Source organism: Mycoplasma anserisalpingitidis, from assembly GCF_007858495.1.
GTDB lineage: Bacteria > Bacillota_I > Bacilli_A > Mycoplasmatales > Metamycoplasmataceae > Mycoplasmopsis > Mycoplasmopsis anserisalpingitidis_A.
Genome location: NZ_CP041663.1, coordinates 57672 through 173014 on the forward strand (window position 1 = coordinate 57672; position 115343 = coordinate 173014).

General features: G+C 26.6%; 71 protein-coding genes and 2 tRNA genes (2 of these 73 cut by a window edge). 41 read left to right on the forward strand and 32 right to left on the reverse strand.

Annotated features, from left to right (window positions below; genetic code table 4):
* From FOY43_RS00290 to FOY43_RS00320, 7 genes are all read left to right on the forward strand, one after another.
* A protein-coding gene (locus FOY43_RS00290) for a hypothetical protein (RefSeq protein ID WP_146308469.1) crosses the window boundary here: on the forward strand, window positions 1–2258 show its 3' portion. It extends 661 nt beyond the left edge of the window; 2258 of the gene's 2919 nt are visible here — the last part of the coding sequence; its start codon lies off the left edge, out of view; its stop codon occupies window positions 2256–2258.
* 224 nt (window positions 2259–2482) lie between these two features.
* On the forward strand, window positions 2483–6766 hold the full coding sequence (locus tag FOY43_RS00295) for a hypothetical protein (protein WP_146308471.1): 4284 nt from the start codon (window positions 2483–2485) through the stop codon (window positions 6764–6766).
* Between the two features lie 101 nt (window positions 6767–6867).
* Window positions 6868–7548 (forward strand): 16S rRNA (uracil(1498)-N(3))-methyltransferase, encoded by a 681-nt coding sequence (locus tag FOY43_RS00300; protein ID WP_146308473.1) that lies wholly within the window; start codon window positions 6868–6870, stop codon window positions 7546–7548.
* Window positions 7541–7876, forward strand: coding sequence for a hypothetical protein (locus FOY43_RS00305; RefSeq protein WP_146308475.1), 336 nt, complete (start codon window positions 7541–7543; stop codon window positions 7874–7876). The genes FOY43_RS00300 and FOY43_RS00305 overlap by 8 nt, the downstream gene beginning before the upstream one ends.
* Before the next feature lie 9 nt (window positions 7877–7885).
* On the forward strand, window positions 7886–8512 hold the full coding sequence (gene upp / locus FOY43_RS00310; RefSeq protein WP_146308477.1) for a uracil phosphoribosyltransferase: 627 nt from the start codon (window positions 7886–7888) through the stop codon (window positions 8510–8512).
* Window positions 8512–9639: a bifunctional phosphopantothenoylcysteine decarboxylase/phosphopantothenate--cysteine ligase CoaBC gene (gene coaBC / locus FOY43_RS00315; RefSeq protein WP_146308479.1), complete on the forward strand. Its 1128-nt coding sequence runs from the start codon at window positions 8512–8514 to the stop codon at window positions 9637–9639. Before upp ends, coaBC begins: the two co-directional genes overlap by 1 nt.
* Entirely contained in the window at window positions 9627–10418 is a 792-nt protein-coding gene (locus FOY43_RS00320) for a type III pantothenate kinase (RefSeq protein ID WP_146308482.1), read from the forward strand. The genes coaBC and FOY43_RS00320 overlap by 13 nt, the downstream gene beginning before the upstream one ends.
* Before the next feature lie 25 nt (window positions 10419–10443).
* Here the strand turns inward: FOY43_RS00320 and rpsT are convergent, their stop codons facing one another.
* Entirely contained in the window at window positions 10444–10704 is a 261-nt protein-coding gene (rpsT, locus tag FOY43_RS00325) for a 30S ribosomal protein S20 (protein ID WP_146308483.1), read from the reverse strand.
* A 744-nt stretch (window positions 10705–11448) separates the two neighbouring features.
* On the opposite strand from rpsT, the gene FOY43_RS00330 reads away from it, so the two are divergent.
* The 14 genes from FOY43_RS00330 (at window position 11449) to pgmB (ending at window position 31058) form a co-directional block, all read left to right on the forward strand.
* The gene (locus tag FOY43_RS00330) at window positions 11449–12246 is read left to right on the forward strand and encodes a hypothetical protein (RefSeq protein ID WP_146308484.1); all 798 of its coding nucleotides are present in this window, start codon (window positions 11449–11451) and stop codon (window positions 12244–12246) included.
* A gap of 270 nt (window positions 12247–12516) precedes the next feature.
* On the forward strand, window positions 12517–12969 hold the full coding sequence (locus FOY43_RS00335; RefSeq protein ID WP_146308485.1) for a hypothetical protein: 453 nt from the start codon (window positions 12517–12519) through the stop codon (window positions 12967–12969).
* Between the two features lie 13 nt (window positions 12970–12982).
* Entirely contained in the window at window positions 12983–15418 is a 2436-nt protein-coding gene (locus FOY43_RS00340) for a hypothetical protein (protein ID WP_146308486.1), read from the forward strand.
* 14 nt (window positions 15419–15432) lie between these two features.
* On the forward strand, window positions 15433–15951 hold the full coding sequence (locus FOY43_RS00345; protein ID WP_146308487.1) for a hypothetical protein: 519 nt from the start codon (window positions 15433–15435) through the stop codon (window positions 15949–15951).
* 3 nt (window positions 15952–15954) lie between these two features.
* Window positions 15955–18936 carry an ABC transporter permease subunit gene (locus FOY43_RS00350; RefSeq protein ID WP_146308488.1) on the forward strand — a complete coding sequence of 994 codons (2982 nt, stop codon included), beginning with the start codon at window positions 15955–15957 and terminating at the stop codon, window positions 18934–18936.
* Entirely contained in the window at window positions 18936–19895 is a 960-nt protein-coding gene (locus FOY43_RS00355; protein ID WP_146308489.1) for a sugar ABC transporter permease, read from the forward strand. The genes FOY43_RS00350 and FOY43_RS00355 overlap by 1 nt, the downstream gene beginning before the upstream one ends.
* Window positions 19896–19898: 3 nt before the next feature.
* Window positions 19899–21095 carry an ABC transporter ATP-binding protein gene (locus FOY43_RS00360; RefSeq protein ID WP_146308490.1) on the forward strand — a complete coding sequence of 399 codons (1197 nt, stop codon included), beginning with the start codon at window positions 19899–19901 and terminating at the stop codon, window positions 21093–21095.
* Between the two features lies 1 nt (window position 21096).
* Window positions 21097–21696, forward strand: a complete 600-nt coding sequence (locus FOY43_RS00365; protein ID WP_146308491.1) for a hypothetical protein — start codon at window positions 21097–21099, stop codon at window positions 21694–21696.
* Window positions 21697–21789: 93 nt separating this feature from the next.
* A complete protein-coding gene (locus tag FOY43_RS00370; protein ID WP_146308493.1) occupies window positions 21790–23550 on the forward strand; it encodes an alpha-amylase family glycosyl hydrolase in 1761 nt (586 codons plus the stop codon).
* A gap of 27 nt (window positions 23551–23577) precedes the next feature.
* The gene (locus FOY43_RS00375) at window positions 23578–24243 is read left to right on the forward strand and encodes a winged helix-turn-helix domain-containing protein (RefSeq protein WP_146308495.1); all 666 of its coding nucleotides are present in this window, start codon (window positions 23578–23580) and stop codon (window positions 24241–24243) included.
* A gap of 125 nt (window positions 24244–24368) precedes the next feature.
* Window positions 24369–26381, forward strand: coding sequence for an alpha-amylase family glycosyl hydrolase (locus FOY43_RS00380; protein ID WP_236094570.1), 2013 nt, complete (start codon window positions 24369–24371; stop codon window positions 26379–26381).
* On the forward strand, window positions 26381–28018 hold the full coding sequence (locus FOY43_RS00385) for an alpha-amylase family glycosyl hydrolase (protein WP_146308497.1): 1638 nt from the start codon (window positions 26381–26383) through the stop codon (window positions 28016–28018). Before FOY43_RS00380 ends, FOY43_RS00385 begins: the two co-directional genes overlap by 1 nt.
* A gap of 3 nt (window positions 28019–28021) precedes the next feature.
* The gene (locus tag FOY43_RS00390; RefSeq protein WP_146308499.1) at window positions 28022–30397 is read left to right on the forward strand and encodes a glycosyl hydrolase family 65 protein; all 2376 of its coding nucleotides are present in this window, start codon (window positions 28022–28024) and stop codon (window positions 30395–30397) included.
* The gene (gene pgmB, locus FOY43_RS00395; RefSeq protein ID WP_162847746.1) at window positions 30390–31058 is read left to right on the forward strand and encodes a beta-phosphoglucomutase; all 669 of its coding nucleotides are present in this window, start codon (window positions 30390–30392) and stop codon (window positions 31056–31058) included. Before FOY43_RS00390 ends, pgmB begins: the two co-directional genes overlap by 8 nt.
* A 37-nt stretch (window positions 31059–31095) precedes the next feature.
* Here the strand turns inward: pgmB and FOY43_RS00400 are convergent, their stop codons facing one another.
* The 8 genes from FOY43_RS00400 to gmk all read right to left on the reverse strand — a co-directional run bounded on the left by FOY43_RS00400 (window position 31096) and on the right by gmk (window position 37174).
* Window positions 31096–31701 (reverse strand): DUF1349 domain-containing protein, encoded by a 606-nt coding sequence (locus FOY43_RS00400; protein ID WP_146308501.1) that lies wholly within the window; start codon window positions 31699–31701, stop codon window positions 31096–31098.
* Between the two features lie 86 nt (window positions 31702–31787).
* On the reverse strand, window positions 31788–33047 hold the full coding sequence (obgE, locus tag FOY43_RS00405; RefSeq protein WP_146308503.1) for a GTPase ObgE: 1260 nt from the start codon (window positions 33045–33047) through the stop codon (window positions 31788–31790).
* Window positions 33048–33144: 97 nt separating this feature from the next.
* Window positions 33145–33235 (reverse strand) — tRNA-Ser (locus FOY43_RS00410).
* A gap of 80 nt (window positions 33236–33315) precedes the next feature.
* A complete protein-coding gene (locus tag FOY43_RS00415) occupies window positions 33316–33984 on the reverse strand; it encodes a ribulose-phosphate 3-epimerase (RefSeq protein ID WP_146308505.1) in 669 nt (222 codons plus the stop codon).
* The gene (gene rsgA, locus FOY43_RS00420) at window positions 33977–34822 is read right to left on the reverse strand and encodes a ribosome small subunit-dependent GTPase A (protein ID WP_146308507.1); all 846 of its coding nucleotides are present in this window, start codon (window positions 34820–34822) and stop codon (window positions 33977–33979) included. Before rsgA ends, FOY43_RS00415 begins: the two co-directional genes overlap by 8 nt.
* Before the next feature lie 6 nt (window positions 34823–34828).
* Window positions 34829–35827, reverse strand: coding sequence for a serine/threonine-protein kinase (locus FOY43_RS00425; RefSeq protein WP_146308509.1), 999 nt, complete (start codon window positions 35825–35827; stop codon window positions 34829–34831).
* Window positions 35820–36575 carry a PP2C family protein-serine/threonine phosphatase gene (locus FOY43_RS00430; protein WP_146308511.1) on the reverse strand — a complete coding sequence of 252 codons (756 nt, stop codon included), beginning with the start codon at window positions 36573–36575 and terminating at the stop codon, window positions 35820–35822. Before FOY43_RS00430 ends, FOY43_RS00425 begins: the two co-directional genes overlap by 8 nt.
* A complete protein-coding gene (gmk, locus tag FOY43_RS00435; protein ID WP_146308513.1) occupies window positions 36563–37174 on the reverse strand; it encodes a guanylate kinase in 612 nt (203 codons plus the stop codon). The genes FOY43_RS00430 and gmk overlap by 13 nt, the downstream gene beginning before the upstream one ends.
* 356 nt (window positions 37175–37530) lie before the next feature.
* Between gmk and FOY43_RS00440 the strand changes: the two genes are divergently transcribed.
* Both FOY43_RS00440 and FOY43_RS00445 read left to right on the forward strand, forming a co-directional pair.
* Window positions 37531–38427, forward strand: coding sequence for a PTS glucose transporter subunit IIA (locus FOY43_RS00440; protein ID WP_146308515.1), 897 nt, complete (start codon window positions 37531–37533; stop codon window positions 38425–38427).
* Between the two features lie 37 nt (window positions 38428–38464).
* Window positions 38465–39061: an FMN-dependent NADH-azoreductase gene (locus FOY43_RS00445; protein ID WP_146308517.1), complete on the forward strand. Its 597-nt coding sequence runs from the start codon at window positions 38465–38467 to the stop codon at window positions 39059–39061.
* Between the two features lie 106 nt (window positions 39062–39167).
* On the opposite strand, the gene aspS is transcribed toward FOY43_RS00445, so the two are convergent.
* From aspS to FOY43_RS00460, 3 genes are all read right to left on the reverse strand, one after another.
* Complete coding sequence (gene aspS, locus FOY43_RS00450) at window positions 39168–40865, reverse strand: aspartate--tRNA ligase (protein ID WP_201273914.1); 1698 nt, start codon at window positions 40863–40865, stop codon at window positions 39168–39170.
* A 12-nt stretch (window positions 40866–40877) separates the two neighbouring features.
* Entirely contained in the window at window positions 40878–42158 is a 1281-nt protein-coding gene (gene hisS / locus FOY43_RS00455; protein ID WP_146308521.1) for a histidine--tRNA ligase, read from the reverse strand.
* Window positions 42159–42267: 109 nt separating this feature from the next.
* Window positions 42268–43653 carry a hypothetical protein gene (locus FOY43_RS00460; protein ID WP_146308523.1) on the reverse strand — a complete coding sequence of 462 codons (1386 nt, stop codon included), beginning with the start codon at window positions 43651–43653 and terminating at the stop codon, window positions 42268–42270.
* 160 nt (window positions 43654–43813) lie between these two features.
* Here FOY43_RS00460 and FOY43_RS00465 point away from each other — a divergent pair, with 160 nt between their 5' ends.
* On the forward strand, window positions 43814–46300 hold the full coding sequence (locus FOY43_RS00465) for a valine--tRNA ligase (protein WP_146308525.1): 2487 nt from the start codon (window positions 43814–43816) through the stop codon (window positions 46298–46300).
* Window positions 46288–47124, forward strand: a complete 837-nt coding sequence (locus tag FOY43_RS00470) for a bifunctional 5,10-methylenetetrahydrofolate dehydrogenase/5,10-methenyltetrahydrofolate cyclohydrolase (RefSeq protein ID WP_146308527.1) — start codon at window positions 46288–46290, stop codon at window positions 47122–47124. The genes FOY43_RS00465 and FOY43_RS00470 overlap by 13 nt, the downstream gene beginning before the upstream one ends.
* Window positions 47125–47200: 76 nt before the next feature.
* Here the strand turns inward: FOY43_RS00470 and FOY43_RS00475 are convergent, their stop codons facing one another.
* Genes FOY43_RS00475 through glpO form a run of 3 tightly spaced genes read right to left on the reverse strand, consistent with a single transcriptional unit; the run spans window position 47201 to window position 50683 of the window.
* Window positions 47201–47986 (reverse strand): MIP/aquaporin family protein, encoded by a 786-nt coding sequence (locus tag FOY43_RS00475; protein WP_146308529.1) that lies wholly within the window; start codon window positions 47984–47986, stop codon window positions 47201–47203.
* A gap of 3 nt (window positions 47987–47989) precedes the next feature.
* A complete protein-coding gene (glpK, locus tag FOY43_RS00480) occupies window positions 47990–49516 on the reverse strand; it encodes a glycerol kinase GlpK (protein ID WP_146308531.1) in 1527 nt (508 codons plus the stop codon).
* Window positions 49517–49537: 21 nt separating this feature from the next.
* On the reverse strand, window positions 49538–50683 hold the full coding sequence (gene glpO, locus FOY43_RS00485; protein WP_146308533.1) for a type 2 glycerol-3-phosphate oxidase: 1146 nt from the start codon (window positions 50681–50683) through the stop codon (window positions 49538–49540).
* A gap of 163 nt (window positions 50684–50846) precedes the next feature.
* Here glpO and FOY43_RS00490 point away from each other — a divergent pair, with 163 nt between their 5' ends.
* Complete coding sequence (locus FOY43_RS00490) at window positions 50847–52649, forward strand: DUF2130 domain-containing protein (RefSeq protein WP_146308535.1); 1803 nt, start codon at window positions 50847–50849, stop codon at window positions 52647–52649.
* A gap of 35 nt (window positions 52650–52684) precedes the next feature.
* On the opposite strand, the gene dhaM is transcribed toward FOY43_RS00490, so the two are convergent.
* From dhaM to FOY43_RS00510, 4 genes are all read right to left on the reverse strand, one after another.
* Entirely contained in the window at window positions 52685–53071 is a 387-nt protein-coding gene (gene dhaM / locus FOY43_RS00495) for a dihydroxyacetone kinase phosphoryl donor subunit DhaM (protein ID WP_146308537.1), read from the reverse strand.
* Complete coding sequence (gene dhaL, locus FOY43_RS00500) at window positions 53064–53675, reverse strand: dihydroxyacetone kinase subunit DhaL (protein WP_146308539.1); 612 nt, start codon at window positions 53673–53675, stop codon at window positions 53064–53066. The genes dhaM and dhaL overlap by 8 nt, the downstream gene beginning before the upstream one ends.
* 25 nt (window positions 53676–53700) lie before the next feature.
* On the reverse strand, window positions 53701–54681 hold the full coding sequence (dhaK, locus tag FOY43_RS00505; RefSeq protein WP_146308541.1) for a dihydroxyacetone kinase subunit DhaK: 981 nt from the start codon (window positions 54679–54681) through the stop codon (window positions 53701–53703).
* Between the two features lie 156 nt (window positions 54682–54837).
* Window positions 54838–56682 (reverse strand): alpha-amylase family glycosyl hydrolase, encoded by a 1845-nt coding sequence (locus FOY43_RS00510; RefSeq protein WP_146308544.1) that lies wholly within the window; start codon window positions 56680–56682, stop codon window positions 54838–54840.
* 181 nt (window positions 56683–56863) lie between these two features.
* Here FOY43_RS00510 and FOY43_RS00515 point away from each other — a divergent pair, with 181 nt between their 5' ends.
* Window positions 56864–58159: a glucose-6-phosphate isomerase gene (locus tag FOY43_RS00515; protein ID WP_162847747.1), complete on the forward strand. Its 1296-nt coding sequence runs from the start codon at window positions 56864–56866 to the stop codon at window positions 58157–58159.
* 126 nt (window positions 58160–58285) lie between these two features.
* On the opposite strand, the gene FOY43_RS00520 is transcribed toward FOY43_RS00515, so the two are convergent.
* From FOY43_RS00520 to FOY43_RS00540, 6 genes are all read right to left on the reverse strand, one after another.
* Window positions 58286–58912 carry a hypothetical protein gene (locus FOY43_RS00520; protein ID WP_146308548.1) on the reverse strand — a complete coding sequence of 209 codons (627 nt, stop codon included), beginning with the start codon at window positions 58910–58912 and terminating at the stop codon, window positions 58286–58288.
* 85 nt (window positions 58913–58997) lie between these two features.
* A complete protein-coding gene (locus tag FOY43_RS00525) occupies window positions 58998–59741 on the reverse strand; it encodes a phosphotransferase family protein (protein ID WP_146308550.1) in 744 nt (247 codons plus the stop codon).
* Window positions 59742–59804: 63 nt separating this feature from the next.
* Window positions 59805–62378 carry a protein translocase subunit SecDF gene (gene secDF, locus FOY43_RS00530; RefSeq protein WP_146308552.1) on the reverse strand — a complete coding sequence of 858 codons (2574 nt, stop codon included), beginning with the start codon at window positions 62376–62378 and terminating at the stop codon, window positions 59805–59807.
* A 40-nt stretch (window positions 62379–62418) separates the two neighbouring features.
* Window positions 62419–63921: an MAG3240 family lipoprotein gene (locus FOY43_RS00535; RefSeq protein WP_146308554.1), complete on the reverse strand. Its 1503-nt coding sequence runs from the start codon at window positions 63919–63921 to the stop codon at window positions 62419–62421.
* Between the two features lie 85 nt (window positions 63922–64006).
* A complete protein-coding gene (locus FOY43_RS03845) occupies window positions 64007–64150 on the reverse strand; it encodes a hypothetical protein (protein WP_162847748.1) in 144 nt (47 codons plus the stop codon).
* A gap of 54 nt (window positions 64151–64204) precedes the next feature.
* Complete coding sequence (locus tag FOY43_RS00540) at window positions 64205–64963, reverse strand: type II toxin-antitoxin system death-on-curing family toxin (RefSeq protein WP_146308556.1); 759 nt, start codon at window positions 64961–64963, stop codon at window positions 64205–64207.
* A 225-nt stretch (window positions 64964–65188) separates the two neighbouring features.
* Here FOY43_RS00540 and FOY43_RS00545 point away from each other — a divergent pair.
* Window positions 65189–65264 (forward strand) — tRNA-Lys (locus FOY43_RS00545).
* A gap of 383 nt (window positions 65265–65647) precedes the next feature.
* Here the strand turns inward: FOY43_RS00545 and fmt are convergent.
* The 7 genes from fmt to FOY43_RS00580 all read right to left on the reverse strand — a co-directional run bounded on the left by fmt (window position 65648) and on the right by FOY43_RS00580 (window position 75457).
* Window positions 65648–66496, reverse strand: coding sequence for a methionyl-tRNA formyltransferase (gene fmt, locus FOY43_RS00550; RefSeq protein WP_201273915.1), 849 nt, complete (start codon window positions 66494–66496; stop codon window positions 65648–65650).
* Entirely contained in the window at window positions 66489–67418 is a 930-nt protein-coding gene (locus FOY43_RS00555) for a hypothetical protein (RefSeq protein WP_146308558.1), read from the reverse strand. Before FOY43_RS00555 ends, fmt begins: the two co-directional genes overlap by 8 nt.
* Before the next feature lie 39 nt (window positions 67419–67457).
* Window positions 67458–68420, reverse strand: a complete 963-nt coding sequence (locus tag FOY43_RS00560; RefSeq protein WP_146308560.1) for a hypothetical protein — start codon at window positions 68418–68420, stop codon at window positions 67458–67460.
* A 32-nt stretch (window positions 68421–68452) separates the two neighbouring features.
* Window positions 68453–69025 (reverse strand): dephospho-CoA kinase, encoded by a 573-nt coding sequence (locus FOY43_RS00565; RefSeq protein ID WP_146308562.1) that lies wholly within the window; start codon window positions 69023–69025, stop codon window positions 68453–68455.
* A 2-nt stretch (window positions 69026–69027) separates the two neighbouring features.
* On the reverse strand, window positions 69028–69903 hold the full coding sequence (locus FOY43_RS00570; RefSeq protein ID WP_146308564.1) for a 5'-3' exonuclease: 876 nt from the start codon (window positions 69901–69903) through the stop codon (window positions 69028–69030).
* Complete coding sequence (gene dnaE, locus FOY43_RS00575) at window positions 69893–72865, reverse strand: DNA polymerase III subunit alpha (RefSeq protein ID WP_146308566.1); 2973 nt, start codon at window positions 72863–72865, stop codon at window positions 69893–69895. Before dnaE ends, FOY43_RS00570 begins: the two co-directional genes overlap by 11 nt.
* Before the next feature lie 108 nt (window positions 72866–72973).
* On the reverse strand, window positions 72974–75457 hold the full coding sequence (locus FOY43_RS00580) for an MAG1360 family OppF-related protein (RefSeq protein WP_146308568.1): 2484 nt from the start codon (window positions 75455–75457) through the stop codon (window positions 72974–72976).
* Window positions 75458–75717: 260 nt separating this feature from the next.
* Between FOY43_RS00580 and FOY43_RS00585 the strand changes: the two genes are divergently transcribed.
* From FOY43_RS00585 to FOY43_RS00645, 13 genes are all read left to right on the forward strand, one after another.
* Window positions 75718–76656: a Fic family protein gene (locus FOY43_RS00585; protein WP_146308570.1), complete on the forward strand. Its 939-nt coding sequence runs from the start codon at window positions 75718–75720 to the stop codon at window positions 76654–76656.
* A 237-nt stretch (window positions 76657–76893) separates the two neighbouring features.
* A complete protein-coding gene (locus FOY43_RS00590; RefSeq protein WP_146308572.1) occupies window positions 76894–77571 on the forward strand; it encodes a potassium channel family protein in 678 nt (225 codons plus the stop codon).
* A gap of 129 nt (window positions 77572–77700) precedes the next feature.
* The gene (locus FOY43_RS00595) at window positions 77701–78132 is read left to right on the forward strand and encodes a division/cell wall cluster transcriptional repressor MraZ (protein WP_146308574.1); all 432 of its coding nucleotides are present in this window, start codon (window positions 77701–77703) and stop codon (window positions 78130–78132) included.
* Window positions 78133–78134: 2 nt separating this feature from the next.
* Entirely contained in the window at window positions 78135–79040 is a 906-nt protein-coding gene (gene rsmH, locus FOY43_RS00600; protein WP_146308576.1) for a 16S rRNA (cytosine(1402)-N(4))-methyltransferase RsmH, read from the forward strand.
* 18 nt (window positions 79041–79058) lie between these two features.
* Window positions 79059–80231 carry an MAG3720 family protein gene (locus tag FOY43_RS00605; protein WP_146308578.1) on the forward strand — a complete coding sequence of 391 codons (1173 nt, stop codon included), beginning with the start codon at window positions 79059–79061 and terminating at the stop codon, window positions 80229–80231.
* A gap of 14 nt (window positions 80232–80245) precedes the next feature.
* A complete protein-coding gene (gene ftsZ / locus FOY43_RS00610; protein ID WP_146308580.1) occupies window positions 80246–81571 on the forward strand; it encodes a cell division protein FtsZ in 1326 nt (441 codons plus the stop codon).
* 245 nt (window positions 81572–81816) lie between these two features.
* A complete protein-coding gene (locus FOY43_RS00615; RefSeq protein ID WP_146308582.1) occupies window positions 81817–82911 on the forward strand; it encodes a zinc-binding dehydrogenase in 1095 nt (364 codons plus the stop codon).
* Between the two features lie 87 nt (window positions 82912–82998).
* Window positions 82999–83559, forward strand: coding sequence for an elongation factor P (gene efp, locus FOY43_RS00620; RefSeq protein WP_146308584.1), 561 nt, complete (start codon window positions 82999–83001; stop codon window positions 83557–83559).
* Between the two features lie 2 nt (window positions 83560–83561).
* The gene (locus FOY43_RS00625) at window positions 83562–83864 is read left to right on the forward strand and encodes an MMB_0454 family protein (RefSeq protein ID WP_146308586.1); all 303 of its coding nucleotides are present in this window, start codon (window positions 83562–83564) and stop codon (window positions 83862–83864) included.
* Between the two features lie 292 nt (window positions 83865–84156).
* A complete protein-coding gene (locus tag FOY43_RS00630) occupies window positions 84157–92535 on the forward strand; it encodes a hypothetical protein (RefSeq protein ID WP_146308588.1) in 8379 nt (2792 codons plus the stop codon).
* A gap of 12 nt (window positions 92536–92547) precedes the next feature.
* Window positions 92548–100839: a hypothetical protein gene (locus FOY43_RS00635; RefSeq protein ID WP_146308589.1), complete on the forward strand. Its 8292-nt coding sequence runs from the start codon at window positions 92548–92550 to the stop codon at window positions 100837–100839.
* A 351-nt stretch (window positions 100840–101190) separates the two neighbouring features.
* Window positions 101191–109731: a hypothetical protein gene (locus tag FOY43_RS00640; RefSeq protein ID WP_146308591.1), complete on the forward strand. Its 8541-nt coding sequence runs from the start codon at window positions 101191–101193 to the stop codon at window positions 109729–109731.
* Window positions 109731–115343: the 5' portion of a hypothetical protein gene (locus FOY43_RS00645; protein WP_146308593.1), read on the forward strand. The gene runs 2742 nt beyond the window's last position; the window shows 5613 of its 8355 coding nt (coding positions 1–5613); it begins with the start codon at window positions 109731–109733; its stop codon lies beyond the right edge, outside the window. The genes FOY43_RS00640 and FOY43_RS00645 overlap by 1 nt, the downstream gene beginning before the upstream one ends.

Genomic DNA, 115343 nt, shown 5'->3' on the forward strand with positions numbered 1-115343 from the left:
TAAAAACTATTTTAAAACCTTTAGAAGATTTCATAAATGAACTTTTAGGAAAAATTGAATCGTTAGATTCTCAGGAAATTGATAAAAATAATAATGAATTAGACAAATTATTGGAAAACACTTTAGAAAAAATTAGAGAATATAATGAAGAAAAGAATAAAGCTATTCAGAAATATTTAGAATTATTAGAACAAGCTAATGAATTAAAGGAGTTATTTGACAATAAAAATGCATCAGAATTTATAAATGAATTAAACAATTTTATGTCAAATATGCCTGATTCAGAAGAAATTAAAATTTTTTCAGTTTCTAAAATCGAAACAAAAAGTGAAGAACTTTCATCATTTTTAGAAGATATTTTAGCAAGATTTAATCAAGTTGTTTCAAAACAAGATGAACTTAAAAAATACTACGATTCAGTTATTGATAATGAATTAAACAAATACGACAATTATCCAACAATCAAAAATGATCTTGAAGAAAAACTTAATGGTGTCATTAAAGATTATGATAAAGTTTTTGATAATAATGAATTAGACTCTAAATTTAATGAGATTAACAACGCATTAAACAAAGCTGAGCAAGAAAAGAATAAACAAAATGAAAATACTAGTGATGAATCTGATGAAGTTGATTACAAAAAAATATTATTAGAAAAAATTAATCACGCAAAAGAGCATGAATTAAAGATGCTTGAAAAAACAAATGAGGAAGCTATTTATCGAATTTTAAAACCATTTGAAGAATATGTTAACGGTATCGAAATTCAAATTAATGATTTAAATGGTGAAGAATTAAAAAATAAAAATATAGAATTTGACTTAGCTTTAGAAAAAGTTCGCAACTATTTAGATGAATTTAGTAAATATAAGGAAAGAGTTGTTAAAGAATACATAGAAGCAGCGAATAATTTTAAGAAATTTGTTGAAGATTTTGAAAAAACAAAATACGAAAATATCAAAGCAGGATTACGTGAAGAAGCTTCTTATATTGTAGATGAAGAAACTGCTAAAACTATTTCAACATATTATTTAAATCTTATGATTAGTCAATTTACAAATTCAATAAATCATGCAAACGAACGAGTTAAAGAAATAGAAAATAAACAACTAGAGTTGAAAAATAAATATGATTCTGCTGTTATTGAAATAGCTAATTATGATAATTATCCAGAAATCAAAAGTGAGTTAGAGAGTGTACTAAATAGTGCGATTGATAACTATGAAGAAATAATTATAATTACTGAACTCAATGAAAGAATCAATAAAATCGAATCAGCATTAAATAAAGCTAAGAAAGATAAAGAAGCTGAAGATAAGAAGAAATATCGTGAGGAACAGATTAAAAAAATAAAAGATTTAGTAGAGCTTATAAAAGAACATATGACTCATCGCAATGAATACAACGATCCTAAATGAGAAGAATTATTTAGTGATCTTCAAATATATTTAGATGAGGTTGATGGAAAAGAAGAAACTTTCGATGATAATCAACTATACTACTATTATAATGATAAGGTTATTTTATATGTAAATGATTGTATTGAGGGAAGGGAAAGATATAAAACCGAATTAGAATCTGCCATAGAATGGAATTTGGGTAGATTAGAGTGATTTATTGAGATTTACGATAGATATAATAAATTTGAAGGCACAATAGAGTGAACTAATCTTGCTGCAAAATACAAAAATTATATTGATAGCAGTTTAACTCGTCAAGATCTTGAAAAATTACCTATAGCAAGGATTCAAGCAATTACTGATGAAATTGATTCTTTAAGAATTGAGTTATTGCGTCTTAGGGAAGAAATTAATAAATATCGTGAACAAGTAAAAATTGCAATGAAAACAGAAACTATCACTAATATTATTGTATTTGCCAATAATATTTATCGTGAAGTACAAAAAACCATCGACGATATAACGCAAGGTTGACAAAAAGAGATTGATACTAAAAAATTAGAAAAGATGAAGAGTGACTTAGATGCTGCATGACCTGGAATTTTAGAATCTGCAAAAAATGAGGTTATTAAAGAAGCGCAAGATAGCATAAACTCATGAAAAAATACTTTACCTAGTGATTGAAGTGATAGTAAATATGATCAAGTAAGAAATGAATTTGATGTCATTGTTAATGAATTACAATCATACATAGAAAGTGATAAACAATTTAACGAAATAGGTATTAAATCGATTGAATTAAATTCAATTTTCTCACAAAACATTTTACCTAAAATTCAAGAAATATCAGGACAATAAGGTTATTTAATCTAGTATAATTCACTAAAAATTACGATGTGGTGTTTAATTACGCCACATTTTTATTTGATTAAAAATAAAAATTTTCTACCTGCAGGAACACAATACAAATTGTATAAAAAGTGAAATTCTTTTCCATAAAAGTCCTTTTTGGGCGTTTTTTTTTTTTTTTTTTTGATAGTGAATATAATTCAAATATAGAAATTAAATTAAAAAGGGGGAAAATGAGTAAAAAACATAAAAAAATTCTTATTTCACTTATTGCATTAGGTGCTGTTAGTGTAACTGCTTTAGCTGGTTCGTTGGTAGCATGTACTGAATTAAATCGTAATAAAAATTTGGAATACAAAAACAAATTTTCTATTTTGTTAACTAAAATTAAAAGTGAGTTAAATTTCTTAGTTGAAAATCAAACTGAAGAAGTTATTAAATTTAGAGAATCTTTAAATGAAGTTGAAAAAAATTCAAACAAATCTACTAGTTTTAGAGATAAATATGATGAATTATTCAAGAAATATGAAAACTTTAGTTCAATTATTACAGAACAGGAAAAAAGAAAATTAATAAATTTAATAAATGAAACTAAGAAATTACTAGAAATTAATTTTGCCGATCAAAAGTATTTAAATATCACTTCTAATGTTTATAAAATATTAGAAAAAAATAGTGTTTCTTCTGAAGAAAAATTTATTTCATATGTTTCTTTAATTCAATTTCAAAATGAAATAAAGAATGCTATTGATAAAGCAAATAAAAATAAGGAAATTATCGATAGTGAAGAGCAAATTGAAAATGATAAAGTTGTTAAAGATCTCCAAGAACTACAAGATATTTTCCTAGATAAAGTATTAGAAATTAAAAATGAATATCTTAAAAATTACCCTAGTTTAAATGATCCTAGATTAAATTCAATATTAAGACCGCTAAATGACTTAGTAACTAATGTTTTAGTATTAGTTAGAGAAATGGATTCAAGCAAAATTGATGAAACTACAAAAATATTAAATGATTTAACAAAACGAACGGTGAATAATTTGAATAAATATAATGTCGAAAAAGAAAAGTCATTAAAAAATTACAGAGACAATCTTGCAATACTTAGTCATTTAAAAAATACTTTAATGCAAACTAATTCACATGATCTTTTAGATAAAGTTAATAATTATTTAGACACTATTCTTAATGATGAACAATTACAAGTTCTTTCAAAAGAGCAATTAGATAAAAAAGCTTATGAAATTTCAATAGTTGTTGAAAATGTTTTATTAAGTATAGATGAAGCAAAAATAAAACAAGAATTTCTTAAAAATCTTTATGACAACGCTTATGAAAACGAATTAGATAGATATAATGACTATTCTGAAATTAAAAATGTTTTGAAAAAATCATTAGACCAAAGTATAGAAAATTATATAAATGTTTTCGATGTTAATGAATTGGATAGAAGAATTAACCTAATCAATAAAGCGATTACCAAAGCTAAAAATGATTTAGAGTTAGTGGATAATAATACACTATATGAAGAAAAGTTAGAACAATTAAGATCATTAATTAAAACTATTAAAGAGAATCAATTGAATAATTTTGATTTAATACAAGAACTTGAAATTAAAAAGATATTAACTGAACTTAATGATCTCACTATAGAAGCTGAAAATAATATTTTGAGTTTTAACGATGATGAAATAAATAACAAATTAAAGCAATTGAATGAAATTTTAAATAAAACTAATACCACTCTTAAAAACTATATAAGTCAAAAAAGTATAGCATTTAAAAAACTTATAGAGGCTAAAGAAAGCGCAACAAAACTTTTGGATTCCCTTACTCACGCTGACTGAAATGAATTTAAATTAGACTTATCAAAAGTAGTTCAAGAAGCTAATAATTTGGATAAAAATACATCTACACTCAAAGAAATAAATGATTTAACCACTAAAATTAAAGATGCACAAGTTTTATTACAAAACACTAAAAACAACATTGACTTAAGACAACATGAATTAAAAGAATATTATGATAATCTTGTTAAAAATGAATTGCCAAAATATACTAACTATAAAGATATTTATGATGAATTATCTGCTTCATTAGATTCAGTTATTGAAAATTACAATGATATAATTAAACAAGAAACATTCAATAGCGCATATAATTCAATGGACAACGCTGTTGAAAAAGCAAGAAATGATTTGAATAAATCACTTAAAGATAAATTACTTGCAAGAATTAATGAAATTAGAGCTGAAGAAGCATTTTCTACTGATGAGTTATTTTCTAGTCAAAATGATGAATTAGAAAAAACATTAAGTAGTGCAATTGAAACAGATGACAAGGATTCGACTTGATTAGCAGATCAATTACAAAATTTAAATAATACTTACAGTAAATTAACAAATGAAGCTGATGCTATAGTTAAAAGTAAAATTGCTCAATTTGCTTCTACTCTTTCTAATCTAAGAGATGAAGAAAATCTTGAACCTGTATTAATTAGTTTAATTGATGTAAAATTGCAATCTTCTAATAGTGAAGGCAAAAATCTTGCGTTATTAGTTGAAGATTATAAGACTCTAAAAGATGCTAATAATAAAATTCCTTCAGTAGTTAATCTTTATAAAGAAATAAATAAAGCTAAAAATGAAGTTTCAAATGAACTTTCAAATAATACAGAATACAAAAATATTTTAGATAATTTTAATGATATTGTAAGTTCTCTACCACAATATATTGACTTTAATCAAGAACAAGAAGAATTTAATCAAAATATAACTCAAATACTTCAACAATTAAAGGAAGCAAAAGATAATGCATTAGTTGAAAAATATAGATTAGATATTACTAGCGAAGTAACATATTGAATGGATAACAATCGTTTAAATAATGATTTTAATTACATTAATTCAACTAATTTAGCAAATGAAATCAATATCTTACTAAATAATGCTTCTAATAATACTAATTATTCATTAGAGCAAATTAAAGAATCATTTAACTCTATGAATTCAAAAATTCTTGAAGGTTATAAAAATATATTAAATAAACTTGTAAATAATGTTGAATCACAAAACTATGATTACACTACACATGTCGATCTTAAAAAACTTCTTGATGAAGCAAAAATTTTATTTGAAAGTAATGACCCCCACACAATACAAACTAAATTTACTGAATTAAAAGATGAATTTGAAAGATTAAAATCTTCTGATGCTGCTAGACTTAGATCTTTAGAAAGACTTAAATCTAAAATTAAGGAAGCGAACACCTTCAATACAAATACAAAAGATAATGAAAGATTTGTAGAAATTAAAACTGAACTTAAAAATGCTATAGATGAAGCTAGCGAAGGAGATATTGAAATTTTATCTCAGGAAGAAATTAACCAACGTTTAACTGCATTATCTCAAGCTCTTGATACAGCAATCTTTGATAAAGTTATTGAAGAGCAAACTGCTGAAGCTAATAAACAAACTTATAAATCAATAATTAATCAAATAAGTAACGAAGAAACAAAAATAATGTATGAACCTCTTTATGCAAGTATTAAAACAACCATGCGTAATGATACTGATGCAATAAATACTGTGAATGAATCAAAACTTGATGATTTGCATTCAAATACAATAGCAAATTTAAACACTAAGTTAAATAAAATTTTAAGGGATGCTAAACAAGCCCAAGTAAACAAATATGGTGAAATTAAAATTGAATTAACAAACTTATCGAATAAGTTTGATGAAAAATATACTACATTTGCAGATTTAGTTAACGCTGATCAGTGATTTGCTAATAAAACTTATAGTGAAGATTTTAAAAATAAAGTAAGAACTTATACAGCAAAAATGAATGAAAAAGCAAATAAATACAAAGAATATTTAACTACTGAAAATCCTGATATTTTCACAATATATGGTTATTCTAGAAATTATGAATTCTTGCTTAAATTTATGGAATGATTTGAAAATGTTGCAGCAATAGAGACTCAAGATGGGTTTGTTGACGAAACTAAATATGCAATGTTAGATGATATGTTAAACACTCACTATAATGATTTTGCAACAAGTGGATTTAGAAATTTATTATTAGCTGGTTCTAAAACTTCACAAAACATTCGTGGTTGAGAAAACTTAAATTCTCGTGGTGCTGAGGGATATCAAAATTATATATACTTAAGATATGTTGGAAAAGAAGGAACTGATATGACTAAAAGAGATGGTTTCAATGAACAGTTATGAACTTCAAATGGTTTAATTCCTCTAATTTGAAACACTCAGCAATGAATGGATCGTTTATTTTCTCCTGAATTTGTGAATAATATATCAACCAATAAACCAGAATATAAAAATGAACTTTATAACTCTGTTTTTGCAGAATTTGCAAATGATGAAAATAAATTTGTAATGAAGCGTTGATATTCAACAAAATATTTAGTTAAATTATCTGATTTTATTGAAAATACTACTAGATATCCAGAAATTAAAGATAGTTTTTCTATTGAAACACTTATTTAACTTATATATTAAAAAACCAATCTAACTTAATATAAATGCAATAGTTGACATTAATTTGTCAACTTTTTTAATCTAGTTTAATATTAGTTTATAATTATTTCATGAATAGATTTTTTGCTATTAACAAACAGAATGATAAGTTGTATTTTGATGAAAAAACATTAAAACATTTTAAGGTTTTAAGGCTAGAAAACAAGGAAATTATCGGAGTTTATGAAGGTAAATTTTATTTAAGTGTTTTAAATAAAAATATTGCTGAAATAAAAGAAGAAATTAATGAAAATCATGAATTTAACTTTAAAGTAAAGTTGGGGGTTTCTCTCATAAAATTAGAACGTTTTGAATGGCTCATAGAAAAAGCTGTTGAACTTGGTGCAACTGAAATTATTCCTTTTATTTCCACTCATACTAATAGTGAAATAGCTAAGTTTAAATTCAATAAAAAGATTGATCGATTCAATGAAATAATGTTTAATGCTGCCCAGCAGTCATATAGAAACATAATCATTAAATTAAGTGAATTAAAGACTTTTGACGAAATTATAAACGAAGAGGCAGAAGTTAAATTTATTGCTCATGAAAAAGTTGATAATTCTTTTATTAAACAAAAAATAAATAAAGATGTTTTATTTTTGATTGGACCTGAAGGTGGTTTTAGTGATTTCGAAGTAGATAAAGCAATTGATAAAGGATTTCAATGCATTTCACTAGGAAAAAGAATTTTACGCGCTGAAACAGCAGCGATTTATTTGCTAAGTCAGATCGAGGTAAGTAATGAGTAAAAAGAATGAAAAAATGATAAGTTATTCTCAATTTAGAATCTTATTTATCTCAATTGTAGAAAAAGAATATAATAAAGTACAAAATAGAATGCAAAAAACAAATTTAAGAAAAGCAAAAAACAAAGAATATTTAAATAAACTCGAAAAATTAATAAATGAATTAAAAACAGGGAAAATAAAAGATCAAGATTTAGAAAAAAATAAAAGAGCATATGATAAGCTTAGAAATGATCATTATTTACACCTTTGAGTTTTTGGGATTTTATCAGTTGTAGTTTTATTAATTATTCTAACTACAGTTCTTAATCTTGTTTTTGTGTATAAATAAGGAGAAAATATGTTGAAAGTTTTAGAACACCCATTGATTAAAATTAAATTAACAAACATGAGAGATAAAAATGCAAATCATTCTCGTTTTAGAAGAAATTTAAATGAAATAGCAATGCTTATGGTTTATGAAATTTTAAGAGATTACAAGACCAAAACTAAAGTAATTACAACTCCGCTTGAAAAAGAATATAATGGATTTACTTATGATAAAGAAATTGTTATAGTACCTATTTTAAGAGCAGGATTAGGAATGGTCGAAGGTCTTCTTGAATTAGTTCCTGAAGCTAGAGTGGGACACATTGGTCTTTATAGAGATGAAAAAACTTTTCAGGCTAAAGAATATTACTACAAAATGCCTGAAGTGGCAAAGGATAGTCAAATTTTTGTTGTTGACCCTATGCTTGCAACAGGTGGTAGTGCTGCAGATTCAATTGAAAGACTTCAAAAAGATGGTTTTACAAATATTAAACTAGTTTGTTTAGTAGGGGTAAAAGAAGGTGTTGAACATATTGAGAAAAAATTTGGTAAAGACTTTATGATTTACTTAGCTTCACTTGATGAAAGATTAAATGATCATAAATATATTGAACCTGGTCTTGGTGATGCTGGTGATAGAATTTTTGGGAGCAAATAGTGAAAATTTTAATTCTGTCTAGTGCAAGCATTGCTCTAAAAAAGACAAATGAATTAATTAAAATCTTTAGTCAAAATGGTCACGAAGTTAAATATTGTTTAACTAATAATGCTCTAAAGATGAATTTAGTTGAACTAAATGAGAATTATGTTGATGATGATAATTACTCTGAATTAACTACCAAACACATTCAACTAGCAAAATGAGCTGATAAAATTATTGTTTATCCAGCTACTTTTAATACTATAAATAAATTAGCTAATGGAATAACAGATAATTTTGTAATGTCGATTTTATCACTGGGATTCTTTAATAAAACAATTATTTGTCCAGCAATGAATTTTAGAATGTTTGATAATGAAATATTACAATCAAATATTATTAGATTAAAAAAACTGGGTGTAACATTTGTTGGACCTGAATATGGTAAATTATATTGTGGTGATGAAGGTTACGGTAGAGTGGTTGAAGTGAAGGATTTATTTAATTTTGTTACTAAAAAACCAATTAAAAAATTATTAATTACTTTAGGTTATACTGAAGTTAAATTAGATGATGTAAGAACTGTTTCAGTACGTTCATCAGGAAAAATGGGTTTATCATTAATTAATGAATTAAAATATTTTTTTGATTTAACAGTAATAAATTCAAATTTACCTGAATTAAACAAATATATAAATAATGATATTAAAATTATCAATGTTTCTACTGTTGAACAGTATTTTAATGCAGTAAAAGAAAACATTGAATCTCAAGATATTTACTTATCGGTAGCTGCTGTGAGCGATTTAATTTTTGATAAGTTTGATGGAAAAATTAAAAAAGATACAACAATTAATTTTACTTATAAAATAGGAATTGATGTTCTTAAATGAGTTTCAGAAACTTATCCAGAAAAAATTAAAATTGGTTTTGCTCTTGAAAGTAGCAAGAACCTTGAAAATGGCCTAAAAAAATTAAGTGGTAAAAACCTTGATATGTTAATATTAAATTCTAAGGAAGCGTTAAATTCTTCTTTAACTTCAGGATTTATTTTAACTAAAAATAATAATATTGAATTTGATAATTTAACTAAAGAAGAATTATCATCAAAAATAGCAAGTGAAATAAAAATATGAAGCAAATAAAATATTTAGTTGTTGATATTGGAAATTCAAATTGTAAAATTAATGTAATTAACCAAGATTTTAAAATTTTGGATAACATTAAGATAGTTAAAATTAAAAAATACGATGTTAATTTAATAGTTGAAAACATCTCTAAATTAGTTATAAAACACAAAGTTTCTACTGGATTAATTGGTTCGGTGGTAATAAATTTAACTAAAAAAATAATTTCTCAAATCAAAAAAGAAAATTTAGGTATTAGCTTATTTGATATGGAAGAATTCCGTGAATGTATTAGTTATAAAATAGATAGCAACTTATTAAAACAAAAAGGAATTGATTTAATTGCTAATAGTGAATATTTAAGTCAAAAATTTAATGGTCAAGAAACTAAAGGTTTATTTTTATTTGGTACTGCAACAGTTTTTATTGCATTAAAAAATAACTCATATTATGAAGTGGCTATAACTTTAGGTCTAGCTAGAACAATTATCAATTTAATTAAAGATGCTTCTATATTAAATAAGAGATATTACAAACTAATTTCAAATATGAGTAATAAAGAAGTAATAGAATTTGCAAAAACAGTCATTCCAAATATTTACAGGGGATCAACAATCAGTTTAGAAGGTTTTATAACTGAATGCAAAAATATTTATTTAAATAATAAAAACACTTATTTTATAAGTGGTGGTGATGCTAATCTTATAAGCCAAAATTTTCACCAATTCATTGAGGAAGAAACTACTTCTAAAGGTTATTTATTGATGTACAAAAATTATAAAAAAAATACACACTAATCAATAGTGTGTTTTTGAATTCTGACTATTTGTTTTTGTTTACAAATTCATCAAGTCTTGATTGTTTTCTTGCACCTTTATTTGGGTGGAAAACACCTTTTTGAACTGCTTTAGCAATGATTGAGTGAGCATTTTGAACTAATTCTGTTGCTTTTTCATCTTTAGCAATAACTGCTTCACGAGCTGCACGGATAGCTTTTCTAACACGTGATTTCATAGCTGCATTTCTAGCTCTAGCTTTTTCAATCTTAGCAATGTTCTTAACTTTAGATTTAATATTTGCCATATTAGACCTCCCTTTTTCTTTTGAAAAATCTAAACAATTATATAACAAAATACAAGAAATGTATTTTTAAATGTTAAATACACTATAAAATTTTAAGAATTTTTAAAATGTTCAATTTGCAAAGCGAACTAATTAAATTAATTTTAAATAAACATAAAATAATCACTACTTTAACTAATTCATAGTACTTTTTATTATATGGTAAAAATTCCATATTAAAAAAATATTTATTTGATAAGAATATAATTTAAGTGTATGGATTATAAGAATGAAATTATAGGGAAAATTTTAACGGAAGAAGATGTTGTAATTCGAGGTTCTCTATCACTTTAGATTCAAAATATAATATCAAGAGAACCAAACGATATTGATATTTTGTTTTTAGATATTTATAAAAAAATCAATATTTATTAGAAAATAGATGAGCAGAATTGATGAAAATTTTAAATATTAAAATGTAACCATACAAAATACACCAATATTAAAAAACTTTTAATACATTGGTAATGTTAAGAAAAGATTAGACAAAATTTTATTGTTAAGGAGGACAAATTATGGTTTATAAAATAGATGATTATTGTTACTTTATATTAGATTTAGATTGGAGATATTATTAATGAAAATTACTTTAAAAGCAACACACATATTAGTAAGTATTGTTGAAACAATTATATTTTTAGTTTTTTACACTTTTACAACACTTTTTGGTAGTCAAGTTAGTTTTTACACATAATTCCATTATTATTGTCTTACCCATTAAATTTCTTGCTTTATATTCTATTCAAAAAGAAATTAACTCCTCATGAAATAATTAAAAATAACATTTTTGCATCTGTAGGTATATTAATAGTTTTTTATTTTTTCATATTTCCTCTACAAGTAAATGATACAGTTAGAATATTATCCATGCCTTCGGACGAAGAAAAACTTCTACACCTTTATAATCAATACTATGGAATATCACATGTAAGATTTATTTTTGTATTTGTATTTATGATTGGCATGATTTTTTCAAATTATTTACCCATCATAGTATTAGATAAAGATCAACTAAGTTTTAAAATTAAAATAGATAAAAGTACAGTAGGAAACATAATATTTTATATCTCTATCTTCATTTTAACTATATTAGCAAGTATCATAATCTCACTAACTGGCCAAAACTTTAGATTTAGATTTATTTCGATAGTAATTTTGACAATTATTTTTGTAGCCATTATTAATATTTATGAAACAATTAAATATTTTGTCAAAAAAAGAAATTATTCATTGTACGAGCAAATAACTCAAAAAACAATTAGTCAATATTTTATTTCTTTAGTTCTTGCTTGAATTTTAATGTTGACAATAACAATCAACTTTTCTGCAATAAATTATAGTAATTCTGAATATAATGAAATGTTTAACTTTTGAGTACACTATAGAGCGATTATATTTGGAGCTATAGGAATTGTTTATTTAGTGATATATAGTATAAAAATTACTTCTCATTTTGTAATAAATTCTTTCATCAAAACAAGAAATAAAAAACAAATAGCATAGAATAAAGTACTTAGAAATTAACTCCTAAGTTTTTAATTACTTTTATCCTGAATTAAAATTGAATCAAATATTTCAATTTCCATTATGGAAAATTTTCCATAGTATAAAATTATGCATTTTTCATATTTTTTATTAAATTTACTTTTATTACTATAAAATAGTATTAAAAGTACTTGACTAGTCAAGTTAATTATTCATAACATTAAACAAGAAATGTCGCTTTTAACCACAACTAATATTTATAAAAATTATAATTTTTAAGGACATAAAATGAAGAAGACAATAAAAAGAAATAAATTAACATTAAAAACTAAAATACGTTATTTGTTTTTAGGTAAAAGACCACTTGAAAGAAAGACATTACCTAAAATACAAGAATATTTATATTTGTGTTTCAATTCAATCTTTATTTTGTGTTTCATAATATATTTAGCAAGTATTCTAATTCAAAAGAAATTTGATTTCAGTGTTGAAAAAACTAATGAATTATTCAAAGAGATTCAGGAAAATGTAATACTTAGAGCATTAATTGCATTATTTGTTGCAATTTACTTAATAAATATCATAATATTATCTCATATTACTTATATATTGAGTAAAACTGAATTTAACAAGTGAATCGGCATTTTAGCGATAATTTTTGCTCTAAGTATAATTCTTTGCCCATTAGCAATTGTTTTTTCATACGTAGCTTACGAAAAAAATGAAATTAGTTTTGAATAGAAAAAGGAGAAAAATGAAATTTAATAAATTTTCCAAATTAATGATTAGTCTTAGTGGATTAACATCACTAACATCATTAGCAGCTCTATCAGCAGCTTGTTCAAAAGATGATAAAGGTACTAAACCGGTAAATGAGAATAAAGAAATTGTTATTGCAGTTGATGGTGTTCAAAAAGGAATGTATGACAATGTTATAGCTGAATTTAACAAAACAGAATATCATACAAAATATGGTTACAATATTAAAGTGCTTGAAAAAGATGTATGATCAGCACTTGATGCAAGTACTGTTGGTGCAACAGATACTAAAGCAGTTCCAGATTTATTCTACGGACCAAATGACAGAGTTACAACTTCAGTGCAAGATAATGTTGTAGTTGATTTAAATGAATTCTTAAAAACAACAAAATACAAAGATACAAATATTTGGAGAGTAATTCTTGGTGATCAAGCATCACAAAAATTAATTGACGAATTAGTTGAATTCGGTTCAGTTAATGGAATTAAAGGCGATAATATTACTTCTAAATTTGTTGCTTTAAGACACAACCAAGAAGGTATTGTTATGGCTTCTAACAAGTCAATGGATGAAGTTAGAAAACAATTAGCAAATCCAGATACAAACTCAATGGTTGAATTAGTTGAAGCTGGTGAGGCTTTCTTCAGAATTCAAGATTTATGATATGGTAATGGTGTTTTAGCTGGTGTATTTGACAAACTAAAATCTGATAATCCAGAAAATAAAAATTATGATAATTTAATGGCTAAAATTCTTTACTCTTTAGGAGCAAAAATTACTACTGGATTTAACGGAAGTGAATCTAATAAAATACCTCAAGAAATTAAAGATGCTTACAAAGAAGGTGCTTATACAGCAGCTAGATTAGTATATCCAATTTTTGATGCGGTATACAACAAAAATGATTCTGAATATGAACAAACAGTTTGAGCTAAAAAAGGTATTAACCGTGAAACACTTAAATCATTATTAAATGCAGACATGGGTCAAGTTCAAAATACTGTATGAAACTTACTAAAAGAAGGAAAAATCAGTTATGCACTTGTTGGAACATGAGATATTCAAAATACTCAAAAAACTGCAAATGCTAATACATTCTTTAACGCAATTAATGTAACTGATGATTACAAATATTTACAAGCACCAGGATCATGATCATACATGATTAACATAAGAAATAATGCTTATTCAGCGCTTCGTAGAGAAGCTATTGTTGAAATATTAAAATTAATTTACCAACCAAAAAGCTGATTAGAGTATTACAAACAAGATTCAAAAATTCCATTTATTGAATCACAAAAACAACAACTTGTAAAAGATGCTAATGATTTTAGTAACCCAGAATTTAATAGATTAATGAATTCTGTTAAAGAACATCTTGGATATGAATCATTAGAAGAGTTTTCAAAAGCATTTGAAAAATACAAAACAAAATACTCAATTAGTAAAGAAAAAACATTCCAATCTTCAATGTGACAAAAAGTTCCTACAACTGCTGATGCATCAGAGAAAATGCTTTTAGATAAATATGCTTCAGTTGAAGGTTTTGCTGAAAAAGTTAAAACTGTATTCACAGATAAATCTGAAACTGGTTCTGTATTAGGATTAAGAGATTTAATTAAAGACATTTTTGCAATTGAATTTGACGAAGAATCAAGTTCAGAAAACAAAAAATGACTTGAAAGTTGAAAATTATCACCTAGCGTATTTAAGTCAACACCAAGTGAAATTTTCGGTTCATTAGCTGACGGTGGTGGATACCATGTTAGAAAGATAGAAGCATTTATCTTAGGAGCTAATGGTGATAATGGTGGTGAAGTCGATGCTTTAATTCAAAAAATAAAAGATGCTATTAGCGAAAATAAATTAGAAAGTATTTATGCTGAAGCTATTGCTAACGCTAAGAAATTAGCAAGTTATTCTGCTAATAAAGCTTCTGATGAAGTTATTGAATTAAGAGTAAGACAAGCATTAAATAACTATGTTTACGATGCTAAAGTTCAATTAGTAACAGCTGAAATTGTTGAACAATCAAAAGTTAATAAAAAAGACGGTTCATTAAGTGATTGAACTCTTCAACAAACTGCTACAGTTTATGAAGAATTGAGTAAACTTGACAGTGTTGGAAAAATTATGGATGTTATTTCATCAGCAAAAACACTTCAAGATAATGGTTTAGGAATATTCACAACTCAAGTAAATCGTGTGGATAATGGTAACCCACAATTCGAAAAATTATGAGTTCTTTGAAACGATAGAACATTTGGTTCACAAAACTCATATCAAGCTATTTACGATGCTGATAAAGATAAAAATGTAACTGTAGATGAATTTAAGGAAGCTATTTACCAAAAATTAGGAAGCTTATTCATCGAAACTGCTAAAACTATTGAAAATTCTCAAGGTTCAACAGTTATTACATTTAGCTAATCATTAATTTAAATATGAATTTCTATAAAAAACTAAAAAGAAACATAACCAAACGAGAATTTTATCTTTATCTTAGTGGAATTGCATTTATTTGTTTTGTTTCTATATTTTGAATTACTTCATTCTTTGTCTTTCCAATTGAAAAACCACAGATCAATGATCCAAGTTTATCTAAAGAAGAAATTCAAAAACTAGCAGAACAATATTTAAATAATTTTGCTTTGTCCAAAATATTGTCATATATCGCTAACTCATTAATACTTATCTTTTTCCTAATTTATATTATTTTGCTAAGAGGTAAACTTAGTTGCGGTTATGGTTTCTATATAGCTTTTATAATAATATTTATTATATTAATAGGAATTCCATTTATACAATGAGAACAAATAACAACAAGCCAAAAATCCCTTGGCTTGTTGTTATCATTAGGCAATTTATTTGTCGCAATTTCACTAGCAGTTTATATGTTTATCTTATATAGAGATAGACGAATTCAAGAATTTGAATTTATAAGAAATAAAGGAAGGAGATAGTTTATGGATAATTTGAAGTTGTATAACTGATACGGTGAAGAGTTTGACTTAATTGTTCCAGAAATTGGAAGTAATTTAAAAGCATATAAACACAACACCAGAAACATTTATACAAGAACAGTTGACAAAATAAACTTAAGAAATAAAATCGAAAAAGATTTATTTCTTAGAGCTAGATACAAAATCAACAGCAATTTAAAAAGAGAATTATCAAGTCATAAAGTAGCCTTTAAAAATAAAACTAAAGTTATTCAAGATTCTACCAAAAGATTAAAACATGCTGAAAGTCTACAAAAATTAATAAATTTTGAAATTAATAAAATTCAAAAACAAAAGAAAGACTTACGTGTTTACGCAAAAGATTTCTTAAAATCACTAGAAAAAACAGCAGATGAAGTATCAAGAAAAAACGTTTTAATAAGTGAATTAATTAACAAAACAAATCTTGAAGAAGCTGAATTATTCAAAAAATATTGCATTTTTTCAGTTGCTTTAATTTATTTAAAACTAAGTGAAAAATTTAATCCAGGTGATCAAGTTGATATTAACTTAATAAATCAAACTAAGTTGCATGAATATGAAATTAAGTTATTAGATAGTTTAAAAGACAAAAACAAATTTTTCGCTAATTTATTTATTGAATTAGAAAAAACTAGACAAAATCTTCTACTCAAAAAACAAAATTTAAAAGAAGAATTAAATAATACTAAAAAGGTTGAAAAAGAGAAATTTTTAGTTGAAAGAAGTAATATAAAACTTCTTGCTAAAAAGAAAATAATCGAATTAGAATACGAATACAACCAAAAAATTGAACAACAAAAAGTTGAAGCTAAAAATATTAAGAAACAATCTTTACAAAAAATTAAAGAAAACAAAAATAAAATCTTAGAAATTGAAGCGAATAATAAAAACAAAATTAATAAATTAAAATCTACTACTAAACAAAAATTAAAATCAATTAAAAGAATTTATAAACAAAACTTAAAAATTGAGTTAAGTAAAATAGATGAAATAGTTAGAAAAGAATTTGATCTTTTTGTTGAAAAAACAAAAGAAAATGTTGTTTATGATGAAAAAAGTAAAAAATTCTTTAATAAATATTTCTTTACTTATGCAAACAAACTTAAAATCAAGAGCGAAGTTAAAAAGTTCATAAAATCTAATTATCTTTCTTCTTGTGCGGAAGTGCTTAAAAAGACTAGTTATGAGTCACAATTCAAAAAAGTTGAGGCTTCAGCACTTTATGAAAAAGTTATTGAAGATAAAAAAATTAGAGAAAAATTCATCATCGAACGAATTCAAGCTAAGTACTCAATGTTTCTTTTGAAAGAAAACAACCAACTTAGTAAAGAAAAAATCGAATTTAAAAACCTCAAAAAAGAACTTAAAAATAATTATAAAAACCAAATTAAAGACCTAAAAAATAGAAAAAGACATAAAGAAATCACTAAACAAGCATTTCAAAACAAAAAAATTGAATTTAAGATCGCTTATAAAGAAGCATATAGAGAAGCAATATTAAATTCTGAAGTATTTAAAAATAAAAATATTCTTAAAACACAAAGTTTTAGAAAATATGCTGAAAAGAAGATTAATAGAAAACTATATGATTCAAAAATAACTGAAGCACAAAAATCTATACCGCTTGAATGTATTAAAAATCTTAGATATTATTCACTAATTCTTGGATTAATTTTACCTGGTATACCTGAAATATTATTCTTTAAACAAAGACTTAAAGGAATCTTATTATTTATCGGTGCTATTATAGTTTGAACCTTAATAGTTCCATTCTCTCTTGGTGCATACTGAAGCAAGATGAATGGTATCCCTGGTCTATATGACTTAGGTAAAGGAATAATGGATGTTGATAAAGGAATTCTTCCTGATGCACGTTATTACCTTTTTGGAGCTGTTATTTCTATTTTAGCAATGATATTTGCAATTATTTACTTAGTGATTTGTTCAGTTTCGGCATTTAGAGTAGCGAAATCACTAGAACAAGGTTCTAGACCTTCTAACTGAACTCATACAAAACGTTGAATGAAAACGGGTGGATTCCCTTGAATGATTTCAATTGGTGGTTGAGTATTAATGATTTTTATTGTTGCTGCCCCAATTATCACAAGTGTTCTACTTTCATTCACTAACTATGGATATCAACACCAAGCTCCTACGCAAGCTGTTGATTGAGTAGGTCTAAAACAATGAGGACTTTGATGAGTTTTCAGAACAAATAATTTATTCTTATCATTAAGCAGAGTTATTAGTTGAACAATAATTTGAACAATTGCTTCAACTTTAATTCCTATAACTCTTGGAATTGTTATTGCTATTTTAGCTAATAACCCTAGAATTAAAGGAAGAAAAATTTTTAGAGTTATCTTTATTTTACCTTGAGCAATTCCAGCATTTATTACAATTATGTTCTTGAGAAACGCATTCCAAGGTGGTGAATATGGATATATGAATAGTGTATTAATGTGACTTGGAATCTTAAGTAAAAGTAAAAACTGATTATATGAAATTGACACAGCAAGAGCATTAGTTATTTTAGTACAAACATGAATTGGTTATGCTTGAATCTTCATGTTGGTAACCGGAAATCTTCAATCTATTCCTAGGGATATTTATGAAGCTGCTAGTGTTGATGGAGCAAAAGGAAAAGATGTGTTTCTTAAGATTACCTTACCTTCGCTTCTTCTTTCAATTGCTCCAATGTTAATTGGTCAATTCGTTGGTGCATTTAACAACTTTACAACAATCAGTTTATTCACTGGTGGTGGTCCAGATTACGCTAACCCAACTGCTTTTGGTGAAGCATCTACAGATATTATTATTTCATGAGTTTATAAATTAACTACTGGTGCAGTAAAAATTGAAGGTAACCAAGCCTTTGCTGCAGCATTAACTACTTTTGCCTCAATATTTAGTATCGCTATTGCTGCAAAAGGATTTATTAAATCAATGTCAAGGAGGGATTAATGTTACTCAAAAGAAAATCTTTTTACAATCAATTAGGTAAAGAAATTCAAAATAGAGTAAAACAAAAACGTTTAGAACCTAAGAGAATTTCATTAAACGATTCAGATCAAAAACCTCCTACACCAATTGAAATAGTTTGATTATTTATTAATTATGGAATTTTATTATTCTGATCATTAATAATTTTATTCCCGATTGTTTCGCTTATTATTTCAGCGTTTAACGTTGCCAATAGTCGTATTATTTCTGTATATCCATTTAAATTTGGATGAGATAACTTCGAGTACTTATTTTATAGTGAAAGAAGTTATTTCCTAACATGATACGGAAACACAATCTTTATTGCTGTTTTAACAATGATTATCTCAACAATCTTTGTTGCATTAAACGGTTATGCTTATTCAAGATTTAAATTTGCTGGTTCAAAACACTCATTAACAATCATTATGCTTCTTCAAATGATTCCGGCTACCAGTTCGCTTATTTGTTTATACATTTTAGTTGGACTCGGTGAAAGTATTGGTTTAAGCCCTAAAATTATGTTAGTCTTAATTTATAGTGGTGGGGCAATTGCATCAAATACTTTTATGTTAAAAAGCTATCTTGATACCCTTTCAACTGAGCTTGATGATTCAGGAAAAGTTGATGGTTGTTCAAACTGAGGACTATTCTTTAAAATTTTAGTACCTGTTATTAGACCTGCTCTAATTATGGTTGCGCTTTGATCATTCTTAACTCCATTTACTGATGTTATCTTACCTAAGTTTGTTTTAAGAACTCAAGCCGAAAAAACTTTAGCTGTTGGATTAGATACATTCATTAACACTGACAGTAAATATGTTAACGCTGGTGCTTATGGTGCTGGTTCATTACTAGCTTCACTTCCAGCATTCTGCTTATTTATGTACTTGCAAAAATACATAGTGGGTGGTTTAAGTGATGGAGCCGTGAAAGGATAATTTATGAAAAAAGAATTATTAGAAAATATTGATATAGAACAAGATTTTGATTTAGAAACAGTTGATTTAGATAAATTAATTAATGAAGTTGGGGAAGTTTCAAAAACTACTAATGGTGCTCACATTAAATTAGTAAATCTTTCTAAAAAGTATGAAGGAAATGAAAAATATACTTTAGAAAACATAAATCTTGAAATTAAACCAGGAACATTCTGTATTTTTCTAGGACCTTCAGGTTGTGGTAAAACTACTTTATTAAGAATGATTGCCGGACTTAACTCAATTACTAAAGGTGATTTACTTTTCAATGATAAACGTTACAATAACCTTTTACCTAATGAAAGAAACATAGCTATGGTTTTCCAATCATATGCTCTTTATCCACACATGAATGTTTACAATAATATCTCTTTTGGTCTTAAAATAGCTAAGGAACGTAAAGATATTATTGACCGTAGAGTTAAAGATGTTGCAAAAATCTTAAAAATTGATGACTATTTATATAGAAAACCTAGAGATCTTTCTGGAGGACAACGTCAAAGAGTTGCTATTGGTAGAGCTATTGCTAGAAAACCACTTGTTTTCTTAATGGATGAACCGCTTTCAAACCTTGACGCGAAACTTCGTGAAAACATGCGTCGTGAAATCGTTAATATTCATAGAATGCTTAACACTACAAGTATTTATGTTACACACGACCAATTAGAAGCTATGACCATGGGTGATCAAATTGTAGTATTTAATGATGGTAAAATCCAACAAAGCGGAACTGGTCGTGATTTATATTTTAGACCAGCTAATTTATTCGTTGCTACATTTATTGGTTCACCTACAATGAATATTATTGAAGGATTTTTTGAAGAAAATAAATTTATTTCTTTTGATAAACAAATTTCAATCGACATTGAAAATGCTCACAGAAAAAATATAACTAATTCACAAAAAATTTCTATTGGATACCGTTCTGAAGATATTAAACTTCATAAAAAATCTACTAAAAATACTATCAAAGGTAAAATTACTAACATTGAATTAATTGGTAAAGATCAATTGGTTGCAGTTAAACTCTCAGGTGATGTTGAAATTATCGCTAACTGTAGTAATGACATGGAATTTGAATTATTTAGTGAAATTTTCGTTGAATTTAATACTCAAAAAGCACATATTTTCAACTCAGAAACAACTTTAAGAATTAATTAATATGAAAAATTATTTTTCAAGAAAAATTACTGTGATTTTAGTTTCTATAATTTCGTTAGCTGTTGCAGTAATTTACATCAATTTATTCTTTAGACTTCACAATAGAATTGATTATGAATTCGATTGACTAAGAAAAAATCTTACTGAAGTAGAACCAGAAGAATTGTTAAAAAACATTGAGTATAATTCAACAACTTATCAACTTAGATATTTAACAACTATTTTTGGTTCAATTATTGTTTGCGCTTCTTTAATTATATTTACAATTAGTAACACCATTATTTATGGATTATTCAGTGATAAATTCAATGGAAGTAATTTATATAAATACATCTTGTATTTAATTACAATAATTTTAGTTGTTATGTTCATCTACTTGACTTTACAACCTCAAGAATTAGTTGTACAAGTTAAAAAAGAACTTGGCGGAACTGAATTCTGAGTTAATGTTTATAGTGATAAAATTCCATATTATGATGCATTTAGCGGATTTGCTTTAAGTTTTATTCTTTTAGTACTTACATTTATTTCAAAAAGTTCATTCGGATATCTTAAAAAAGACATAATTCTTGCTAAGAAATTCAAAGAAATTAATAATTAATACAATTGCTGGCAAATTTATTTGTCAGCTTTTATTTTCTTAACGTGTCAAGATTAAAAATAAAAGGATAAAAGTTATTGATAAAATTTAATCATGAAAAATTTATCAAAATATGCAGTCGAATTCTACGACAAAAAATTAAATGAAAATGCTAAAAATATAGCGAATTGAGATAATAAAAAATACGGATACAAAAAAACTTTAGACTATAGAAATTTATGGATTGATGCGCCTATGGCTCGTCCATTAAAAGAATTTAAACGTAGTGGAGTTATTTATCAAGTACTAATATACAATTTTGCTGATGGAAATAACGATGGTATTGGTGATTTAATAGGACTAAAAAACAAATTAGATTATTTTGTTAATCTCGGTGTAGATACTTTACTTCTTAGTCCGATTCACCCTGCAACTTCATATCACGGATATTCAGTCCTAAATTACTGCGATGTTGCTGAACAACTTGGAGGAATGAAAGCTTTTATTGAATTTTTAAGTTCAGCACATGATAGTGGAATTAAAGTTTATATTGATTTAGTATTTAATCACACTTCTTATGAACACCCATGATTCCAAGAGGCGTTATTTGACAATAAAAAATTTGAAGAATATTATGAATTTGATCGTGATCCAAGCGATAAAGATTTAAGAGTTGATTCTGAATCACACAGAAGAAGATACCCTAATTTAGATACTCCTCTTGGAGGAACAAACAAAAAATACATTGGTAGATTTTGAGCTGGGATGCCTGATCTAAATCTTGATAATCCTGATGTCATTGAACAGTTATGTGAAATTCAAAAATTTTGAACAAAAATTGGGGTTGATGGTTTTAGATATGATGCTTTTTCAGAATTTTTTAGTAGTGAATCTGAAACAAAAAACAATTTTAATGAAGCTAAAATTTTTAGAATGCTTAGAGAAGCTTCAAATTCTATAACTGAAAAATATAATATGAATGAAGTATTTATGATTGGTGAATGACTTGCTGATCATAGAAAAGCGATGGAATATTTAACTTACAAAAATAAAACTTCACTAAATACTATCTATGATGGTGGAGAACATTTTAAAGACCATGTTGATACAAGGGTAGATTACAAAAAACTTTTAGATATTTGTGAAATGTATCAAAAAACTTCTAAAGATAGTGTTTGAGTACCGTTTTTAGAAAACCACGACACCAATCGTTGATTAGATGTTTATCGTCGTGAAGTTTCAAAAATTTCTGCTGATTCAGAAGAGTATTTTACTAATTTAACTAGTGATGAAAAAGATGCTCAAAGAATAGCTCTTTTACAATTATTAATGTTACCGGCCAAACCAATTATTTATTATGCAGATGAATTATGTTATTACTCAACGAGAATATTTGATGATCCTGGATTAAGAGAACCACTAAATTGAATTAACGAAAATGAGAACTGTGCTATTGTTGAAAAGAAAATTGATGCAAGTCATGCTAATGTATTTTTAAATATTTCTTCTACAATAGGCAAAGTTGAAAATGTAATCAACGAAGAAGATTCAATTTATAAAATGATTTCATTAATGAATGAAATAAGACAAAATAACACTTATCTTAAAAAAACTGATCCTAATACAATTCATGATCCCTTTGATTTCGTTGATGCAGATGACTATAGTAGTGTTATTGTTAGAAGTGAGAATAAAAATAGTAATGAATTTTTACTTTTTGCATTTAACAATCACTTAAATACTAATAAAAGAATGGGTAAAATTTCAAGAAAATATCATTTTAAAACATTATACTCTTTCAAAGTAGAAGATCATTCTTGAGGTGTGAATTTACCTAAAAATAGTTGTGTATTATATAAACTAACAAGAAAATAAATAAAAATTTTGTAAAATATAATTAATATGAATAAACCTGTAAAGAAAACTCAACAAATAATAAATTACTTAATGGAATTAATTCAAAGTAAAAAAATTCCAACAAATAAAATTATGCCTTCTGAACATGCTTTAATGATGAGGTTTAATTGTTCTAGATCTGTTGTGGTTGCGGCCTATCAAAAATTAGAAGCATTAGGAGCAATTTACTCTATTAGTAAAAGAGGACATTTTGTAGCTGAAAACTTCCATAATTTGATTAAACCAGTTTCTTATTTAATTGGTTGTGACAAACAAACAGTCAAGTTAAGAACAAGAAATTTTGAATTACCAGAGTGAATAATAAATAATCAAATTATTTTTGTTAATGGTGTTGAAAAATTTCAAAAAGAATATTTTAAAAAAGGTGAACTAGTTGCTGAAGGAGAAATTTATATTTCTGGTAGATATGTCAATCCTGAAACCGAAATTCAAGAGAATAAGAGTTTGATCGACTACTTAAATAATTCAGATGGACTAACAAACATTGTCTATAGATTAAATTACGAAAAAGTTAACAAATTCAATCATGAATTTCTAGTTGTTGTTTCATTTTATGGTTATGATGAAGATAGCATTTCTATAGCTGGAAAATATTATATTAAACCAGAATATTTTACTTTTTATCACCAAGAATTTTCATTGAATCATTAGTTGCTATAAACTAATGATTTTTTTACAAAAATACTTATAAACTAGTAGGATCTACACAATTGACCACTCAAGAATTAAGCCTTATTTTAAGTTTAATAAATTAACTTTTATATAATTATTTGGCTATGAAAAATAATGAATTTTTAACTCAAAATTTAATTGATTTTGATAACTTAGATAAGACATATTTTTATGAAGGTGATGACTTAGGAGTACATTTTAAAGATAATAAATTTACTATTAAGTTATGACAACCATTTGCAAAGAATGTAAGAATTTATATTTATGAAAATTCAGAAGATAAAACTGAAATTGAAATCTTAAATATGAACAAAAATTCTAATGTTTGAGAAATAACATTAGACAAAAGTTATGAAAGAAAATATTACTTATATGAAGTTGAAAACGAAAATCAGACTAAATTAGCTACTGATCCATATTCTTTTTCACTTTCTGCAGTTAAATGAGACGGTGGAGAAGAATTAAAAGCTAAAAGTGCTATTGTAGATATTGAAAAAATTAAAAGTAATTCAGCAAGATGAAATAGCGGTTTATTACCAAGAGAGACAAATATTTATGAATTGCATATTCGTGATTATACTTCAAGTCTTGATCAAAATAAATTGAAGAGTCGTTTTGGTACTTTTAACGCAGCTAGAGAAGCAGGTATATTCGAATATCTAAATGAACTTGGGATTAATCATTTACAACTTTTACCAATTCATAGTTGCTATACTTTGGATGAAACAAATATCAAAAAGTTAAATAAAAATGATGGTCAAAAATGAAACACAAACTACAACTGAGGTTATGATCCGTTAAACTATTTCAGTATTAATGGTTCATATTCATCAAATCCTCATGATCCATATGCTAGACTTTATGAATTCAAAGATTTTGTAAATGATGCACATAAACATAATATCGGAATTATATTGGATGTAGTTTATAATCATTTATTTACAAATAATACATTAAATGATATTTTACCCGGGTACTATTTTAGAAATGAATCTAAGGTTAATCCAGTAAGTTATCCTCCACTTGCTTCACAAAGATTTATGGTTAGAAAATTAATTGTTGACTCTCTAAAATATTTTATGGAATATTTTGATGTTGATGGATATCGTTTTGACCTTTCTTCATTCATTGATAAAGAAACAACTGATATTATTTATCAAGAGTTAAGTAAAATAAAAGAAAATGTTGTTCTTCACGGAGAAGCTTGATCATTTACTGATTTAGCTTATGAGAAAAATTATGTTAAAGGTTTTTTAACTAATGATATTAATTTTGCTTACTTTAATGATACAACTAGAAATGCAATTAAAGGTTCAGATCACTCTAAAGATAAAGGTTTATTCGCAGATTTTACTAAAGGATATTTTCTTTCTTATGTCAATTCAGTCGTAGGTAACTTAATTGATTACAACTTTAAAAATTATCCTTACAGTCATAAAGCATATGACCTATTCTGTTCTAATGTAGATATGAATTTACAATACAATGCTTGTCATGATGGTTTTACACTTTGAGATAAATTAAATGTTTCAACAACTGAATTAAGCTTTTTAGAAAGAATTCAAAGATATAGACAAGCTTTAATTATGACTGCAACTACTCAAGGAAGAATTCTACACTTAGCAGGTACTGAATTGCTTCAATCTAAACCAGCTGATAGAAGTGGTATGGATTTTGAAAGAACTATTGAAAGTAATTATTATGACGAATTAAATGATGAACCTGAATCAAACAGATATCACCCTAATAGTTATAAAACAACAGATTTTGTTAATTCATTAAAATGAAATCATCTTAAGAATTACTATGTAAAAGAATATGTGTTTGATTTCTTTGCTAAATTAAATAAATTTAGAAACCAAAGTAAAATTTTCACTTTATCAACTGAAGAAGTTTACAAAAATGTTAAATTAAAAGTAGTCGATGAAAACGAAGGAATTTTAATTTATGAAATTAAGTATGATTCACAAGCTTACTTAATTGCTCACAATTTTTCAGAACAGGATTATATTTACGATATGAGTAATTATGATGTTGTTTTTGATAACAAAATCAAGTTTAAAGGTGATAAAAAACGTATAACACCTCACACCTCACTTATCTTAAAGGAGAAATAATGAAAACAATAAAATTAGAAGATAGAGTAATTTACCAAATTTTTCCTAGATCATTTTATGACTCAAACAATGACGGAGATGGAGATCTTAAAGGAATTACTGCTAAATTAGATTATATTAAAGAACTTGGATGTAATGCTATTTGACTTTGTCCTATTTATGATACAAACTTTGTTGACGCTGGATATGATGTTTTAGACTATAAAAATGTTTGAAGTAAATTTGGAACACTTGAAGACTTTAAAGAAATGACAACTAAAGCACGAGAAAAAGGTATTGATATTATTATGGATATTGTTTTAAATCACGTGTCAAATGAACATGACTGATTCAAAAAAGCTTGTGAATCAGTTGAAAACAAGGAACACAATTACTTTATTTGAAGAGAAAAATTAAGCACCGAAGAACAAAAAGCAATGAGTATTTTTGGTGGAAGTGCCTGAGAATTTGTTCCATCAGTTAATAAATATTACTTTCACTTATTCGCAAAAGAACAAGTGGACTTAAATTGAGCACACCCAGATACAATTAAAGCAATGAGCAGTGTTATCGACTTCTGATACAACTTAGGTGTTAGAGGATTCCGTTTTGATGCTATTAAACACATTGCAAAAACCTTCGATAACATAGATTCTAACCCAGCTTTTGCTTGATGTGAAGGTGCAGTAGAATATCTTAAAGAGTTTAATAAAGTTGCTCTTAGAGGTAAAGAAGATGCCTTTATTTTAGGTGAATCAAGCGGAATTAACGTTGAAGAAACAATTAAGTATGGTTCAGGAAAAGATAAAGTATCTGATAATTTCTACAATTTCTGTTGATGATGAATAGGTTGAGGTAGAACAGGAAGAAATGGTTACGATGCCAACTGAAATTACCGTAACTTTGCTAAACAATTTAAAGAATTTCAAGAAAATGACCAAATTAAACCTTGAATGATTACAAACTTTTTATCAAACCATGACACTTCAAGAAGTGTAAGTCGTTGAGGATCTGAAACATTCTTTAGAAAAGAATCTGCTAAAACTCATGCACTTTTATTAATGTCAGCTAAAGGAATTCCATGTATTTATTATGGTGAAGAAATAGGTTTACTAAATAATATTTTCTCTAAACGTGAAGAATTCATGGATTGTGATATCCACAACGGGTTCGCTGAATTAGTCGATCAAAAGAAAATATACAGTGAAAGTGAAATGTTAAAATGATGTAACATTAACTCTCGTGATAGTGGTCGTGCAATTATGCAATGAGATAATTCAATTAACTCTGGGTTCAATACTGGAGCAAAAACTTGAATCAAAAATTGTAATCGTGCACTAGAAATTAACGTTGAAAACGATAAAAAAGATCCTGAAAGTATCTTTAATTTCTACAAAACTTTAATTAACTTAAGAACCGAAAAATTCCACGATTTATTTATCAATGGAACTGCAAAAGTTAACTTACAGAAAGATGGTGCAATTGAAGTTATTCGTGAATTAAATGGTCAAACAATGTATTTTTACATTAATATGACTGCAAATGAGTTAAATTTTGAAAGAGTAAATGGTCAATTAATTTTATCTAGTTACTCTGACAATAAAAATTCTGAAAAATATTTAAGACCATATGAGTCAATCATGATTTTGAAAGGTTAAAAAATGAATTATTTAAAATACGATACAAAAAATAAAGTTATTTCTCAAGAAATTTTCAATCCAAATGTTACAGCTAAAACCGAAAGTATTTTTTCTTTAGGAAACGGATACTTAGGAATAAGAAGTGCGGATGAAGAAAAATCAGTGTTTAATAAAGAAGACTTTTTTGTAAATGGTATTTTTAATAAAGACAGTGAAGATGAAGTTAGCGAACTAGCTAATCTTGCTGATTTAATGACAAACACAATCTCCTTAAATGGAGTTGTTTTTCAAATTGAAAATAACGATATTTACAAAAAAACACTTGACATTAAAAAAGGAATTTTAACTAGAGAGATAATTGCTAAACGTAGCTATGGAACATTTAAACTTAACTTTGAACGTTTTGTTTCACAAAGTGACTTAAATGTTTATGGGCAAAAAATTACTATTGAAGTTTTAGAATTAAATAATAAAGAGAATGTAGATATACGTCTTTATCCTTCAATTGATGCTACTGTAACTAATAGTGGAACACAACATTTTAGTGAAGGTTCAAAATTAAGACCAACTCAAACTTCGCTTAGAATGCAACAAAAAACAACTTTTAGTAAACGTTTAGTTGTGCATAACTTAGTTACTAAATTCTTGATTAACGGAGAATTAATTCAAGGTGGTACTGATGATTATGTCATCGAAATTAAGCGTAGACTAATTAGATTTAATATCAAAGCAAACGTTAAAAATGGAGATAAATTAGAATTATTTAAATTAATGTCAGTTCACACTTCAATCGATGATGCTAATGAAATTTTAAGTGATGAAACAGTTGTTAAAAATGCTGATCTTAAACTAGAATTCTTACAACAAAGTGATTATGAAACACTTAAAAAAGAATCTATTGAAAAAATGAATGAAAAAGTTTGAAATCAATTTGATGTTGAAATTGTTGGTGATGAAAAATCTGAATATGAAAAATTAGCTTTAGACTTTGGTATTTTCCATTTAAACAGTTTTGTTCCAAAACATTCTACATTCTTAAATGTTGGAGCTAAAGGACTTTCTGGAGAAGGATATCAAGGCCACACTTACTGAGATACTGAATTTTTCATTAACCCTAATTATCTTTTTACTGAACCAAAAATTGTTCGTAATTTATTAACTTATAGATATAGAGGAATTGAATCAGCTCGTAGTAAAGCTAAAGAAGTTAAATTAAGAGAACAAGAAAGTAATTTAGAAGGGGCACAATATCCTTGAGAAATGGCATGACCAACTGACGGTGAAGTTTGTCCATATTGAGGTCAAGCTGATGTTGTTAGTGGAAAACAAGTTCCGATTGCTTCAAGAAGACAAGAGATTCACGTTTCAGCTGATGTAGCTTTTGCAATTCATCAATATTACAATATAACTCAAGATCAACAATTTATGGATACAATGGGTTATGAAATGATTATTGATACTGCAATTTTCTACTCAAATAGAGCTGAAAAACAAAATGATGGAACTTATTCAATCAATGATGTAATGGGACCAAATGAATATAAAGGTAATATCGATAATAACGCTTACATAAATCGACTTGCTAAATATAATATCGACTTAGCGCTTAATTATATTGAAAAATTAAGTAAAAGTAACCCTCAACTTCTTAAAGAAATCGAATCTAAAATTCCTTATGCAATTAATGTTGATAAATTAAAAGAAGTTTCACAAAAATTAAAACAACAAAATCCTAATAAAGATTTAATTATTGCTGAAAATGACCAATTTTTAGCTTTACCTAGAATTGATGTAACTCCTTTCCAACTTTTAGGAGATGCTGGTAAAAAATTATTTAGTACTAAAGAAGGACATAAGCGTCTTTGTTCTCAATTAGTAAAACAAGCTGATGTAGTTTTACTTACATACTTAATGCCTGAGTTGTACGATTATCAAACTAGAAAAGCAAATTTTGAATATTATGAACCAATCACAACACATGATTCTTCACTAAGTGCTGCAACTTATGCAATTGAAGCAATTAGATTAAGAAAAATGTCAAAAGCTTACCAATTATTTAGATATGCATTGGATATTGATATGGGACAAAATATGCACTCTTCTGATGCTGGTATTCATGCAGGTAGTTTAGCGGCTATTTGACAAATGATTGTTTTTGGTTATGGTGGTCTCTCATACTATGATGATAAAATTACTCTTGATCCAATTCTTCCAGAAAATTGAAGTAAATTAAGATATAAATTTAGTTATTTAAATACATTGATTGAAGTAAATGTTAATAAGGATCATTTTACTGTTAGAACCGTAAAACAAGGTCAAAGTGTTAAATTATGAGTTAGAAATTCATTGGTTGAATTAACAAATGATGAACTTAAATTTGAGGTTAGACATGCTTAAGGGTATCTTGTTTGATCTTGATGGTGTAATTACTGACACGGCAAAATTACATTACTTAGCTTGAAAGGAAATTGTTCAAGAATTGGGTATAAATTATACTGAAGAAGAAAATGAAGGTCTTAGAGGTTTACCAAGAAAAGACACTTTATTAGCAATCTTAAAATTAAAAAACGTACCAGTTCCTTCAGACGTTATTTTAGATGATTTGTGTACAAGAAAAAATGAATTATATAAATCATTTCTTTCGGAAAAATTGGAAAAAGATTCCATTTTACCAGGAATAAGTAAGTTAATTGATGATGCTAAAAAAGCAAATGTTAAACTTGCAATTGCTTCAAGTAGTTATAATGCTCCTGTTATACTTGAAAAATTAGGTATTTATGATAAATTTGATTTTATAGTTAATCCTGCTAACATAGAAAAAGGAAAACCTGCTCCTGATATTTTCTTAGCCGCTGCAAAAGGATTAAACTTAAATACTGATGAATGTATTGGTATTGAAGATTCTGTTGAAGGACTTAAATCAATTCATTCAGCTAAAATCTTTTCAGTAGCTATTACAAATAATTCAAAGGAAGACTTTAGTAAAGCGAATGTAAAATTGAGTTCCACTTCAGATTTAGATTTTAATGAATTAGAAAATGCATTTAAAAATAAATAAAAGCAAAACCTTAAAAAAGTTCTGCTTTTTATTTTGTCTATTTATCTGGTTGTTGCCCATCATGTGCTAATCATTTACACTCAGTAATTTCCATTTTTGTAAAAGTTGCTTTAAAACTTGAATCTTCTGGACTGCAGGCATAAATACCAAAATTTATTTTATCTGTAGCTTTATTAATGTGGCAGATTCTCATTTGTTTAAATTCTTTTCCATCAATTGAACATTCTATCTTAAAATCATCTTCTCTTCTGCTTAATCTGTATCACATACTTTTAATGTTTGCATCTATTTCTGTAGTTGATCAATCTGAATAACCGTTATTTGTTACAACAGCACCTAGGTGTTGAAATTTTTCATTTTCATATTCAATTGAAGCTTTTATTCAGTTTTCTGAATCTAAGTACATTATAATACCGCATTGATCAAAACGATGCTTTGAATCGAATTGAGTTTTGACTGTGAAAGAAAAGAATTTTTCACTTGTTGAAATTTGTAATAAGGGTGCATTATCATTTCTAAAATGATAATAAGTTCTTTGCCATAGATCAGTTTTAGGTTCTGATATAATTTCAATTTTTTCATCAGAAATATTAAAATAATTTGGTTTTCTTGTTCAATTTCACAAATCTTTATTTACTTTCATTATTCTCCAATTTGTATTCTTAATTAAATATTATTTGACATTTTAATTTTACCTTTTTGGCTATAAAATAGAATAAAAAAAGAAGATTACTCTTCTTCTCATTGGAATTGATATTCATAAATATTAACAGTATCACCAGGTTTAATATCTAATTTAATCAATGCTTCTCATACACCAATTTTTTTCAAAATATTATTAAATCTTAATAAATTATCATATGAATTTAATGGAATTTTATTATATAATTCCAAAACTTTTGGTCCATAAACTTCAAAGTGACCATAATAAGGAGAAATAACATTGTAAGGAGCTTCATAGTTAATTTCGATTTCTTGTGCTTCTTCTTCAATAGGTTTCATAGTTTCTTTTTGAATCATTTCTCATAATACTTTTTTAACTAAGTCCATATTTTCACGATTTATTGCTGAAATTTCAATTAGTGTAATATTAGGAAATTTCTTTTTGAATTTTTCAACATTTTCTCTAAAGTTTTCTAAATCAGACTTGTTAGCAATAATTAATTGAGGCTTTAATTCAAGTTTTAGATTACAGTCTAATAATTCCTTTTGTATTGTTAAGTAGTCATTAATAGGATCTTTATTTGGGTCACCAAAGTCTATGATATGTGCAATAACCCTACATCTTTCAATGTGTTTAAGAAAACGTGAACCAAGACCCTTACCTAAACTAGCACCCTTAATTAAACCTGGTAAATCAGCTACAGTAAAGCTATTTTCATAAAATTCAACCATTCCTAATTGTGGTACTAATGTAGTGAATTCATACTCAGCAACTTTAGCTTTTGCATTTGAAATAGCATTAAGGAACGTACTTTTACCTGCACTAGGTTTCCCTACAACACCAACATCAGAAAGAATTTTAAGAACTATTTTAGCTTCAAATTTTTCTCCTGGAAGTCCGTTTTCACAAATTCGAGGTGCGGTATTCTTAGAGGTTTTGAATTTAGTATTTCCTCTTCCGCCTTTTCCACCTTTGGCAACTAAATAAGGAGTATCAGGCAAAATAACATCAGCAACTAATTTATTGTTATTGTAAACTAATGTTCCAATTGGAACTCTTATATAAGTGTGTTTTGCATTTGCTCCATAAAGATTTTTTGGTCCGCCTTTAACGCCATCTTCAGCAATGATATGCTTATTTTTGTAGAAACTTAATAATGTATTTTTTCCTAAATCACCAACAAAATAGACATCACCACCATTTCCACCATCTCCACCGTCTGGACCACCTTTATCAACGTGAGCTTCTCTACGGAATGAAATAATTCCATCTCCACCTTTTCCTGCTTGTAGCATAACTTTAACTTCATCAACGAATTTTGCCATTTTTTCTCCTTTTAAAATAGTTATTAAATTATAAATTATTATATGGTTCTTTAATTCAATTATTTTGTTAATTTATACATTTTTTTAAATAAAAAAATGGCGGAACAGAGAGGATTTGAACCTCCGCGGGAGTTGCCTCCCCTACAGTCTTAGCAGGACCGCCTCTTCAGCCTCTTGAGTACTGTTCCAAGCAAAAGAATTATAACCTAAAAATATAAAATCACTAGCATTATTTTAAATTAATTGGTTGATTTATAAAACTTTTACCCTATTTTGAAAATCTTCTTCCCAAAATTGATTTAATTTGCTCTTTTGTTGGGTTTGCAACCAAAAATGTTCCAGCGACACAAGCATCTGCACCATATCTAAAACATTCTGGCCCAGTAATGTTGTTGATTCCACCATCTACTTGAATTAAAAAATCATAACCATTATCAATTCTTAATTTTTTAAGATATTGAATTTTTTCATAAGCACTATCGATGAATTTTTGTCCACCCTTACCTGGTTCAACTGACATTACTAAAACTAATGAAAGATATTTAGCAAATTTTTCGACTACTTCAATTTCTGTATTTGGTTTAATTGCTAAACCAATTTTACAATAATGATTATTTTTATTTTCCAATCAATCTAATAAAACTTCTTCATCAAGAGATTCGTAGTGAAAAGTAAATACATCAACATAGTCTTTTAGTTCTTCGATATAATCAGTTGGATTTTCGACCATCAAATGTACATCCTTAAAGTGTTCTTTGCTATTTTTTGAAATATTAATTATCTCTTTGGGTGTGATAGCATAATTTGGTACAAATTTACCATCCATTACATCATAATGAATTCAACTTACACCATTATCAATGAGTGTATTTGCCATATCAACTCTTTTATCTACATCAACATTTAATAAACTAGGGGTAACGAATTTTTTACTCATCTCATCTCTCCTTTTTTGTTTCTTTGCTTAATTTTAAGTAATTTTCATATCTTCATTTCGGTATTGAAATATCGATTTGCTTTTTGATCTCACAATCATTTACGTTTTCATTAATATGCAAGCAAGAACGGTATTTACAGTCAGGAAAATATTTTTTGAAGGTATCAAAACTTTGTGCCAGTTCAAGAGAGTTTATATCTAAATCTAATGAACTAAAACCTGGTGTATCGATTAATTCTCCATCATTAAATTCTATAATTTTGACTACTCTAGTAGTGTGCTTTCCACGTCCTAATGCTTTACTGATTTGCTGAGTTTGAAAATTATTGTTTGATAATCTATTAATAGTTGTGGTTTTTCCAACCCCAGTTTGACCTAAAAAAACATTTGTTTTGTTTTTAAAAATCTGTTTAATTTCACTTAAGTTTGAATCACTGTTATTGTTAATTAAATAAACTTCATACCCACACCTTTGATATTGTTCATATCAGTAAAAGTCATTTACTAAATCAGATTTAGTAAAGAAAAGTATCGGTTTAATTTCCTTAAATTCAATTATTGAAAGAAATTTGTCCATTAAAAATGAACTAAACTCAGGTTCTTTTAAACTCATAACAATAATGACTTGATCAACATTTGCAACTTTAGGACGAATAAAATTGTTTCTTCGTTCTAAAATATTCAAAATCATTTTGCTATCATGTTCAACATAATCACCGACTAATGGAACTAAATTATTGAATCTAAGTTTACCACTCCCAGGAATCAAAATAGTTGAATTATCACTGTTTTTTATTTCATAAATTCCTGAAACTATTGAATAAATTTTTCCCTTCATACTCTCCTAAATTAAAATTGAAATAGTTATTAAAATAATACTAATTAAAACTAAAACAGAAATTAAAATTACATTAAATCTCCAACTACTTGTGTAATCTGCGATAGTTTTTTTACTTTTTGCCGTTTTGGCTGATATTGGAGCTTCTAGTGAGCGAGAAGTTAGTAAGCAAGTGTCAATATCTTTTCTAAATTCTCACATTGATTCATAACGATTGTTTGGGTTTTTAGCAGTCGCCTTTAGAATAACATTTTCTAATGCTTGAGGCACTTCTCTAAAATCTTTTACTCTAGGAAATTCATTTTCTTTGTGCATTTGAATAGTTTGGATAGCATTTTTATTGCTGAAAGGATATTTTCCAGTTATCATTTCAAAAAGGAGCACACCTAGAGCATAAATATCAACTTGTTTAGTTATTTTAGTATTATCATCAATTAATTCTGGTGCAAGATAATATACTGAGCCAACAATACTGTGAGTTTTAGTTAAACGTTGATTATTATGTTCGCTTGACATAGAAATTCCCAAATCAATTATTTTAACGGTCAACTTATCCGAAATTAATATATTACTGCTTTTGATATCTCTATGAACTATACCATTTGAATGTAACTCTCCAATTCCGGCTGCAATCTGTTTTGCAAAACTAACTGCAAGACGAGAATTAAGAAATCCATTTTCTTCTATCATCGATCTTAAACTTTTACCATTTACATATTCCATTACAAAATATTGTTCTCTTTCATCGATATGATAATCAAAAAGTTTTGGAACGTTTGGAGAACTTATTTTTTGCAATAGTTCAATTTCACGCTTAAAACGAATATAGTTGTTATTGTTGTTGTCTTGAATACGGTATTTTAGTGCATAAAGTTCATCGGGTTTGTTCTTTTTGTTCACTAAAAAAACCGAACTCATTCCACCAGTTCCAATTAATTTTAAGATAGTATAAGTTTTGTAAACTTTTGACTCTCTGAATGGTAATTCAGCATAACTTTTAGACATAATCTTCCTCTTCAAAGTCTATAAGAGCTACACTTATATTATCATTGGAGTTTGCAATTTGTGCACTTGTAAGAATAGTTTCGATTCTATTTTTAAGTGATAAATCACAATTTCTGACGATAAGTTCAATCTCATCATTATTTAAAAAACTATGAACACCATCACTAGTAAGTAAAATACTTCTAGTTTTCATATAACTTTCAGTATTTAACTCAAAAACTTCAAGAGTAGTTTTTTTAGTTGGACCAAGTGCACTAGTTAAATATTTTGATTCTCTTTGAGAATTTGCAATTACTTTATCATAACCCTCTTGAATTAGTTGGTTGTAATAATTATGGTCAACTGTAATTTGAATCAAATCATTATTTTTATTAAGTATGTATGTTCGAGAGTCGCCTGAGTTAAAAATAATAATTTTCTTTTGTTTTTTAAGGATTAAAGCTGCAGTTAGAGTAGTCCCCATATCATGCATTTCTTCATTAATTGATTGTCTTTTCATATTGATCTTAACAATATCTATCAGATCATAAAATCATTTTTTATGATCGCCTAAGTTAGAATTAAAATTATCTAAAAACTCTTTAGCGATAACATTTACAGCAATTGAAGAAGCAAAAGAACCACCGAAGTGGCCACCCATTCCGTCGCATAAAAGAGCTAAAACCGTATTATCTTTTTCAATTATTTCAACTCTATCTTGATTTTCATCTCTAAAATCACCTTTAATAGATTTTACTAATCATTGCATTTAATGCCTAGCTCCTTATAAAGAATTTCCTTAATTTCATTAGCTGCACGTTCAGGAATATCGTTAATTATTTTATATTTAAAAACACTTGATTCGGCAATCTCTTCAGTTGCTTTGTGTAATCTAGCTTTCATTGTGTGATTGTCTTCAGAACCTCTTTTTAATATTCTGTTTCTTAGATCATCAATTGAAGGTGGAAGTAAAAATATTGTAATTAAGTTATATCTATCATCATCTTTTAATTTTTCAATAACTTGTTTAGCACCACGAGTTTCAATTTCTAACATCGGAGTCATACCACGATTAGAAATTCTTGTTAATTCACTGTACAAAGTACCATAATAGTTATCAAAGTGGTAAGAGAATTCAATAAACTCTCTACCTTTTATCATTTGTTGGAATAATGATTTATCATAAAAATAGTAATGAATTCCGTTAATTTCACCTTCACGAGGTTTTCTAGTTGTTGCAGAACAAGAGAGCGATAAGTGTAACTCATCGAATTCAAATAATAATCTTTCAACTGTTCCTTTACCAACTCCGCTTGGTCCTGAGAAGATAACTAATGGTGTTTTCTTTACAATACTATCTTTATCCATAATTAATTGTTATTATATAATTTTATTTATTTTTTAATAACAATATTTATTTTAAATTTTTAATATATTGATTAATCAGTGAATAAATTGTTTTGGAGTTGTTTTGTAATGATTTTTATAAATAAAATATTTGTAAAATTGATTAATGTTTAATATTGATTTTAATAAAAAATAAATTTACTTTATATTTTTTATTTGGTATTTTTGTATAAAAGTTTTACCTTAATCATTGTTTTTAATTACATTTATGGAAAAAAAACCATAACAAAATAGCAACAAAGATGTTAAAAAGATTTTAATAAATTTAATGTATTATAATTAACCAGTATTAATTTACTAATTAATAAGGAGTAATAATGAGTTTTTTAAATAAAATTAAATCAATGTTTGCTAAGAAGGATGAACAACCATCTGAAATTCCTTCACAATTTATTCAAGATTTAGTTGCAAATCTTGGTGGAATTAGTAACATTACTGGATTTAACAATGGAGCTACAAGCTTAAGATACGATGTTAAAGATAGTTCAAAAATTAATGTAGCAGAATTAGAAAAAATTGGAGCTGAAAAAGTTACAATTGTTGGACCTAGATATGTTGATGTTAAGTTAGGTGAAAGAGCTGATGAAGTTAACTTAGAAGTTCGTAAATTTATTACATACTTCAAAAAAATTGAGGCAAGTAATGTAAAGGTTCAAGAAGGTAACTTAGCACCTAAAGCAGTTCAAGAAGCAGCTAAAGAAGAAAAATGTCCAGATGGAACATGTCCTTCTAAAAAAGCTGAAGAAAATGTTGACAGTGTTGAAATTTTAGGTATTACTGATGCAAAAGTAGTTGGTCTTGAAACATTAAATGACGGTGTATTTAGTGAAAAAATGTTAGGTGACGGAATTGTGTTTGACATTTCTAAAAAAGAAACAGTTGACATTATTTCGCCAGTTGATGGTACATTAGAAGTGTGCTTCCCATCAAAACACGCTTATGGAATTGTATCACCTAATGGTTTAAGTCTTTTAATTCACATCGGTATTGACACAGTTAACTTAGGTGGAATCGGTTTTGAAACATTTGTAAGTCAAAATGATAAAATCCAAAAAGGTCAAAAATTAGCTACTGTTAATGTAAAGAGAATTTTACAAGATAATTTAAATCCAAATGTTATTTTGATAGCAACTAAAGAATCTAAATTCACAAACTTTACAGAAGTTAAAAAAGTTTCAAAAGCAAACGAAGTTGTTGCTGTTATTACAAAATAATAAGATCAAATTAATATAATTTTGAAAGTGAGGTAATATGAAGGTTTTAGTACTTAAAGGAAATCTAGTAGCGGATGCTAATTCATTTTCAAATAAAGTTGTTGACTATTTTGTTGACAAAGTAGAATCTAAATATCAAGATGCTGAAGTTGAAGTAATCAACTTAGCCAAAACTAAATTAGCTGATGTGTTCTTAACACAAAAATCATTTTCAACCTATTACACAGACGTTGAAAGTGCAAAGTGAATTTCAAAGATGAAAGAAGTTGATAAAGTTATTATTTCTGTTCCAATGATAAATTTTGGTCCATCAACAATTGTAAAAAACTTTATTGATGCTATTTCGGTTGCAGACCAAACATTTTCATATAAATATAGTAAAAAAGGTGATGCTATAGGTTTATTAACTAATATTGATGTGGCTATTATTGCAACTCAAGGAGCTCCTGAAGGTTGATATCCTTGAGGAAACCATTTAAGTTGACTAGAAGGAACATTCAAGTTCTTAGGTGCAAAAAAAGTTCAATCACTTTTGGTTGCTGGAACTAAAGTTAATTTAGCAAATTCATTAAATAATGGTGAATTAATCAGTGAATATGATAATAAAATTAATTCACTTGTTGAAAATTTATAATACTAAAATTACCTTGAATGGTAATTTTTTTATACAAATAAAGGAATATGCAACGAAACAAAAAAAGTTGACTTCTATTATATTGTCAACTTTTTTACACATTCGATTAATTTTCTTCATGAATGACTTTAATAAATAATTCTTGAAGTTGTTCTTCAGAAACTCCACTTGGAGCTTCAGTAAATACGTCTTGATTTTTTGCGTTTTTAGGGAATGCAATAACATCTCTTATTGTTTTATGGTTGGATAAAATCATTGTTAATCTGTCCATACCCAAACCAATTCCACAGTGTGGTGGAACTCCGTAATTAAACGCTTTAAGGAAGAAACCAAATTTTGATTCTTGTTCTTCCTTAGTCATACCAATAAGTTCAAACATTTTTTCTTGCATTTGTGGATCGCTAATTCTAGCAGAACCAGATCCTAATTCAAATCCGTTTAATACTAAGTCATAACTCTTGGCACGTAATTTTGAAAGTTCTAATGTATTAATTTCTTCTAGAGTATTATCAAATTGAGTGAATGGGTGGTGTGCTGCTTGTCAACGTTTAAATGTTTCATCGTATTCGAACATTGGTCAATCAACAATTCAGCTAAAGTTATATTCATCACGTGCATAATTAAACATGTTGTTTAATTCAACACGAACTGCACCAAGAGCTTTTGAAGCATTTTCAAATTCATCTGCAACAATGAAATATGAACCATCACCATGAATTTGGATAAGTTTATTAACTTCATCAGAAACTTTCTTTGCAAAGTTTGAATGTGATACAAGACCATTTTCAACTACAAAATAAAATAATATTTTTGCTTTATTTTTATTAGCAATCTCTTCAAGAGATTTGAAATCTTTTTTAGAAATTATCGATGGAACTTTAAGCATTCTCTTGCTTTTTGCGTCTTTAATTACATTAAAATCTGTATTATTGCAGAATGAATCAATATCGATAATTTTGTACTCATATCTTAAGTCAGGTTTATCTGTTCCATAATCTCTAATACAGTCATCAAATTTCAATCTTTGGAATGGAGTTTTAATTTCATGACCTATTTTCTTCATGAAATGTTTGAATAAACCTTCAACCATTTCTTGGAATTTTTCAACGGACATAAAACTTACTTCAATATCCAATTGAGTAAACTCTGGTTGTCTATCTTTTCTAGAGTCTTCGTCCCTAAAACATCTAGCGAATTGATAGTATCTTTCAAAACCAGCAACCATTAATAATTGTTTGAATAATTGTGGTGATTGTGGTAAGGCGAAGAATGTTCCTTTAGTTCTTGTTGGAACCAAAAAGTCTCTAGCGCCTTCTGGTGTAGCTTTAGCCAACATAGGGGTTTCTAATTCAGTAAAGTCATTTTCTTGCATATATTCTCTAATGTGATAGAAAATTTTATTTTTAAGTGCAAGAGTTTTTTGCATCACTGGTCTTCTTAAGTCTAAATATCTATATTTTAGTCTTAAATCTTCTTTAACTTCAATTTCATCCTTAATTGAAAAAGGTAATTCAGCAGCACTCGAAAGAATTGTGAAGTCTTCAACTACAACTTCAATATCACCAGTTTCCAAACTTGGGTTTTTATCTTTTCTTTCAACAACCAAACCTTGTACTTCTAAAACACTTTCTTTTGAGAAATTAATTGGTTTATTAAAAACCAATTGAGTAATTCCATATTTATCTCTTAAGTCAACAAAATTTAATTCACCAAATCTTCTTTTGTTAGCAACTCAACCGTAGAGAGTAACTTTTTGACCAACATTTTCTATTCTTAATTCATTGTTTTTAATTTCTTTTTTCATAATTATCCTTAGTTATTTTTTTAATAAGTTCATGATGTTTGTTAAAATTGAATCATTTTTTTCTAACTGATATGTTTCTTTAGTTTCTAAATTTTTTAGTAATATTTTGTTTTCCACTTTAATATCATCAAATAATAAAAATTTAGCATTATACTTTTGAGCATGGTTAAAAATTTTCTTAATCTTAATTTCATCAGGATTAAATTCAACACTAATATTGTTTTTTCTCAAATTATTAACTAATTCAAAAATAATGTTTTTATTTTCGATGTTATCTGTACTTGTTGTTGCAAAAACTTCAACTGAATCGACATTTTTTACTAATTTTTCATTTATTTCAGGGTGAATATCTTTAATCAAAGCCATCATACGATCAACGCCAAGACCAAATCCAATACTTGATAGATCAGGTCCGCCAAGTTCGTTAATTAGCTTTGAATATCTCCCACCGCCAAGAACAGTTAATTCATTTTCTTGAGTTTTAACAACAAATTCAAAAACTAATTCATCATAATAATCCAAACCTCTCACTAAATCAGTAGAAATAGTAAATTTAATATTTTGATTTTTAAGTTTATCACAAATTGCATCAAAGTAATCCCGTGAACCAGAACTTAAATAATCAATAATTTTTGGACAATTTTTCATAAACTCATGTTTTGAATCAATTTTATCATCAAGAATTCTTAAAACTTTACGTTCATTTAATCTTTCTCTACTTGTTTGAGTCAATTGCTCGTAATATGGAAGAAGGAAATCGTAAACGTCATTTTCGTACTTTTGTCTAGTTTCAAGATCACCGATTGAATTAATTTTCAGTTCAATTTCATTGTCGAAGTCAAAATATTTTCCAATGATTTCTTTTGCCATCAAAATTACTTCAACGTCATATAGTGGATTTTTATTAGATAAATATTCAATTCCCGCTTGTATAAATTGACGATAACGCCCTTTTTGAGGTTGTTCGTATCTGAACATCGGACCAAAATAAGCGAATTTATTTTGATCTACATATCATTTATTTTCAATTAAAGCACGAATAAATGGCGCAGTTCCTTCTGGTCTAAGACAAATTGAACGTTTACCCTTATCAAGAAAATCATACATTTCCTTACGAACCATATCGCTTGATTCATTTGAGCGTTTGAATAATTCAGTAGCCTCAAAAATAGGAGTATCAATCATTTTAAAATTATAAATTTTAATTAAATTATTAAAATTATTGTAAATATCATCTCTTAAAGCAACATCATATTTATCATAATCTTTCGTACCTTTAATTTTAAAAATCATATTGCTCCATTCATTATAAATATTACTTAAATTTTACATTATTTTTAAATAATATTATGTTTGTTAAAAAGGTATATAAAAAGGTTAATTTAAGAAAATTAACCATAAATTAGTAATTGAAAATTAATACTATAAAATTAAGATCATCTTGAGAAATTTGTATTAAATTTGAATTTAAAAGTTGTTGAAGAATTAAAGGATATTGAGCAAAAACATTTATTTGTCCTTCGGTTCTTTTTATAGTTATTTTGTTTGTAGTTGAATTTTCGTTTTTAACTTCTTCTAGGTTTGAAATCACTTGATTATTTAGGTTTGTTAGTAAAATTGGTCCATTATCAGTTGCCTTAATTCTAGTGATGCTTTTTAATTTTGGATTTCTTTTTAATACTTCATTTACAATATTTGCTATCGAAATTGTTAATTCTTCATCAATATCTTCATCTTGGTTCGAAATAAATCTATTATTATTTTTGAAATATTCAATACCAACGATTTCTTCCTTAGAATTTTTAATAAAAATTGAATTTTCATTTGATGAATCTAAATCATTTTCAATTAATTTTCAAGATTCAATAGTTGTCACAAATGCTGGATTAGCATCAAAAGGTATATTATGATTTAATTTTTGTGGTAAAACCAAACCATTTTTAATATTATTATTCTGAATTAATTCTGCATAACTCAATACTTTGAGAGTTGCTTGATAACTTAAAAGTGAATCGGATAAAGTTTCACTATTTTCACTATCTAAGTTTTCAATTGCTTTATTAATTAGAACTGAAATTTTATCTTGAGATTTAATTTGAAATAAATCATTTGCAAGTTGATATAAATCTGAGTTATTTGTTTTAACATATTCGATAACTGATTTTTGATTTTGTAGAGCGAGTTCAGTTGATTTGTAAAGTAAATCTTTTTGGTGTTTAAGACTATATTGTGATATTTTTTGTTTCATTGAATCATCAAATTCATTGTTTGAATCTGATACAGCTAAATTTACTTTTTGTAAAAGATCTGAAAGAGAAGCGTCATTAATCTCGTTTGATTTACTTTGGAATTCATCAAACTTTTCATCAGTATCTATTTTGATTACTTCTTCTATATCAGTTAATAAAGTATCAATACTATTAACCAATTCTTTCATAGTTTCAGTTTCTTTTGAAGAGATAGGTGTTATAACTTCTTTTAAATTATTAATTAATTGCTTAATCAAATCAAAAGTTTTCTTAATAAAATCAATGTAATTTTGTTGAAGTTTTTCTTTATTATTTTCTTGATAAGTATCAATTAATTTAAAATTAAAGTATTCTTTGTCTAAGTTAAGCAAAAATTGATTATCGAAATTAATTTTTACTTCATTTTGAGTATTATCATTTGGATTTTCTACTTTGATTTCTTCTTCATTTTTATTTGAACATGAAGCCGATAAAGCTAAAAAAGAAGAAGTAGATACTACAGAACCGATTAGCAATAATTTATTTTTTATTTTTTTCATAAAATACCTCTTTTTTTATTTTGATAAGTTAATTCTACCTAAAATATTAGAAAAATCACTATAAAACTTCCATAATTAGTGTATGGAACTGTAAATGTCATATTTGTGGTAAAATATAAATAAATATTTTAAATATATATTTTGTAAAAAAGAGGACATCGTGGAAAAAATTTATAATCATAAAGAAGTTGAAAAAAATATTGAAAAAAAATGACAAGAAAAAAGATTTTTCATGGATCATGATGAGAGAAAAAAACCTTTTTCAATTCTTTTACCACCACCAAACGTAACAGGTAAATTACACCTAGGTCACGCACTAGATTCATATATTCCTGACACAATTATTCGTTATAAAAAATTAAATAACTTTGATGTGTTTTGAATAGCTGGGATGGACCATGCAGGAATTGCTACACAAGCTAAAGTTGAACAAACTTTATATGAAACTAAAGGTTTAACCAGACATGATTTAGGAAGAGAAGACTTTCTTAAATTAGTTTGAGATTGAAAAGATGAATATGCAGCAACCTTTAGAAAGCAATGGTCATCATTAGGACTTGCTCTTGATTATTCTAATGAAAGATTTACTCTAGATGAAAGTGCTAATAATGCAGTTCTAAAAGTTTTTATTGAGTTATATAACAAAGGATTAATTTATAGAGATGTTAAGGCAATAAATTGAGATCCAGAACTTGAAACAGCTTTATCAAATATTGAAGTTGTTAATAAACCAACTGAGCAAAAAATGTACTATATTAAGTACTTTATTGAAAATTCAGAACAATTTTTAGAAGTTGCAACAGTTAGAACTGAAACTTTACTTTCAGACGTAGCTTTAGTTTACAATCCAGAAGACACTAGATATAAACATCTTCAAGGAAAATTTGCTATTCATCCAATTACAAAGAGAAGATTACCTATTATTGAAGATAGTTATGTTGATAAAGATTTTGGTTCAGGTGTTATGAAATTATCGGCACATGCTGAAATTGATATTGAAATTATTAAAAAACATAATTTAGAAATTCTTGAAACTATTGATAAAAAAGGTTATATCAATGCTCCGGGAAGTGAATTTGATAAATTAGAAAGATTTGCTGCTCGTGAAGCAATTGCAAAATATCTTGAAATAAATCATTATTTAACTAAAGTTGAAAATTCAATTTCTAATGTTGGTTATAGTGATAGAAGTAAGGCACCAGTTGAAATTCTTGTTATGCCTCAATGATTTGTTAAAATGGATAAATTCGCAAATGATATTTTAAATCATCTTAAAAGTGGAGAAAAAGTTGAATTTTTCCCTTCACGTTTTGAAAATACATTAAAACAATGAATGGAAAATGTTTATGATTGAACTATTTCTAGACAATTATGGTGAGGACACCAAATACCTTGTTGATATAAAGGAAATGAAATTAAAGTTCAAATTGAATGTCCGGGTGAAGGTTGAGTTCAAGACCCTGATGTACTTGATACATGATTCTCAAGCGGTTTAGCTCCATTTGCTTTCTTAGGTTGACCGAATAGTGATGAAAAATTAAAAAGATATTATCCTGGCGATGTATTAGTAACTGGTTATGATTTAATTTTCTTCTGAATTGCACGTATGTATCTTTTTGGTTTAGAATTCCAAAATGAAAAACCTTTCAAACATGTTTTACTTCATGGTCTTATCAGAGATGAACAAAATAGAAAAATGTCTAAATCATTGAATAATGGTATTGACCCAATGGATGTGGTTGATAAATACGGTTCTGATGCTTTAAGATGATTCTTAATTGCAAACACTACTCCAGGAATGGACATTAGATATTCTCCAGAAAAAATTCAAGTAGCTTGAGCAATGAATAATAAATTGTGGAATATTGCCAGATACATTTGTGAGATGGAAGATAATAATAATTCTGAATACACTGATGCAGATAAATGAATTACAAATAAAATTATTGCTTTACAAAACAATATTGACAAATTCATGGAAAAATATGAATTTACATTAATGTGTGCTGAAGTTAATAAATTTATATACAATGACTTTAGCTCATGATATATTGAATTAATTAAATCAAACGCTTCTAAAAAAGTATCTTTAGAAATTCTTAAAAATATTTTAATTATTCTTCACCCATTTATGCCTTTTATAACAGATAGATTATTTAGTGATATTTATAATGAAGAATTATTAGAAAATAGTTGACCTAAATTAGAAGAATTCAAAAATGTTGAATATATCGATACTTTGATTGAAATTATTTCAACAATTAGAAAATATCGTGAAGAAAATCAAATATCTAAGAAAGAAATTATTAATTATTTCTTTGATAATGAGTTAAATGACGTTGCAAAAGATACAATTAGAAAAATGGCTAGTGCTGAATTCAAACAAAATAATGATGCAATTTTTGCATTAAATTCTGGTAATTTATTTATTGAAATTGATGCTAATCAAAAAGAAATTAATAAACAAAGATTAATTGAAAAGATTGAAAAAGTTAAGTTTGAAATAAACAGAGCTTCAAACATGCTGAATAATAAAAACTTTACTGAAAAAGCTCCTATTGAAAAAGTTCAAGCAGAAAAAGATAAGCTTGAAAAATATCAAGAAGAACTAAAAATTTATGAGGAGGAACTTAGATGCAAATATTAAGTGGAGTCGAGTTAGCTAAAAGAGAGTTAGAAAAATTAAAAAATGAGATTGATTCAATGAATTTACCAAGAAAAATACGTCTTGGTATTGTTCAAGTTGGTGATAATCCTGCTTCAAATAAATATGTTCAAAATAAAATTAAAAAAGCTGAATATTTAGGTATTGAAGCTACTTTATACAAATATGATGAATCAATTAGTCAAGACAGACTGCTTAAAAAAATGGATTCAATTAATGACTATAGTGATGGAATAATTGTTCAATTACCATTACCTAAGCATATTCCAACTCAAGTTATAATGGATGCAATTCCATATGAAAAAGATATTGATGGCTTAAGTAATAGAAATGAATTTGCCTTGTACAACGGTTCGAGAACTAAAGACAAATTCTTTGTTCCAGCAACTGCTAGAGCTGTTCTTGAATTAATGGAACACTACAACATTGAAGTTGAAGATAAAAGAGTTGCTGTTATTGGTAGAAGTTATTTAGTTGGTAAACCTGTAGCTCACATTATTAAAAGAATGGGTGCTTCAGTTGCAACTTATGATGAACACACAGGTATTAAGGGTGTTGAAAATGCTGATATCGTAGTTGTTGCTGCTGGCGAAGCTAAATTAGTTAAGGCTGCTAACGTTAAAGATGGTGCTATAGTTATTGATGTTGGTACTAATTTAGATGATCATTTACCTGATGTTATTTCTGGTGATGTAGATTTTGAAAGTGTAAAAGATAAAGTTGCAGCAATTACTCCAGTTCCTGGTGGAGTTGGACCAATGACTGTTGTTTGCCTTCTTAAAAACTTAGTAGATTCTATTAAATAATTCTACGTTTAATGAATAAAAATAGTTGACATGAATTTGCCAACTATTTTTTATAATGAGTTATTAATTTATTGAATTATGCAGCAAGAACATTCATTGCTTTGAAAGCCATGAATACTAATGGAACTACAACTCCAGCTAATAAAGGTGCTAAACCTGGAACTAATAGACCATATTTTCAATCTGCACTAGGTGCATCTTTAACATCTTTGAACATTAATTTAACTGTTAAGAAGTATACTAATCTTGGAACTAAATCTCTAACTGGGTTAATTGCATAACCTGTAGCTGAACCAAGAGACATACCAATTCCTAAAATGATTCATGGAACTCCCATAGTTCCTAAAACTGTGAAATTAGGATTTAATGAACCAGCATGAATAATTCCGATAAGGATTGCTGTACCAAGGAATTCATACATCATATTTTGTGCAAATTTCCCTTGGTGTGAAGGACCTGTACATGATGAACCTTTTAACGCACTAAGTTCATTTTCTTTAATGTGATTTCAGTTAATAACATTAAGAATAACTTGTCCTACAAATGCTCCAACAATTTGACCTACAATGTAAAGAACGTGTGTACCAATAACTGTCCCTGTACTACTTGTAGTACCATCAGCAAATGTTTTGATTAAACTTCAAACAGTAACTGCTGGGTTTAAGTGCGCTACTGAACCAGTGATTGCTCCTGATGCAACAATACCACCAAATACGGCGATAGCTCATCCAAAAGTAATTAATACCCAATTTTGTGTTTTGTGTGCAAACATATTTTTGAAGTTTGCACTTGCACAAACACCATTACCTAGAATTATAAGAACCATTGTTCCTATAAATTCACTTAAAAAGGCTGTTCCCATTTATTATTTTACCTCGATTTCTTTTACTCAGTTAAATGTACGTTTAACTGCTTCATCTCACCCACGAATTAATGTTTCAACTTCTTTTGAAGATAATTGTGGTGTGAATTCTTTGTCAACCATTGTATTTTTTTCAATTTCATCAAGATTATCTCAATATTTTGTTGCCAATCCAGCAAGGAATGTTGCTCCTAAAGCTGTAGTCTCAACGTTTTTTGGACGAATAACTTTAACATTAGAAATTGATGATTGGAATTGCATTAAATAATTTGAATTTGATGCTCCTCCGTCAACTTTAAGAACTTCAATTTTCTTATCAACATCAGCAGCCATAGCTTTGATTAAATCGTTTGATTGATATGCAATTGATTCTAAAGTTGCTTTAACTATGTGTTCTTTCTTAGTGCCTCTTTCGATTCCGAAGATTGCTCCACGTGAGTATGAATCTCAATATGGTGCTCCCAAACCTGTGAATGATGGTACTAAATATACTTGGTGAGTATTATCTTTCTCAGCAAGTGAAGCATAGAAATCTGATTCTGCTGAGTTATAGATTAATTGTAATCCATCACGAATTCATTGAATAGCTGCACCAGCGATGAACACCGAACCTTCAAGTGCGTAAACAGGCTTTTCTTTACCAAGTTGTCATGCAACTGTTGTTAATAATTTGTTCTTTGAAAGAATAGGTTTATCACCGATATTCATCAAGGTGAAGCAACCTGTTCCATAAGTATTTTTAACCATACCAACTTTATTACATAATTGACCAAATAAAGCTGATTGTTGGTCTCCGGCTACCCCAGCAATTGGAACTTCACCAGTAGCTCTTAATGATCAGTGTTTTGGATTAATGATTCCATATACTTCACTTGAAGATTTAACTTCTGGAAGAATTGAACGTGGAATTTCAAATAATTCTAACAATTCATCATCTCAATCCATTGTGTTGATATTAAATAATAATGTTCTAGAGGCATTTGATACGTCAGTAGCATGAACATTTCCACCAGTTAATTTTCAAATTAATCAAGTATCAATTGTACCAGCAAGTAATGAACCACTTTCTAAAGCCTTTTGAGCTTCAGGAACATTTTTAAGAATTCATCTAATCTTAGTTCCACTGAAGTAAGGGTTAATGATTAATCCAGTCTTTTGACGAACCATTTCAATGTGTTCTGTTAAAGTGTCACAGTAATCACTTGTTCTTCTATCTTGTCAAACAATGGCATTGTATACTGGTAGACCTGTTTCTTTGTTTCATAAAACAACTGTTTCACGTTGATTTGTGATACCAACTGCTACAACGTCATTAGATTTAATATTTGCTTTATTTTTTGCTGATTGCATTGTTGAGAGTTGGGTGTTCCAAATTTCTAATGCATCATGTTCAACTCATCCACTTTTTGGATAATATTGTGTAAACTCATGTTGTGATGTAGATACAATATTTGCGTTGTGATCAAACACAATTGTACGACAAGATGTTGTACCTTCATCAAGAGTAATGATATATTTATCTTTATTCATATTTACCTTTACTACCTAATTTTAGAATACGTCGATTTCATAATCAGGTTTGAAATCTTCACGTTTTTCAAGTTTTAATTCAAGTAATTTAACAATTTCTTCAGCAATTGATGGGGCTGAACTAAGTGCAGGTGATTGCATACCAGCGGCTAAAACAAAATGTGGGTTGTTTTTTGATTTACGGATAACAAAGTCATTTGTTTCAACATCAATTGGACGTGAACCTGAAAGTGTCATTATTGTTCTATCTAATTTAAGTGAAGGAACAATTTTCTTTCCAATTTCTCCAATGTAATCGTATTTTTCTCTTGTTACAAGTCTTGTGTCTTCACGTGGTACACCTTCCTCAGCTGTAGGTCCAACTAAGTAGTGACCATCTAATGTTGGCGCAACAATAACACCTTTTCCATGAATTGTAGGTACTTTAAATAATACTGAACCAATTAGATTTTTGTCATAGTTATCTAAAATACGATATTCTCCACGACGTGTTGTTTGTTTGAAGTCATCGAAGTTGAATTTGTTTGCTAGAATGTCAGCATAGTGTCCAGCAGCATTAACAACTTTTTTCGCTACCACTTTATCAGTTCCATTAAGTGTTAATGTAAATTCATTATTTTCATATTTGATATCTGTAACCTCTGCACTTACTTTTAATTCTGTTCCATTTTGTTTTGATGCTCCTAAAAGTGCTTTAGTTGCTTCGACTGGGTGAATGGCAACTGACGAAGTACATAATAAAGCACCTAAAACATCTGGATTAACATTAGGTTCTTTTTTAAGGACTTCTTCTTTTGTAAGAACTTTTAAGTCTTTAGGATCAAGTTTGTTTACTAACCCACGATCATATAACATGTGAACATGTTTCATTTCTTCTTCATTGAATGCTAAGATTAATGAGTCGATTTTAACTCTAGGGAATTTTAAGTGTTTAAATCAATCTGTTTGTCACTTAATATTTCCTGATAAGTTTAATTTAGCTTCAATTTTGTGTGGTTCAGGATCAAAACCTCCGTGAATTAATCCTGAGTTACCTAATGAAGTTTCATCAGCAACTTTTGGATTTTTTTCAACAACTAGCACATCAAGTTTATATCTTGACAACTCGTAAGCGATAGATGCTCCGATGATACCAGCTCCTATAATAACTACATCATATTTTTTCATTTTTTAATCTCCTCGTATGTTTGATTACATTAATATTTTAATGAAATCATTTTCATTTTTTGCAAAAAAAGTAAAATTTCCACATTTGTGGAACGCTCTTTTAATTCTAAAAAAACTTTAAATACGCTATCATTTTAAATATAGGATTATAACAAGGAGAGAAATGCAACATATAAAAATAAATTGCCCAAAATGTAATACAACAATTGAATTAACAGAGAAAGTTGAGAATGAAATTTATAATTTTTTCTATGAGAATTCAAGTAAAAAAATAAAAGAAGAAATCAATGAAAGTTTAAAACTTAAATATGAAACAGAGTTACAAAGAGAAAAAAATAATGAATTTCAAAAATTTAGTGAGCAACTTAAAAAAGTTGAATCAGAAAAAAATGACTTATTGAATAAAATAAATGAACTAGAAATTAAAAATCAAGCCTCTGATGAAAGATATTCACTAATTTTAAAAAATAAAGAAAACCAACAAAAGAATGAATTGAATGAATTGACGAATAAATTAGAAAAAGAGAAAAATATAGAAGTTCAAAAAATTAGTGATCAATTGAAAGAACTTGAATCAGAAAAAAATAATTTATTAAACAAAATAAACGAATTAGAAATTAAAAATAACAGTATTGACGAGAAGTATTCATTAATTCTTAAAGATAAAGAAAATCAACAAAAATCCGAACACAAAGAAGCTCTTATTAAGTTAGAAAAAGAAAAAAATATTGAATTACAAAAAATTAATGAGCAAATCAGCAAAATTAAAATAGAAAAAAATGATTTGCTAAATAAAATTAATGAGTTGCAAAATAAAAACAGTAGTATGGATGAAAAATACTCATTAATTCTTAAAGAAAAAGAAAATGAATTCAAAATAAAATTAAATGACGAAATTAATCAAATTCAAAATGAAAATAAACATAAAATCGAATCATTAAACGAAGAAAAAAACAAATTAATTTTGTTAAATCATGATAATGAATTAAAAATTACAAATAAATTTAATGAAATGTTAAATGAAAATTTAAATAAAGAAAAAGAAAAATACGAAAAACTAATTAATGATAAAGATGCTGAAATAACTCAAATTAAAATGGTGAATACTAAATTAACTGAGGAAATTGCAAGAGTTAATGAAATTCAAAAAAATGAACTGAATACTTCAAAAGTTTACGGTATTTCAACCTATGGCGGTACCTTGGAAGAATATTGTAAAGATAAATACATGGAAGAATGTGATTTTGAAATTCAAAGGTACTCTACATTTGAAAAAGATACAAAGCTTGATGAAGAAAATGAAAAAGGTGATTTTATTTATCGTTTATTTTTGGATGAGGACAAAAAAATTGAAGTTACTTCGATTATGTTTGAGATGAAACGTATGATGAGTAATGAAAATAGAAAAAATACAAGTTTTTTAGAAAAGTTAGATAGAAATCGTAAAAGTAAAAAATGTAAATATGCTGTTTTAGTAACTACTTATGAGCCTGAAAATGAGATTTATAATAATGGTTTTAAGGATATGAGTGGACTTTATGAAAACATGTATGTAATTCGTCCAAAACAAATTGTTGAATTTATTAAATTTATTGTTAAATTCGAAAGAGATTATTACAAACTCAAATTAAAAGAAAAAGAAAATGATGATTATAACGTTTCACTTTTAGAATTAGAAAAAAATATTCATCAACGTGTTGAAAGTATCTTAACAACTTCTGGTAGATTGGATAGTAACTTAAATAAAATGGAAGATGAAATTGATTCAGCAATTAAAAAGCTTGAAGAAGTTAAAAAGGTATTTAATATATTCAAAAATAGATTTTATAGCGAACTTCCTAATAAATTGAATGACTTAGAGTTAAGTAAAATAGTAACTGCTAAAAGTTATCCATTATTGCATAAAAAACTTAAAGAAGAAAAAGCAAATGCTAAGAACATCGCTGAAATAATTGAAGAGGAATAAAAAATAAGTTGACAAATAAATGTCAACTTTTTCATTTATAATTTTGAAAAACTTTTGGTTAAAAGAGTTTCTTCTAGAAGTTGTTCAAGTGTGATGTTTTCATTATTTGTAGCTGTTGCAGCCATTAGTGACTCAACAAAAGGCGCGTCAACTAAAACAACTTTTTCATCACCTATCATTTCAACCGCCATTTGCGAACTCATAAGCGATGAACCGATTTCACAGAAAACCAAAACACCATCACCTTCGTTAACAGAATTAATAGATTCAATGACCTTTTGAACATCAGTTCCAAAACCATCACTATCAACCAAACCTGCTGCATTAACAATTTTGAATTCACTATTTTTCATAATTGAAGCAAGTTCAATTGCCGATTCAGCTAGTTTTTTACTGTGACTTACCACAACAAAATTAATCATTATAATTCTCCACTAAAGTTTCTAATATGTAATACATACTTTGTGAACCGGGATCAACTATTCCAACAGAACGTTCACCAAGATAACTTGCTCTTCCTTTGGTTGCTGGTTTATTCTTTATTGATTCTTTTGAATCATAAGCAACTTTTAATGCTTTTTCTAAGGCTGATTTACTATTTTCACCTTTTTGAAGTAATTCATCAAAAGTTTTAGCAAATGGTTCTAAAACATCTAACATTGTTTTTTCACCAACAGCAGCTTTACCACGCATTTTAATTCCTTCAGCAGCTGCTAAAAGCATTTTGTTTAATTCAGTTTCTTTTGCCATTCTCATGAATGCAGTAGCTAAAAGTGGTCCAGAACTTCCACCAACTTTACTCATCATTATCATTGAACATGAGTTCAGTAATTCAGTGGTAGTTTTATTAGAACTAGATTCTAAAATAGGTAATAATTCATGAAAACCACGTTTTAAGTTTGTTCCGTGATCACCATCTCCAATTTGTCTATCTAAATCTGTTAGTTCTTCTTCATGCATTTCAATTTTAGAAGCTATTTTTTTAAGAATATCAATTAATTCTTGAGTTGTAACAATTTTATTCATTAGTTTATCTTTCTACAATATTTAATTAAAATAAATTGTTTTTAATGTCGAAGTCTAAATATTTTTTTGTTTTTTCACTTAATTTAAGAACTGTGATTGAAAATCCAGGCATTTCAAGTGATGTCATGTAATTTCCAACAAGATTCTTGTGAATTTTAATCTTTTTACTTTCTAAGTATTTGTTTACATCATTATTAATTACATAAAGTTCCATAAGTGTTGTAGCACCAAGACCGTTTACTAAAACACAAATTTCATCATTTTCTTTTACTTTAGAGTGTTCTAATAGTTTATCTAACATATATTTAACATGTTCTTCAGAACTTTTAATTTTTTCTTTATGAGTACCAGGCTCTCCATGGATTCCTAGTCCCATTTCAATTTCATCTTCAGCAAGTTCAAATGATTTTTTACCAGAAGCAGGAACTGTACATCCACCTAAACTCATTCCTAGAGTAGCTGTATTGTCAACAACTTCTTGAGCAATTTGAGTTACATACTCTAAATCATGACCATCTTCTGCAGCTGAACCAGCAATTTTATGAACTAAAACTGTACCAGCAACACCTCTTTTTCCAACAGTATATAAACTGTTTTCAACAGCTATATCATCATTTACAATAACACTTTTAACGTTAATATTTCCCATTTGAGCAAAATCTGCAGCCATTTCAAAGTTCATAACGTCTCCGGTATAGTTTTTAACAACTAAAAGAACACCTTTTTCATTTCCAACTTCTTTAATAGCAGCTAAAACTTGATCTGGTGTAGGTGAAGTAAATACTTCTCCAGAAACAGCAGCATCAAGCATACCATATGTAACATATCCTGCGTGAGCTGGCTCATGTCCAGCACCACCTCCAGAAATTAATGTAACTTTATTAGCTTTATTTTTTCTAACAATAACATTATATCCTTCAAGTTTATAAATATTAGGGTTAGATTTAGCTAAACCTTCAAGCATTTCTGGAACAACATTTTCCACTTTATTTAATAATTTTTTCATAATCCCTCCGATATATAATTAATTATATAAGTTTATTACTCTTAAAATAACATTTCCATATTTTTCACACATCTACTTTATCACTAATATATCTGTTAATACCATTTTAATATGGTGAAAAAACTTAAAATGTACTTTTATTGACTAAAAAAGTAATTACTTTCTAACTAGTTTAAATACACCGAAGTTTACGCCAATATCTAATAATAACTGATTATTATTAATTGTAATATTACGTTTCATTTCTGGATGAATATCTTCAATGTTAAAATCTTGATTAATTTGAATTATAGGTTTGATTTTATTAAATACATTTTCAACTAAAACTAATAAATATTCATTATCAGATAGTTTTCTAACAGTGTAATATTCAGCAAAACTATTTGTTAAATCGTCGTTAATGTGACTTAAAACTTCGCTTGGATTTACTATATATTCAACATTTGTTTCACGTAGTTGAATAAATTCTTTTCTAAGTTTATTTATATCACTTGCAATACTGTAAATTGAGTTTTTATCTTTGATTATTTCTTCAGGCGAACTTAAGTTTTTTATTGAATGAGTGTAGATGTGTGAACTATTAATTCCTGAACGGCGTTCATAAAAATCAACTTGATATTTATCATTTTTTCAATTAAATGCCTCACGAACGTATTGATCACCACTACCTTTATGTCCATTCATCATTAATTCATCACCATGGTAAATTATTGGATTTCCACCTTTAGTTAGCATATTTAATAAGTTTACACTGTAGTAATTTTTTAAAATATCATTTACAAATCCATTTTCATCGATTTGTCTTCCTGAATAAAATTCACGGTTAATTTTTTGTATTCAACGTACCCGATCGTGATTGTCAATACTTGGAAGTCAAAGCGAATTATATGGTAAATATTCTTTGACTAACTTTTCAGTATTAGATGAGATAAAAGTTGAAGAATTTGAAGCATAATTAATCCCATCAAGTACACCATTAAGAGCTTTATTGTTTTGTTTATCCATGAAATACACTTTTGCATCAGCTGGATTTCCTCATCATTCACCAAACATAATTAACTCTTTATCACTTCTTTGTTCTGCTGTTTCAGAAATAACTGACTCAGAATTTTTTCTAAGTTGAGCAAAAATTGAAGCAATTTTACTTCCATCATCTCTACTTTCGTGTTGATTTTCAGAATTAAAGAAATGATAAAAAGCATCATATCTAAATCCATCGACACCTTTTTTAGCTCAGAATGATTGAATATTAATTAATTCTTGAATAACTTCAGGATTATCAAGATTTAAGTCAGGCATACCACCTCAAAATTCAGCAACATAATGTTTATTTGTAGGTTGAATGCTTTTATCAACATTAAAGAAGAGATTTCTTAAACTTGAATCATCAATTCCGTATTTTGTTTCACTTTGGTTTGATTTAGGTTCATAAAAGTTGTAGTATTTTTCATATTTAGGATCACCTTGAAGTGCTTTTTGGAATCAAGGATGTTCATAAGAAGTATGGTTAAATACAAGATCAATTATTACTCTAATTCCTTTTTCATGTGCTTTAATTAAAAAATTATCAAAAGCTTCCATACCTCCAAGTTCAGCTGCGACATCTGTATAATCAATAACATCATAACCATGATATGAACTAGCAGGATGAACAGGAGAGAGATATAAAGTATCAATTCCTAAATTAACAAAATAATCCAAATTTTCAGTTAGACCAATAAAATCACCAATACCATCATTATTTCCATCTGCAAAGGCATAAGTTATAAGTTGATAGAAAGTATTTGATGGTGTAACTTGTTTATTAAAAGGAGCAATAAATTTCACATTTTCTAATTCATCACTATAAGTTAAATTACTTAAATTTATTTTTTTATTAAAATTATCATCTCCCCAAAGTTTACTATTTTTACTTTCATTGCATGAGAGAGTTATTAAAGGTAAAGATAGACCTAAAGTCGAGATACCAATTAAAGATTTTTTAATTATTTTTTTATTCATATTTAAATTATATTAAGCTAACTCATAAATTTTAAATTTAAGTTAAAAAAATGACCATACAAGATGATTGTTAGAGTATAAAGAGTATAAAGAATAATTAAGGTATCTTTTACATATGATTATTTTATAAATAATGATTGCTTTTATTAAACTAGTATAATAAAAAAAGTGAAAGGAAATTATGAAATTTTTAAAATTAGATACTACATACTCAATGATTGAAAATTCAAAATTGAATTTATTACAAGAACGTGTTGATCAAATTCACAACAGCGTTCTTAAACGTGAAGTTGCTGAAAAAGATTGACTTGGTTGATATGATTTACCAGATAATTATGATAAAGAAGAAATGAAAGCTATGAAAAAACTTTCGTCAGAATGAAAAAAAGAAGGTGTTGAAGTAGTGGTTGTTGTGGGAATTGGGGGTTCATATTTAGGTGCAAAAACTGGATATGAATTTATCTTTGGTGAATATTCACAAAAAAGACCTGACATGGAATTAGTTTTTGCGGGTAATGATATTTCTTCTGAAGCGCTTGTTTCAAAATTAGCTTATGTTAAAAATAAAAAATTCGCTATTAACGTAATAAGTAAATCAGGAACTACTCTTGAACCATCTATAGCTTTTAGAGAATTTAGAATTTTACTTGAAGAAAAAGTTGGTAAAGATCAAGCTTCTAAATTTATTGCAGCTACAACTGATGCAAGAAAAGGTTTACTATTTGAATTAGCTACAAGAAAAAATTACACTAAATTTATTGTTCCTGATGATGTTGGTGGTCGTTTCTCAGTTATGACAGCAGTAGGTTTATTTCCATTCCTTTGTGCTGGAATTGACGCAGAAAGAGTGCTTGCAGGAGCTTCATTAACAAATAAAGAATTAAGTAGCTCAAAGATTTCTGAAAATGACGCATATAGATATGCTGTTACAAGATATTTATTAAATGTTGAAAAGAATTACCATGTTGAAATGATGGTTTCGTACGAACCTAAACTACAATACTTCAGTGAATGATGAAAACAATTATTTGCTGAAAGTGAAGGAAAAGATAGCAAAGGTCTTTGACCAGCAAGTGGAATTTTCTCAACAGATTTACACTCATTAGGTCAAATGATTCAAGAAGGTTCAAAAGTTTTATTTGAAACAGTGTTAACTCTTGAAAATCCTGTAAATAACATCACTTTTAAAAATGATGTTGAAGATATTGATCAATTAAACTATTTAAGTGGTAAAACTTTACATGAAGTAAATAATGTTGCATTTAAGGCTACTCAAAAAGCTCACTTTGAAGTTGGACAAGTTCCAAACTTACATATTCTTTTCAAAGACTTTAGTGAAGAAACTTTAGGTTCATTATTCATTTTCTTCGAAAGAGCTTTAACAATGTCAGCTTACTTACTTGGAGTAAATCCATTCAACCAACCTGGAGTTGAAGTTTACAAGAAAAATATGTTTTCAATGTTAGGAAAGAAATAATAATTTATATTAGAGTGCTTAGCACTCTTTTATTTTTGCTTGATTAAAAAACGACAAATTGTTAATTTTATATAACTAAAGTTTTATGGTAAAAAAAGCTGACATGAAGTCAACTTTCTCTAATTATTATTTAATTTTTATTTCTAGTGTTCATTCAGCGTTTTTATCAATGTCTAATGTTTCGCCAGTGACACCTTTAGTTTCATAAACTTTCATTGTAACTGTTGTTTTATCTTCTGAAAGTGTGTATTTTACACGCTTATCTGGTTGTCTGTAGTATCTGTTGTTTGAATCGGTTAGAGATTCTTGAGCAATAGGACCACTAAAGTATGAATCTTTAAGATTTTTCATATCTGAATAAATTTTCATTACTGTTTTTCTTAAATTAAAATCTGATTCAGATGTAATTACACTTTGATATGAAGTGAAACCTTCTGGTAAATTTTCTTTATTTTTGTATGAGTCAAAGTATAGTCTGTAGTTAGATGAATCACTTAAGAAAGCGATTAATGCACTTTTGTCTACGATTTCTAATTTATATTTAGTTTCTGAATTCAATGATTTAAAGTCTATAGTTGCTCCGTTTTCCAATTTTGTTAAATCTAGTTTTAAAACGGAAACAACTTCATTTTTACTTGTATCCTTACCTTGATCACCACTTTCTTTTTTACCACAAGAAGCAGAAAGAGCAACAAGAGGCATCATTGAAGTAAGGACCCCCCCAATTAATAGGTTTTTTAATTTAAATTTCATAATTCCTCCAATTAGTTATATTTAAATTGTATATTAATATTTGATTTTAATACTAATGAAATTTTTTTCCATAAAAAAAGACGCATTAGCGTCTAAAAGAGTTATTTTTCTTTTTTTCATCAAAAAGTTCAACCGTTTCTTTAAGTTTGATGAATAATTCACTATCATCAAATGCTTTAGGTATTTGAACATTGTTTCACAGAATTGTTAGATAATAAACTAATATTTTTTGTTGAATTAGATATTCTTCTCAGTAACTATCATAAGCTTCTAAAAAGATTTGTTCTTGTTCTTCATTAAGATATGAACCTGTTATAAAATAAGCGAGGTCAAAGTGTTTATCGCCCATAGTTGCATATTCTCAATCAATAAAATATACTTTATTGTCTTTGTCGACCAGAATGTTTTCATTGTACAAATCATTGTGTAATGGACGATTTGCAGCACTGTTTTTTAATATTTTTAAAATTCTTTTATAGTATGGATCCAATTCTTTAATAGAGTTATTTCTCTCTTTAAGAGTTTTAAGATATTCCTTAATTCTTTGAGAAATATTGTTCTTTGGAAAAATTAGTTCTGAATCATGCAGAGCCTTAAAATTATTAGCTATCTGAATTAATACTTCTTTGTTAAAAGTTAATCGATTTGTTTCAATTCATTGATATTTTAAGTATTTTTGATCATCAGAAATTAATTTAGGAACAAAATCAAATTTAGATAGTATTTTATAATCGATTTTATGATTAAAAGTGTTATATATTTTTTCTTGAATAAATTTATCACCATCTCTAAAAGATTTATTTGTGTGTCCGATTTTAATTTCAACCATATTCCTCCTTTTGGACTAATTATATATTTTTCAAAATAAAAAAACAAGCAAAAAGCTTGTAATTTAGTGCGTATAATCATTAACACCATTGAAGGTTTGTTCTTCAGGGTTGTTAATCGCTCAAAAGCGTCTATTAATTCTTCTTTGAATTCCTTTTTCTCTAATATTATTAAAAAAGTATAACAATCCAGGAAGAATAAATAAAATGATTGCATTGATTAAAATTATTGAAATCAAGAAAACTAATGGAATTCAATAACTTATTGTTCCCATAAAAGAAACAATAAACATTATTATGATTGCGATAAATTCAACAAAAATTAATTTAATATTTTGTTTCATAAATGCAACAACTGATTTATTGTACAACTCTCTTAAATCTTTTTGAGTTAATACTTTTTTATTTGTAAATAAGTGATTTCTTATTTCATTAGTGTTAATTAAATTGTTAAAAATTGTAATTAATGAAAGAATAAATATTGTCGAAAGTAATAATAACACTTGTGTGTTAATTTGAATATGTAAAAGATTTACTAAAGAAATTGTAAATAGAATAATCAAAGTTATCGAAATTAATAGTGATAGTAAGTTTGCCCAATTTGTTCTTACTAGCGTGTAGAAAATTATAAACACTAAAATAATTCCAAAACTGATAAATGTATCTCTAATAATATTTACATTAAAGGTGTTGTTTGTTGTGAAATAATCTAATTTCAGGATTCCAAAATTATTTTTTAATTCATTCGTTAAATTAGTAATATCAAATTGATTTTCAAAATTAATTTTAATTAAGTAGCTTAATGATTCTTTTTCACTCAACATAATTAGTGAATCTTGAACTTTTGGTAGTTCTGAGTTATTTAATATAAACTCATTTATTTTTTGTGCAGTTTCGTAACTGATGTAATTTTGAGTAACAACATTACTTTGAATGATTAATGTTGAACCTGAAATAAACTCACTTGTAGTATTAAATGCCAAGAAAAATTCATGTTTAATTAGCGAAACTGAAAGGATAACTATTACTGAAATTACTAAAATTATTGCAAAAATTACTGAAGAGATTTTAAAAGTTTTAACAAAGTCAAATCCAATAATTTTATCATTCATTAATTTAGCATTAGCTTTGGATAAATTAATTCCAAAATATTTTCGTTTATTATCGAAGAATCCAGTTGAAACCAATAAACTTGAAGTAATTCTGACAATTAGAATTGATGTAATAAGTCCAGCTACAATGGTAATGATTAATGGAATTGAAAATTCTCTAATATTTGAAGTTCCGAAGTAAAATAAAATAAATGAAACGATTAGTATAATTATATTTGAGTCAACACAATGTTGTAAAGTATCGCAATTCGCATTTCTAAAAGCTTTTTTAACACTGTCACCAGAATAAAGATTATTTTTTATTTTTTGGAATGTTTGAATGTGAATATTACTTACATAAATTATTCCCGTAATAATTGAAAGAGACAATAATGGGCTATAATCACCTCTAAGTAGGATGAACATCATTAAAACTAAAGTTGTGTATAATGCAATTGAAATGGTTGAAATGGCACCTAGAATTCCATAATTAACAATCATTAAAGCTGAAACTAAAGTGATTGTTAAAACTAATGATGTTACAAAACCAATAATTGCTAAATTTAAGTTATCATTATCAATGTAAGAACTTGAAACTAATTCAAGTTTGTAGTCTGATAAAGAGTAGTTAATGTCATCTTTAATTGACATTGCGTAATTGTAATCATTGTTTAATAACTTAAATTTAAATGAAGAATATTGTGAGAAGTAAGAAATTTGTTCAACACCAATTAAAAATTGTTCCGCATCAAAATCAGCAGATTTTAAAACACTTGGCTTTGTAACTTTTGAATTAGTTTCTGGATCGGTGATTTCTTGAGTAGTTTTATTTCCAACGTGGACAAAGTTGTATAAATTGTTTCCACTAGCTTCTCAATCTGCTGAATATCTTTTAGTTAATTCATATAACTTATCTAAATTTTTTCAAATTAAGATTTTTGGATCATTTTTACTTTGTATATATTGAAGTGCTTTATTAAATTCAAGTTGTGATTCTGAATTTTTATATTCAAGAGTAATGTAATTATCATCATTTGAAGTTAAATCAGCTTTAGCACTTTGACTTTCAAAAGGCGGAGTAAAACGATAAGGATCAATATTATCAAAATTTTCATTTATATTAAATAAACCATCTCTAAAAAGAATTTTTCCATCTATATCAGTAATAGTAATTAATGGTTTATCAATGATATTTTTTGAGTAAATTTCCTTAAGTGCATCTGTAAAAATACCTGATTGATTTATTGTAATTATTCCGTTTTCGTTTGGAATCACACTAATACCAGAAAATTGGTTTGAACTAATTCTATTATGAATTGAGTCAGCGATCTTGTTAGTTTCATCATTAATTGTTGCATTACCTTGTTTTTGTGCTTTAACAACAGTTTGAATTCCTGAACCATATTCAATAGAATTTTTCAAGCCTTTGGTAGATAAAAAAACACCACCAAAAACTATGCTCGCTAATGATGCGATAAATATTAAAATAGTTAATGTTATTCTTTTTCAATTATTTAATTTAAAGAATTCTTTTATTTTATTATTCATAATATAAATATTAACATATTAATTAATTTATGGTAGTGTTTTATATGTTTTTATATCCTTTGAAACCCGTGATTTCAAAAGTTATTTTTTTAGTTTCTTCATCAATTAAACTTTGTTTTTGATTGTTTAATAAATCAATATTAAAATAAATTTTTCCAGGAATACTTTTATCCAAAGTTAAGTTAGTTAATTTAATATCTGCAAGATAATTTTCTAATGTTGTAGCTGGAAAATATTGGATTATTTCTCTGTAGATTTCAAATTCAATAAATTTAATGCTTTCGGGCATATATTTTATGAATTCATAAGCTTCAATTTCACTCATCTTTTTGTTATTAAAAACTAAAAGATTATTTTCAAATTTATTAAATGTATCAATAATTATTTGATTTATTTTAGTTCGAACAAAAGCATTAATATCATTTTCAAAGCTAATTACAGTGGTAGAAGGAAAAGTATAACGTTTGTCATTCATATCTCTGTAACCGTTAAAAAGGTGGTAGTGATTTGTAAAATTAATTGAGTTAAAATCAAAATATTCAACTTTACCATTTACTTTTGTAACCTTGACGGTAAAAAAATAATCTTGATGCATGCTTTGAGTTAAACTAGTTTTATTAGGATTAAAAATTAATTCGTAACTTTTATCAATATTTTTTCTATATTCAGGTACTTCAATTTCAATAGCATTAGAATAATCAGTAAGTAGTTTAACAAACGCAAGTAAGTTATAAGAGTTTTTAGGGTTATCAACTAGTGAATCGAAGTTTATAATATTAAACTTTTTATCAGTGAAATTTATCTTAATTTCTGATAAGTATTCATTAAATCTTAAATTATTTTCGGTATCTTCAAAATTATAATTTTTATTGATGTTTTTGTAGCTAAAAAATCCTTTTAGGTAGAATTCTTTTTCTATAATTTTGTTGTTTAATATCACTTTAAAACTTATGCCAGTATTATTTTCAATTGATTTAATTTCTGTTAGTTTAACATTTATAATCTTATTGTCAATATTAAATTTATTTAAGTGTAATGCAATTAAATTTTCTAAATAAAAAATTTGTTCACTATTTTGATCATAACTTATACTTCTAATATTTTTAATATTTATTAAATTTGGATAAATATTTTTATAATAATCAAAGTTATCAAAAATTTCATAAACTATTAGTTGAATTTCGGGAATAAATTGTTGATTAGGATATAAACTACTAATAATTCTATTTCTACTTAATAATGAAGTGTGAATTAAATCACTTGACGAATACGACTTAATTATAGTATCAAAATCAATTTGTTGGTATGTACTAGTTTCTTTTAGGTCATCGATAAATTTATTTATTTTTTCTGAATCTACTTGATTAAAAATTGAACTAAATTCAGTTTTATTATTAAGATTTATAAGTTGATTTTTAGTGAAATTTTTGTATGAAAAAGATTCAACAAAGATGTTTTTTTGTTGAATACAACTTATTGAAATTAACGCTGGTATTGAGCTCAAAGAAGTTAACCCACAAAGAAATAATAGTTTAGATTTCATACTTTTAATTATATATTATTTAATTCTGTTATTTGCATGGGTGAATTTAGTAAAAGTATAAAAAAACTAGAGATATCTCTAGTAATTACATTTTTGAAAGTTTTCTCATTGTTTCACAAATAATATCTCAATTTTCTTTATTGTGTTTTTCTTGATATTCCTTCATTTGTTCGAAGCTAATTTTCTTTAATGGTGCATTTTCAACAATTCTAATTTCAACTTTTGCCACGTTAACTCCTTTTACTTTTATTCATATTCAATTTCATAATAATTTTACTGGATTTTAGACAAATAGTAAAATATTTTTGATTCACTTTTTTATCTCCTTTAACGTTTTATCATGTCTTTCAGGGATGGTTAAATCAATTTCATTATTTAGTATTTCAAAACATAAAGGATTTTGATTTGCTAGGTTTGTACAATTTGTGAATAGTGTGTCTATATCTTGATTAGATAATCTGACTTCAAAGCATGCAATTGTTTTTTCTATGTTTTCTAAATATTTTTCGCTCATAACATCTATGTCAAATTCTTTATTAATTTTTACTTTAGTTAAGTATCCAAATGTAAATAAAATAACATTCAGAAAACTGAAACAGAATCTTTTGTTACCATTTCTAAATAAGTGAGAATTTAATAATGCAGAAAATAAATCGGAAACTAAGTCTATTATGCTCCAGTCATCTATGTAAAAATATTTCATTAATGTGCTTTTTATCTTATCAATTACAGTATTATCGTTATTGACATATTGAAAATCATTTGAATCCTTAGAATCAACTTTCATATTTTTAGCAAAAACGAAAGCAGTATTTATGATGTTATCGAATAAATCATCAATATATTTCTCAGGATCATCATTATTGATGAAGTTTAATTTATTTAACTCCAGCACCACTTTTTCTTTTTTGTTTGTAATATCATTTTTTAATGTTCATTCACCATTTTCAAAAGTAAATAATGAATTATAATTAATATCATTAATAAAACCATTTATATCTCTTACATCTTTAGGTCCGACAGTTATTTGTATTTTTTTCATTCTATCTCCATATAAAAATTATAACAACATAAATTTATATGCAATTTCCTTATTTTTTCCTTAATTTTCTTATTCATATGAATTTTAGTATGTGTTGAAAAAATATTATTTTATTTTTAAAACAAAACCATATTTTTAGATCTATAATGAAAATAATATTACAGTTTGGTTGTTATTTTTTTAAAATAATGGTCAAAATATAAAATTGTAATATAATTAATTTATGCGTCGTTAGCTCAGCCGGTAGAGCAACTGGCTCTTAACCAGTGGGTCACAGGTTCGAACCCTGTACGACGCACCATTTTTTTATTTTAAATTTATTAAACAAATAATTTAATGTGTAAAATGCAAAGTTATATTTCAACATAAAGAATTAAAAGATTTTCTGTAATAATATTTTATGAAAATTTATATTATTATAAAACTGTCTTAATAGAAAAACCAGTAATTAAGGTATGGATATTCATGGTAGAAATTTTGATGACTGGTTATTATGCTACTAAGTGGGAAATAAACTTAAAATTCCTATGTAATTTTTTCAAAAAGTATAAAAATTCATTAAATAATAGCTTGATTTATTCTTTTTGGTACTAACTTGGAAAGTAAACTAGATAATTGTTTTAGTTTTATTAAACATTATACTACCAAGTGGGAAAATGAAAAACATCCAATCGGATGTATAAGTTATACTTTTTCTAACAAGTTAACTCTTTTTTTAGATTCATATTGATAATCATAAATATATATATTTTTATCTCTACAACTTAGTTGAATTGCGTTCTTAACTTCTTTAGTTGTAGCATTAAAAAGTTTAACTCTCTTATTATTTATAAAAGTGTAAGCACCGGGATTTGAACTGTACGCTTTAATTTTATTTATCACCTGGTCAGAATTTTCACTTAAATCTATTTGAGCTTCTTCTTTTGTTAATTTTGGTGCAAGAATTACTTGCGAGGCGTCTTGAACAATTTCATTGAAGTTGTTTTCGTATATTTCTTTAAGTCATTTGGTAATGTTTTGTGCAGATAAAATGCTTAATTTATTAAATAGACTATCGCTGGTATCATCTTCATCTATTTCTATTTCTGAGGATTTTAAAATATTACCTGCATCCATTTCTTTAACCATATATATTAAATTAATGCCAGTTTTTTTATCACCGCTTAATAAAGAATGTTGAATTGGAGCAGCTCCACGATATTTAGGTAATAATGAACCGTGAACATTTAGGGCGGCTTTTTTTGGTAAATTAAGAATTTTTTCAGGAATATATTGACCAAATGCTGCTGTTAAAAGAAAGTCAAAATCTAATTGGGCTAATTCATCATAAATTTCAGAAATTTTATTAGGTTGATAACACTTAATGTTATATTTTTCAGCAAGCACTTTTGTTGGAGTGGGAATTAATTTATATCCACGGTTTGCTGGTTTATCAGGCTGAGAAATAATTGCGATAACTTCAAAGTTTTTAATCACTTCTTCAAAAATTGGGACAGAGAATTCTGGTGTTCCAGCTAAAATAACTTTAATCATTATTCTCCTTTGTTTTAATTGTTTTATAAAGGTTAATTTCAATTATTTTAATTAATTTATTAATTTTCATAGTCTCAACATTTGAGTCAATTTTAGTATTTTTTTGTATTCTTTGAAGATAATTGTTTTTTAATTCAACTAAATTTAGTGTGCTACTAAAAAATGTAACTAGTCTATATTTCATTCTATATTCTAAAATTTTGAGTAATACATTAGTAGCAAATCAAGTTGAACCTTCTTCCATACCTAGATCTTCTAAAAATAGATAATCAACCTTAGCTATTTTTTCTATCATAAATTCAACAGTTTTGGTTTCACTAAATTTGTTCTGTTTTCGATTGAAAATATTGATGCATTCGCTATAGATATTATTAATTGGTGCAAAAACAATTTTAGAATTATCAGTATTAATTATTTTAGCGATGTAAGACATAATCTCTGTCTTACCAGATAATATATCACCATAGATATAAAGTCAATTTTTAATATTAAAGTCAATTTTTTTTAAATATGTAGCTAAAGAATTTCAATTATCTGAATCTAAATATTTTTGACTAACATCCGTAGGATCAATGTTGTAAAAAGGTTCGCCTAGTTCAGGGTAAATTATATTTTTGAGTAGGCTAACACTTTCTCTTAAGTTATGTGTAGCGTAACGTTCAAAAAAAACTATTTTTTTAGTTAATGGATCACGTTTAAAATCAGTTTCAATTACTTTTTCATCTTTTTTTTCGCTTTCACGGATTATTTTAGTCAGTTCTAAAATAAAAAAAGCAATCTCATCATCACTAAGATTGTATTGTTCAATTCTTTGCTTTAAAAAACCATTATTTTTAATTTTTTCAATTAATTTAGTTTTATCATAAGAATGTTTACGAGAAATTTTACTTAATTCTTTTTGAAATACATCTTCTTTAACCATAAAACCTCCCTAATACATTCTAATTATATATAAATTAATTTATTGTTCATTCATTAAAGAATGCATTTTTAAAAATGCGTCAACTAGTTGAATATCATTTCGATATTTACCGTGAAGATATTTTTCAGTTGTATCTTCATCAATTACATAATTATATTTTTTAACTTCATTAAGTAATTTAGTTGTTTTTCTAAAATCAAATTTATCATTTTCTAAATAGATGTATAGCATTGCTAAGTTGGTTATTTTAGATAAATTTAAAATACTATTTAATTTACTGATTTTTTCTTTAACTGAATCTTCAAGAATAAAAGTATTTGTTAATTGACAGTAAAATTCTTCGCAAGTCAATTCCTTAGTTGCTTTATAGTGATTACTATTTTTAATAACTCCCATTTCTAGTTGAGTTTGATAACTCTTGTTTGAATCTCAAACTTTTGAGTTATTTTCTTTGATAGTTGCACCCGCTTGAACTAATAATTCAGTAACCTTTGATTTAACTTCGGTTTGTAAACTAAACATTTCGTGAAACGCAGCCGAAATATTTTCTAGTGAATCATTATTTTTGAACGTACTTGCACTTGTTAAATTAACTACACGTTCATAATTAACTTCACCAATATTATTTTTAATCAATCTTGGAATAAATGCATTTTTTACCATTTGAGTAGATGAAAGAGGTTTAAATAGCACAAAAACTGTTCTTGATTCTTTTGAATCATTGTGGGTTTCAATTAATGAAACTGATTCAAGTTTTTGTCTGCATGTGTTTAATTCATCAATTGATATATTCAAATATAAAGATAAAGTTTCGTAAGTAAAAGTTGAATCATACTTGTCTTTATTAAAAATTAAATCATGTAAAAATTCATAAAGTAAAATGGCATTAGCACCCAAAAAACTTGTATAAAAAAGACGCAGATTTCTTAAATCTTCGCTGGCGATTTGATCCCCTCTGTGAATTCTGAAAAATGAATAAATCAATTTAGAATTTGCGTCCATTTTGACCCCCGTTTTATGCTTGTGATTTTATTTTAATTGAGTATGTTGTTATCGATTAAAAATTCTTTAATAAGTTCTGTGTTTTCTCGATTATGATCAAAGATATTAACAACATCAATCTTTGTAAAAAGTTGATTTTCATTAAAAAAATCATTATTTTTACTATTTAATGCCTTAAAAAATGAGTTATCCACATTACGTTTTTCTCTTTGGATTTGAATTTTTTGTGCACTTGAAACAACATTGATTACTTTATTAAAAAAAGTTAAAAAATTAGTGTTTTTTGATACTAAAACTGGCATTTCTGCAAAATCATATTTTTCATGTTCTAAATGTGAAAAAATGTATGGAAATACTAAATTTTCAATTGAATAAATTGTTTCAAAATTTTCGTTTATTTTTCTTTTTAAAAATTCCTTAGAAATTTTGTTATTTTGTATTATTTCTTCTCCAAAAAGTTTTATAAATTTCTTTTTTAATTCATCATTATTTTCATAAAGGTAATTAACATATTCATCTGCAATAAAAATTTTATATCCCATTTCTTTTAGTTTATTGATAAAGAAAGTTTTTCCTGATGCTATTTCACCAATTATTGCAACCATATCTAATTCATTTCTATGATATTCAATATTTGATTAAGTTCTAATTCTTTAAGTGTTTGAGTTCCACTTTTGATTAAATTAAATTCATAATCACGTTCATTTTTGGAAATTTCACCCACATTAGTGTTGATTATTGCTAATTTTTTACAGATGATTCCATTTTCCAAATCATTTTTAATTTTTAATGATAATGAAGGCGTTAATTCATTAACATTTTGAATTATATTTTCAAAACTTCCATATTTGTTAATTAATTTTATTGCAGTTTTTTCTCCAATACCTCTAATTCCATGTAAATTGTCTGAGCTATCTCCTGCAAGTCCTTTAAAGTCTGGTATTTGTGAAGGTTTAATTTCATAAATGTTTTTAAAATTTTCTTGAGTTATTAATTCATAACTTTTTGTTTTGTTGTCTTTAAAAATGATTGCAGTGTCGTTTGAAACTAATTGAAGTAAATCTTTGTCTCTAGAATAAATAAATTTTTTACCTGGTAAATTTTTCGCAAGGGTTCCTACTAGATCATCAGCTTCATGACCGATCAATTCATTGTGTGGTATATTCAATTCATTTAAAATTTGTTTAACATGATTGAATTGAACGAAAATTTCTTCAGGTGCTTTTGAGCGACCATCTTTGTATTCAGGGTAAATTTCATGTCTTTTAGTTTTACCTGCAGCGTCAAAAGCAACAAAGATATGAGTAGGTGAAGTATTATTAATTAAGTTGAATAAAATCATAAAAAACATATGAGTTCCATTTGTTGGGATACCTTTGCTATTTCTCATAATATATCCATTTGGCGTATAAGTTCCATAAAAACTTTGGAACATTAGATAATTACCATCAACTAGTAAAATTCTATTTTGGTTATTCTTCATAATATATTTCCTTGCAATCTAATATTTTTAATTTACCAGTATAAGTTCTTGTTAGTAAAAAACTATAAATACGGTCTTTTTTTGGCAAAAATTCAAAGTTTTTAAAACTATTTTCTGTTACTCATGCGCTATCAATCAATGTTGAATCTTTAATTGTTACCATAACTAAACCTTTACTTAAAATGTGTTTTACATCTAAAACTAAAGCTGTAACTCAATTTTCAACCCTTTGAGTAAGTCTATTTAATTTATAATTCGTTTCATAATTTAATGTCGGAACAGCATTATAAATATTTCCTAAAAATTCATTTTCATTTTTTGACTCTTCAGCAAAATTTGCAGGTAGAGCTTCAATAAAATCTTCATGATATTTACCTTCACTATCAACTCTAACAATTTTATGTAAATCTATTAATTCTTTAATTCTTGCATGTGAATCTCCAGCGTAATCTTTAAGTGAATTTGAAAACATTTTTCAAAATTCCTTAAGAGTTTCATAATAATTTAATAGAGTATTTTGATTCCCAAATTCTCTAAAAACACTTGCCTTAATTAAAACTTCAAAAACTGAATCGGATACTCCAGCATTTCTTAATCTAAAGTATGCTTCAGAAAAAGTATTATATTTTTTATAAACGGCCCTGTCGTATAAAATTTTTTCTACCGCACTATTTCCAACTTTTTTGATTAATATAAAAGGTAAATAAATACCGTTTTTAGTTGCAACTGCTTCAAGTGATGAATGATTAATTTCTGGAGAATTAACTTTAATATTTATTTGAGTACATTCTTCAACATACTTATTTACATCAGAGTGAGAACTACCTGAGTTAGTAATTAATGCTTTATAAAAAATTTCAGGATATCTAACTTTATAATAAGCCATTTTAAAAGTTATCATAGCATAAGCTACAGCATGAGCTTTATTAAATCCATATGAAGCAAATTTTTCAATTTTTCTATAAATTGTTTCACTAGTTTGTGGATCGATATTGTTTTTTTGAGCTAATTCATTGAAAAAAGTTTTGTATTGTTCCATTTTGATTAAATCTTTTTTAGAAATAGTTCTTCTTAAAATATCAGCTTGACCAAAACTCATTCCAACTAATTTTTGTGCAATTTGCATAATTTGTTCTTGATAAACAATAATTCCGAAAGTTTCACGAACAATTTTGTCATAAACTGGGTGAATTAATTCGATACTATCAGGATTTTTTTTATTAGCCGCATACTCGCTGATGTATTCCATCGGTCCAGGCCTAAAAAGTGAGATTATGGCAAAAAGGTCATTGAAAGTATCAATTCCAACATTTTTAATAGTTTTTTTCATTCCAGGACTATCAATTTGGAAAATTCCTTGTGATAGGGTTGAATTTAAACATTTTAATGTTTGTGGATCTTGATAAATGTTAGGAGTAGTAGAAGCGATGTAATCAAAACGATCTTCATAATTAAGATTCTTTTCGATGTTTTGGATAATTGTTAAGGTTTTTAACCCTAAAAAATCGATTTTGATTAAACCAAATTTTTCGATATATTCAAGGGTTAAATCTACCTGATTAATTTTTTCAGTTGAAACCGAAATTGGCATTATATTAATTATCGGTGTGTCTGAAATAATAATTCCAGCTGGATGAACTCCTTTTTGACGCGGAAGTCCTTCAATGTTTTTTGATAATTCAAGTAATTTAGGATATTTGTCGATTGCAATTTTAAAACGAGAATTTTTTAAGTATCCTTCTTCAATACTTTGTCCATCAGTTAAAGTTTTTGAAATTTTGTCAATTTCAGCTAGATTAATATTTAATACTCTACCAACATCACGAATTGAATTTTTTGCTCCTAGTGTTTGAAAGGTTGTGATTAGTGAACAGTTTTCAACACCGTATTTTTCTACGATATAATTGATAACTTCATCTCTACGGTTATCTTGGATGTCAATATCAATATCTGGCAAACTTACCCGTTCAGGATTTAAAAAACGTTCAAAATATAAGTCGTATTGTAAAGGATTAACTTCAGTAATTTTTAGTAGATAAGAAATTAATGAACCCGAAGCACTTCCACGACCAGGTCCAACTGCTATTCCATTTTGTTTAGCAAAATTAACTGCATCAGCAATAATTAAAAAATAATCAATAAAACCTAATTTTGATATTGTTTCTAATTCATAATTAATTCTTTGATTAATTACTTCCATTGAATAATTTTTTAAGCTTAATATTTTTTCATTTAGACCTTTATTGATCAATTCGATTATTTTTTTGTAAGATTCTTCTTTAGTTTTGAATGGTTTAGCAATTCTTGGGGTATTCGAAGGAAATTCAAGTGAAATCTGTGAGACTAAATTTAAAGTGTTATCAACCACTTTTTGTTCAAGACCATCTTGAATAATTTCGAAATAATCACTATTTTGATAAATTGGTTCAACATTAGTTGCTGAACTAATTTGTTTTAATGTTGTTAATGTTTCTGCTTCACTATTAAAAAGCATTTCACGAGTTGGGGCAAAAATTGTGTTTTGAAAAATAGATTTTTTATTGTTATAGTAGAAATTTTCTAATTTTGGTGCAGCTAATTTATTAGCGAAAAATCCGTTTTCGTAATGATCAATAACAAAAATGTCCTTGCAATCCAATATCTCTTCAGTAATAGCGATATTTTTAGAAATTAAATAATTTACTTGGTAAATTTTTTGCAATCCTTCTTTATTTTTGGCATGCAAAATTACCTTTACACCATTAAGTTCAATTTCAAGACCAATAAGCGGTTTAATATTATATTTTTCGCATAAAGCTAAAAAATGACCTAAGCCATATAAACTATTTTTATCAGTCAGTGCTAAATATTTAACATTTTTTTCAGCAGCAAGTTTAAATAGTTTTTCAAGTCTAATGGTCGAATTTAAAAAAGAATATTCAGAATTTGAATGTAAAAAAACATAAGGACTATTATTTAACATATTTATATTTTAATTCACTTTAGCTTTTTTATATAAATATTAAAGATATTTATATGTGTAAAGTGCAAAATTAACCATAAAATAAAAATATGGACATTCATCCATATCTTAGTCTTGTTCATCTTGTTCTATGAAATGATTGGTTTTATTAACAGATTCAATTTCACTATTACCTACTTGTTTTCAGAATTTAAGATTTTCATAGTCCATATCAAATAAATTAGATTTAGATACTATTTTTCTATTTGCTGGATCATATGAAGTCATAGATATTTCAACATTTTCATGTTGAATTTTGTAGAATTGATCAATTTCTTCAGCTTCAAGAGTTAAACTAGTTGCTTTATCTAAATTAGATTTGATTTTAAGAGTTTCTGGATTACTTCAAGCAGTTCATTTTTGATAATTTTCAAAATTAGCATATAAATAATGTTTCTTATCTTTATCAATTTCATAAACTTCTGAATAGATTCAAGAATAATCATCATTGTGATTTTTAATAAAGTTTAGATCTGTTTCTGAAAGTGCATGTCTAGAATAAGGGTGTTTTGCGTTATTAATTAATTCATTAATTTCTCCAGATTCAACTAAAGTATTTCTACAGAAAATATGAACTGTATCACAAATTTTTTTAACTAGTTTTACATCAGCAGTAACTAGTACATAACTTAAAGAATATTCATTTGAAATTTTATTTAAAACCCGTATAAATTCAAATCTAGTTTCGTTGTTATTTTTATCAAAAGTATCCTTAATAAATAAAACTGAAGGATTATTTAAAACTAGTTTAAGTAATTTAAGTTTAATTTTACTAATAACTTTAAGTTTGTCATATGCTGTTAGATATTCACCAAAGTTAACTGAAATATAGCTCATTGAATCAATTATTTTTTTAATTATTAAGAAAGTTCTGCTAAATTGATTGATAGCTTGAGTTTTATTCATGATAAAAGCAAAAACTGAGTTTGCAAATTCACCGATAATTTCATTTTTTTCATATCTTTGTATATTTTCGACATTGCGGATTAATTCATAATTATCGTAAAACTCACTTCTGCGTGAATTTGAATTTTGTCTTTTTTTAATTGATTCATTAATTATAGAAAGGTTGGAAATTTGATGTCTAATTAATTCATTATTACTATAAATAAGGCGTTTGATTTTTCTTTGATAATTTTTAAGAGTTGTTTGGAAAAGTTTGTTTGAAGAGAATTTATTTCAACGATCTTCAGCTTGATTTAATCTAATTCAAGCATCGAATTTATTTTGCTCAACAATTTTGTTAAAGTCCGGAACTTTCTCGAACTTAATTTTATTTAACGATTTGATTTTTTCGTGTTTAGTTTCAATAATTTTCATTATCTCATGTTTATTTTCAACTGAAGTGTTACTATAGTTAACAAAACTGTAATAAAATTGTCTCTTAATAGTTTTTTTAATTTTTAATTTTGTTCACTTTCTTCCTGGTTTATTTAAGCTATTTAATGTGTTATTGATAAACATTTTTGATTGTAAAATTAAGTCAGCAAAAATTTCACGAATTCTATTTTTGTCTAAATAGCAAAGACTATATTTATTTCTCATTCAAATTCAGTAAAGTTTTTTAGTGATTAATAATTCTTTATATAAATCTAAATGCTCGATGCTTAATTCAGTTACATGAGACATTTTTTCTTTAATGGTTAAAATTGATTTTAGCAATTTATGTTGAAGATAGTTCATGTATTTGATATTACTATTTTTTGTGTTTTTAAGTAACTTTTTATAAAAGTCAATTTCTAAATTAATATCACGAATAATAAAGTTATTTTCCACTTTCTTTATTGAAGAGTTATTTATGTCATTAATATACTTAAGTCTGATTTCAACATTTTTTACTTGCTCAGATTCGGCGATTGAATCAGGACTTTTTTCTCTTTCAACTAATTGGTTGTAAGTGTTGAAAATTTCTTGGTATAACTTAAAGTAAAATTCAAGTGAAGTGCGTTTATGTTCCTCTAAAAGATCATTTATATTAACTACCGTATTACTAAAATCTAACTCATTCATTAGAAATCAGTTGTTTTTCATTTTTTTAGTTAGGTTACTTAACTCACGTGAAAAGTTTTGATTCTCAGGAACGATTTTTTCAAGATAGAAGTGCATAATTCTGAAAATTTGACTTTTGAATTGAATTTCATATTTTTTAGTAATTTCTTCAAAGGATTTAAATTCAGTTGGATTAATGTGAATATTTTTAAAACCAATATTTCAAATATCGTAAATAGGAATTTCGGTATCAACTATTTCAAGTTCATCTAAATCAAAAAAACCAACATTAGAAAAAATTTGCTTATTTCTATATTCGATTTCCTCAGTTAAAGATTTAACATCATGATAAGTATTTAAAAAAGTTGCATAAGGATTATTTTTAAATTGCTCTCAAAATTTATTATTTCAGAAAGTTGATTCTTTTGGATTAATTAAAATCGCACTTCTCTCTTTATAATAAATAGGCAAATATGGAATACATACATTATTGGCAACTCCATCTTCTAAAATATGAATAAAAAAGTTTTCGACCTCAAAAATTTTCTTTAAGTTTTTTTGCATAACTATATTTTATAAAATTTAATTGCTTTTGTTAACTTAAGCTAGAAAATTTGTTGAACCACAGCAGAACTATATTTATTAATTATTGGTGCTAAAAAATGTAGAGAATAATTTCTTCACACGTTTTTTCTAGTACCCCTTATTAATTGGGAAACAAGTATAATGAAATAATCTAAGGAACGTTCCTTACAAGTCATTAAGTTTTGGGGAATAAAATGGTATACTTTTTAAATAAATGTTCCCCAAAAGGAGTAAAAATAATGGCTGCAAACTATAGTGAAATACAAGAATTACTTAAAATTCGCGCTGATCTTCACGCTAGATTGAATTTAATGCCCTATGACGGGACACCCGAAATTAAGAATAGAGGCGATGGAAAATATTTATATGTTAGAAAACGTGTTGCAGGTAAACTGACATCAACATATGTAGGAGTATATACTGAAGAACTTTATAACTTACTGCTTCGCAATGCTAGAGAAATTAGAGCGATAAGAAAAGAAATACGTCATGTAGAAAAGGAGCTTGTAAGCGCTGGATATTCGGAAAACGAGTTATCAACAGATGTTCTTAATAATATAGCATTTGCTAGAGCTAATATGAAAATGAATATCTACCATCAAGCAATTTTAGAGGGGGTAGCTACATCTTTTCCACAAACTGAAGAAATTATAGATAATGGGAAAGTTACTGGCATGACAGCAACTGATGTACAGAAAATCTTAAATCTAAAACATGCATGGGAGTTTATTTTGGATAAATATGTAGTAGCAAGCAAATCAGACTATTACATTCTTAGTCATATTGCAAGGCTTGTTAATGAAGGATTTTTTGTTGAAGCAGGTCGTATACGTCGAGTACCAGTTACGATTGGAAGGTCCTCTTATGTTCCGCCATTACCAATTGAAATGGATATAAAAGAAAAAATACGTGAGATTACGGAGAAAAATGATGATGCGATTGATGTTGCAATAAGGTTATGCTTATATTGTATGAAAACACAAATATTCCTTGATGGGAATAAGAAAGCATCTGTTATTTTTGCTAACCACTATTTAATATCTCATGGAGGTGGATTTTTGGTTATTCCTGAAAAAGAAGTTCCCAAATTTAAAAATTTACTTGTGAAGTATTATGAAGGGGAAGATATAACCATTATTTCTGATTTTATGAAAAAAAGTTGTTGGAAAAGAATGTAGTAAAAAATCACTATTGGGGAACTTTATGCGTGGTGTAATATAAATTTATTCCCCAAATATAAAAGCATCTACTGAAAGTACTGGGAATGTGATGGGAATATCAAGCAAATCAATATCTTTTTATATTGTGATGTTTTTTAGCAATTTCGTAAGTATCAATTATTGATAATAATAAACTGTTCTAATTATTAATATAGTTAGAATTTGTTAAAATTACATTAATAAATTGAGGTAATTATGGTGATTAAACATAAAAAAGATATTTGTGTAATTGGGCTTGGTAGATTTGGACAAGCGGTTGTAAGTCAATTATTAAAAATGAATAAAAGTGTTTTTATTATCGATGCTAAAGAAGATAATGCAAAAATATTTGAAAATGAAGTTCAAAGAATTGCAATTGCAGATGCGGCCGATATGAAAGCACTAAAATCAATGAATATTGAACAAATGGAAACAGTAGTTGTTGCTTGTCCGGACAACATTGAAATTGTAGCAGCTTTATTAGAACTTAATATTAAAAATATTATTGCTCGCGCTACAAGTGCCAGACATGCTAGAGTTCTCAAACAAATTGGTGTAACTCAAATTATTCGTCCTGAGCATGAATCTGGAATTAGAACTGCTTTAATTGCAGCTAATGAAAATTTAATTCGTTTCTCAGAAAATTTACAAGAACTTAGTGAAAACTTTGTAGTAGGAACTACTACAATTAAAAATCCAGATTTATCAAAAATGAAAATTAAAGACTTAGACTTTAACAAGAGAAAAATTACAATTATCTTAATCAAAAGAAACGGAAGAGTACTTAGACCAAGCGGGGATGTTGAACTAGAAATCGATGATATTGTTTCACTAGTTGGAGAAGTTAGTGATGTAACTGCTGGTTTAGGTTGATTAAATCAACAAAGTAAGTAAGTTTTAGCAGTGACTTTGTGAAAAGTTTTCACATAAGTTGCTGTTTTTATTTTTATTAAAAAATTTTTTCAATATTTTTACAAAAAAATATGAAATGATGTAAAATTGTGGTGGATAGTGGGAGGAAGTGTGTTCGGAACAGTCGAAAGAAAAATCGATGATAAAAATCGTATTGTACTTCCAACAAACTTTAGAGATTTGTTAGGAAGTGATTTTTATCTAACTATAGGTTTTGACGGCAATGGTGAACTTAGAAGTAAAGAAAACTTCATCGAATATACCAGAACCATCGAAAAGCAAAGTATGTTTAACAAAAATGCTAGAGCTCTTCGCAGAAGTATTCTTGGGAGAGCTATAAACATTACTCTTGACTCAGCTGGTAGATTCTTATTACCAAAGAACATACTTGAAAACTTAGCTATCCAAAAAGATGTAGTTTTTGTTGGAGTTGGATCAATTGTTGAAATTTGATCCAAAGAACGCTACGATGAATTTGAATCAACATATGATGATGATACAATTTCACAAATCGCTCAAGAATTATCTAACCTAGAAAGTTAATTATGAATCAGAATTTACATTATTCAGTTCTCTTAAAAGAAACTATAGAAAGTTTAAATATTAAAGAAGACGGAATTTATGTTGATTTAACTCTTGGCATGGGTGGTCACTCAGCCGAGATATTAAAAAGGTTAAATAAAAATGGTTTCTTGATTGCTTTTGATAAAGATGAATTCGCAATAAAAAAAGGAAGCGAAGCTCTTAGTCAAATCAGTGATCGCTTTGCTATTATTAAAAGTGACTTTAGATATATTAAACACGAATTAGCAAAACTTGGAATTACTCAAGTTGATGGAATCATAGCTGATTTAGGGATTAGTTCTCCTCAAGTTGATGATGCTTCACGTGGTTTTAGCTACAATAAAGACGCAAAACTTGATATGCGCATGGATCAAGAACAAGGTCTTGATGCTCATTATATTGTTAACAATTATACTGATGTACAATTAGCTAACATTTTTACAAAATACGCTGATGTAAAGCTTGCTATGCGAGTTGCGAAAGCAATTGTAAAGTGTAGACCAATTGATACAACTTTAGAATTAGTTGATGTTATAAAGAGTGCATATCCCGCCGCTCTACTTAGAGCAAAAAATCCTGCAAAAGCAGTATTCCAAGCGTTACGAATTGAAACTAACAATGAATTCGAATCGCTTGAACTGATGCTTAAAGATGCAGTTGGCTTATTAAAAAGCAATTCATCATTAAGTATTATTACATTCCACTCTTTAGAAGATCGTATCGTAAAAAATTTTTTTAAAGATTTAATTACAAGCAATCTTCCAATTAAGATGCCGATTATAGAAGAAAAAAAATATACTGCCAAACAGATAATTCCTTCACAACGTGAATTAGAAGAAAATAAACGCTCAAGAAGTGCTAAATTAAGAATTTTAAGCAAGATTTAATTTAGAAGGGAGGTGGTTATGAGAAAATATTTTTTAGATTTTAGAGTTAGTAAAAATTATATTAGTTGAACAGTTCTGGAAGACTGTGAAACAAAACAAAAAACAGTTAGAGTGAGCGAAAAGTTAATTCCAGTTAACTCAAGCGACATTACTAAAATGTTTGACTCTATTAAAAAATATCTTAACAACCTTCCTTTGAATAAAAATGTTATTACAAATGTTATCTTTAATGATGATGTCCTAAGTAATTTAGAAATTAAACTCATTGAAACACATTACTTGCAAGAATGTTTTTCAGCAGATAAAAGTGTTAAAGATGAATTAAGTCTACAATTATCAAAGCATTTTCACAGTAGTGAATACATTCCAGTAACAATTACAAGCTACCGATACTTAGCTTACCAAAAAGTTTCAGTTAAAGAATATTTGCAATTCCCTCTTAATAAGCAATTTAGCAAATTAATTTCAAAAAATTCTGCATTTGTGACTACAGATATTGAAACGCTCAACAATATTCAAAGATTATTTGAATACAACTTTGATAAAGTTAATTACTTTATCAAAACTCAGTCATTAGCAAACTATTATAAAGAATTTGACGGATTTAACTTATTATTGGACACTGAAGATTCGTACTCATCACTTTCGCTTATTTACAATGGTGCAGTTATTAAATATAAACGTTTATCCGTGGGTATGGATAAAATTTATGAGATGATTAACCAAAATAGTAGATTAACAAAATCTAATACAGACATTCAAAATATTATTCGTTATTTAACAAAAAGTAAAAACATTAATATTCTTGATGATGGAGTGGTGTCCATCAAAAAGATGCTTGATGAATTTGCTGTTTGCTATATAAAGCTAATATCAGAATTTCTAAATTGTGATGAACTCAAGGATCAAAAAATCAATATGTTAGCCTTAAGTGGTGTTTTGGCTAACATAATCGAAGCCAATTTGAATCCATCAACTTTCAATCTTAATAAAGTGCACAATTTATATAGGGATAATTCCGAAAGTATATTCTTAAATAATGATATTGCTATTTTACAATCAAACTTAATGACTAAACTTGATGAAGAAGATCAAAACAAAACAGTAAACACGATCACTAATAGAATTAATAACGAGATCAATCCGCGTAAATCATTTTTAAATAAAATATGATATGCAATCACTAAATAAAAATTGGAGAAAACATGCAAGAAAATAACACACAACAAGAAATTAAAAAACCAAATTTCTACAACCCTTTTGATGATAATGTGGTTGAAGAAACTCAAAAAGACGATTTAGATGAACAATTAATTAATGAAAACACTGCTAAAATTAAGTTAAAAGTTATCGGAATCGGTGGTGCTGGTAATAATGCTGTTCAAATGATGGAATTGGAAAAATACCCTTCAGTTGAATTTATCGTTGCAAATACCGATGCACAAGCACTTGCAAAAAATAAATGTCCAAACAAACTTGCACTCGGAAAAGAATCTCGTGGATTAGGTGCTGGTAGTGATCCTGAAGTTGGGCAAGCAAGAGCTAAAGAAAGCTCTCGTAAAATTGAAGAGAAACTTAAAGATGCAGATGTTGTAATTATTACTGCTGGTCTTGGAGGTGGTACTGGTACAGGTGCTGCCCCAGTTGTGGCCGAAATTGCTAGAAATAATGGTGCATTAACAATTGCTATTGTAACTACACCTTTTTCTACAGAAGGTAGAAAACGTACTAGAATTGCAAAAGAAGGTATTGAAAAACTTAAAGAAAAAGTTGATTCATACATTGTTCTTTCAAACGAAAGATTGTTACAACAATATGGTGATGTTCCTATTGATGACGCTTATACAAAATCAAATGTTTATCTCAAAAATATCATCAATACCATACATGATATTCTTTACAGAATAGGGACAATTAATATTGACTTTGCTGATATGCGTAGAATACTTGAAAAATCAGGATTAACACTTATTGGGCTTGGACAAGCATCAGGAAAAAACCGTGCAACCAAAGCGGTTGAAAAAGCATTCCAAAATAACTTATATTCAACAGAAATTTGTGGTGCTGAAAGATTCTTAATTAACATTCAATATGATAAATCTGCAACATTAAATGAAATTAAAACTGCTGTAGATGAAGTTAATAAATTCTTAAATACAAATAGTTCAATTGATGAAGATGACATTATTATTGGTCAAGAAAGAATTGAAGGTGAAACTGACCTATTTAAAGTTTCAGTTATTGCCGGGCGTGTAATTGAAAGAAAAGATGTTGAAGCAAATAAAGCTACAACAAATGTAATTGAAGAATCAAAAAATAATGAAGTCGATATCATTAATAATTTAAATTCAGAAAATGAAGCTGAAGCTAAATTAGATGAAGTTAAAGAAGAAAAAGAAACATTAGTTTATGATACTTTAGAGATCGAAAACGATTCTGAAACTCAAAATGATGACTTTAATTCAAACTTCTTAGATCTAGATGAAGATGAAACAAAATTCGATGACTCAAAAGTTGATAATTGATTTTAGATAGTCGATGTGAGAAGAGTACTTTGATCAAAGTAACTTATTGTTCTGAAAAATTTTGCTAGCACCCAAGTGTGGTGCTTTTTTCATTTCAAAATCTTTATAATATATATAAGGTAGAAAACTGAGATTTTTAAGGTGCAGAAATTGAAAAAAATTCCATATTATATATGCAAAAACGAGATTATCCACCGATTCTAGTCGAATTGAAATATAATTTAAATGTACAATTTAATGAAAGGAATTTTATGAAATCAATTAGTTTACCAAAAGAAATGAAAGCTTTAGTTTTTCAAGCTAAAGGAAAAATCGAAATAGTTAAAAAACCAGTTCCTCAAGTTGGACCAAACGACCTTTTAATTAAGGTTACTACAACAACAATTTGTGGTACAGACATTCACATTAAAAAAGGTGAATACCCAGTTGTTCCAGGTTTAACAATCGGACACGAATCAGTAGGAACAGTAGCAGCATACGGTGATAATGTTACTGGATTTGAATTAGGGGAAAGAGTTCTTGCTGGAGCTATTACACCTAGTGGATTTACAGCGGCTTGTCAATATGGACAAGGTTCACAAGATGGAGTTGGAGAAGTTTACGGATATAAAGCAACTGCTGGATGAAAATTTGGAAATATCGAAGATGGATGTCAAGCAGAATATGTTCTTGTTAAAAATGCTATGGCTAACGTAGCAAAAATTCCTGCAACTTTAACAGACAAACAAGTTTTAATGTGTCCAGATATTCTTTCAACAGGGATTAAAGGATCAGAAAACGCTGACATTGTTTTAGGAGATACAGTAGTTCTTGTTGCTCAAGGACCTATTGGACTTAGCGCTACAATTGGTGCTAAATTATTAGGAGCTTCAACAATTATTGCAGTTGATGGTGAAGATGCTCGTTTAGAAATGGCTAAAAAATATGGAGCTACACACACAATTAACTTCAAAAATAAAGATGTTGTTGAAGAAGTTAGAAGAATTACAAATGGGCGTATGGCTGACGCTGCTATTGAATGTTTAGGACTTAACTCAACATTCCAAACATGTTTAAGAGTTTTACGTCCTGGAGGTAAACTATCATCAATCGGAGTTTACTCTGAAGATTTAGTAATTCCACTTGACTCATTTGCAGCAGGTCTTGGAGATCACCAAATTAAAACATCATTATGTCCTGGTGGATCAGAAAGAATGCGTCGTTTAATGCAATTGATTGAAAACGGAATGATTGATACAACAAAACTTGTTACACATGAATATGATTTTGATAAAATCGTTGAAGCTTACGAATTATTCGAAAGCCGTAAAGACGGTGTATTAAAAATCGCTGTAAAAGTAAGTTAATGATAATAATCATAATCAGCAACCTTTATGGTTGTTGTTTTTTATTGTTTTATGTATAATATTTAAAATTATTTTAAGGAGTCAAAAATGATTAATGTTAATGAATTTAAACCTGGTATAACATTCCAAGATGAAGGTGATATTTTTGTTGTTTTAGAAGCTCAACACTCAAAACAAGGACGTGGTCAAGCTAACGTTAAAGCTAAAGTTAAGAACTTACGTACCGGTTCAACAACAATTAAGTCATTTACTGGTGGAGATCGTGTTAAACCAGCACATATTGATAAAAGAAAAATGAACTACTTATACAATGATGGAGAAAACATTGTCTTAATGGATAATGAAACTTACGAACAAGTTGAAATTCCTCTTAAAAATGTTGAATGAGAATTAAACTTCCTTAAAGAGGGTAGTGAAGTTCAAATTCGTGTATTTGAATCTGAAGTTCTTGATGTTGAATTACCTATTAATGTTGAATTAAAGGTTTCAGAAGCTCCTGATGCTGTTAAAGGTAACACAACAACTAACCCTCAAAAGAAAGTTGTTTTAGAAACAGGATTTGAGCTTGAAACACCTATGTTTGTTAAAGAAAATGATGTAATTATTGTTTCTACTGAAACAGGTAAATACGTCGGAAGAAGTAACTAATTATGAATTTTGTAACAGTTGATTTTAATTTAAATCAATTTTTCTCTGTTCAAGAAAGCGCTTTTAAACAAGTTATTAAGCAAAGTTTTAATTTAAATAAACAAGTAAAAATGGTAAGTGAACCAAAAATAAGCTTTGAATATGATAAAAAAAATATACATATTTTCTTAGATATAAAAATTAAAAATGATGCTGAAATTGATCTAGTATTAAAAGAAATTACAAAAAATATTGAGTTAGGTGTTGTAAATTTAATTGATACAAAACCAAAAAATATTCAATTTAATATTCTTGGATTTTTATAAAAAAAGAACTGATTTTTTCTTTTGAAAGCAATCAAAATGAAAAAAATAAGTCTTTTTTTTTTTTTTTTTGATTTGTGATATGAAAATATAAAAATATATAAATAACTTTTTCAGCTTATTTATAGTTCTAAAAATATCGTTTCATATTTATGGAATCATTATTGCAAAAAGAGTTGCAGTAACTTCACAAATTTATATAAAGATTTAAAATTTAAACAAATAAGAATATTAATAAAAAATATTAATTTTTTTGTTTTCAAATTAAATAAATTTTAGAGTACGAAAGGTTATTATGAGTGTTAAAAATAAGAAATCTAAAATAATTTATACTTCAGCAGCTGTTTCTGCTGGTGTTGCTTTAGGATTGGGAGCTTATACATTTTCAATTCATGAAAATAAACTCTTAAAAGATGATTCTAATAAGAACACTAAATTTGAAGAATTGATTTCTAAGAAAAATGAAATTGAAAAACTAATTCAAGAATTAGGGGCAGAAAATGTTTCTGATGAATTGTTAAAACTTTATGATGAAATTGTTAACAAAATGGAATCTAATTCTGTTTCGGTTGATGAAGTTTTCGAGTTAGTTAATAAAACTGAATATTTAGTTGCTTTTGAAAAAGTTAGAGATGATATTAGAAATGATAGAACAACAGATAATTCAATTGAAGATTTAAAGAAATTATTCAAAAATAGTTCTACAAAAGAAAAAGCAAGTGAATTGATTGATTTATACAAAGAACAAATCAAAAATGTTTCTTCTAAAGAAGACAAAAATCAATTATTAAATGAGTTAGAGAGTAAACTATTATCTCTTTATAATGAAGAGAATTTAATTAATGCCAACTTAGAAAAAACAATAATTAGAGCTAATGGACTACTTAATGATCCTAACTTTGTTATTTCAAATGATTTAAGAAGTCAAATTGAATCGCTTATTAAAAATGCTAATGATGCTGAGAACTTAGATGCAAATACTTCTGAGATTTTATCAAATAGATTAAATGATTTGATTGATTCAGCAATTACTGAAAACAACAAAAACATTTCAGAGTTCGAAAAACTTCGTAAAAAAGCAAATGCGGCATTAGAAAATTTAAAAACTCAAAATCTTGATCAATCAGTTAAACAAGAAATTGAAAAACAAATCAATGATTTAATTAAATCAGCATCAGAGGCGCCTAACGAAGACAATTACTTCTTAAACTATGACTTATTAAACAAAAAACTTGATTCTATAATTGATAGTGCTTCAAAATATGACAAGTCTATTGAAGAATTAAAGGAAGAGTTAAGTAACAATCTAAATACTGATTTTGAATTTAGAAAAAATGAAGAGGCATTAAAAAATAAATTTAATGAATTAACAGAACAGTTATCTAACTCAGACTTAAACAACAAATCTAACTTAATCGATGCAATAAGAAAAGTAGAAGACTCAAAAAATAAAGTTTTAGCTTTAAGAAACGAATTTGATAAATCAAAAGATAAACTTAACAAGTTAATTAGTGAAGGAAAAGTAACAAGTGACTTTGCTAATATTCTTGATAATTTATTCAATTCATTAACTTCAGAAGAATTAACGAATCTTGATTTTGACCAAACAGTTAATAACTTAGAAAAGAAATTAGCTGATTTTAATTCAAATATTAACAATCAACTTTTACTTAAAGACGAAATTAATGATTCAATCAAGGATTTAAATGATTTAGTTACAAATGGACTAAATGTTGATAAAGAAGTTGCTAACAAACTTAAAGAGGACTTAGAGGCTCTTAAAAATACTTATCCTAAGAATGAAGAAGAATTTAAACAAATGTTTAATAAATTCAATGAATTAAGCACTCAACTTAAAGATCTTCACAAAAAAGAATTGGCTGATTTAGCTGAAGCTAACAAAAAATACTTAGAAAAAGATTACATTGATGAAGATAGCAAAAAACGTCTTGAAGCTTTAATTAATTCTTCTGAATCTTTAGCAAACCCTAATTCTTCATCAGTTTTATCTCAAATTAAACCTAAAGAAGAATTATTAAGAGAATTTCTTAAAAACAATCAAAAACTTGAAAACAGATATGAATTCAATAATAATCTTGATGATTTTTGAAATTCAAGTATTGAAGGATTTGATAGTTCTAAGGTTGATGCAGATTTAGAAAAAAATGTAGACAAATTCTTTAGTGACTTAAAAGAGGAAATTAACTCAATTAATGAAGACAATTCATTAAGTAACGAAGAAAAACTAGAAAAAATTAATGAGTTGATGAAAAAAGCTGAATTAGCTAAAAAGAATGCTGAAAAACTTAAAGATTATTCAGTGATTGCTAAGGAATCTCTTGAAGTTACAAATGAAATTGATCCAGTGTTACGTCAAGCTTTAAAAAATGCTGCAAAAGATATAACAGACACAATCTCAGCAAATAATGATAAAGTATTAGATTTAGATACTTTAAATGTTGATGAAATGAGTGAAGAATTAAAAAATAAAATAAATGATTACAAAGAACTCAGAGATGCAATCATCGGAAATAGACTCTTTGAAGATACAATGAACAAAATCAATTATGAGTTTGTTAATGATCGTGAAAATGATGAAGATACTCCAATGCAAACTGCATTAAAAAACAAGTTAAATGAAATTAAATCTAAGTTAGATAATCCTAATATTACTGAAGCTGAAAAAAGCAAACTTAATGATGAAATGATTACATTAAGAAATAATATCGCTACAGCTCATCAATTAGAAGTAGCTAACAAAAAATTAAAAATTGATGTAGAAAATTCTGAATACTATGACTTTGGTGATCACAAACCTGAAGATTTAATCAATGAAGCAAATAATTTAACAGATGTAATTGATAATTTAATTAAGGCTGAACAAACTAATCCTGATTACATTCTTTCACCTAATGATTCAAACAATAAATTAAAAGACAAATTAGATCAAGTTGAATACTTAGATGGAAAATTAAATAAAGAAGTTGCTCGTAATAACTTAGTTAATACAGTTGATAATATTAGTGTCAATAAAACTGATTTTGTTGGTGAACCTTTTGATACTATTAATAAATCTATTGATGATTTAATTCAAGATTCAAAAGCTTATACAGATGCTAATAGTTCAAAAACTGCAGATGAAATTAATGATTTTAACTTTAGAGTGCAAGCTAATATAGAATTAGCACAAACATTAAATAATGCACAACAACAAATTAAAAACTTATCTGATGATAATAGAGATTTTATTCTTCAAAAAATGACTGACATAGCTTTAGCTAATAAAATAAATGCTGAAGATAGTTTTGCAACTATTCAAGAAAAAACTAAAAAAATAAGAGATGCTATTACTCAAATTAGTAATGAAATTAAAGCTGAAGAAGCTCTTAAAGAATTAGATAAAGTATTCCCTAAACCTGATAGTGTTGATAATAGAGCTATATACTCTGAAGAACAAGAAAAATATCAAGAACTTTATGATGGACTTAAACAAAAATACGAAAACATTGTTAATGATGATAGTATAGTAAATAAAAATAGTAAGCTAATTGGTTTAATAACAGAAATTAATAAAGCTAAAAATAATGCTGAATTAGCTAAAAAGCAATTAGACACTAATTACAATAATCAAGTTCAACTTATTAAAACTGAACTTGAAAAATATAAAGAGTCTGCACTTAAAAATAATGTTAACCCATTATATTTAAGTAAATTGGAAGCTGAATTTAATAAATTAATTGATAATAGTAGTAAATCTACAACTACAATGGAAGATTTAGCAAATATCAAAGATAAGATTAGATTTGAATATGCTAAAGATGAATTAGAAACAGCTAAAAAAGTTGTTGAAGATTTCATGGATGAAAGTTTCAATACTAATGCTGAAGTTGAAGAATTAAAAAATAAATACCAAAGCAATATTCAAGATACAATTAATCAAATTTACAATAGCGTTAAAGATAATCCTAACGCTTCGCTTTCAGATTATTTAGAAGCTAAGAAATTAATTGATGCAGCAAAAAAATATGCTGAAGGTGCTAAAAATGTTATTGACAGAATTGTGGTTTTAGACGAAGATGCTAAAAAACCTGAAGAAGATAGAAAATATTCAATTAATTCACAACCTCTTAAAGATGCAATGGAAAAAAACCAAATCAGTTTTGATAAGTTAACCAATCCTGATTTTGAATCATTACTTCAAGATACAACCACTAAAACTAATAATATTGAAAAAGTATATAATGATTCTTTAACATTTAATGAGTTAAAGAATGACTTATTAGACAAAATTAGTGAATTCAATACTGAGTCACAATCAAATATAACAAGTGATTTAGATGATAAAGAATTTGCAACTGTTTTTGCTGAAACTATTAAAAAGATCAAAGATAAAGCGCTTAATATTAAATACGATCAACTTTCATCTGATTCAAATTCATTAGAAACAGCAAAGAGTGAATTATTAGATGTTGAACAAGAATTAAAAGCTCTTAAATCTAATTTTGAACTAATTCAAAAAGCTTCAAATTCAGCAAGAGTAGCTCAGGATGAAATTGATGCTATTGCAAAATTAAATCCAGCATCAGAAATTCAAACAAAAATTAAAGAAAAACTTGAATCTTTAGCAGAATTACAAAGAGAAACATATGATGGTCAAGATGTAAGTGCTGACAAAATTAACAAAACTTCAACAGAAATTACAAGTTTAGTAACAATTCTTAAAAACATTAGAGAATTTGATGTTAAATTATCTAATTTACAAAATAAAATAACTTCAAACTTAAATCTTAATGATGTTCAAGTTACAAATAGTACTACAAATATTAAAAATAATTTACCACTAGTTTCTAGTGACGCTCAAACTAGAGTTAATTCATATTTAACTCATTTAAGAGAATCAATGGATAATTTAGGTAAAGATTTAGAAAACATTAATGTAACAAAAATTACTCAATTAAACAAAAACTTATCTTCATTTAGTGATTTAGTTGAATTGCAAATTACTAATATTGCGAAATATAATGAAATTAAGTCAAATGTTGATAAAGCAACAAGTGATAATGAAAAGAAAATTCACGAATGATCATATAAATTCCTCGGTGATTCAATTATTAAATCTGCTTTAATTGATGTAAATGATAATGAAGTTGTATTTAATAGTAACTTAAATATCTTGGACATTGAATCAAAAGAAAAAGCTCGTATTTACAAGGACAGACTTGAAGATTTTAAAGCTGTTAGTGAATATAAAGACGAAATGCTTAAAAAATTCACAGTTGCTGGAAGAGATACTGATTTACACAATGAACTTAAAACTGCATTAACAGCAGCGTATGATAAAACTCTTGAAGAGATGGCCTTTAATGGTACTAAAGATACTGATATTAATCCTGAAATTAAAGATAAGTCAAATTACCAATTTACTCAATCTATTGAAACACAAACAAATAATTTACTTATTTTCTCATCAGATAAAAAACAAAGTCTTAACTTAATTCATGTTCAAGTAGATAAATATATTGCTGGAGTTGAATTAATTAACGAAAAAGTTGTTAAAGCTAATGGGGATTTCCAAAACCTTAAAAATAATCCTCAATATAGTAAATTACCAATCATTTCTGCATTTATTACTGAAACTGAAAGATTAGTTGAAGAAAATAAAAATGCTTGAGTAGTAGATATCTCTCCTACATCAATTAATTCTAAAAAAGAAGCACTTGAAAACTATTTATTAAGAATTGATTTATTAAATGCATATGCTAAAGCTAAAATTAGTTTAGAAAATGATATTACTAATGGTACTTTAACAGCAGCTGAAGGTGCTCCATTACAAAAAATTATTACTAATCTTGAAAATGAAATTCAAAATATTTCAGGAAATAAATCTCAAAGTTATTATGATTCTTTAAAAGAAAAATACTTAGAAGGTAATACTGAAACTTCTCTTAAGAAAGCTAAAGCAAATACATTAAGTTTAAAAACTGAAATTAAAAATGCTGAAACTGTTAAAGCTAAATATGAAGAGTACAAAAAACTTCACCCTAACTTTGTTGGAAGTGCTGATATGATCGCTCTTTATGCTAAGTTAGATCAAATCATCGCTACAGCTAAAACTAATATTACAAATATTGATAATAGAAATGAAAAAGAAAAAGAAAGTTCTATTTCTGCTATTAATGATAGTGCCTTTGGTATTATTGCCGAATTACAAGACAAAAAATTAACTGAAGCAAAACAACTTCTTAGAGAATCAAATAGAATTAATAGCTTTATGGCTGTTGAATATACTCAAACTAATAGTCCAAAATTAAATGACTTTGATGCAATAGCTATTCAAACATTAGACAGTTTAACTGTACCTTCACTTTCAAACTTTGATTGAATTAACAATACAAATGATTTAATGAATGCTGCTAGAGAAAAAATTAAACAACAAAAAACAGCATTATTCAATTTTGAAAGAAGTCAAATTGTTGAATCAATTAAAAAATCAAAATTATATAGAGATTTATTCAAAAATGGAATTAACAATATTTATACAAGCGAAGCTTTAAAAACAATTGCCGGTATTAGTGAAGTTCAATACAAAAATATTGATGATGCATTAAATGAAATAGGTGATGAAGCAAATATCAATATCCCTGATACTGATAAAGATTTTGCAGATGAAAATTATAAAACCCACATTTATAACGACATTAGAAGTAAGAAAATTAAATTAGATAATGCTTACAATAGTATTAAGTCTACTTCAAGAATCACTTTAAATAACCTTAAAGATGCTTATGATAAATTCAATACTCAAGTTACTACTAATGGAACTAATGATGCTAAAACTATTAAAGATTATTTAAATGCTGAATCTAAATTTGATAACAGCAATTTACAAACTTTAATTACTGAATATACTTCTAAAGTTAATGCATTTGCTACTACTGATGTTTTACCAACATTAGAAGAAGAAAAAGCAAAAGATTACAATGATGTATTCACTGGTTACAAAACTTTCTTAACAAAATTAATTGATGATAAGTTAGCTTATGAAAAATTATTATTTAAAGACACTAATTCACTTAAGACTATATTAAATACTTATATTAATAATAGAAAAGATGTTGAAAAATTATTAGAATTAATTGCTGGTGATAATTACAAAACACTAGTTCAAAACAATGATAAATCTAAACCATTCTATGAATTTATACAAAAATACAACGATAAATACGCTTCAATTAAGAATATTATTGATTCAATGAATGCAAATATAATTGAAACTTCAAAAATTTCTACCGCTGAAGCAACATATTATTTAACAAGTGCATATAATGCAACTATTAAATATAGAGATTGATTAAATGAAAGAGTTAACTTCGAAAACTTATTCTTAGAATTGACTAATTTAGTAAATCCGAGTGATTCAACTTCATATCGTTATTCATATTCAGAAATTAAAGATGGTAATATTTTAGAAAACTTCATTACTGATATTGATAATGAAGCGGCCAATAAAACATCAATTACAGTTAATGGTGATTCTAAAGAAGCTATATTATTAAATGGAAAAACAAAATTATTAAACTACTTTAATGCCTACTCAATTCTTAAAAATAGTATAAATGACTTAATTTTTAATACTGATAACATTAAAGTTTACATTTATAAAAATAATTCATCTGATAAGTGAATTGAAACAGTATTCCAATCAGATACAAGATATAAAAATGCAAAATACAATCTTGCAATTGTTTTTGACTCTAGTGTAGCAAATAATACATACTTTAATGGTGTTCCTCAAATGGTTTATACATATCCAAATGTTCAAACTAAATTCAAAACTCTTGAATATGGAGTTATAACTAAAGATTTATTACCTTTTGTTGGTAAAGGTTACGCTGGTTCAAGTGTTAATACTGAAGATGAAAGAAGACGTCTTTTCAAATTCTCTGAAGCTGGTTGAACTGATGGTAATGCTTTGTCTAAATTACTTGAAGCATTTAGAATTAGTGTTCCTGGTGATAAGGTATATACAATTTCTGACTATTCAACTACTAAGAGTGTTAAATACACTCCTACAAAAACTGTAGAAATCCCAACAGGACCACATACGGTTTCTAGTGGTATTTATTTTGTTGCTAACGCTAACCAAAATGTTACTATTGATAGTAAACAATATAATTCTGACGAAGATGTAAAATTATCATTTATCTCAACATATTCATTTGATGATCATGGTGATATTGCTTGACTTCCAACCTCTATTTGTATACCTCTTTTCGAAGATTTAGGTAACGGAACAAAATCTATTGCATTAATGGTTATGAAATGACAATTTGAACCAGTTGCGGATGTAAGTAAATACTCAAATACCGATTCATTCTATGTTTATTCACAGTGAGGTGTTTATTCTTTCCTTGGAACTTTAAAAGAAAATAACACATATGGGATCGATTATTTAATAAGAAATACAGACACTAAAGAAGATAAACTTAATAAAGTTCTTAAATTCGCTGATCAATTCTTGACAGAAAACGCATTAAAAGATTCTGATGTTCCAACCACAACAAACTATACTTCAATTAAAGCAGGAAATTATTTAATAAATGGTGCTGGTCCAGCTAAATTATTTGATAATTTCAATATCATTATTAAACTAAATAAGGAAACTGGAGAATAGAAAGGTAAAATCATGAAAAAAAGTAAAATTATATTAAACACCACTCTTGGTGTTGCTTTTGGAGTTGCTGCAGGTACACTTGGATTAAACATAGGTTTACACACAAAAACCATCGAAGATTCATCATCAAAAGCTACTCTTAAAGATTTGAAGAATTTATTGCAAAATTCTACTGAAAGTTTTAAATTCCTTAAAAACGATAAGTTAAATAGTTCAATTGAATCTACAATAGAATTACTTGATAAAAATGTATCTGCATTGGATAAATTACAAAGTTTAAATAATACTAGAGAATCTGTTCTAGATAATTTAATTGAAAATTTTCCTGATAGCATTAAACCTAGTGAAAATCAATTTCTCCAAGATTTACTTAAAAACCAAGCTTCATTTATAACTGAGAGTGATTTAAGAAATGAATTCCTTAAAAATAATCAAGAGTTAATCGATGAAATTATCAAGAATGCAAATATTCCTAATAATTCAGAAAAAACTAAAGAATTATTAAATCAATATAAAGAGAATTTAAATGCTCAACTTCAAAAACAAGATGAATTGTTTAAACCTTATATAGATTATATTAATGGTATTTTAGGTGAGGGTGATTCTAGGTTAGATGAATCTGAAATTGATGCAATTTATAAACAATATGAAGATTTGATTTTATCTAAAGATCTTAATGTAAACTCTTTAGAAACTCTTAAAAACCAAATTGAAGAATATAAAAATAATAAAGCACAGGATAGTGAAATTCAAGCTAAAAAAGAATCTGTAAAAGAATTATTACAACAAAACAAAGATTTAGCAAATAACCCTGATAAAGAATTAATTAAAGATATTGAATCTAAATTAGAAAACAGCTCTTCTTTAGAAGAATTAGAATTATTTGAAAAATTATTAAATAATAATTTAGTGCATAATTCAGACTTACAAAAACCAGTTAGTGAATTAAAAAATACTCTTAAAGAACTTATTAGTAGTAATCCTTTAACTATTTTCAAAGATGAATTCAATAAATTAAATAATTTAACACCTGAAATGATTGATTCAATTGATGATGTTAATGAATTAGCTAAGTTAAAGGATAAATACTTAGATGATTTAGTTTATTTTGAACATGCTGAAAATAAATTTAACGAAATATCTAATTACTTAGATAATTCTTCAATAAATGTTGATATTAAAAAAGCTGATTATGATAAGCTAAAAGAACAACTTGATTTATCAAATCTTTTTAAAGGTGTTGATTCAGGTAAGGATTTAAAAGATAAAATTGACTCAATTAATCTAGATTACAATAAAGTTAAGAATAATTCATTATTAGCAAATAAACAATTAGATCAGTTGTTAAAAGACTTAGAATTTTTTGATAAATATCCTGATACAAAAAATACTGTTCAAATTTCAAATGATTTAATTAAAGAAAAAATTGCTAATGCTCAAAATAACAATTCAATTGATTCATTAGATTTAGATGTTTACTCTAGAATGCTTCAAGAAGAATTGAGACAAAATGCAAAAGAACAACTTGCTTATCTTGAAGAAAAAGCTGCAAAAATTGCAGACAGTTTATCCGGAATGTCTGATCCAGTAAGTCAAGCTATTCTTGAAAAAATTAATCAATTAAATGCTGAATCAGCAAAAATTAGTAGTCAATATTCTCCTTCAAGTACAAATAACTTAAAAGAACAAATTTTAAAATATGATTTCTTAGGTAATATTGATGAATTATTAAAATTAAATAATCAAATTTACGCAAAAAACGCTGATATCGCAAAACAAGCTGACACTATTTTTCCTCAAGCTACTAGAGATGATGAGTTGTATGTAAATACTAAGAAAGAATTGGCTAATATTAATGATTTTGTAAATAATATTAAAAACGATTTATCTGTTTTAGATTCTCCTGAAAAATTTGCAGAATTAATTGATTCTCTTAAAGAAAAACAAAAAGAACAAGAAATTATTGAAAAAAATCTTAAAGAAAAAAATAAATTAGAAAATCTTCTTAAAGATTTCGCTAATAGAAATGATTATGTCGATGCTAATCCAGAAATTAAAGATAGAGTTCAAGCGGAATTAGATCAAATCAACTCTGAAGTTGAAGAACTTAAAAAACAACTTGAAAATCCTTCGATTGACAATGCTAAAGCTAAAGAAATAATTCAAGAGATTGAAAATAAAGTTAACAAACAAAAAGAAATTGTTAATTTAGCTATTTCTGAAAATGAACTTGAAAAAACTTTAGATCAAATCAACAAAAACTACCCTGATGATGGTGTTGATGCAAATAATAGTCGTGGTGAAGGTGGATTAAGAAAACACTATGAATCTATTAAAGCTAAAATCTTAGACCCAAATATTAGTGATGCTGAAAGAGATAATTTAATCGCAGATTTAGTTGAAATTAGAGATACCGCACCTAGAATTAAAGAACTTGAAGACGCTAGAGATAAACTTGAAAATGCAATTGATAATGCTAAAAGCACTGAACATGGAAGAATTACTGATTCTAAATTATCTTCAAGTGAATCTAGATTAAAAGAAGTAAATGCCATTATTGAAAAAATGCTTTCAAGTGAATTACCTACTTTAGCTCAACTCGAAGACGCAACTAATTCTTCAAATAAACAAGCCGACTTATTAGATTTAGCTATTAAACAAGATAAAATTGTTTTAGCAAACGATAAACTACAATCAGAAAATAAAAATATTGATGATCCAGATTACTTAGCTATTAAAAAATCATTTGACAAAATTAATGGTTTTGCTAATAGTGAATCAAGTAAAAATGATTTAAATCAAATTTATGAATCTGCTGCAAAAATTGAAAATATGGTTCCTCTTGCAAAAGAGTTAAATAATTTATATGATTTTATTCAATCTATTAAAGATGAACCTAAATATGATATTTTAGAAAAACAAGCTAGAGATTTATTACAAAGATCATTATTTAATCAAGATAAAAGTGCTTCACAAATTCTTGATAATATCAATGAAATTAAAGAATCATTAAAAGTTTACGAAGCTAAAAAACAATTAAATGAAGAAATTGAAAAATTAGATGAAATTTTTGATGATTCCGATGAAAACAACAAAGAATCAGACAAAGCTATTTATGCTGAAATTAAGAAAACTGCTGAAGCGTTAAAAACTCAAAACAACGCGTTATTTGATTCACCATATGAAACTGAAAATTCAATTAAACAAGCAATAGAAGAATTAATTAAGCAAAGAGAAAAATTACTTGAAGATAAAAAGGTAGCTAAAGAAGAATTTGATCTTGCCGTTCAAAAAACTGAAGAGAAAGTTAAAGATTACACTTCTAATACTATTCCTCAAGATAAAGATGGTCATAACAATTATAGTTATGATAAATTTGAAGAAATTCAAAATGGTTTTGATGATAGAAAAGTTAAACCTGATGCTACTTTAGAAGAGATTAAACAAATAAATCAAAATCTTGATAAGGCCTTCAAATATGATCAAGCAAATAATGCTATTAAAGATTTAGAAGATTTTATTGCTAATGCAACAAATATAAACGCTTTATCAAATGACCCAGTTTTAGGTAAAGTTAAGGAACAACTAGATAACTTAGTAACAAGCTTAAAATCTGAATTAATTAAACCTGAAAACTTTAGTCTTGATTCATTGAATAAAATTAAAGAACAAGCTACTAATGCTTTAAGACTTGCTAAAGAACAAGAATCTCCAGTAATGGAAAAAATTAAGGAATTCCAAAATAATCCTGCTAAACAAAAAGATTATGAAGCATTAGTTTCTGCTATAAATAAATCTCTTCCAAGAGAACCTTATGAAAATGAAATCCTTAAACAAAATTACGATCGTTTAGTTTCCGAAACAAATAATGTTCTTGAACTTAGTGATTTAAGAGACACTAATATTAAAACTTTAGGAAGTAAGACTGAACCATTAACCGGTTTATATAAACAAGCAAAAGATTTATTGGGTAATGCTGATATAACAGATCAAAAAGCATATGAAGAATTCGTTAAAGAACTTGATAAATTAAGTGAAGAAAACAAAAATTCTAAAGATAAAGTTAGTGTTGAAGAAATAAGATCAAAATTAGCTGAATTAGAGCAAAGATTAGAACCACTTAAAAAATTAGCTGCAGCTGTTAAACAAGAAGCTAACGCCAAAGAATTAATTAAATCTTCTACAAATCATGAAATTACACAAGATTTCCTTAATAAGTTCATTCCATCAATTGATAAAAATATTGCTGATTCTAAAGCTATGTATATGAATCCTAAGGTTTCAAGTGATTTACTTGAATCCAAAGCAAATCAATTGAATGATCCTTCTAGTTATTCGCATGTAAAAGAAATTAATGAGGCTCTTGAATTATCTAAAAAAGTTACTACTTTAATGAATAGAATTAAATCTGAGTCTACATTAAATCCTGAAATTGAATATCATGAATATGAACAAGTAAGTGGAAATAAACAAAATTACGATAATTGAACAAAATGATTCAAGGAATTACTTACAAGCTTCTATAACCAAAGAAACGAAGAAAATTATGACAATTTAACTTTAGTTTTAGGTAGAGCTGAAGAATTATTCAACAAGCAAAAAGAAGTTTCTGACAAAATAACAACTAGAAAAACTGATGTGGCTAGCTACAAAGGATATCAAACTGATGTTGATTATCTAGTTAAAAAATTATGAGATTCTACTCCTATTACTTATACTTCTGAAGCATCGACTGATGCTTGAAAAGAGCAACTTTCAAATAGAGTTAAAACACTTGATGCAATCCTAGCAACTGAAGAATCTAACCACACTTCAAGAACTGAAATTTATAATTTAATTAATCAATTTAAATCTGAAAAAGTAGAAAATCTTGCTTCAGAAAATGAAAAATTAAGAAGTGCACTTTTAGATAGAATTTCAAAAATTGAAGAAAAGAATATTTCATCCTTAAATGGAGATTCGTTAAAAGTTGGTTTAACAACCGAAACATTTGAAGAAATTAGAGCTCAATTAGATGTTTTAACTAACATTTTTGATAAAGCTACTGAATTATCTTCACGTGTTAAAGTTGCTAGAGATATGATTATTAATTTCTCATCAACTCAAGATTCAAAATTAAGAGCGGAACTAGAAAAACTTAAATCTAAATGTGATGTAATCGATACTAAATACTCACAATATAATTCAGTTGAAAAAGTAGATAGTAAAGTTGATATTTTAACTGACTTAAACGATTTAAATAGAATATTAGTTAATATTGAATTTGTTTCAGAAAGATCTAAAGCAGAGTCTGCAATCAATTCTAATTTAGAGTTAACTTCTGAAGAAAAACAAGTTATTCTTAATATCTTAGATGGTGCACAATCTGATTTTGAAAATCAAATTAGAGTCTCAACAGTTGAACAATACAACGATGTAATTAATGACATAAAAGCTAGATATTTCAACACAACAATCTCTTCTTCAGCAACTGAAGTCCTTGTTGGAGAACCTACACAGGTTTACCAAATCCTTTCAAACTCAGTTACAGTTAAGAAATATATTATTTATGCTAATAATATTCTTTCATATGAAATGTTATTATCAAACGATCCAAACAAATTAATCGATTCAGAAGAAACTCATCAAGCATATGCACAATTAAAACAAGCTGTTCAACAAGCAAGTTCAACCATCAAAAGTGGATTTATCGACGAAAGTGCTAAAAAAGAAAAATTTGATTTATTAAAAGAAAAGTTAGAATTAGTAAATCAATCTAAAAAAGCAGATATTCAAAAATTATTAGATAGAGCAGATGAACTTAAGAGTTATATGGAAACAGCTGATTCTTACGGTCAAACTTATAATGTTAAGGATACTTTTACCCAAAAAGCAAAAACTGATGTTGAAGATGCAAGAACTAAATTTGAAAGTGAAAATATCACTATTGGTGAATTAAATGAAGTTTTAATTGCCGCAGATACAGAAATCAAAAACCAAGTTTTAGCTTTATTTAACTCAGTAAAAACTTGAGTGTCAAATGAATTATCAGACGTTATGGAATTAAGTGAAAAATTCCAAATGAGTTCAACTCGTAATGGTGCGGATGTGTCTAGTGAAGTATATAATGCTCTTACAAGTGCGATAAATAGTAGTAAAAGCGTTGACACAACTGATACTAAAAACTATCGTGATAAAGTTAACTATAAAGAGCTACTTGAATCAGATTATAAAGATAAATATAAATTACTTCACGATGCTAGAAATCAATTTATTTCAGAGTTAAAATTAGGATTTAATAAATATCTTAATTTAAACAATAATACTGATACAAGCAAAAAAGGATTATTTGTAATATTTGATGAAGCACTAAAAGGTTATATCAATAATGATAATAAAGATAATTTATTAGAAAATGCTAAATTTGATAAAACAATTGATACTTACAAAAATAGTTTTGCTACTACTTTAACTGAATTAACTTCTGAAATAACTGAAATGACTAAAGCGGATTTAACAGATCCAACAAAACTATCTGAATATGGTACAAAACTTACAAACTTTAGAAATTCATTCAATACATTACTTAATCAAATGTATCAAGATGGTATAAATTACATCAGTCCTACATTTAGAGGTAATATTGATGAAATTATCTCTGAAGTATCAATTAATACTAATGATTCTTCATTTGATGAAATTAAAAATAGTTATAAAACTGAAGTAGATAACCTAAATGGGGTTTTAACTAGTGTAAAACAAAGAATCGATTCTAATTCGGTTGATATTGACTTGTATGTAAACAGTTTTATCGACATTTTCTCTAAGATTGATAACCTTTATAAATGAGTTAATGTCGAAAGTAATGAAGTTAAATTGTTTAACTACATTATTAAAGATGACAAATTTAATAATATTCAAACTAATAATCAAACTAGACGCGCAGACTTTATTAATGCACTTATGTCATTCGTCCCTGCTGATGCAACTTCGATGGAATTCATTGACATTACAACAAGTAAAACTTTATTAAATTTCTTTGATAAATTTGCCTTTACTGACATTGATTTAGACACAATTCTAAATAAAGATAATGTACGGGTAAGAATTGTTAAACAAGATGATAAATCTTGATATGTTAAATTACCAAGCGCTAATTCATCAAAACAAATTTTAGGTTTAAGAGTTGAATACTTATATACACCTAATAACTTAAAAAACTTTGTTAATAAAGATGAAGTTAAATTAGTAAAAGACTTACAAATTAGCTTTGATACAACAAATATTGCTCAAATTCAATCTGGTTCATCAGCAGTATTTGTTCAATCTGTTGTTAAAAATGGCAAAACAGTAGATGTATTTGGTCCTGAAGCTAAAGTTGAACTTATTGATTTAGAAAGAAGTGGATTATTAGATAATAATGATACTGAAGATGTTATTTTAAATAACATTTATGAATCATTCAAATCAACTGTTTTAGGTACTGAACAAAAAGTTATAATTAAAGCTAGTGATAGAGAAAGAAATACTTCAACTCCTATGTCTGAAAATATCAAAAATGGAGTATTTGACTTTAGTTTAAATAACCAATCATTCTTTGTTGTTGATAAATATATTTCAATTAGTTCAAAAAATAATGATGCATATGTAGTATTATTTAGTGATGATAGTACAAAAACTATAAATCTTATGACTATAACTCCTGCTACAGCAAATAACGCTGCAAGACAAGAAAGTTCATTTGGTAAAAAACGTGGTTATAGATGATATAAAGAAAAATATGGTAAAGTATTGAATGCTAAAAATAGTGCGGCTATTCTAGAAGAAACTATGCCTTTTGCTATAGTTAATTTAGCTAAATTTAAATTATCTATTGATACTGTAAACAGTGAGAAAAAAGCTATGATATACTTAGACTACTATGAATCTTCACTATTTGCTAAACATTATAAATTAAATGATACTAAATACACTAATACATCAAAAACAACAGACAGAATAGTTTGAAGTGCTAATGATTTTGTTGATTATCTTTCAAATAATTTAAATTTAATTTACAACGAAGATAAGAAAATTTTAGAGTCTTCATATGACTATGTAGCTAAGAAAGAAAGAGATTGAACTACCGAACCTAAGTTTACCGACAAAGTAGTTATCTTAGATATCGATGAAACAATTGATGCTGGTCAAAATGATAAAGACTTCAACTACCGTAATGGGTTCTTATATATTAAAGACGGTGCTAAAAACTGAACTAACAGAATGCAACAAGCTTTTGTTTACAATACTGGTATTATTAACTTCTATTTCAAATTAAGAAAATAATGCAACAAAATAACACAAGAAATTGTGTTATTTTTTTGTTTTAGAATTTGTTTTGGATTGGTGGAAATATTTAAATCCTAATTTTGCTCAAAGCTAAAATTTTATTAACAAAAAGTTTAAATAAATGCCTAATCTATATGTCTACACAAGCATTTCATTTTTTTGAAAAACATCATTTTAAACAAAAATATTGCTTTTTTTTTTTTTTTTTGATTGTCGCAAAAGCAATTTTTTAGCTTATTTCAAAGTAGTTTTGGTGTCAAAGCTCTGAAAAAAGCCTAATTTTTTAATCTTGTATAATATTTAAAATAAATTGCATATATAATATGCGATATTTCGGAGGTGAAAAAAATGGCTATTGAAAAGTTAAGGAAAAATAAAAAAATTATAGCTATTAGTTCTATTTCAGCAGCATCAGCTGCAGCCTTAGGACTTGGTACTTTTACTCTTTTGCTCAATCAAAATGAAAAACAAAAACAAGTTGAAAGATATGAAAGTCCATATGAAGTATTAAAAAGAAAGAAAAATGAGATTTTAGAATATATTAGCTCTAATGGTATTGAAAATACATCTAAAACTTTAATTGATCTGCTTAATCAATGTGAAAAATTATCTTCAAGTCAGTCAACCACTATTGACGAAGTTATTTCATTAGTAAATAAAATTGATTATGAATTAATGTTTGAGAATATAAAGTCAGATATTAGAAAAGAAAATGATATTACTGAATCAATAAATAAACTCAAAGATATGTTTAATGAAAAATATATCAAGGAATCCACTGATAAATTAATAGATCAATATAAAAACAGAATTAATTCAGCTTCAAGCATTGAAGATAAAAATAAATTAGTTGATGAACTTAAGGATTTATTAAAGGATCCATATAAGAATCAAAAAGTAATTACTGAAAAATTACAAAAAGCAATGATTCAAGCTGATAATTTATTAAATAACAATGACATTAAGATTTCTGATGATTTAAGAGAGCAAATTAAAACACTACTAGACAGAATTGATTCAACTAAGAATATGGATGCTAATACTTTAGATATTTTGGCTGATAGATTACTGGAATTACTTGATAAAGCTAAAAAAGATAATGATTCTAAAAAATTAGATCAAATTAAATTTGAAAATAGAGTTAATGAATCTCTTAAAAATTTAGAGAATCAAGAATTAGATCCTACTGAAAAAGAGAAAATTAAACAAGAAATTAATGATTTATTAAATGCTTCTAAAAAAGAACCTAATAAAGATAATTTCTTCTTAAATTATGAAATTCTTAACAAAAATCTTGATGATTTAATTAGTGAATCAACCAATTTTGACAAAAGTGTTGATGAATTGAATGAAATATTCAGCTCATTATTAAATTCAGACTTAAATTTTAGAGAAAATGAAGTTAAAGAAAAACATGCTTATTCTAGAATGATTAATAAATTAAATGAATCAACTAATAGACAAGATAAAAATTCTTTACTTCAAGCAATCAAAGACATTAAACAAAATCAAAATTACATCCTTAGTTTAAGAAGTGAATTTGATAGTACTGAAAAATTTACAAATGATTTAATTGAATCAAAATTACTTGATTCATCTTTTAGTGATATCTTAAAAAATCTTTTACAAAACAATAATATAGAAAATTTAGACGAAAAAGAAGTAAATCAAGTAGTTGAATCAGATCATAAAGAACTTTCTAATTTCTTAGCTACTGTTAAAAATGAAATTTCATTAAATAATGAAATAGTTAGACAGTTAAATGAGTTAAGTGATCTTAAATATAAAAACAAAACACTAAGCTCTAAGAAAATTGATGATTTATACAATGAATTTGATAAGTTAAAAAATAAAGTTGCTACTGATAAAAATTTATACAATGATAAAAGCGATAAGTTTAATGAGCTTAGTGAGCAACTAAGAAACTTACATAAAGAGGAATTAGCTAATTTAATTGATAAAACAAATTCTTTCTTAGATAAAGAATATATTTCTGAATCACTTAAAGATAAAATTAAACAAGCTGTTTTAGTTTCAAAGCCATTCAGTAAAGAAGAATCTCCGGCTACAATAGACCAAATCAAACCTAAAGAAGATTTACTTAGACAATTACTTAAAGAATCTCAAAGACAAGAGAATCATTATATCTTTAATAACAAAGTGGATAATTCTCTTGACAATGCTCTTAATAATTCGAATTTAAATAATTCAACCTCTCAAAATGCTGATAAATATAAAGATAAAATTAACAAATATTTTGAAAATGCAAAAAATGAAATAGATAAAATAAATAATAATGATAATTCTGAAAATGCTGATAAGTTAGTTCAAATAGACAAAATTATTGAAAAATTACAAAAAGCTGAAGAAAATGTAAAAAGTCTAGATGATTATGTTAATTTTGTCGACATGGTAAATGAAGAAATCGAAAAGATTCAAGACCCAGCCCTAAAACAAGCTCTTAAAGATAAAATCAATAAACTTAAAGATATTATTGATGAAAACTATAATGAATTGGATGATTTAGAAAGTGTATCAATAAGTGATATGAAGAAAAAACTTCAAGATGCACTTAATGAATTCCAAGATCTTAAAGAAGTGATTTTAACTAACAGATTATATGAAGATACTCTACAAAAAATTTCATATACATTCATTAACGATAAAGATGGTAGAGAAGACACTCCTATGGAATCTGCATTAAAAAATTCTTTAATGGAATTAAAGGATAAACTTTTAACACTTGAAAAAGATTCTTTAGAATACAATAAAACAGTTTCTGACATCATTGATTTACGTGATAATATTGAAAATGCTAGAGAATTGGAATACAGAAATAATCAACTTAAAAATAATTTAGACAATATTCCTTACTATGATTTTGGTGATTATAAACCTACTTCTGTTATTTCTGATGCTGAAAATACATATTCAAGCACAAAATCATACATAGATAATTTAAAAAATAATCCTTCAGTTTTCTATGAAAATATCCAAGAAATCAAGGATAGAACGGATACAGTAGTTCAAAAAAATGAAAATTTAAATCGTGAAGTAGCACAAGCTTCATTAAGAAATACTGTTAATAAATTAGAGAAAAACAAAACTACTTTAACTGGTGAAGTTTTTGATAAAGTAAATGAATCTATTCAAAATTTAATCAATAATTCAAATCCTTATTTAGATAAATACACATCAAGAAATAGTCAGGAAATCAATGACTATAATTTTGGTATATCAACTAATGTTGAGTTAGCACAAGTATTAAGAGAAGCTCAAGAACAATTAAAATCTCTTCAAGATAAGAAAAAAGATTTTATTGCTGAACAATTAGAAGCTAAAATTCTAAATAACTTAATTAACTCAAGTGACAGTTTTGATACTATTCAAAAGAAAATTAATAATTTACGTGATGAAGTTTCACTTATTAAAGACAAATTGAACTTAGAAGCAAAACTTGAGGAACTTAAAAACGTCTTCCCTACTAAAGAAGATTCAGAATATAGAAAAATTTATGATGAAGCAATTACTGACTTTAGTAAAAAGTACAATGACTATTTTGAACAATACAAAAGTGTAACTGATAATAGTAGCAACATTAGAAGTATTGAATTTGATGTTATTAAAGCTATAGAAGATGCTAAAAGACAGAAAGAAAATCTTGATGAATCTTGAGATTCATTAGTTGAAAAAATTAAAAAAGAATTTGCTAATAAGGAACTTTTAAGTTCAGATATTGATAATTTCAACGATGCAAATATTGAGACATTAAAAAATGAATTCAATAATGTTATTAGTAATGTGAATTATCCAACTTCTGAATTTGGTGACCTAGTTGAAATTAGAGATCAAATTGATTATACATTTAATAAAGATAAATTCAACACTCAAGTTAATTCAGACTTAAAAACTCTTGAATCTATAAGTAAGACAGATCCTAAGGCACTACCAACTTTTAATGATATAAAAAACACCATTGATAGATTAAAAGAACAAGTTAATAATTTACAATTGCCTAATTTTGATGATTTCTGTTCAAAAACCGAAGAATTTTGTAATAATGCTGAATATAAAAAACAAATTCGTGAAGCTAATGCTAAATTAGTTGAATTTACTGATATTGCTAAGGATATTCAACCTTATACCGAAATAGTAAAAGAGTTACTTGACAGAATTGAAGTATTAGATAAAAATGCTAATTCAGGAATTAAATCTGATTCACTTAAACAAGCTCTTGAAAATAATAAAATCTTCGAGCTTGATAATTTACTTAAAGACAGTGAAGGAAATCCAATTCAAGTTTTAGATTCAATCACAAATACCTTAAGAGATAAAACTTTCAGCGATTTAACTAAATCTAAAATTATTAATGATATTAGAATCAAACGTGAAGCATTATCCAAAGCTTTAGAAGATTCTAAATCATTCCAAGACAGAAAAATCGACTTACTTGAAAAATTAAAACAATTCAAAACTGTCGAAAATGATGAACTTAAGGGTAATGCAACTAAACATGATCCAAGTTTTGGACCAATATTTAATGCTACACTTGATAAATTAAAAGAAAAAATCACAGCTGTTCAATTAGAGTATAACAGTGACGGAACAGAAAATACTTCAGACTTAGAGGTTAAAAAAGCTGAACTTAATAAATTATCATCTGAATTAACTAGACTTAAAGATGCTTCACAAAAATTGAATGAAGCTTCAAGATCTGTTAAAAATGCTCAAGAAGCTATTACTAAAGTTAATACTTCTTCTGAAATTCAAAATAAACTTAAAGGTGTATTAGAAAGCTTAATTACAGATCAACAAAATCGCTACAATTACGATGGTGTAAGCTATGTTGTTGGAGGTAAAGAACAAAATCCATTTGATAGCGAAACTATCTCAAATAATATAGCTAAAATAAATGATTTAATTGATGTATTAAGTAAAATTCAAGAATTTGACACTAAATATACTAAACTTACTACAGAAAAACTTACTGATGCTAACTTTACACTTTCAACTGTTTTAACAACGAATGAATCATTGAATTCAACAAATGCAAATAGCAATATAAAAGAATATTTAAACAATATCAAGAAGGAAATGGATACTGAAGTTAATGTTGATCCTTCTACTGGTACAATCAACTCATCTAAAGTATTTGATTTAACACACAAATTAAGTTCTTTAGAATTATTGGTTGATGAAATTATTGCAAAAATTGAAAAATATAATGAAATAAAAACTCTAAGTGAAGGTAATTCACTTGAACAACGCGAAAGAGATATGCATCTTTGAAGTGCTAAATATCTTGGTGATTCAATTGTGCGTGCAGCAACAATTACTAATGAAACTAAAACTTATGAAAAAGTAACCTTGGATGATCTTAAAACCGCTAGATTTACCTTAATAAGCAATTATAGTATGAAAGAAAGAGTTTACCAAGAAAGAAAAGAAAAACTTAACTTACTTAAAACTCAACTTAATGATATTAAGACAACACTTAATGATCCAATTTATTCAGAAGTTAAAAATGATCATAAAGGTTTATTAACTTTATTAAATGAACAATATGAAGTTTATTTAAATAATATTGCTTATGCAGGTGACTTAAAATCAGAAAATAATATTTCAACTTACACTTTTGAACAAATTGTTTCTGAACAAGTTAATTCATTACTTGAAAACTTCCTAAATATTGGTAAAGATGCTACAGCTATTTATGATCAACTTGATAGATATAAGAGTAGTGCTGATTTAATTAATTCTCTTGAAGCAACTGATTCAAAATTTAGTAAATTACTTGAACAAAAATTCCAATCAGTTGAGCAAATTAAATGATTTACAGACAGAACTAAAGAATTGATTAATGAAAACAAAAACCTTTGAGTAGTAAATACAGATGCAGGTAAATTGAATATTAAACGTCAAGAATTAGCCAACTTTATTCTAAGAATGGATTTATTATTCTCATATTCAGTAGCACGTGAAAGACTTGAGTCTTATACAGATGATAAGTTAACTAGTGGAGAATTAGCACCATTAAAAGGTATTATTGAAAACTTAATTTTAGAACTTAAAGCCGATGAAGAACCTCACTCAGAAAAATACTATGAAAAACTTAAAGTTAAATATTTAACAGGTAATGGAGAATATTCGCTTTCAAGAGCTGAATTTAACTCGCTTAATTTACACAAAGCCATTGTTAAAGCTCAGGCAGAGTGAGATGAATATCAAAGATTTATTGGAGATGTAAATAATCATAGAAGCGAAACAGAAAAAATGGTTCAATTATATAATGAACTTTCTAGGTTATTAGCTCAAGCTAAAGAAAATATTTCTAACCCAAGTGAAGTTTATCCATTCACAAGTGGTGCAACTACTAATAAACGTCATGAAGAGATGAAAGAAAAACTTTTTGATTTAATCGACAACTCATTTGATGGTATTTTAGTTGAACTTAAAAATCAAAAATTCTCTGAATTAAAAGATCTACTTAAAGAAGCTAATGATGTAAAGACATTCATGACTACTAATTATTCTAATGTTCAAAATTCACCTGAATTAGCTGATTACAGCGATGTTGCTATTACTGCTTTAGAAAATATCACTAAAAATAATTCAATTACTGAAATGAACAATGCTATTATTGCTGCTCAAGGCAAAATTAAAGAACAAAAAGATAAAATCATTAAATATGAAATTGAGCAAACTAAAGCGACAAATGCTAAAGTTCAAAAATATATTGATTTATTTAACTCAGATCCTAAATATTCTCAAGTTACAAAAATTCCAAGTCAAACTCTTGTAAACTTAAAAGATAAAAATGATAAATTGACTTCAATTATTTCATCAAAACCTACAGAAGAGAACTATAAGAATTTCATAAGCTATATTAATTCGGAAATTAAAAGATCATTTACCGAAGTTGAACAAGCCTACATTTCATTTAAGACTACGACAACATTTAACTTAAAAGACTCAAAAAATAGTTTTACATTATTCAATACTGAAATTACAAATAGTTCAAATGTTTCAAGTATTATTTCATCTCTTACAAAATTAGGATTTAATAGTGACTTAGAATCTAAAATTAGAGAATTTACTGATAGTTTTAATACATTAACAACATTTGCAACAGATACTATCCTTGATGAAACTGATAATGTTGAAATTACATATAATGCTTACAAAGAATATGCTGACAAAGTTTATGAAGTTCTAGGAAAATACCAAAACTTATTATTCAAAGAAACAAATAATATAAAAGATAAACTAGATACATACTTTGATGCACGTAAAGATGTTAATAAATATCTTGAAACAATTCGTGCTAATGCTGATGATATTACTAACTTTGCTGAAATTATCAAATCTTACGATATTCAAATTTCTTCAGTAAAAGCAATCAAAGATATTTTTGAAAATAGTTTAACTGAAAACACTTCTGACACTATTACTGAACAAATTCATAATATTAAAAATGCTTATAATTCTTTAATTAAACTTACAGAATGAATCAAGAGTTCAACTAACCTTGAACAAGCGTTTAGTTACTTATATAAACCAAATGAAAATGATGCATCTAAATCTAATTATTTATATATTCAAGCCCGTACAGACTTTGAAGATAGTGAGTTTATTTCTGAAAACTTCATAGCTGAAGTTAAAAGACAAACTGAAGAAACATTAACTTTAAATGGAAAAAGTTATAACGGAATCTTATTAAACTCTAATGATGCTTTATTAAATTACTTTAGTGAACATACGATTCTTAAAAACAATGAAAACAAAAAGATATTTAATGAAGATAATATTAAAGTTTACTTAATCAAACCAACTGGAAGTGCAAACTATTTTGAACAAGTGTTCCAAGCTAATCCAAGTTTTAAAAACTTAAGATACAGTCTTGCTTATGTTTACACTAATCCTAACAAAAATGATCCAAGTAATGCATACAAAGATATTCCTGATATAGCATATGTTTTCAATAATATTGAAACTCCATTTATGACACAAAAATATGCTAAATTTGGACTAGATAAATTTAAATATATATATGGTTGATCATTTGGTGACAAAGATTATGGTTATGGACCTACAAACTGAAGTAATAGTGACTTTGAAAAAAGATATGTTTTTGACTATTCAAACGCTGGTTGAACTTCTTCAAATGCTTTAATCAATATACAAGATGCTCTCACTCGTGGTTCAATTGAAATTATGAAAGAGACTAATAAACCTTACGTTCTTCATGATTGAGATGAAAGTGATGGTGAAAGTTTAAACACAGCAAAAGACTTAAAAATATCAGCAAAAATCAATGATAATATTTCAATTAATTCTAGAACTTTCTTCTCTTTAAGGGATTGAACATTCTATAGTTTCTATAACTTTGACAACTATGGTGATCATGCTTGATTCCCTAACTGTGTAGTAATTCCTATGTATAGTAAAGCTTCTAATGGCGGTCAAGCAATTGCATTCTTAGTAATTAGATTTGAATATGAACTTAGTTCAGGAAAAGATTCAACAAATAAATTCGCTACTGGATTTTATCTTAATCAATCAGTTTGAGAAGGTTGTTCAACATCTGTAGTTTATGCTAATGATATCAATGATCCAAAATATACAATTTTATCATCAGACTCACGTGAAGTCGCAAACAAAAAAATTACAGATTTTGCTAATGAAATTATGTCTAAAAATAATACAAAATACTTCTACCCAGAAACTAGCGGTCAAATGAAGAAATTTATTTATGATACCTCTAAATTAACTTGAAAATTCAGCACTCAAGGTGATAGACCACTTGCGAGTCAAACCAGCTTAATGAATACTTATCTTAAACAATTTGACTTCAAACTTAGATTAAATGAAGAAAAAGGAGAAGAATAATGTCTAATAACAAAAAATTAAAAGTAATTTCTACTTCAACAATTATCGCAGGTTCGCTAGCTTCAGTTCTTGGACTTAGTGTTGTTTCAGCATTACACTCTAAAACTTCTTCATCTGAAACATCTATAAAAGTCATAATTAAAGATATTATTTTTAACATAGATAATTCAACAATTATCAAAAATAAAGATATTCTTAAACAATTTGAAGACTTATTAAACAAAATTGATGATAATAATTCAGACATTAACGATAATTTTGACTCAATTACAAACTCAAGTACAAACTTACTTGATGATTTAATAAATAATTGACCTTCAAAATTATCTAAAGAACAAGCTGAACATTTAGGTAATATTTTAGAAAACTTATCTAGTTTTATCTCTGAAAACGATCTAAGAAATGAATTTAAGAATAAAACTACTTCATTAATTAAAAATATTGTTAATAATTCTCAAAGTGAGACTACTAGCGAAGAAGCTAAAAAAGATTTAATCGAGTTTAAAACCTTATTCTTAAGTCAAATAGAAAAACAAAAAATATTATTTGAACCATACATTAACTTTATTAACCAAATAATTGGTATCGAAGAAAATAAACTTGAATTAAATCAAAATAACAAAATTTATTATGATTACAGAGATTTAATTCTTTCTAAAGAGTTAAACTTAAATACTCTAGAGACTCTTAAACAACAAATTGCTATTTACAATACTTCAGAAAATAATTTAACTAAGTTTAATAAATTGAAAAATTCAATTGATTCTTTACTTGCTCAAAATAAAGAACTTGAAGAAAATCCTAATTCTGAATTAGTTAGTGAAGTAGAAAAAGAACTAGAAAATAATGTTTCAATTGAAAAACTTGAACTAATTGAAAAATTATTACAAAATAACTTAACTAATTACAGTGATTTACGTAAAACCTTAGATCAAGTTAAAAGTTCTTTTAAAGATGTTATTAACTCAAATTCTTTAACTGTTCTTAAAGATAAATTTAACTCTATTGAAAATACTAATTTAGAAGATGTTGAAAAATTCTCGTCTATCGATGAAATAACTAAAGCTAAAAATAATTATCTTGATGATTTAGCAGTTTTTGAATACGCTGAAAAAATTCATTCAGAAATTAACCAATATTTAGATAAAGTTATAGCTAATTTAGATATTTCTAATTCTGATTATGAAAACTTAAAACAATTAAATAAATTAGATAATTTCACAAAAATTAATAGTGTTGATGAACTTAAAGAATACACTGAAGAACTTGAAAAAACATTCAAAAGTATCAAATTCAACACTATTACAACAGATAAATTAACTGATCAATTACTTCAAGACTTAGAATTCTTTAATAATAATCCATTAAAAACTACTCAAAGTGAATTAAATAACGCTTTAATTTCAGAAAAATTAAATTCATTACAAAATTCAAGCGAATTTGATTCCTTAACTACTAATGTTTATGCAAAACTTCTTGAAGAACAACTAAGACAAAATTCAAAAGCACTTTTATCTGAACTTGAAGAAAAAGCACTCGCTTCAAAAAATGAGTTAGATAAATATAATGATGCTACTTCAAAAGAATTGATAAAGTTCATTGAAGAAATCATTGTAAATTCAGAAAAACTTAGCTCAGTTTACGCTCCATCTACAACAAGTCAAATTAAGGACTTTATTAATAATTTTAACTTTATTAATGTTGTTGATGAGTTTGCTAAAGCTAATAGTGACACACTTATTCAAAATGATAAAGTAAGTAGTTATGCTGATCAAATTTTTCCATCTAATAAAGATAGAAAAGATCCATTTTACATTAATTCAAAAGCTGAATTAGAAAATATTAAAAATTATCTTGATTCACTAAAAAATCAGTTAGATAGTTTAAATGACCCTGAAAAAGCAAAACAAATTATTGATGATATTAAAAAAGCTCAAGAACATCAAAAAAATATTTTAGATAACCTCGAGAAAAGAAAAGTTGTTAAAGATTTAATCAAGGATTTTGACATTAACGAAAACTTAATGGATGATTTATTAGATGTAATTGATAAAATTTCACCTAAACTTGATCAACTTAAAAAAGAACTTGATGATTTAAATACTAAACTTCAAAATCCTAATTTAACTCCTGAAGAAACTAAAGATTTGATTAATAAAACTGAAGAAAAAATTAAAGAGCACCATGATTTAATTAATGATGCAATAATTAATAATTCAATTGATAAAACTAAAGAATTTATTGATTCTAAATACCCTGATGATGGTAATAGAGACAATGACTCTGAAGTTGAAAAGTCTCTTAGAGATCAATTTGATAAAATCAAAGAAGAAATTAGAAGACCTAATCTTCCTAATAATGAAAGAGATAAATTAATTGATGAATTCGAAGAACTTAAAGCTACAACTAATTCAATTAAAAGTTTAGAAGATGCTAAAGCTAAATTAGAAGCTGCTATTAGCAATGCAAAAAGTTCTTCACATGATAAATTCACTGATATGCGTCTTGAATCAGGCGAAAGAACTCTTGAACAAATCAACGAATTATTAAAAGCATTCAATTCTCAAACTAAACCAACAATCAACCAAATTGATGATATGGCTGATTTAGCACTAAAACAAGCCGATTTAATTGATTTAGCCCTTAAACAAGATAGAGTTATTTTAGCTAATAAGGAACTACAATCTAAAAAGTTAAATACAGATAATAAAGATTATGAAGCTATAAAAGATGCTTACAATCAAATTTATGCTTACGCAAATGAAAAAGCTAAATCCGCTGACTTAGATGAAATTAATAAAGCAGTTTCAAAACTTGAACAATTAAATAAATTAGCTCCATGATTAAATAAACTTTTTGAATTCTCTCAAGATATTAAACCTAATGAAGATGGTTCGAATAAAGAATTCGAAGTTCTTTACAATCAAGCTGTAAAATTACTCGATAAAGTAAACTTAAACACTAATAAGAGTGATTCACAAATTGGAGAAACTATTGAAGAAATTAAGAATAATCTTCAAGTTTTCGAACTTAAAAAGCAACTTTATGACCAAAATAAAAAATTAGATGAAATTCTTAATGAAAAACAAAAAGAACAAGCATTATATGATGATGTAAAGCGTGAAATTGAAAGTAAAAAAGAATATAATGAGCAATTAATTAACTCACCTTATGAAACCACTACTTCAATTAACTCTGCAATTTTAGATTCAGAGAAAAAATATAATGAATTAGTCAATAAACGTGACTTAAACACAAAAACTTTTGACGAAAAAGTTGACGAAATTGAAGCTAGAATAGCTCAAATCCAAAAAGAAATTAGTGAATCTAAAAAACCTGAACAATTTAATAGTTTTAATAAATCTAAGGATAAATTCGAAGCTGAAGTTTATGAAGATATAAACAAAACAATCAATAATTACGATATGACTTTAAATAAATTAAATGATTACTTAAAAGACATTAATCGTAGTTATGAAAAAGACAAAGCACTTGTCGCTATTCAAGAACTCAAAGACTTTATAGACACTTCTAAAGCAAGTGGAGAATTATCAAAAAATAGTGATATTGATAATGAACTTAAGGTTTACGAATCATTTAATAATTTAGTTACATTCTTAACAGAAGAAGTGAATTCTAATCCTGCTGCTAACTATGAAGAAATTATCACCAAAGCAAAAAATGGACTTGATTTAGCAAATTATGAAATCGACAAAGTTCTTAAGTCAATTTCAACATTATCTAAGAGAGATGATAATGTAAATGGTTATGATAATCTTAAAAATGCTCTTAAAGAGAATTTACCTGAAAGCCCATATAGTAAATTAGAGTCAAAATTAAATAAAATCAAAGATTTAGTTGAAAGCATTTTAGGTTTAGAAGACTATAGAACTATTGTTGCTGATTTAATTGGTGAAAATGGTTCAACAGCTGATAATCCTAACCATGATGAAACTAAATATACTGGTAAATATAAAGAAGTTCTTGATAAATTTAAACAGTTTGATTCAGAAAATAAACCTATTATTGATCAAGAAATCTTCAATAAATTAAAAGAAGTATTAAATAATAAAAAACAAGAAAATATTGATGCAAAAACAAAAAATGATATTAGAAAAATTCAAGACTATATCGATGAGCGTTTTAGCAATAATCGTTTAACTGCTCTTGAAGAATTAGGAAAACAAGTTCAAAAGAGCCTTAACATTATTGAAGAAATAGAAGCTGAACAAAACCCAACTGTTAAAGAGTTTTTAGATAGATTTGTGCCTTCGATTGAGAAAAATATTAATGATTCACGTGAATTATATGACTCTAGTGTAAGTGCAGATGAAATCAATAGACGTGTTGCTGTTCTTAAAGAAAGTTTAGAAACAATTGAATATGCTAAAAAAATAGCTCAAAAGGTTGATACTTTAAGTAAAAATATTGGTTTTGATCATCAAAATTCAGCAAGTTTAACCAATAAAGATAAAATCAATTACTTCAGTCTCGATGGAATCAGTGGTGATACAAAAAATGATCAATGAAATAACTGATTAACTGCTATTTTAAATAATTACTACCTTAACAGTGGAAACTCTAAAGCTAGAGAAAATTATGATTCAGTAGTTAGCTTATTAAACAAAACTGAAATTTTATTCAAGAAACAAAAAACTGTTTCAGGCATCATTCAATCAAGATATGATTCAGCAAACCAAGTAAATGGTTTTGATGGTAACGCAACTGATGCAGTGTACTTGATTGATTTCCTTTGAAAATCTGTCCCAGCAGAATATTCTTCAAAAGATAGTGATCCAAAAATTTGAGAGATATTTATTGATGAACAAACTAAGGTACTTGATGAAGCTATATTGCTTGAAAACAAAAATAATACAGCCAGAAATGAAATTAATGATTTAATCAATAGATTTAAATCAGATAAAGACAGTATTTTTGGAACAAGTGATTACATTAAATTACACAAAGAACTTACTTCAAGAATTGAAACATTAGATGAATTAAATAAAAATAATCTTGAATATGAAGAATTTGAAAAAATTCGCTCTGATGTACAAGATTTAATTGATATTGAGGAAAAAATTAAATTCTTAGCAGATAGAATTAATGATGCCAATAAAGCTATTAAGCAAATTGAATTTAATTCTGATGAAGATAAAGATGTTTCTAAGGACGAAGAAGTTACAAAAAATATTCAAGAAATCAAAGATAATATCTTAAACTTTGAAAACAAATATAAAACATATAACTCTATCGAGAAACAAGAGGGTAAAGTTGATATTGATAGTGATATTAAATTACTTAATTCACTTTTAGTTGAATTAGAATATAAAGCTAACAAAGCTGAATTTAAGAATGAATTATTACAAAACTTAGTTTTAGATAAAAAAGAAAAAGATGTTATTTCCGCTTTACTCGAACAAACTCAAGTTGAATTTGACAAAACAGATAAAACTTATGAACAATATATTGAAATTTATAAGAAATATTTCTTAAAGAAAAAAGATCGTCCTGAATATGGAAATATTGATCCTGAGAATAATCTTTATAGTATTTTGCAAAGTGCTGTAACTCTTAAAGAAAAAGTCCAAGAAGCTGAAATTCTTTCACTT